This window comes from Paenibacillus sp. FSL F4-0097 (genome assembly GCF_038593125.1).
GTDB classification, from domain to species: Bacteria; Bacillota; Bacilli; order Paenibacillales; family Paenibacillaceae; genus Paenibacillus_AQ; species Paenibacillus_AQ odorifer.
In genome coordinates, this window is the sequence record NZ_CP151965.1 from 6,223,637 (window position 1) to 6,338,979 (window position 115,343).

General features: G+C 45.2%; 121 protein-coding genes, 12 tRNA genes, 5 rRNA genes and 1 other annotated feature (1 of these 139 cut by a window edge). Of the genes, 12 read left to right on the plus strand and 126 right to left on the minus strand.

The features are described 5' to 3' along the window. Nucleotides 1-399 carry the 5' portion of an SAVED domain-containing protein gene (locus tag MHH86_RS27905; protein ID WP_342479561.1) on the minus strand. Its footprint begins 159 nt before the window's first position, so only the first 399 of its 558 coding nucleotides appear in the window; it begins with the start codon at nt 397-399; the stop codon falls past the left edge of the window. Between MHH86_RS27905 and MHH86_RS27910 the strand changes: the two genes are divergently transcribed. Further along, nucleotides 386-1,042, plus strand: coding sequence for an ABC transporter ATP-binding protein (locus MHH86_RS27910; RefSeq protein WP_342479562.1), 657 nt, complete (start codon nt 386-388; stop codon nt 1,040-1,042). The genes MHH86_RS27905 and MHH86_RS27910 overlap by 14 nt on opposite strands. 1,051 nt (nt 1,043-2,093) lie before the next feature. On the opposite strand, the gene MHH86_RS27915 is transcribed toward MHH86_RS27910, so the two are convergent. Continuing rightward, entirely contained in the window at nt 2,094-2,516 is a 423-nt protein-coding gene (locus MHH86_RS27915) for a hypothetical protein (RefSeq protein ID WP_036681299.1), read from the minus strand. Between the two features lie 212 nt (nt 2,517-2,728). Between MHH86_RS27915 and MHH86_RS27920 the strand changes: the two genes are divergently transcribed. The 3 genes from MHH86_RS27920 to MHH86_RS27930 all read left to right on the plus strand — a co-directional run bounded on the left by MHH86_RS27920 (nt 2,729) and on the right by MHH86_RS27930 (nt 3,919). Beyond that, nucleotides 2,729-3,172: a hypothetical protein gene (locus MHH86_RS27920; RefSeq protein WP_051491182.1), complete on the plus strand. Its 444-nt coding sequence runs from the start codon at nt 2,729-2,731 to the stop codon at nt 3,170-3,172. Between the two features lie 126 nt (nt 3,173-3,298). Continuing rightward, entirely contained in the window at nt 3,299-3,550 is a 252-nt protein-coding gene (locus tag MHH86_RS27925; protein ID WP_305953623.1) for an ATP-binding protein, read from the plus strand. Between the two features lie 180 nt (nt 3,551-3,730). Further along, nucleotides 3,731-3,919 carry an ATP-binding protein gene (locus tag MHH86_RS27930; RefSeq protein WP_306019514.1) on the plus strand — a complete coding sequence of 63 codons (189 nt, stop codon included), beginning with the start codon at nt 3,731-3,733 and terminating at the stop codon, nt 3,917-3,919. Nucleotides 3,920-5,079: 1,160 nt separating this feature from the next. Here MHH86_RS27930 and MHH86_RS27935 read toward each other — a convergent pair. From MHH86_RS27935 to MHH86_RS27975, 9 genes are all read right to left on the minus strand, one after another. Next, entirely contained in the window at nt 5,080-6,345 is a 1,266-nt protein-coding gene (locus MHH86_RS27935) for an IS110 family transposase (RefSeq protein WP_036684113.1), read from the minus strand. Between the two features lie 523 nt (nt 6,346-6,868). After that, complete coding sequence (gene glmS, locus MHH86_RS27940) at nt 6,869-8,701, minus strand: glutamine--fructose-6-phosphate transaminase (isomerizing) (RefSeq protein ID WP_036681297.1); 1,833 nt, start codon at nt 8,699-8,701, stop codon at nt 6,869-6,871. 640 nt (nt 8,702-9,341) lie between these two features. After that, entirely contained in the window at nt 9,342-10,682 is a 1,341-nt protein-coding gene (glmM, locus tag MHH86_RS27945) for a phosphoglucosamine mutase (RefSeq protein WP_036681292.1), read from the minus strand. A gap of 88 nt (nt 10,683-10,770) precedes the next feature. Further along, nucleotides 10,771-12,231: a CdaR family protein gene (locus MHH86_RS27950; RefSeq protein ID WP_051491181.1), complete on the minus strand. Its 1,461-nt coding sequence runs from the start codon at nt 12,229-12,231 to the stop codon at nt 10,771-10,773. Continuing rightward, nucleotides 12,224-13,054, minus strand: coding sequence for a diadenylate cyclase CdaA (gene cdaA / locus MHH86_RS27955; RefSeq protein ID WP_036681290.1), 831 nt, complete (start codon nt 13,052-13,054; stop codon nt 12,224-12,226). Before cdaA ends, MHH86_RS27950 begins: the two co-directional genes overlap by 8 nt. A gap of 214 nt (nt 13,055-13,268) precedes the next feature. After that, entirely contained in the window at nt 13,269-13,883 is a 615-nt protein-coding gene (locus MHH86_RS27960; protein WP_036681404.1) for a zf-HC2 domain-containing protein, read from the minus strand. A gap of 121 nt (nt 13,884-14,004) precedes the next feature. Continuing rightward, entirely contained in the window at nt 14,005-14,571 is a 567-nt protein-coding gene (gene sigW / locus MHH86_RS27965; protein ID WP_036681288.1) for an RNA polymerase sigma factor SigW, read from the minus strand. Between the two features lie 514 nt (nt 14,572-15,085). After that, complete coding sequence (gene ppc / locus MHH86_RS27970) at nt 15,086-17,878, minus strand: phosphoenolpyruvate carboxylase (protein WP_036681287.1); 2,793 nt, start codon at nt 17,876-17,878, stop codon at nt 15,086-15,088. A gap of 234 nt (nt 17,879-18,112) precedes the next feature. Then, on the minus strand, nt 18,113-19,006 hold the full coding sequence (locus MHH86_RS27975; protein ID WP_036681285.1) for a LysR substrate-binding domain-containing protein: 894 nt from the start codon (nt 19,004-19,006) through the stop codon (nt 18,113-18,115). A 165-nt stretch (nt 19,007-19,171) separates the two neighbouring features. On the opposite strand from MHH86_RS27975, the gene MHH86_RS27980 reads away from it, so the two are divergent. From MHH86_RS27980 to MHH86_RS27995, 4 genes are all read left to right on the plus strand, one after another. Then, a complete protein-coding gene (locus MHH86_RS27980; RefSeq protein WP_076099886.1) occupies nt 19,172-20,140 on the plus strand; it encodes an ABC transporter ATP-binding protein in 969 nt (322 codons plus the stop codon). Nucleotides 20,141-20,230: 90 nt separating this feature from the next. Further along, nucleotides 20,231-21,310 (plus strand): ABC transporter substrate-binding protein, encoded by a 1,080-nt coding sequence (locus MHH86_RS27985; RefSeq protein ID WP_076099904.1) that lies wholly within the window; start codon nt 20,231-20,233, stop codon nt 21,308-21,310. 5 nt (nt 21,311-21,315) lie between these two features. Next, nucleotides 21,316-22,995, plus strand: coding sequence for an iron ABC transporter permease (locus MHH86_RS27990; protein ID WP_076141916.1), 1,680 nt, complete (start codon nt 21,316-21,318; stop codon nt 22,993-22,995). Beyond that, nucleotides 22,992-24,302, plus strand: a complete 1,311-nt coding sequence (locus MHH86_RS27995) for an MBL fold metallo-hydrolase (protein ID WP_076223608.1) — start codon at nt 22,992-22,994, stop codon at nt 24,300-24,302. Before MHH86_RS27990 ends, MHH86_RS27995 begins: the two co-directional genes overlap by 4 nt. Before the next feature lie 104 nt (nt 24,303-24,406). Here MHH86_RS27995 and MHH86_RS28000 read toward each other — a convergent pair whose 3' ends face one another. The 22 genes from MHH86_RS28000 to MHH86_RS28105 all read right to left on the minus strand — a co-directional run bounded on the left by MHH86_RS28000 (nt 24,407) and on the right by MHH86_RS28105 (nt 40,106). Then, nucleotides 24,407-24,688: a holin gene (locus MHH86_RS28000; RefSeq protein WP_076215771.1), complete on the minus strand. Its 282-nt coding sequence runs from the start codon at nt 24,686-24,688 to the stop codon at nt 24,407-24,409. Nucleotides 24,689-24,700: 12 nt separating this feature from the next. Then, nucleotides 24,701-25,393, minus strand: a complete 693-nt coding sequence (locus MHH86_RS28005) for a M15 family metallopeptidase (RefSeq protein WP_076316983.1) — start codon at nt 25,391-25,393, stop codon at nt 24,701-24,703. After that, nucleotides 25,394-25,798, minus strand: a complete 405-nt coding sequence (locus MHH86_RS28010; RefSeq protein ID WP_076274759.1) for a hypothetical protein — start codon at nt 25,796-25,798, stop codon at nt 25,394-25,396. 96 nt (nt 25,799-25,894) lie between these two features. Beyond that, the gene (locus MHH86_RS28015) at nt 25,895-26,029 is read right to left on the minus strand and encodes a hypothetical protein (protein WP_256717385.1); all 135 of its coding nucleotides are present in this window, start codon (nt 26,027-26,029) and stop codon (nt 25,895-25,897) included. Nucleotides 26,030-26,075: 46 nt separating this feature from the next. Next, nucleotides 26,076-26,390, minus strand: a complete 315-nt coding sequence (locus tag MHH86_RS28020; protein WP_076316984.1) for a hypothetical protein — start codon at nt 26,388-26,390, stop codon at nt 26,076-26,078. 14 nt (nt 26,391-26,404) lie between these two features. Further along, nucleotides 26,405-27,982 (minus strand): hypothetical protein, encoded by a 1,578-nt coding sequence (locus MHH86_RS28025; protein WP_076316985.1) that lies wholly within the window; start codon nt 27,980-27,982, stop codon nt 26,405-26,407. Between the two features lie 11 nt (nt 27,983-27,993). Beyond that, nucleotides 27,994-28,605 carry a putative phage tail protein gene (locus MHH86_RS28030; protein ID WP_036681263.1) on the minus strand — a complete coding sequence of 204 codons (612 nt, stop codon included), beginning with the start codon at nt 28,603-28,605 and terminating at the stop codon, nt 27,994-27,996. A gap of 3 nt (nt 28,606-28,608) precedes the next feature. Next, nucleotides 28,609-28,944: a hypothetical protein gene (locus MHH86_RS28035; protein ID WP_076316986.1), complete on the minus strand. Its 336-nt coding sequence runs from the start codon at nt 28,942-28,944 to the stop codon at nt 28,609-28,611. An 11-nt stretch (nt 28,945-28,955) separates the two neighbouring features. After that, nucleotides 28,956-29,978, minus strand: coding sequence for a DUF2793 domain-containing protein (locus tag MHH86_RS28040; RefSeq protein ID WP_076316987.1), 1,023 nt, complete (start codon nt 29,976-29,978; stop codon nt 28,956-28,958). A 1-nt stretch (nt 29,979) separates the two neighbouring features. Then, the gene (locus MHH86_RS28045; RefSeq protein ID WP_036681259.1) at nt 29,980-30,393 is read right to left on the minus strand and encodes a hypothetical protein; all 414 of its coding nucleotides are present in this window, start codon (nt 30,391-30,393) and stop codon (nt 29,980-29,982) included. Nucleotide 30,394: 1 nt separating this feature from the next. After that, nucleotides 30,395-31,453: a baseplate J/gp47 family protein gene (locus tag MHH86_RS28050; protein WP_076316988.1), complete on the minus strand. Its 1,059-nt coding sequence runs from the start codon at nt 31,451-31,453 to the stop codon at nt 30,395-30,397. Further along, complete coding sequence (locus MHH86_RS28055; RefSeq protein WP_076099869.1) at nt 31,446-31,877, minus strand: DUF2634 domain-containing protein; 432 nt, start codon at nt 31,875-31,877, stop codon at nt 31,446-31,448. Before MHH86_RS28055 ends, MHH86_RS28050 begins: the two co-directional genes overlap by 8 nt. After that, nucleotides 31,874-32,170, minus strand: a complete 297-nt coding sequence (locus MHH86_RS28060; protein ID WP_036681399.1) for a DUF2577 domain-containing protein — start codon at nt 32,168-32,170, stop codon at nt 31,874-31,876. Before MHH86_RS28060 ends, MHH86_RS28055 begins: the two co-directional genes overlap by 4 nt. Nucleotides 32,171-32,175: 5 nt before the next feature. Further along, complete coding sequence (locus MHH86_RS28065) at nt 32,176-33,138, minus strand: hypothetical protein (RefSeq protein WP_036681255.1); 963 nt, start codon at nt 33,136-33,138, stop codon at nt 32,176-32,178. A 9-nt stretch (nt 33,139-33,147) separates the two neighbouring features. Further along, nucleotides 33,148-33,900: a LysM peptidoglycan-binding domain-containing protein gene (locus MHH86_RS28070; RefSeq protein WP_036681253.1), complete on the minus strand. Its 753-nt coding sequence runs from the start codon at nt 33,898-33,900 to the stop codon at nt 33,148-33,150. A 1-nt stretch (nt 33,901) separates the two neighbouring features. Continuing rightward, entirely contained in the window at nt 33,902-35,947 is a 2,046-nt protein-coding gene (locus tag MHH86_RS28075) for a hypothetical protein (protein ID WP_038573435.1), read from the minus strand. A 194-nt stretch (nt 35,948-36,141) separates the two neighbouring features. Then, nucleotides 36,142-36,564 (minus strand): phage portal protein, encoded by a 423-nt coding sequence (locus MHH86_RS28080; protein WP_036681247.1) that lies wholly within the window; start codon nt 36,562-36,564, stop codon nt 36,142-36,144. Between the two features lie 126 nt (nt 36,565-36,690). Then, nucleotides 36,691-37,161 (minus strand): phage tail tube protein, encoded by a 471-nt coding sequence (locus tag MHH86_RS28085; protein ID WP_036681245.1) that lies wholly within the window; start codon nt 37,159-37,161, stop codon nt 36,691-36,693. Between the two features lies 1 nt (nt 37,162). Further along, nucleotides 37,163-38,485 (minus strand): phage tail sheath family protein, encoded by a 1,323-nt coding sequence (locus MHH86_RS28090; protein WP_076141913.1) that lies wholly within the window; start codon nt 38,483-38,485, stop codon nt 37,163-37,165. After that, the gene (locus tag MHH86_RS28095; RefSeq protein WP_036681241.1) at nt 38,485-38,664 is read right to left on the minus strand and encodes a hypothetical protein; all 180 of its coding nucleotides are present in this window, start codon (nt 38,662-38,664) and stop codon (nt 38,485-38,487) included. Before MHH86_RS28095 ends, MHH86_RS28090 begins: the two co-directional genes overlap by 1 nt. After that, entirely contained in the window at nt 38,661-39,074 is a 414-nt protein-coding gene (locus tag MHH86_RS28100) for a DUF6838 family protein (protein ID WP_076141912.1), read from the minus strand. Before MHH86_RS28100 ends, MHH86_RS28095 begins: the two co-directional genes overlap by 4 nt. Before the next feature lie 531 nt (nt 39,075-39,605). Then, a complete protein-coding gene (locus MHH86_RS28105) occupies nt 39,606-40,106 on the minus strand; it encodes an ArpU family phage packaging/lysis transcriptional regulator (RefSeq protein WP_094902361.1) in 501 nt (166 codons plus the stop codon). A 285-nt stretch (nt 40,107-40,391) separates the two neighbouring features. On the opposite strand from MHH86_RS28105, the gene MHH86_RS28110 reads away from it, so the two are divergent. Beyond that, nucleotides 40,392-40,823, plus strand: a complete 432-nt coding sequence (locus MHH86_RS28110; RefSeq protein WP_036681238.1) for a transcriptional regulator — start codon at nt 40,392-40,394, stop codon at nt 40,821-40,823. Nucleotides 40,824-40,851: 28 nt separating this feature from the next. Continuing rightward, on the plus strand, nt 40,852-41,265 hold the full coding sequence (locus tag MHH86_RS28115; RefSeq protein WP_036681396.1) for an ImmA/IrrE family metallo-endopeptidase: 414 nt from the start codon (nt 40,852-40,854) through the stop codon (nt 41,263-41,265). 100 nt (nt 41,266-41,365) lie between these two features. Here MHH86_RS28115 and MHH86_RS28120 read toward each other — a convergent pair. The 17 genes from MHH86_RS28120 to MHH86_RS28200 all read right to left on the minus strand — a co-directional run bounded on the left by MHH86_RS28120 (nt 41,366) and on the right by MHH86_RS28200 (nt 48,828). After that, nucleotides 41,366-41,439, minus strand: a tRNA-Pro gene (locus MHH86_RS28120). Nucleotides 41,440-41,453: 14 nt separating this feature from the next. Further along, nucleotides 41,454-41,527: transfer RNA gene (locus MHH86_RS28125), tRNA-Gly, on the minus strand. A gap of 11 nt (nt 41,528-41,538) precedes the next feature. Continuing rightward, nucleotides 41,539-41,612, minus strand: a tRNA-Pro gene (locus MHH86_RS28130). A 32-nt stretch (nt 41,613-41,644) separates the two neighbouring features. After that, nucleotides 41,645-41,721: transfer RNA gene (locus MHH86_RS28135), tRNA-Arg, on the minus strand. Nucleotides 41,722-41,728: 7 nt separating this feature from the next. Next, nucleotides 41,729-41,803 (minus strand) — tRNA-Gly (locus MHH86_RS28140). A gap of 6 nt (nt 41,804-41,809) precedes the next feature. Beyond that, a tRNA-Leu gene (locus MHH86_RS28145) sits at nt 41,810-41,893 on the minus strand. A gap of 16 nt (nt 41,894-41,909) precedes the next feature. Next, nucleotides 41,910-41,982, minus strand: a tRNA-Lys gene (locus tag MHH86_RS28150). Nucleotides 41,983-41,987: 5 nt separating this feature from the next. Beyond that, a tRNA-Gln gene (locus MHH86_RS28155) sits at nt 41,988-42,062 on the minus strand. Nucleotides 42,063-42,105: 43 nt separating this feature from the next. Next, nucleotides 42,106-42,181, minus strand: a tRNA-Val gene (locus MHH86_RS28160). Nucleotides 42,182-42,221: 40 nt separating this feature from the next. Beyond that, nucleotides 42,222-42,296: transfer RNA gene (locus MHH86_RS28165), tRNA-Glu, on the minus strand. An 11-nt stretch (nt 42,297-42,307) separates the two neighbouring features. After that, a tRNA-Thr gene (locus tag MHH86_RS28170) sits at nt 42,308-42,383 on the minus strand. A gap of 1 nt (nt 42,384) precedes the next feature. Continuing rightward, nucleotides 42,385-42,460, minus strand: a tRNA-Asn gene (locus MHH86_RS28175). Between the two features lie 6 nt (nt 42,461-42,466). Next, nucleotides 42,467-42,583, minus strand: a 5S ribosomal RNA gene (gene rrf / locus MHH86_RS28180). A gap of 74 nt (nt 42,584-42,657) precedes the next feature. Next, a 23S ribosomal RNA gene (locus MHH86_RS28185) occupies nt 42,658-45,584 on the minus strand. Nucleotides 45,585-45,816: 232 nt separating this feature from the next. Beyond that, nucleotides 45,817-47,374: ribosomal RNA gene (locus MHH86_RS28190) — 16S ribosomal RNA — on the minus strand. Together the 16S, 23S and 5S rRNA genes with 12 tRNA genes alongside form the textbook arrangement of a ribosomal RNA operon. Before the next feature lie 359 nt (nt 47,375-47,733). Next, entirely contained in the window at nt 47,734-47,964 is a 231-nt protein-coding gene (locus MHH86_RS28195) for a hypothetical protein (protein WP_036680631.1), read from the minus strand. 252 nt (nt 47,965-48,216) lie between these two features. Further along, complete coding sequence (locus MHH86_RS28200) at nt 48,217-48,828, minus strand: stage II sporulation protein M (RefSeq protein WP_036680630.1); 612 nt, start codon at nt 48,826-48,828, stop codon at nt 48,217-48,219. A gap of 108 nt (nt 48,829-48,936) precedes the next feature. On the opposite strand from MHH86_RS28200, the gene pdaB reads away from it, so the two are divergent. Next, nucleotides 48,937-49,740, plus strand: a complete 804-nt coding sequence (gene pdaB, locus MHH86_RS28205; protein ID WP_036680629.1) for a polysaccharide deacetylase family sporulation protein PdaB — start codon at nt 48,937-48,939, stop codon at nt 49,738-49,740. Nucleotides 49,741-49,790: 50 nt separating this feature from the next. Here the strand turns inward: pdaB and MHH86_RS28210 are convergent, their stop codons facing one another. Both MHH86_RS28210 and MHH86_RS28215 read right to left on the minus strand, forming a co-directional pair. Next, complete coding sequence (locus MHH86_RS28210; RefSeq protein ID WP_051491135.1) at nt 49,791-50,612, minus strand: PPK2 family polyphosphate kinase; 822 nt, start codon at nt 50,610-50,612, stop codon at nt 49,791-49,793. A 307-nt stretch (nt 50,613-50,919) separates the two neighbouring features. Continuing rightward, complete coding sequence (locus MHH86_RS28215) at nt 50,920-51,510, minus strand: KinB-signaling pathway activation protein (RefSeq protein ID WP_036680642.1); 591 nt, start codon at nt 51,508-51,510, stop codon at nt 50,920-50,922. A 131-nt stretch (nt 51,511-51,641) separates the two neighbouring features. Here MHH86_RS28215 and gerD point away from each other — a divergent pair, with 131 nt between their 5' ends. Next, entirely contained in the window at nt 51,642-52,328 is a 687-nt protein-coding gene (gene gerD, locus MHH86_RS28220; RefSeq protein ID WP_036680627.1) for a spore germination lipoprotein GerD, read from the plus strand. Nucleotides 52,329-52,387: 59 nt separating this feature from the next. Here gerD and MHH86_RS28225 read toward each other — a convergent pair whose 3' ends face one another. The 74 genes from MHH86_RS28225 to MHH86_RS28590 form a co-directional block, all read right to left on the minus strand. Next, complete coding sequence (locus tag MHH86_RS28225; protein ID WP_036680625.1) at nt 52,388-53,497, minus strand: Mrp/NBP35 family ATP-binding protein; 1,110 nt, start codon at nt 53,495-53,497, stop codon at nt 52,388-52,390. 90 nt (nt 53,498-53,587) lie between these two features. Continuing rightward, nucleotides 53,588-54,328 (minus strand): N-acetylmuramoyl-L-alanine amidase CwlD, encoded by a 741-nt coding sequence (cwlD, locus tag MHH86_RS28230; protein ID WP_038573445.1) that lies wholly within the window; start codon nt 54,326-54,328, stop codon nt 53,588-53,590. Nucleotides 54,329-54,406: 78 nt separating this feature from the next. Next, the gene (sat, locus tag MHH86_RS28235; RefSeq protein WP_036680619.1) at nt 54,407-55,576 is read right to left on the minus strand and encodes a sulfate adenylyltransferase; all 1,170 of its coding nucleotides are present in this window, start codon (nt 55,574-55,576) and stop codon (nt 54,407-54,409) included. A gap of 37 nt (nt 55,577-55,613) precedes the next feature. Then, nucleotides 55,614-56,306, minus strand: a complete 693-nt coding sequence (locus tag MHH86_RS28240; RefSeq protein ID WP_036680616.1) for a phosphoadenylyl-sulfate reductase — start codon at nt 56,304-56,306, stop codon at nt 55,614-55,616. 228 nt (nt 56,307-56,534) lie between these two features. Beyond that, complete coding sequence (gene rpsI / locus MHH86_RS28245) at nt 56,535-56,927, minus strand: 30S ribosomal protein S9 (protein ID WP_025706574.1); 393 nt, start codon at nt 56,925-56,927, stop codon at nt 56,535-56,537. A 20-nt stretch (nt 56,928-56,947) separates the two neighbouring features. Continuing rightward, a complete protein-coding gene (gene rplM, locus MHH86_RS28250) occupies nt 56,948-57,385 on the minus strand; it encodes a 50S ribosomal protein L13 (RefSeq protein WP_036680589.1) in 438 nt (145 codons plus the stop codon). A gap of 229 nt (nt 57,386-57,614) precedes the next feature. Then, the gene (gene truA, locus MHH86_RS28255; RefSeq protein WP_036680587.1) at nt 57,615-58,397 is read right to left on the minus strand and encodes a tRNA pseudouridine(38-40) synthase TruA; all 783 of its coding nucleotides are present in this window, start codon (nt 58,395-58,397) and stop codon (nt 57,615-57,617) included. Nucleotides 58,398-58,714: 317 nt separating this feature from the next. Then, on the minus strand, nt 58,715-59,080 hold the full coding sequence (gene rplQ, locus MHH86_RS28260) for a 50S ribosomal protein L17 (RefSeq protein ID WP_019908254.1): 366 nt from the start codon (nt 59,078-59,080) through the stop codon (nt 58,715-58,717). A 34-nt stretch (nt 59,081-59,114) separates the two neighbouring features. Beyond that, the gene (locus tag MHH86_RS28265; protein ID WP_036680585.1) at nt 59,115-60,059 is read right to left on the minus strand and encodes a DNA-directed RNA polymerase subunit alpha; all 945 of its coding nucleotides are present in this window, start codon (nt 60,057-60,059) and stop codon (nt 59,115-59,117) included. Nucleotides 60,060-60,189: 130 nt separating this feature from the next. Further along, complete coding sequence (rpsK, locus tag MHH86_RS28270; protein WP_019908251.1) at nt 60,190-60,585, minus strand: 30S ribosomal protein S11; 396 nt, start codon at nt 60,583-60,585, stop codon at nt 60,190-60,192. Nucleotides 60,586-60,604: 19 nt separating this feature from the next. Further along, nucleotides 60,605-60,973 carry a 30S ribosomal protein S13 gene (gene rpsM, locus MHH86_RS28275; RefSeq protein ID WP_036680583.1) on the minus strand — a complete coding sequence of 123 codons (369 nt, stop codon included), beginning with the start codon at nt 60,971-60,973 and terminating at the stop codon, nt 60,605-60,607. Nucleotides 60,974-60,992: 19 nt separating this feature from the next. Further along, nucleotides 60,993-61,106, minus strand: coding sequence for a 50S ribosomal protein L36 (gene rpmJ / locus MHH86_RS28280; RefSeq protein WP_003322638.1), 114 nt, complete (start codon nt 61,104-61,106; stop codon nt 60,993-60,995). Nucleotides 61,107-61,159: 53 nt separating this feature from the next. After that, complete coding sequence (infA, locus tag MHH86_RS28285) at nt 61,160-61,375, minus strand: translation initiation factor IF-1 (RefSeq protein WP_036652996.1); 216 nt, start codon at nt 61,373-61,375, stop codon at nt 61,160-61,162. A gap of 2 nt (nt 61,376-61,377) precedes the next feature. Beyond that, nucleotides 61,378-61,686, minus strand: coding sequence for a KOW domain-containing RNA-binding protein (locus tag MHH86_RS28290; protein ID WP_036680581.1), 309 nt, complete (start codon nt 61,684-61,686; stop codon nt 61,378-61,380). Nucleotides 61,687-61,697: 11 nt separating this feature from the next. Beyond that, complete coding sequence (gene map, locus MHH86_RS28295; RefSeq protein ID WP_038573450.1) at nt 61,698-62,450, minus strand: type I methionyl aminopeptidase; 753 nt, start codon at nt 62,448-62,450, stop codon at nt 61,698-61,700. 4 nt (nt 62,451-62,454) lie between these two features. Then, nucleotides 62,455-63,099 carry an adenylate kinase gene (locus MHH86_RS28300; protein WP_036680575.1) on the minus strand — a complete coding sequence of 215 codons (645 nt, stop codon included), beginning with the start codon at nt 63,097-63,099 and terminating at the stop codon, nt 62,455-62,457. A gap of 96 nt (nt 63,100-63,195) precedes the next feature. Next, nucleotides 63,196-64,494, minus strand: a complete 1,299-nt coding sequence (gene secY / locus MHH86_RS28305; protein WP_036680571.1) for a preprotein translocase subunit SecY — start codon at nt 64,492-64,494, stop codon at nt 63,196-63,198. Further along, entirely contained in the window at nt 64,494-64,934 is a 441-nt protein-coding gene (gene rplO / locus MHH86_RS28310; protein ID WP_036680569.1) for a 50S ribosomal protein L15, read from the minus strand. The genes secY and rplO overlap by 1 nt, the downstream gene beginning before the upstream one ends. Before the next feature lie 40 nt (nt 64,935-64,974). Then, nucleotides 64,975-65,160 (minus strand): 50S ribosomal protein L30, encoded by a 186-nt coding sequence (gene rpmD / locus MHH86_RS28315; protein ID WP_036680567.1) that lies wholly within the window; start codon nt 65,158-65,160, stop codon nt 64,975-64,977. A gap of 14 nt (nt 65,161-65,174) precedes the next feature. Next, complete coding sequence (gene rpsE / locus MHH86_RS28320; protein ID WP_036652980.1) at nt 65,175-65,672, minus strand: 30S ribosomal protein S5; 498 nt, start codon at nt 65,670-65,672, stop codon at nt 65,175-65,177. Between the two features lie 27 nt (nt 65,673-65,699). Continuing rightward, a complete protein-coding gene (gene rplR, locus MHH86_RS28325; protein ID WP_036680564.1) occupies nt 65,700-66,068 on the minus strand; it encodes a 50S ribosomal protein L18 in 369 nt (122 codons plus the stop codon). An 84-nt stretch (nt 66,069-66,152) separates the two neighbouring features. Continuing rightward, nucleotides 66,153-66,695, minus strand: coding sequence for a 50S ribosomal protein L6 (gene rplF, locus MHH86_RS28330; protein ID WP_036680562.1), 543 nt, complete (start codon nt 66,693-66,695; stop codon nt 66,153-66,155). Between the two features lie 30 nt (nt 66,696-66,725). Next, on the minus strand, nt 66,726-67,124 hold the full coding sequence (gene rpsH, locus MHH86_RS28335; protein WP_036680560.1) for a 30S ribosomal protein S8: 399 nt from the start codon (nt 67,122-67,124) through the stop codon (nt 66,726-66,728). 32 nt (nt 67,125-67,156) lie between these two features. Then, nucleotides 67,157-67,342, minus strand: a complete 186-nt coding sequence (locus MHH86_RS28340; protein WP_013312154.1) for a type Z 30S ribosomal protein S14 — start codon at nt 67,340-67,342, stop codon at nt 67,157-67,159. A gap of 49 nt (nt 67,343-67,391) precedes the next feature. Next, nucleotides 67,392-67,934 carry a 50S ribosomal protein L5 gene (gene rplE / locus MHH86_RS28345; protein WP_036680558.1) on the minus strand — a complete coding sequence of 181 codons (543 nt, stop codon included), beginning with the start codon at nt 67,932-67,934 and terminating at the stop codon, nt 67,392-67,394. A gap of 31 nt (nt 67,935-67,965) precedes the next feature. Further along, nucleotides 67,966-68,319, minus strand: a complete 354-nt coding sequence (rplX, locus tag MHH86_RS28350) for a 50S ribosomal protein L24 (RefSeq protein ID WP_076099615.1) — start codon at nt 68,317-68,319, stop codon at nt 67,966-67,968. Nucleotides 68,320-68,367: 48 nt separating this feature from the next. Next, nucleotides 68,368-68,736 carry a 50S ribosomal protein L14 gene (rplN, locus tag MHH86_RS28355; RefSeq protein WP_036680556.1) on the minus strand — a complete coding sequence of 123 codons (369 nt, stop codon included), beginning with the start codon at nt 68,734-68,736 and terminating at the stop codon, nt 68,368-68,370. Between the two features lie 37 nt (nt 68,737-68,773). Further along, nucleotides 68,774-69,040 (minus strand): 30S ribosomal protein S17, encoded by a 267-nt coding sequence (gene rpsQ / locus MHH86_RS28360; RefSeq protein WP_036680554.1) that lies wholly within the window; start codon nt 69,038-69,040, stop codon nt 68,774-68,776. 43 nt (nt 69,041-69,083) lie between these two features. Further along, nucleotides 69,084-69,281, minus strand: coding sequence for a 50S ribosomal protein L29 (gene rpmC / locus MHH86_RS28365; RefSeq protein WP_019908232.1), 198 nt, complete (start codon nt 69,279-69,281; stop codon nt 69,084-69,086). Further along, nucleotides 69,271-69,705, minus strand: a complete 435-nt coding sequence (rplP, locus tag MHH86_RS28370) for a 50S ribosomal protein L16 (RefSeq protein WP_036680552.1) — start codon at nt 69,703-69,705, stop codon at nt 69,271-69,273. The genes rpmC and rplP overlap by 11 nt, the downstream gene beginning before the upstream one ends. A 2-nt stretch (nt 69,706-69,707) precedes the next feature. Beyond that, nucleotides 69,708-70,373 carry a 30S ribosomal protein S3 gene (gene rpsC, locus MHH86_RS28375; protein WP_038573452.1) on the minus strand — a complete coding sequence of 222 codons (666 nt, stop codon included), beginning with the start codon at nt 70,371-70,373 and terminating at the stop codon, nt 69,708-69,710. A gap of 13 nt (nt 70,374-70,386) precedes the next feature. Further along, nucleotides 70,387-70,719 (minus strand): 50S ribosomal protein L22, encoded by a 333-nt coding sequence (gene rplV, locus MHH86_RS28380; protein WP_036680546.1) that lies wholly within the window; start codon nt 70,717-70,719, stop codon nt 70,387-70,389. A 33-nt stretch (nt 70,720-70,752) separates the two neighbouring features. Beyond that, nucleotides 70,753-71,031: a 30S ribosomal protein S19 gene (rpsS, locus tag MHH86_RS28385; RefSeq protein WP_036652940.1), complete on the minus strand. Its 279-nt coding sequence runs from the start codon at nt 71,029-71,031 to the stop codon at nt 70,753-70,755. Nucleotides 71,032-71,107: 76 nt separating this feature from the next. Continuing rightward, complete coding sequence (rplB, locus tag MHH86_RS28390; protein WP_036680541.1) at nt 71,108-71,938, minus strand: 50S ribosomal protein L2; 831 nt, start codon at nt 71,936-71,938, stop codon at nt 71,108-71,110. Between the two features lie 29 nt (nt 71,939-71,967). Further along, nucleotides 71,968-72,261: a 50S ribosomal protein L23 gene (gene rplW / locus MHH86_RS28395; protein WP_036680537.1), complete on the minus strand. Its 294-nt coding sequence runs from the start codon at nt 72,259-72,261 to the stop codon at nt 71,968-71,970. Then, nucleotides 72,261-72,884, minus strand: a complete 624-nt coding sequence (rplD, locus tag MHH86_RS28400; RefSeq protein ID WP_036680536.1) for a 50S ribosomal protein L4 — start codon at nt 72,882-72,884, stop codon at nt 72,261-72,263. The genes rplW and rplD overlap by 1 nt, the downstream gene beginning before the upstream one ends. 25 nt (nt 72,885-72,909) lie before the next feature. After that, nucleotides 72,910-73,533: a 50S ribosomal protein L3 gene (gene rplC, locus MHH86_RS28405; protein ID WP_036680532.1), complete on the minus strand. Its 624-nt coding sequence runs from the start codon at nt 73,531-73,533 to the stop codon at nt 72,910-72,912. A 43-nt stretch (nt 73,534-73,576) separates the two neighbouring features. Next, complete coding sequence (gene rpsJ, locus MHH86_RS28410) at nt 73,577-73,885, minus strand: 30S ribosomal protein S10 (protein ID WP_017692074.1); 309 nt, start codon at nt 73,883-73,885, stop codon at nt 73,577-73,579. A 225-nt stretch (nt 73,886-74,110) separates the two neighbouring features. After that, on the minus strand, nt 74,111-75,460 hold the full coding sequence (locus MHH86_RS28415) for a globin-coupled sensor protein (protein WP_076099617.1): 1,350 nt from the start codon (nt 75,458-75,460) through the stop codon (nt 74,111-74,113). 263 nt (nt 75,461-75,723) lie between these two features. Next, nucleotides 75,724-76,914, minus strand: coding sequence for an elongation factor Tu (tuf, locus tag MHH86_RS28420; RefSeq protein ID WP_036680523.1), 1,191 nt, complete (start codon nt 76,912-76,914; stop codon nt 75,724-75,726). A gap of 109 nt (nt 76,915-77,023) precedes the next feature. After that, nucleotides 77,024-79,102 (minus strand): elongation factor G, encoded by a 2,079-nt coding sequence (gene fusA, locus MHH86_RS28425; protein ID WP_036680521.1) that lies wholly within the window; start codon nt 79,100-79,102, stop codon nt 77,024-77,026. Between the two features lie 47 nt (nt 79,103-79,149). Then, nucleotides 79,150-79,620, minus strand: coding sequence for a 30S ribosomal protein S7 (gene rpsG / locus MHH86_RS28430; protein WP_036680520.1), 471 nt, complete (start codon nt 79,618-79,620; stop codon nt 79,150-79,152). Nucleotides 79,621-79,665: 45 nt separating this feature from the next. Beyond that, nucleotides 79,666-80,085 (minus strand): 30S ribosomal protein S12, encoded by a 420-nt coding sequence (rpsL, locus tag MHH86_RS28435; protein WP_036680518.1) that lies wholly within the window; start codon nt 80,083-80,085, stop codon nt 79,666-79,668. Nucleotides 80,086-80,218: 133 nt separating this feature from the next. Then, nucleotides 80,219-80,470 (minus strand): ribosomal L7Ae/L30e/S12e/Gadd45 family protein, encoded by a 252-nt coding sequence (locus MHH86_RS28440; RefSeq protein WP_038573459.1) that lies wholly within the window; start codon nt 80,468-80,470, stop codon nt 80,219-80,221. 180 nt (nt 80,471-80,650) lie between these two features. After that, entirely contained in the window at nt 80,651-84,262 is a 3,612-nt protein-coding gene (gene rpoC / locus MHH86_RS28445) for a DNA-directed RNA polymerase subunit beta' (protein ID WP_036680514.1), read from the minus strand. 116 nt (nt 84,263-84,378) lie between these two features. After that, nucleotides 84,379-87,924, minus strand: a complete 3,546-nt coding sequence (gene rpoB / locus MHH86_RS28450) for a DNA-directed RNA polymerase subunit beta (RefSeq protein WP_038573461.1) — start codon at nt 87,922-87,924, stop codon at nt 84,379-84,381. Nucleotides 87,925-88,346: 422 nt separating this feature from the next. Then, nucleotides 88,347-88,946 (minus strand): class I SAM-dependent methyltransferase, encoded by a 600-nt coding sequence (locus tag MHH86_RS28455; RefSeq protein WP_076099618.1) that lies wholly within the window; start codon nt 88,944-88,946, stop codon nt 88,347-88,349. A 111-nt stretch (nt 88,947-89,057) separates the two neighbouring features. Continuing rightward, on the minus strand, nt 89,058-89,417 hold the full coding sequence (rplL, locus tag MHH86_RS28460) for a 50S ribosomal protein L7/L12 (protein WP_036680508.1): 360 nt from the start codon (nt 89,415-89,417) through the stop codon (nt 89,058-89,060). Nucleotides 89,418-89,482: 65 nt separating this feature from the next. After that, complete coding sequence (rplJ, locus tag MHH86_RS28465; protein ID WP_076099619.1) at nt 89,483-89,986, minus strand: 50S ribosomal protein L10; 504 nt, start codon at nt 89,984-89,986, stop codon at nt 89,483-89,485. 64 nt (nt 89,987-90,050) lie between these two features. Continuing rightward, nucleotides 90,051-90,203: a sequence feature (ribosomal protein L10 leader region), on the minus strand. A 67-nt stretch (nt 90,204-90,270) separates the two neighbouring features. Continuing rightward, nucleotides 90,271-90,963 carry a 50S ribosomal protein L1 gene (rplA, locus tag MHH86_RS28470; RefSeq protein ID WP_036680504.1) on the minus strand — a complete coding sequence of 231 codons (693 nt, stop codon included), beginning with the start codon at nt 90,961-90,963 and terminating at the stop codon, nt 90,271-90,273. A gap of 82 nt (nt 90,964-91,045) precedes the next feature. Continuing rightward, entirely contained in the window at nt 91,046-91,471 is a 426-nt protein-coding gene (rplK, locus tag MHH86_RS28475) for a 50S ribosomal protein L11 (RefSeq protein WP_036680502.1), read from the minus strand. 74 nt (nt 91,472-91,545) lie between these two features. Continuing rightward, on the minus strand, nt 91,546-92,079 hold the full coding sequence (nusG, locus tag MHH86_RS28480; protein WP_036680499.1) for a transcription termination/antitermination protein NusG: 534 nt from the start codon (nt 92,077-92,079) through the stop codon (nt 91,546-91,548). Between the two features lie 21 nt (nt 92,080-92,100). Continuing rightward, entirely contained in the window at nt 92,101-92,292 is a 192-nt protein-coding gene (secE, locus tag MHH86_RS28485) for a preprotein translocase subunit SecE (protein WP_036680497.1), read from the minus strand. 20 nt (nt 92,293-92,312) lie between these two features. After that, complete coding sequence (gene rpmG / locus MHH86_RS28490; RefSeq protein ID WP_076099620.1) at nt 92,313-92,462, minus strand: 50S ribosomal protein L33; 150 nt, start codon at nt 92,460-92,462, stop codon at nt 92,313-92,315. A 391-nt stretch (nt 92,463-92,853) separates the two neighbouring features. Next, complete coding sequence (gene sigH / locus MHH86_RS28495) at nt 92,854-93,498, minus strand: RNA polymerase sporulation sigma factor SigH (RefSeq protein ID WP_036680496.1); 645 nt, start codon at nt 93,496-93,498, stop codon at nt 92,854-92,856. A gap of 158 nt (nt 93,499-93,656) precedes the next feature. After that, nucleotides 93,657-94,178: an NYN domain-containing protein gene (locus tag MHH86_RS28500; RefSeq protein WP_036680494.1), complete on the minus strand. Its 522-nt coding sequence runs from the start codon at nt 94,176-94,178 to the stop codon at nt 93,657-93,659. 2 nt (nt 94,179-94,180) lie between these two features. Then, nucleotides 94,181-94,945, minus strand: coding sequence for a 23S rRNA (guanosine(2251)-2'-O)-methyltransferase RlmB (rlmB, locus tag MHH86_RS28505; RefSeq protein WP_076099621.1), 765 nt, complete (start codon nt 94,943-94,945; stop codon nt 94,181-94,183). Nucleotides 94,946-94,981: 36 nt separating this feature from the next. After that, nucleotides 94,982-95,416 carry a ribonuclease III domain-containing protein gene (locus tag MHH86_RS28510; RefSeq protein WP_076099622.1) on the minus strand — a complete coding sequence of 145 codons (435 nt, stop codon included), beginning with the start codon at nt 95,414-95,416 and terminating at the stop codon, nt 94,982-94,984. Continuing rightward, a complete protein-coding gene (cysS, locus tag MHH86_RS28515) occupies nt 95,413-96,819 on the minus strand; it encodes a cysteine--tRNA ligase (protein WP_076099625.1) in 1,407 nt (468 codons plus the stop codon). The genes MHH86_RS28510 and cysS overlap by 4 nt, the downstream gene beginning before the upstream one ends. 49 nt (nt 96,820-96,868) lie before the next feature. Then, nucleotides 96,869-97,561: a serine O-acetyltransferase gene (gene cysE, locus MHH86_RS28520; protein WP_036680489.1), complete on the minus strand. Its 693-nt coding sequence runs from the start codon at nt 97,559-97,561 to the stop codon at nt 96,869-96,871. A gap of 553 nt (nt 97,562-98,114) precedes the next feature. Then, nucleotides 98,115-99,578: a glutamate--tRNA ligase gene (gene gltX / locus MHH86_RS28525; RefSeq protein WP_076099623.1), complete on the minus strand. Its 1,464-nt coding sequence runs from the start codon at nt 99,576-99,578 to the stop codon at nt 98,115-98,117. Nucleotides 99,579-99,629: 51 nt separating this feature from the next. After that, complete coding sequence (gene ispF / locus MHH86_RS28530) at nt 99,630-100,118, minus strand: 2-C-methyl-D-erythritol 2,4-cyclodiphosphate synthase (RefSeq protein ID WP_036680486.1); 489 nt, start codon at nt 100,116-100,118, stop codon at nt 99,630-99,632. Further along, a complete protein-coding gene (gene ispD / locus MHH86_RS28535; protein ID WP_036680484.1) occupies nt 100,115-100,813 on the minus strand; it encodes a 2-C-methyl-D-erythritol 4-phosphate cytidylyltransferase in 699 nt (232 codons plus the stop codon). Before ispD ends, ispF begins: the two co-directional genes overlap by 4 nt. Before the next feature lie 95 nt (nt 100,814-100,908). After that, nucleotides 100,909-101,997: a PIN/TRAM domain-containing protein gene (locus MHH86_RS28540; protein WP_036680481.1), complete on the minus strand. Its 1,089-nt coding sequence runs from the start codon at nt 101,995-101,997 to the stop codon at nt 100,909-100,911. A 177-nt stretch (nt 101,998-102,174) separates the two neighbouring features. After that, the gene (gene pssA / locus MHH86_RS28545) at nt 102,175-102,912 is read right to left on the minus strand and encodes a CDP-diacylglycerol--serine O-phosphatidyltransferase (RefSeq protein WP_036680477.1); all 738 of its coding nucleotides are present in this window, start codon (nt 102,910-102,912) and stop codon (nt 102,175-102,177) included. Nucleotides 102,913-102,976: 64 nt separating this feature from the next. Further along, complete coding sequence (gene disA, locus MHH86_RS28550) at nt 102,977-104,053, minus strand: DNA integrity scanning diadenylate cyclase DisA (RefSeq protein ID WP_036680475.1); 1,077 nt, start codon at nt 104,051-104,053, stop codon at nt 102,977-102,979. 13 nt (nt 104,054-104,066) lie between these two features. Beyond that, a complete protein-coding gene (gene radA, locus MHH86_RS28555) occupies nt 104,067-105,434 on the minus strand; it encodes a DNA repair protein RadA (RefSeq protein WP_036680472.1) in 1,368 nt (455 codons plus the stop codon). 186 nt (nt 105,435-105,620) lie between these two features. Then, complete coding sequence (gene clpC / locus MHH86_RS28560) at nt 105,621-108,089, minus strand: ATP-dependent protease ATP-binding subunit ClpC (RefSeq protein ID WP_036680471.1); 2,469 nt, start codon at nt 108,087-108,089, stop codon at nt 105,621-105,623. 35 nt (nt 108,090-108,124) lie between these two features. Beyond that, nucleotides 108,125-109,189: a protein arginine kinase gene (locus MHH86_RS28565; RefSeq protein WP_036680469.1), complete on the minus strand. Its 1,065-nt coding sequence runs from the start codon at nt 109,187-109,189 to the stop codon at nt 108,125-108,127. Nucleotides 109,190-109,217: 28 nt separating this feature from the next. Next, nucleotides 109,218-109,742 (minus strand): UvrB/UvrC motif-containing protein, encoded by a 525-nt coding sequence (locus tag MHH86_RS28570; protein ID WP_036680467.1) that lies wholly within the window; start codon nt 109,740-109,742, stop codon nt 109,218-109,220. Between the two features lie 30 nt (nt 109,743-109,772). After that, a complete protein-coding gene (locus tag MHH86_RS28575) occupies nt 109,773-110,234 on the minus strand; it encodes a CtsR family transcriptional regulator (protein WP_036680465.1) in 462 nt (153 codons plus the stop codon). Nucleotides 110,235-110,528: 294 nt separating this feature from the next. Then, a complete protein-coding gene (locus MHH86_RS28580) occupies nt 110,529-111,701 on the minus strand; it encodes a GNAT family N-acetyltransferase (protein ID WP_036680463.1) in 1,173 nt (390 codons plus the stop codon). Nucleotides 111,702-112,122: 421 nt separating this feature from the next. Further along, nucleotides 112,123-112,239 (minus strand): 5S ribosomal RNA (rrf, locus tag MHH86_RS28585). A 129-nt stretch (nt 112,240-112,368) separates the two neighbouring features. Next, nucleotides 112,369-115,294, minus strand: a 23S ribosomal RNA gene (locus tag MHH86_RS28590). Nucleotides 115,295-115,343 lie beyond the last annotated feature (49 nt).

A 115,343-nucleotide genomic window follows, 5' to 3' on the forward strand; every position in this document is an offset into this window, starting at 1 on the left:
CGGATTACGTCTATCTAAAGTCCGAATGACCTGTTCTGCTAATAACCAGGCATGTGTACCATCTTGAATTGCCTTAATCCCCTCTAAAGGTAAATAAAAATGATACGACGATTTTAGAGTTAATTTATTCTCCTCATTGTACCACTCAACATGAGATTTAACATTCCGAGTTATACTGATAGCAACAACTGTATCACCTTCAATAGGAGAGTTATCTGTATACTCCTCATTGAACATTGGATAAACTGATGTTATTTCATGAGGTATATCCGGGATCCATGCAATCAAACCATCTCCACGCTGAACAGGAAATGCCTTGACACCTGATTTTGGATTAAGAATTAAACCAGCAGCAAATGTTATAGAAAGATGTGTATTGAATTGAATGAGCTCTGGCAAATCCACACTCGTAAAATGTTTATTGGGGATTTACCCCATCTCACAAGGAGAAATTTTAATAGATGATGTTCCAATCAACAACTTTTCACAAGACGAACTCAATAATAATATTTCTATATTATTTCAAGATTTCATTAAATATCCCTACACCGTTTCTGAAAACATAGGTTTTGGTCAAATTTCCCAGATTAAAAATTCCGAGTTAATCAAAGAAGTCGCTAAAAGAACCGGTGCAGATTTATTTATCGATAATCTCAAGATGAAATATGATACATATTTAACTCAAATATTATATGAAGGTGAAGATCTATCCGGAGGGGAATGGCAGAAATTAGCTTTATCTCGTTCAATTATGCGAAATTCTCAGATATTAATTTTGGATGAACCAACATCAGCGATGGATCCTAGGTCTGAAAGTGATTTTTATAAAAATTTCCGGGAAATATGTAATGATAAAACAACGATTTTCATATCCCACAAGTTAATATCCTTAGATTTTGCTGATAGAATAATTGTTATGAAGTCTGGAAACATTATTGAGAGCGGTTCTCTAAGTGAACTGTTGGAAAAAAACGGTGAATTTAAAAAGTTGTATTCTTTACAAGCAAGTCAGATTACACAAAACTATTTTTCTTTAGTTTGATAAAGTGGTGAATTTTTCAAATTGCAAAACAAGATATTATGTGTCAAAGTTTTATCCGAGGTTTATATTTTAGGTTTGCTAGGGTTTGTCAATAATTTTGTGTAAACTTTTTGAAACTATATAAATTGTGTAAATAAGATTGAGGATCTCATATGGATATGGACAGCTCCATTAAATTTGAGGCATCGTTCCAAAAGCGTCAAAATAGCCCGTATCTTGATGTCAAGGTGTAGGCTATTTGACGCTTACAAAAATGTTACCTACCGATTTCTTAAATTATAGCAGGTTTGCTAGGTACCGTTTTTTGATCTCGCTCAACAGTGACACCGTTCAACGAATTGAAACACTCTGTAACACGATTTTCAGTGTTTATTGTAGACGATTACATGTTTTAATAAAAAACTAGTAACTCCTTAGAACTTCTCACTCGGATTTGGATCAAGGATCATTTCACCAGTGCGTTTTCTAAGAAATTTCGCATGCTTACTTTAGGCTGGTTGGACGGTCATACACTCCTCCCCTTGAACTTCGTCTTGCTAGGTTTCATTAAGACTGAACTCCACGGGAGCTCCCAGGAAATTGACAAGCGATCTTCTGTATCAAACGGCGGAAAGAAGCTCTGCGTGCTGCCCAGATCTAGCTTCTGAATCGTGAGATATCACCACAGGTGTTTCAACGACTTACGTACTCTTTGATAGTCTTTTTCAAATGAGCCAACCCTTGCTGCGCCTTCAAAAAGAGTTCCAAGGTCGCCCTACGATCTGCTTATTAGCCAAAACACAATTGCCTTTTCTCGTTACATGTTTTTGGCCTGACTGCATTGGCAAAGCACCCATAAACGTACGCTCGAAGGAATGTTTTATTTACTTTGCCATGTAGCCTGTACCCTGGTGTGATCATTGAATTTATAGAAAATAGTGGAATTAATGAAAGAAATCACCTACCAAGTAGGTAAAAAACTATCTGCTAAAAGTCAAATTTAGCTTTGGATGAATACTTTACCCGGCAAAAACAGTGGTGCTGCCAATTTAAATTTGCAGCACCATGTTATTTATTTCAGATCTATATTCATGCACTCTAGATGCTTACGTTTATTTTGGTCTAACCAAGAAATTAATACTTCGAATTCTTTTGCATTTTTATCGATGAAAAATCGAGTAAACTCAATTGTCTCATTAGATTTAACCGGAAAACTAGTTGGGTCAATTAATATTATCTTTTCTTTACTTTCTTTTTCCACAGAACGATAAAATTCAAATGTGGCGTCAAGCTTCTCTTTACTCAGGTTAGTTGCTGTTAATTTATAGCTTTTGTATTTACTGGGTTCGGGTGATGGCAACATACTTGTATTAACTTTAACAGCCCATTTTCCTGAGGTAATTGTTTTAGGTAAATTTGAATGTGCTGAAACACTAAGGCTCAGAATATTGTAAACCAAACAAAAAACAACCAATATTACTAATTTTTTTCTCACTGTACACTCACTCCTTTTTTTATAAATTATAATTCTCCAATCTTCATTAAACTATTCATGAAAAAATTCGTAATTTCACTCATCTGTTTATAACCCTAACTAAACACACTAGCCTTGCGCCGAAACTGACATGAAATTCATAGGTTGAATTAATTTCATTACTATGAATATAATGTTCTTCATTCACTGGCACTCCCTAGAAAAATCCCCTAATGTTAAGGAAGAATAGTCAAGTTACCCATCCCTCATCAAAAGGAAAGCCAGGACAGGACAGCACTGTAAGAGATCACACGCCAGAAAATCATAAGAAATTTATTCAATGGAATGTTAGTCGCTTTATCTCGTGGGCAGAAAGCGTTGGTGCTTATACAGCCTCTTGTGTTCAAGCAATTCTATCCTCATATAAGGTCGAACAACAAGGCTACAGAAGCTGCATGGCACTCCTTAAACTTGAAGATAAGAACAGCGTTGTTCGCCTCGAAATAGCATTTGCCAAAGCATTTTCCTACACCCCTAGGCCTAGCTCTCAAAATATCAAAACGATCTTAACTACCAGTCAAGATCGGCTCGAAACAATAAATGAAGTTAAGCCACAACCACTCTCTTCTGAAAACCATGAATTCGTTCGTGGTGCAGATTATCACGGGAGGGGTTAAACCATGTCACATGAACCTACGTTACGCAAACTTTACGAAATGCGACTCGCAGCAATGGCTGAGAACTATCAAAATCAATTATTAGTTCTAAGTTTTTAAACCCTAAATTTTTAAAAACACTTTGAATTGCTAGTAGATATTGAATGGTCCAGACGCAAGAACAACCGTCTTACCTCACCAATTCGAAAGAAGGATTTTCAACAAAGCAACGCCTGTATTGAGGATGTTGAGTATCGTGCTGACCGAAAACTTGACCGGACGCAGATCCTTCGTTTAGCCACAGGCTCTTATATTCAAGATAAACTTAATAACATTATCATGGGCACATCCGGTGCAGGAAAAACCTATTTGGCCTGTGCATTCGGTACTGCTGCATAACGTAATTTCTATCCGTTTAAATAAATTCGTTTGCCTGAACTAATAAATGAATTGGCAGTAGCTCGAGGCGAGGGTATTTATAAACGAGTCATGAAATCCTACAAAAAAGTTCCCCTGTTAATTCTAGATGAATGGCTCCTAGTTTCGTTAAAAGAAATTGAGGCCTGAGACCTGCTTGAGATCGTAGAAGCACGCCATCAAATTGGATCAACAATTTTCTGTTCACAATTTACTCATGCTGGTTGGCACGGTAAAATTGGAGAAAGTACACTGGCAGACGCTATTCTTGATCGAACCGTATACTCATCATACACGATCACACTTGAAGGCATGGAATCGATGAGTAAACGTAAAGGACTTATAAATTAACTAGCCAAATCATCATCACGGAGCCGCCACTCGAGGGTGGCTTAATTTTTCCGAAGAACTGGCTCACTCATTACGTGAACGATGGCTCTATTTCATCGAAATATTCACTCTAGTAATTTTTTAGTCAATCACGATATTTTCTTTTCACAACAGTTACGGATGTTCTCTTATCAATGAACACGGAGAACCTATTTAACATTTATTTCATCTTCTTTCTTTAGTTGATTTTTTCATGACATAAGAGTAACAAACAAGCCTCACAGTTTTCTGTGAAGCTTGTTTTATCAAGTCTATACTTGTTTTTCTTTCTAAGTACAAAGAACCAAATCGTACATGAAACAAGTGCAACTGTACCAATAACAATCATACTATTTTGCAAAATTATATTGGAAGTATCTAACAATCCTCCTGGAATGATGATATCAAGAAATAACATAAAGAACATAAAAAACAAAAAGACTAAAAATACAATGAAGGCTGCGTACTTCGATTTCCAATACACATACGATAGTAGAATATACATACCATATGCTAGTAGAGCTACAGAATCCGATGCGATTTTACACGATAAATCATAACGCATAAACCCAATACTGCAAAAGCTTGAATTAATAACATTACATTTTATGTTTGTACATTTGAAATCACCTCAAAATAGGGCAATCAGCAATTCCTTTGGTTTGATGAGACTTTACTCAATCCATTAATAATAAAATTACAGATAACGTGTCTAAAATCATGTCAATTTATTTTGAAGATAGTAATTTGACTCCACAAAATGATTGTTACACTCCCTCGAAATGATTCAGTTTCCTCACTCAGACTCATGAATTCGCAGGATTTCATCCTGTAGTTAAAGTGATGAAGAGGATGATGAAGGAGCCGGTGGCTGGGAGATGGGGAATTGGGCATGCGTAAATAAGGGTGAATAAGGATCACCCATATTGTTCCATTATATGCACGTCTCCACTTCGCCCTAGCGATTCTCACTCCCATGTCTCAACGGGTCATAGCCCTTTCATTCCTTCGTCACATCTAACTAAGGGGTGGAGGTCGGTCTTTCTAACGGAACGGGTCCGAGCCCTTTTGCGTAACGTCTCCCGATACTCCGTGCTTCTTGTTATCCTGCGAATGCATGAGTCGATGAGGATTAATTGGTTTTATGCTGCTTGTGGGAATACCTTGATCGGTTCGTAAGCGGTACTGCTTTTAGCCAATGCGACTAGCATTCTCGCTACTTTACCGATTAATTTCATAATGGATTTCATCTTCTTCAGTTTCTTTTCCTCTACATTATAACGATGTGCCGCTCGTATCTCCGGATTTGTCATAACCATACTCATTGTCATGAGATAAAGAAAATGACGTAAACGTGGCCGGCCTCGTTTGCTGAGCACCATCTTTCCTCGCCATTTCCCGGAGCTAGCTTCAGCTAGATTTAACCCAGCATGACGCAGTAAAGCATTTCCGTGCGTATATCCGCTTAGATCACCAGCCTCACCGAGTACACCAGCTAGATTCGTAACATAGATGCCTCGTATTTCAAGGAGCTTCTGTGCATAAGGAATACGCTTAAGAATGAGGCGGAGCTCATGCTCAATTTGTTCAAGCTGGCGCTGGGCCAGGTCATATTCTTCGAGCAATTGCCCAAGATGGAGCTTGTATGCGTGGAGTGCCTGAGTGGCACCCACACTGGATTTCGCAAGTGAAATGAGTAGCTCAGCACGTTTAACTCCAGCATGACGCTTTACATATTGCTTCCAACCGGCAAGGACCTGTTCCGTATTTAACAGACGGATCTCTTTTGGCAAGGGGAAGAGTCGGAGTGTTGCGATTGCACTGGTGCAAGTGAGGATTTTAAAAACCTGACGAAGTTCAGGGAAAACAATGTCTACCCAGCGATGAATCTGATTAACCGCAGCGTTGAGGCGCTTGGTAACCGTCTCTCGGTTCGCCATTAGAATACGTAGTTCCTCGTAATCTTCGGGATGAAAACGAACAGGGGAGTAGTACCCGTTTTTGACCATGTCTGCTATGACAAGCGCATCTTTATGGTCACTTTTAGACGGTGTATTATCTCGGTTTTCCTTGTTCTTTTTGACGAGATGAGGATTAACCAGAACGGGCTCCATGCCTTGATCGAGGAGCCAACGTGCCAGGCTAAACCAGTAGTGGCCAGTGGGTTCCATACCAACTATGACGCTGCTAAGTTTGTAGGATTTGAGTAGATCTTGGATCCAGCGTTCGAACAGATCGAACCCTTCACGATGGTTACCGAATTCGAGCGGAGTTCCCAAAGCAATCCCACGAAAGCTGACCGCGCGGGCCACATGGACTTCTTGGGCGATGTCTACGCCAATGACCAAATGATGAACGGTAATGTTTTCAATGAGTTGATTTTGCTTGTCTTGAGCTTTAAACTTCATAGTAGAGCGACCTCCTAAATGGTGAGATTAAAAGGGCTGTAGACCCGTATCCAACTCCCATGTTACCGAGGCGCTCGTTTTTGTTCAAACTCCAAATTATTCAGTTTACAGGAATTCTAACGGGACACAATAACTCAATAAACCGCCTTCGAATAATTAGGCGATTTTCTTATAGTCAACTTTCAATATTCGTTATGTCATATCCAAAAAAATAAAGCACAAAAGGCACTTTATTTGATGACTTCCGTCAGTTATTAACTTAGTTGTCATCCAACATCAACAGAACGAATTTAAAGAAACCAAAAATTCAAATTTAGTTTAGATCCTATTAAGTAAAATATAAAGCCGTCCTATGATCTCAGGACGGCTTTATAGTCTAGGTTGTTGTCCAATCTTTACATTAAACAACTTCACAGCTTAAATATTCACTTCATAACTTTAATGTCCACTTCACATCTTTAATGTCCACTTCACATCTTTAATGTCACTGGACAACAACAACTGTACTTTTATATCACCAAACCTACTCCACAGTAACACTCTTCGCCAAGTTACGTGGTTTATCCACATCATGACCCAGCGCAAGAGAAGCATAATAAGACAATAATTGCAGAGGCACTACGGACAAAGCTGCTGTCAGCATTGGAAGTGTCTTTGGAATCACGAACACTTGATCAACTGATCTAAGCAGGTCAGTCAAATGCTCTTGGTGAGTGATTGCCAGCACGTCTGCGCCACGAGCTTTCACTTCTTTGATGTTGCTGACGGTCTTCTCAAGTACAGCTTCCTGAGTTGCCAGGGCAATAACTGGAACACCTTCTTCGATCAGAGCCAATGTACCGTGTTTCAATTCACCTGCAGCATAAGCTTCGGAGTGAATATAAGAGATTTCTTTCAGCTTCAAAGATCCTTCTTGAGCAACAGCGTAGTCTACGCCGCGGCCGATGAAGAACAAGTTTTTGTGCTCAGAAATTTGTTCAGCATAACCTTTGATCGCTTCTTTTTGAGCTAGGATCTCTTCCACTTGCTCTGGCAGAGATTGCATAGCTGCAAGAATCTTAGTAACTTGTGCTTCGGTTTGTGTTCCACGAACTTCAGCCAAGTAAAGAGCAAACAATCCAAATGCGATCAATTGTGAAGTGTAAGCTTTGGTCGAAGCTACTGCAATTTCCGGACCCGCCAAGGTTACCAACACATCGTTTGCTTCGCGAGCAATAGAGCTGCCCACTACGTTAGTGATCGCCAATACGTGTGCCCCGTTAGCTTGTGCTTCACGCAGAGCTGCCAAAGTATCTGCAGTCTCACCGGATTGGCTGACTACGATAACCAAAGTTTCTGGAGTCACGATTGGTGAACGGTAACGATATTCCGAAGCAATATCATTCTCAACCGGAATACGAACCAAGGATTCGATCATAGTACGTCCTACCACACCTGCGTTGTATGCTGTTCCGCAAGCAACGACTTGAATGTTACGGATGTTCTTGATTTGTTCTTCAGTCATGTTCAATTCAGGCAATACAACCTTGTTGCCTTCCGCATTGATGCGACCACGCATTGTGTCGCGGTAAGCCTTAGGTTGCTCGTGTATTTCTTTCAACATGAAATGCTCGTAGCCGCCTTTTTCTGCGGTAACTGCATCCCAATCGACAGTAATCATTTCCCGAGAAATAAAATTGCCTTCAATCGTCATCAATTCGACAGCATCTCTTGTCAGCACAGCCATTTCGCCGTCATTCAAAATATATACGTTACGGGTATATTCAAGCAGTGCAGGAATATCTGACCCGATAAAGTTTTCTCCTTCGCCAAGACCGATAATGAGCGGGCTAGCTTGACGCACAGCCACCAGTTTATCTGGTTCATATTCAGTCAGGACGCCTAATGCAAACGCACCGCGCATGAACGTAATCGCTTTTTGTACAGCCTTCACGATATCCCCGTCATATTCGCGAGCAATCAGATGTGAAATAACTTCTGTATCTGTTTCAGAGACAAAGTGGCATCCGCCAGCGATCAGCTCTTCTTTCAGATCCAGATAGTTTTCGACAATACCGTTGTGAACTACCGAGAACTTCATGCTGTTATCCGTATGTGGATGTGAGTTCTCATCGGATGGTTTACCGTGAGTCGCCCAGCGTGTGTGTCCGATACCTGCGCTACCTGCCAGCGGGCTGTCTTGGAGCTTCGACTGCAGATTCGCCAAACGGCCTTGAGCTTTCACTACTTGTAGTCCTTCTTGGGTAAATACAGCAATACCAGCGGAATCATATCCACGATATTCCAATTTCTTCAAGCCCTCAACCAAGATCCCCTGCGAATTCTGATTACCAATATATCCTACAATACCACACATTATAATTTCCCCCGTCCGAGTTATCGTAATGTGGCGGCATAAGGAAAGAAACGTGCCGTGCGGCATGTTTTTGAGAAAAAGCAAATATTCTGTTGTATTTTAGGATCAACAAAATAAACTGTCACTTACATTCTAATGTTCATGAAATGCACAGCCTTCTCCTCTGCCGTGGCAGAAATAACGTGTTTCCTTCTGATGCGCGCACACATGAATAATATAATTTGTTGCACCCATGAAAACGTTGTGTGAAAGGTCGCCCTTTCATTTTCCGTATCCATTTACGGCTCTGGTGCATCACCGGGAGGTCCCCGCCGAACATTTCGAACACCTCCACCTCGTCAGCTTACGTCTGCCGTGATCCGTTCAAGCCATAGCCTACATAACAAGTAAGCAGCTTTCACTTCTCCCCCGCGCTAGACCAAGCTCTGGCGCTTGCTATTGCTAACCTCACAATCCCCGCTTTCCTTCTAGAATGACACTTAATCTATTATATGCACCTTGTAGTACTTTGGCAATGGCGCACCAACCTAAATTTTACAAAACCAGTTCAAACGATCTAATCCTAAAATAAAATAACACTGGTGCAACGAGTCCGAATCGCTCTCGCTCACTGCACCAGCCTTATAGTTAAGGTAATGGATTATACCAATTCGCGTTGAACTACTTCCACAATTTGATTCACATAAAGATCTAGATCTGCCTTATCCGGTCCCTCTGCCATAACGCGGATTAGAGATTCCGTACCTGACGGACGTACAAGCACACGGCCATTGTCGCCTAGCTTGCCTTCTACTTCAGCGATAGCCGCTTCTATAGCTACGTTGTTAGGGTAATTAGTCTTATCCTGTACACGAACATTGACCAGCACCTGCGGGTATTTAGTCATCATACTCTTAACTTCGCTAAGCTGTTTGCCTGTAGCCTTAAGTGTGTCTACCAGCTGAATAGCTGTAAGAATACCATCACCAGTAGTATTGTAATCCAGGAAAATAACATGTCCAGACTGTTCTCCACCTAGATTAAAGCCTCCACGACGCATTTCTTCCATAACATAACGATCCCCTACAGCTGTCTTAGCGGTATTCAGGGATAATTTCTCGGTAGCTTTATAAAATCCGATGTTACTCATAACGGTTGATACAATCGTGCTATCCTTCAGCTTACCTGCACGGTTCATCGCATCGCCACAAATACAAAGGATAAAGTCACCATCGACTTCATCACCATTATTATCAATAGCGATCAAGCGGTCTGCATCTCCGTCAAAAGCAAGTCCCAAATCAGCTCCATGACGTAAGACTTCTTCACGCAAAGTCTCTGGATGTGTCGAACCAAATCCATCATTAATATTCAATCCATCTGGCTCAGCCCCGATAGAGATCACCTCAGCGCCAAGCTCTCTGAACAGTCTTGGAGCAAGCTCATAAGCTGCGCCATGCGCACAGTCCAGTACAACCTTGATTCCCTTAAAGTCCTGAGAAATGGTAGTTTTCAAATACTCCAGATAAAGATACTTAGCATCATTATCTACGGTAACCATACCTAAACCTGAACCGATAGGACGAGGCAATTCATCTACCTCCGCATCCATAAGCTCTTCAATTTGCAGTTCGGTTTCATCTGTTAGCTTGAAGCCATCCCCACCAAAGAACTTAATGCCGTTATCCTCTACCGGATTGTGAGAAGCTGAGATCATGACGCCTGCGTCTGCTTTTAACAATCTCGTAATATAGGCAACAGCAGGTGTACTAACTACGCCTATACGGATTACATCAGCTCCAATAGACAATAAGCCCGCAATCAGCGCGGATTCCAATAAAGGACCGGAAATACGTGTATCCATTCCGATAACAACCTTCGGTTTATCCAAGTTACCCGCTAGTACATATCCTCCACAACGGCCAATGCTATAAGCCATTTCTGCAGTCAATTCACGGTTTGCTACTCCCCGCACACCGTCTGTTCCAAAATACTTCCCCATTATTTTTCTCCTTTGAATACGCTACGTTAGCTTAATGTACTATCATATGATTTGCATACTATTTTGGTGTACCTCTGGGCTCAAAAGATTACGTCCCGCCCGTACCTACAGGATTTTCGGAATTCGTACTTGTGTTAGCTGTGCCGTTATTCTCCGGATTGGTATCCGTTGGTACAGGCGTTGGTGTTGCTCCAGCCTCTCCGCTATGAGTGGGCTTCTCCGTAGGTTCCTCATCACCTATAACAGGTTCAGAACTTGGCTCAGGAGTAGTAGTTACCCCCCCCGTATCTGGATGAGGTGTAGGAACTGGCGCTGCAGGTGATAACAGCTGCACGGTCACAGTAAGAGGCACCCCTGAATTGGCTAGTGCGATAAACTGGGGCAGCGATACCCGCAAAGAAACCTCGTGAGTTCCAGCCGAAAGACCGCTAACATCAGCCACAACCCCTATATCTTTCTTATCAAGTTGATCTAGTAAAGCAGGCGCACCCTTTAAGGTAAGCGCTATTTCCTTGCTTGAAGGATTAACAATACTTCCTTCCAGATCATCCCCCACACCCTGAAGCTTGACAGGTACCGCCTCAATCGTCCGCTCAGCAATTTCTGAGATGGTTAATGAAACATTCACAGCTTCGGGCATGACTTTCTCCGTTCCAGCCGGAGGCTTCAAATCGACCTTTACTTGTTTCGTTCCAGCAGAATCTATTGCACTAAGGTTAACAGTGGCTTCATAGGCTGATAAAGCTGCCAAAGCCTCTGCTTGTCCATACACTACGACTGCTTCCTGCTCAGGTGTCAATTTGGATAATACGAGAGAATCCGGAAGTTGTCCAGTAAAGCCAATCTCCAGCGGCAAACTCTTAAACGGTAAGGTAATCGGCAATTCCACGGATACAGTAGAAGGCTCAATTACAGCATTTTTAATTTCATTTCCATCCTTATCATAAGCGTGTAGCTTCAATTTTTTCTCTTTAAATGTCTCATTCTCACCGTTAAGCTCAATGGTTCCTTGTATCTTAGCTACCTTGCTCAGTTCATTATCAGCAAGTGTGACTTCGACAGTATCTGTAGGCTGCAGGACCGGGGTGCCTATTTGGTAGCCCTCTGCAGGTTTCCCCTTCGTAACCAAGGATATGGGAAAAGACTTTGTATTCCGTGATTCTACATGTACGGTAACCTCTTTAGGATTCATTCTTACCAGGGATACACCTTTTGGCAGTTTATAATAAAGTGGCAACGTGGTATCTCCAGGTTCGACCTTAGTCAGATCAAGCATTACTTTATAGTCATCCGAGAACTGAAAGGAGATATCGGAATTTTTACCCGCTACCTCCAGACTCACACTGTCGACAGCCAAAGGTTCAAGGACATATTTATCCTCGTCAAGGCCGGTCACTTCAATCTTCACATTCTCAATAGTTTTTGTTTTAATATCCACTGTTGTCTGTCCAGAAGGCGCAGTATCGACATGAACCATCGTAAACAAAATGATCCCGAACACAAGGGCCAGAATCTTATTGAAATTGTTATTGTTCATCCACTTATCCATGATTCTTGTCCCCCTTCCGTTTCCAGAAAGTTGAACCCTTCTCCTTCAGCGATGAACTTACACTAAGCTCTTGATGGAGCTTCGATATCATGGATTCTTCCTTAATGTCTCTCACGATCTGGCCATTAATTGCAAGGGAAATCTGCCCTGTCTCCTCTGAGACAATGACAGACACCGAGTCCGCAACCTCACTTATTCCTATAGCAGCGCGATGACGGGTTCCCAGTTCTTTGCTGATAAAAGGATTCTCGGACAAAGGCAAGTAACAAGCAGCCGCAGCAATCTGATTTCCCTGCATAATAAGGGCTCCGTCATGCAGAGGTGTATTGGGAATGAAGATGTTAATGAGTAATTCGGAGCTGACCAGGGAACGCATGGGTATACCTGACTCTGTATATTCGTTTAGCCCCGTCTCCCGCTCAAAAACGATTAACGCCCCTATTTTTCTGCGAGATAAATAATTCACGGCTTTAATCACTTCGCCGATTAACTTACTGATCTCTTCGTCACTTTCTCCAGCCCGTCCGAAAAATCTGCCCCGTCCAAGCTGCTCCAGTCCCCTTCGTAGTTCCGGCTGGAAAATGATAAAGACAGCTAAGACCCCGAATGTAAACATTTGATTCATTAGCCATTTAAGTGTATACAAGTCCAAGATTGTGCTTACCGCCCAAATCAAGACCAGAACCAGTATCCCTTTTAAAAGCTGAATCGCCCGCGTCCCGCGTACCATATTAAGCACTTTATAAATAATGTAACTGACGATTAGGATATCAATTATATCTTTAATGGAATCTTTCCATGTTAGCTCAGTAAAATAACTCATTGCCTAAAACCCCCGTCATTTCAAATTAGCTGGGTTTATGTAAAATGTCTGTTAGCTCTGTATCATATCTAGGTTATAACGTTCGGGCTTCAGTTGCAAGTTTAGTCCCTCAATCCTTTCCGAAACCACCCAATTTAAGGAAACAAAAAAGCGCCATCTTTCCGGAAAAAGAGGCGCTAATTAATATTCCTGCTCAAGGTAACCACTGCCCGCATTAACGGTAGGCAACTTCAGAGAACATGTTCGTCACTTTATACCAGAACCAGCTTACTGCCTGGTCTATGCTTTTGACTTGCCCAGAAATATGAGCTGTTGAAGCCTGATATAGAGATCCGTCAATGACTGTCACGTTGCCGTTCACTTCTCCATATACCTGTGCTTTACCGTTCTCTATGGTAAGGTCTCCGGTAATTATTTTGCCGGAAGGTACAATTACAGTATCCCCTTTGATGACCACTTGATCCAAATCAACACCTCTAACTACAAGCTGTCTGTCTGGACTCCAAAAAGTTACGGTGCTCATCAGCATAACGACAAGGAATAGAGATGCCGCTGTAAGTGCAGGGTGTCTCTTGATCCAGGTAATAAAGGCTTTTTCTTTCTTAGTCTTTGGCAATGAACTCATTATCCGGCTCACAAGATCATCTGAAGCTACAGGATTCTGATGCATTAGGGAGAACATCAACATATCTGTCTGTTCCAATTCTTTAAACTTTGCACGGCAATCTGGACAGGATAGAAGATGCTCCTTCAATTCCCTCTGCTGCTGTTCGGGCAAGTCGTCATCCAAGTAGTCATGCATCATAGAGACGGCCAGTTTGCATTCCATAGGAGCCAATCCTTTCATGAGTGCTATTTAATTATCCTAAGACAAAGGGTCAGGACACATAAGACTTGCTTAACTTACATACGTCGCTCTCGAAAAGATGTTTCATAAAAAAAATCTATTTTTACATTTTTGGGCCTAATTTTTTACGCAAAAATTCACGGCCTCGGTGTACACGCGTCTTAATCGTAGTCACGGGCATATCCAGGACATCACTAATCTCCTGAAGTGACAGATCCTGCAGGTACCTCAGAATCATCACCGACCTGTATTTCACAGGCAGACTGTCAATCGCCTCATAGATTAGCCCCTGCGTCTCAGAGAGCAATAGTTCGGTCTCAGGTGTCACATTATCGCTCGGAATCAACGAGTAGCCATCAAGGCCCTCCTGATCGTTCATTTCAGCATCCAGCGAATAGGTTGGTTTTCGTTTACGCAATCTATCTATACAGAGGTTCGTTCCAATCCGGTAAATCCATGTGGAGAACTTCTGTTTATCATCATAACGATCCAAATTCCTATACACACGCAAAAAGGTCTCCTGAACAATATCCTCCGCCTCATGGCGATTGTTCAACATCCTGTAAGCTAAATGATATATTTTGTCTTTATATAGTTCCACAAGCTCGGCAAATGCCCTTTGGTCGCCCTTCAAGGCGAGCTTTGTCAATCTGCCTTCCAAATTCTCCACCTGTTAACTCCCCCAGACTTGCCGCCCTTGGTATTTCTTCGCAAATATCCACGGTACAAGCAATTAAATCGTAATTCAAGTTTGTGTAAAAATCAAGGATTGTATTGTAACCTTCTATGTAAACTGAGTTAAAAACTGGACAACTTGGTATAGGCGATTAAGTGCGGCTCCGAGAAATATTTGGACTTCCGGTCGCTGTTATCCTCACATTTCCTGATTATAAACCGCATATAGCGGTCGAAATCTGAGGATAAAGGCGAACGCTGGCGCTCCTACAGTTCCAAATATTCTCTACGCTGCTCCATCACCGAAGTAATAAGTGCCACGTTATTTACCTCCGATTACATCTCGGTTACTTGGGTAGGGTAATAAAAAAAATATCGGGTTTGACTCTCCAATATTTAGGCACAAGTAAAGTTCACAGCAGCAATATACAGTTTATGATCACAACAACTTGTATTAGGCAAAAAAAGTCCGCCCCAAATAGGGCGGACTTTTTGTTGTTAAGACTATATCAGCCGGTATTCCGAAGACCGGCGGCAATGCCGTTGATGGTAAGCAATACTTCGCGAAGCAGTTCGCTATCATCTCCATCGATTTCACGGAGCGCTCTAAGCTCGGATAGCAATTGAACCTGCAGGTAGCTAAGCGGATCAACGTATGGATTACGGAGTCTGATCGACTCTTGAATCACAGGAACGTTATCCAGAATATCCTGCTGGCCTGTAATCTTCAGGATCAGCTCAGAGGTCAGATTAAATTCATCTTCAATCTGGCCGAATATCCGTTGACGTGCTTCCTCGTTCTTGCCCATGCTGGCGTATTCCTTAGCAATAATCAAGTCCGCTTTTGAAATAGCCATTTGCAGCGTATCTATCAGTGTAGTAAAGAATGAGAAGTTCTCATACATATGTTGCATTATCTTCAGATTCTCTTCCTTACCCTCATAGAAACTCTGCAGTCCGGTTCCAGCAGCGTACCAGGCTGGGAGCAAATAACGGCTTTGTGTCCATGCAAATACCCAAGGAATTGCACGCAGATCTTCAAAACGGTCGCTGTTCTTCCGCTTGGAAGGACGGGAACCGATATTAAGCTCTCCAACCTCAGGCAGAGGTGTTGATTCTTTGAAATAAGTCAGGAAATCTGGATCACGGAAGATCAAATCCTGATATTTGTTCAGCGAGACTTCAGAAATCCGGGCAACAATCTCTTCCCATTTCTCTTCATAAAGATCCGCTTGTGGCACTCTCGCACTAATTGCTGCAGTTACAAGCGCAGATGTCGCTTGCTCCAGACTGCGGTAAGCAATCCCCTGCATCGAGTAACGGGAGGAGATCACTTCTCCCTGCTCGGTAATCTTAATCCCTCCGCCAATTGTCGAAGCTGGCTGAGCAAGAATACTGCGGTTAAGTGGCATACCGCCACGGCCGAGCGCTCCACCACGACCATGGAAGAACTTCAGCTTGATTCCGAACTGATCGGCTGTCGCTGTAATTTCTTTTAGGGCAACACGCAGTTCCCAGTTAGCAGTAACCACGCCGCCATCTTTATTACTATCTGAATATCCAAGCATGATTTCCTGCAAATCATTCATTGCTCTTACCGCATCACGGTAGATCGGCATACTGAGCAGTGTGTGCATAATTTGCGGTGCTTCATGCAAATCATCAATCGTTTCAAAAAGTGGCACAGCTTGCAGGGTACATACAACTGTACCGTCGTTATCCTTGCGGAATAGTCCTACCTCTTTGGCGAAGACCATAACCTCCAGAATGTCGCTTGCAGCTTCCGCCATACTGATCAGATAACTTGTGATACATTGTTTGCCGTACTCTTCCTGCGATGCGAAGATCGTCCGGTAAACCGCCAGACACTCCTCTGTACTTTCAGTGTAAGTCTGGTAAGAAGAGGTCAACGGACGTGGATCATTCAGCAATTTCTCCAGCAGATCAATCTTCTCGATCTCCGTCAACTTAGAGTAATCCGGCGAAATGTTCATCTTCGCCAAAATTTCTGTCATGGCATTCTCATGTTCTTGACTGTGTTGACGCACGTCAAGAGTTGCTGTATGGAATCCGAACAGCTCCACTTGGCGGATAAGCTTTTTAATATAGGTATCGGCCACATAGTCGGCATAGTGATGCCGTAGACTGCGGTCAATGACATTCAAATCATCTATGAACTCCTCAGGTGTAGCATAACGCTCAGGAGTATCTTTTTTCTCATCATCCAAAACATTTTGTGTCTTAGAGATCATGTAGCTAAGTTTAATTCGGTAAGGTTCGTTGTCATTGCGCCATTCTTCCATCTTGCCTAGGTTAATGATCTCACGATCAGCTTCGATGGATTCTACTAGCTCAGGCGTCACTTTAACAATACTTGTGCTAAAGCTTAGATATTTCATGAGTTCACGCATAATCCGCTGATATTCACGAATGGCCAGCTTACGCTGCATGCGTAAAGTCTGCGCAGTGACTGTTGAGGTTACCGATGGGTTACCATCACGGTCTCCACCAATCCATGATCCAAAACGCAAGTAGGTTGGCACATGCCAATTCTGTCCAGGATAGTATTTGCTCAGACAGCGTTCAAGCTCTTGATACACATCCGGCAATACATGGAAAATAGTCTCATGGAAATAGTACATTCCATTACGCACTTCATCGAGTACTGTCGGCTTGCGGTCACGTAGCTCATCCGTTTGCCAAAGCGTAATCACTTCATTCAATAGCTTCTCGCGAAGCTGTTCACGTTCACGGAAAGTTAGAGTAGGGTTATCAAGACCCATAACATCATCGGATATCCGTTTATGAATATCGAGAATCGCACGGCGCATGGCTTCCGTTGGATGTGCCGTCATTACAAGTTCCAGAGACAATCCTTCAATAATCTCGTTGACTTCCTCATGAGAGAAATCACGTTCACGAAGCTCTTGAATAGCGCTTTCTATAGAACCGGGTTGAACTGTCTCCCCAGCTGAACGTTCATAGTCACGTTTACGGCGAATCCGGTGGTTCTGTTCGGCAATATTCACCAATTGAAAATAAATGGCGAACGCTCTTATTACCTGATGACGGTTCTCCGGATCCAAAGAATTGATTAACTCCTTAAATTCACTATGCAGTTCAGGTAAAAATAGTGAGCGTAGCGATTTACTGGTCTCGCGGATCTTCTCCACGATCTCTAGCAGTTCGTTACCGCCTTGGTGAACCAAGACCTCTCCTAAAATGTTCCCCAAGAACCGTACGTCCCGTCGCAGCAGATTGTTAGAGTTGCTTTTGCTGACGGTAGTCGTAAGTTCGGTCATGCTGCTCCCCCCATTCTCTTCCGGATCAATGTGTTAAGTTTGTCTGTCTAAATATCGTCTATTAAAGCTTCCTCATATCATACAATAAAACCGTTTGAAAATCTGCAACTTTTTTGTGCTGTAAAGCGACACAGTACCTAAGATTATACACCAATTTCTGAATTTATACAGTCCTTATATTTTATGTATTCTTTCATATATATAATGGCTCTATCGTATATTCTCTATGTATGCTTATATTCGGATTGTGCGGAGCTGGTCAATGAACAGTCCAATTAAAGGAGAATAATGACGATCACGGTTATACGAATAATAAATATGTCTTTCAAAATTATAATCCGGAATGGCTCGCATTAGCAATCTTCCTCTGGCTACCTCGTCCTCCACAGCAAGTCGTGAAATAAATGAGACATGCTGTCCACTCATAAGCGATTGCTTAATCGCCTCCAGTGAATCGAGCAAAATATGCGGTTTTGATTCTTTTCCCTCTCGTTCAAACCATTTATCCGTCAAATGGCGTGTGCTTGATTCCTTGTCATGCAAAATAAAGCTCGCTGAAGCGATCATCGCCGAGTTTAAATTAGAAAATCCGGCAAAATCATGTGTAGGTGCAAAAACAAGGACAAGCTCATCTTCACATAAGGCTTGAGTATGCAGATCAGGCAGATAAAAAGATTCCGTAGACAAGATACCAAGATCAATCTCATGACTGGCAAGCATTTCTTTGATCACCGGTGAAGGCTTAACCGATAAAGAAATGGTAATCCCCGGATGCTGTTCGCCAAACAGCCCCAATATTTTTGGAAGAATATATGTAGCTGGAACATAACTGGCACCAATTTTCAGCGTCCCCCGGCCTGCCTGACTGAACTCTTTTACCACCCGCTCCGCCTCCGCAGCAAGCGCATTGATTTTGATTGCATAATGAAGAAAAGCTTTACCACTCTCCGTAAGAATCATTTTATCCATTCTGGATTCAAATAACTTCTCCCCCAATTGCTGCTCTAAATTCTTCAAATGATACGTAACGGTGGGCTGCTTTAGTCCAAGTTTATCTGCTACCGTGGTAATTTTTTTATGTTTATTCAGCAGTTCTACAATTTCCAGCTTCATTAGATTAAGGTTCATTCTCTTCCACTCCCTCGCCTTTTCCTAAACGGTAACATAGAAGAATTCTATGAATGTTAAAATAAATCGGCAAAAAAGTTAATATCACAGTTACATTCAGCAAATATAGCGGGAATTCTTTACCTTTACACTAAGAACAAGCTTAAGAACAGGCAGGTAGATAGAATGAAGGAAATTACAATCCACAGATTGGAAAAGAAATTCGGAGATGTGCATGCCTTAAAGGCTGCAGATCTGAAGATTCCCGCTGGAAGCTTTACGACATTACTCGGTCCTTCAGGTTGTGGAAAGACGACACTACTCCGTCTGATTGCTGGGCTGGAAACACCGGATGCAGGAGAAATTCTGATCGATGATGAGTTTATTTTTTCAGGCAGCAAAAGAATTAGCCACCCTATTCATCGCCGTAACTTTGGCATGGTTTTTCAAGATTTCGCCCTCTGGCCGCATCTGACTGTGTTCGAGAATGTAGCCTTCGGACTTCGAGCTTCCAAACAAAAAAAGAATTTACGGGTTCGGGTACAGGAGGCACTTCGATCGGTCAAGCTGGAGGGGTTAGAGCTGCGTTTTCCACACCAGCTGTCCGGTGGACAACAGCAGCGGGTTGCTTTTGCCCGAGCCGTAGTCATGCGCCCTCAGCTTGTATTATTCGATGAGCCATTAAGTGCGCTAGATGCGGTCTTGCGAGATGAAATGAGGCTGGAGTTAATCTCCTTGGTGAAAAACATGGGCATTACAGCCCTGTATGTGACGCATGATCAAACCGAGGCGATGTCTATGTCAGATGAAGTAGTTGTAATGCAAGGTGGCACTATTTTACAGAGTGGTTCTCCTGAGGACATTTATCGTAAACCGAGTCATCCCTTTGTGGCACACTTTATTGGAAAATCCAACTGGATCGTTCCGGATAAACAGATGCTGCGTCCAGAACATTTACGCTGGTCTCAGGAGGATGCTTCCTTTCTTCCTTTTACAGGGACTATTCAGCATGTGAGTTATATGGGGGATCGCTATGAGATCATTCTGAACATGGAGCACAATGGGACTTGGACCGCTTATCATGATCGGCGCCTACCTGTAGGGGAAAAGATTCAGCTGTACGCTTCAGAGCACCAAATCCATCATCTGAATTAAGCGTCCACTGCATGGAATGGCTCTATATGATGCTGTTCCATGCAGCAAGATGCACACAACAATATTAGGGAGGCAATTACATTGAATCAAATGAAAAAGACAAAAGGGTTAAGTTCACTTCTTCTAACAACTGCACTTGGCATTACTCTAGTGGGCTGCGGCTCCTCGAACACCCCTGCGGCTAACGCAAGCAACAACCAAACCGATACTGCGGCGGCGACGCAAACTGAAGCCCCACAACCAACAGAAAAGACACTAAGCGGCAATCTTGTCGTTTACAGTGCAGGACCTGAAGGTTTAGCCAATAAAATCAAAGACGGCTTTGAAGCCAAAACTGGCGTTAAGGTTGAAATGTTCCAAGGCACTACAGGAAAAATACTTGCCCGCATGGAAGCAGAAAAATCCAATCCGGTCGTTGATGTTGTTGTCCTCGCCTCTCTTCCGTCCATGCAAGGAATGAAAAACGACGGATTATTACTTCCATATAAAGAGGCGGTTAATGCAGATAAGCTCGTTAGCGATTGGTCAGACACAGCAGATGGCAATTATTTTAGCTATAGCGCATCCGCACTGGGGATTGTCTACAATACTAAAAAAGTAAGCACACCTCCGACTTCATGGGATGATCTCACTAAAGCGGAATGGAAGGGTGCAGTCAATATCCCCGATCCTTCACTTTCCGGCTCGGCTCTTGATTTCATGACTGGGTATTTAAGTGCTAAGGGGGACAGTGGCTGGGATCTTTTTAAACAATATAAAAGCAATGAAGTAGCTATGGCAGGCGCCAATCAAGAGGCACTTGATCCGGTGATTACCGGTGCTAAATCCGTCGTTGCTGCTGGCGTAGATTACATGGCTTATAAAGCAAAAGCTGACGGAGAACCTGTGGATATCGTCTACCCTGCTGAAGGAACTGTAATCAGCCCTCGTCCGGCTGCGATCATTAAGACAAGCCCGAATGTAGATAACGCTAAGGCTTTTATCGACTACCTTCTATCCGATGAAGCGCAAGCCCTTGTTGCCAAAGCCTATTTGCTGCCAGGCAGAACTGACGTGAAGGCAGAAAATCGTGCCAATCTTGAAGAAATTAAAACATTTGATGTGAATTGGGAATGGATGAACGAGCACGGCGATGAAGTTTCCTCGACCTTCACACAAATTTTTAAATAAGCGTAATGAATACTAACTCTTTGCGCTCATTTAAATGGGTGAGCGGTGGACTGGCTTTATTTATACTAACCGTGCTCGTGCTGCTGCCACTCCTGCTCATTTTCTGGACCAGTGTTTATCCAGAGGGGCATCTCGATATAACCGCACCACTACGAACCATTATGGGGAGCAATGACCTAGTAGAGGTACTGCTGAATTCTATCGGGCTTGGGGTAAGCGTTATTCTGCTAACTACTTTGTTTGCGCTGCCTCTAGCCTGGATTATGGCAAAAACTGACTTAGGGCGCCACAACTGGCTGGATGTCGTGCTGTTAATTCCATTTATGACGCCGCCTTACATTGGTTCTATGGGCTGGATGTTGTTTATGCAGACGGGTGGGTATATGGAGCAATTTCTGCCCTCCTCCTCCGTGCTTACACCGTATTTCTTTAGCTATGGGGGTATGGTGCTGATCATGAGCCTTCACCTGTTCCCCTTCCTGTATCTGCTGCTGCGCAATGCGCTTTTGCAGATCGGGGGCAATCTGGAGGAAGCAGCCTCTGTTCACGGCGCCCCCTTCTTTTACAGATTTAAAAGAGTGATTATTCCTTTACTGCTCTCTAGCTATGGGCTTGGAGCACTGCTCATCTTCGTTAAAACAATTGCTGAATTCGGTACCCCTGCGACCTTTGGCCGTAGGATCGGCTTTTACGTTCTGACCTCTGAGATCCATAAATATATCTCCAGTTGGCCGATTGATTTCGGTAAGGCTACTTCACTAGCCTCCTTGCTGCTCGGAGTTTGTCTTGTCATGTGGTACATCCAAACTGTAATTAGCAGCCGCTACTCTTACCGTCTGATCGGTGGAAAAGGAACTCGTACTAACCGTTATAAGAGTACAGGAATCGTAGGGTTTCTTAGCTGGGGTTATGTTCTTCTATTGCTTCTGGCATCCATCGGCATTCCTTATTTCTCTATCATAACAGCCTCATTATTGAAGCTTCGGGGAGAAGGTGTATCCTGGAGCAATCTAACCTTAAAACATTATGCAGAGCTGTTATCCCCGGGTTCGCAAGGACTTGAGGCCTTATTAAATAGCTTTACATTAGCTATCGTTGCTTCCAGTATCGCTGTTATTCTCGGGACTTGGTTTGCCTTAACGGTAGGAAAAGGGGCTACATTCAAGCAGAAAATTACAGATTTATTCAGCTTGCTTCCAAATACAGTCCCGGGAATTGTAATTGTAGTAGGGCTAATTCTGCTGTGGAATGCCCGCTGGATGCCTATCCCGCTCTATAATACCTACTGGATGGTTGTACTGACTTATGTCGTACTTTTCCTTCCTTATACTGTTCAGTATGTAAAAGCAAGCTATGGGCAGATCGATTCCTCTCTGATGCAAGCGGGACAAGTATTCGGAGGAAGTAAGCTGTATGTGTTCCGCCGTATCCTGCTTCCCCTCATCCTTCCGGGGATGGTAGCTGGCTGGATGATGACCTTCACCATTTCCAACCGGGAACTGGTAGCCTCATTACTCATTCTGCCACCTTCAATGCAGACCTCGGCAACCTATATTTTTGCCCAGTTTGAACAAGGTGCGGTAGCCATGGGGATGGCCATGGCTGTAATCTCTGTAGGCATCACTACCCTATTACTATTAGTCTTAGAATATTTAAGCCCAGATAGAAAGCGGAGACAACAATGAGCACACTAACGATTTGGGGAGGGGCCGGAGAGCATGGCCGTTCCTCCTATCTTTTGCAGGGCAAGGATTCACGAAATGGCATCCTGCTCGATTGTGGCGTAAAAAAAGAAGGCCCCGGTGAATACCCCCTACTTGATACGGATATTATTCCACATTTGCAGGCAGTATTTCTGTCTCATGCTCATGAGGATCATTCCATAGCGCTGCCCTTACTTTATAAACACGGATACAGAGGTAAGGTATGGACTACTAGATCTACCTCATTACAGCTTCCTGATTATTTCGAGGCCTGGGATAAATATGTGGCGGCTCAGTCCGCATCATTACCTTATCGAGAAATAGATAAGCAATCTATCCAGTTCATGTATTTAGAGGAGCATGTCTGCCCTCAAACTTGGCTGACGCTTGCGCCTAACCTTCGAGTTCAATGGGGACGTAGCGGGCATTTAGCAGGTTCGGTTTGGCTGGCCCTAGAATGGGAGGGCAAGACTGTATTTTTCTCGGGGGATTATTCGGAGGAATCGCAGCTGCTCACGGCAGACACACCAGCAATTATGGAAGCCGAAGCTAAAAATGTGGCTGATCTGTCCATTATAGATGCCGCATATGGGGCAGATCCTGATGAGCAGCTTGTAAAATTACAGCAATTAGAGATAGCCATCCATAACACCTTGCAAAAAGGGGGCTCAGTCCTCCTTCCCGTGCCTATCCATGGCAGAAGCCAGGAATTGATCGTATGGGCAAATGAATGTTTTCCAGATCATCAATTGATCGTTGAAGAAGCACTCGTCGCTCCTTTACGAGCTTTAAGCAACAAGGTGGAATGGCTGAAAGAGGACGCTATTCAGCGCGTAAATGCGCTTTTTAACAGAAAAAGCTTGTGTGTTGTATCTAATTCGGACGAACGCGCGAAGGCAATGTTGAATCTTAAGGGAGCTATCGTATTCACTAATGACGGGATGATGCAGTCAGCAAAAGCACAAGAATACTTTCACCAGCTCTCTGTTTCTCCTGACAACCATGTGATTTTTACGGGACATTTAGCGGCGGGAAGCTTTGGACATCGCCTTGTTAAGCAAGCTATGATCGGAGAATCTAGCAGCGTGCGCTGTACAGTCTCACTTATCCGCTATAAAGTCCATCAAGGCTTGCCGGACATTCGCAAAATGCTCCAAACGATTCCCAGCCACCGGACAGTGCTCGTCCATGCTCCCAAACCACATATCGACCAAGTAGCTTCTATATTAAAGGGAGAAGGTTTCACAGGACTATATTCTTTACAACCCGGCAGCACGCTTTCGTTCTGAAACTTATTTATGTAATATCATAAGAAAAACAATGGGGCTCTTCCTTAGGTCTTATTCAGACTTTTTGGAACAGCCCTTTTTTATGATTCGTACCTATTATCCACTTACTCTTTCGTCGTGCCCGGGCGATCCTTAAAAGCTAGCTCAAACAACCCCGTCGCAGATAAACCTGCAAGGCCCCCAGCCCAAAGGCGAAGCACTAAATCAAGTTCGGTAAAAGGATACGCTACTACGCCGATGAACAAACCTATCAATAGTCCGATAATCGGTACTGCATTACGCGGGATGTTGATACTATTTTTGACCAACTGAACCAGTGCCAGTACGAATACTGCTAATATAGAGGCGAACGCCATAACATCATCTAAAATTGTTCCAGTTTCCATCCTTTTCCCTCCTTAGCGGGTACTTGTAATCTCAACCGTTCGAGTCGCAGAATCATAACCTACCTGAGCACCCAGCGCTTCTGCAATAACACGTACAGGGACGTAGGTGATGCCTTTTTCAAGCACTCCATCTGCAACCTTAACCCCATTAACCTTTACGACAGCAATAACATCACTCTTCAATTCTCCCTCCTCCTTCCGATTGATGACCTTATACGCTGACTCCACCGCAGATGTTGAGGGTTTTGTCCCTGCTCGTAACTGTGTGAGTGTTAACCCAAACGCCATTTGAAAATGGGGGTAATCCTTGAAGCTTGTCCAGTCGCCTCCCCACTCCAAGCCCAGCCCTTTTGCCTCCCTCACAACCTCCTGCCAATCTGCGATCTGGTTGTTATTGCCGTCCCGGCACATATCCCAAGACACACTAGATCCATTCGGCAGCAAAAGAGCAAAATCTACAGCCAATCCAAAATTGTGATAGCTATATCCGCCACGTGCATTGGTGACAATCGCTCCGGGCTTGGTGCGGCCCTGGGCATATAGAGCATCCTGCTCGTCAATTGTGCGAAGTCCCTGCGTAATGAGAATGGGGATGTTGAGTTTGTAGCAACGTTCGATTAGAGCAGTAGCAGCGGAACGGACTACGGGGTGTAGGTTGGTTAGACGTTTACTTGATTTTTCTTTGATTTGGGACAAAGTGAGCATCTATACCCCTCCTTTAAATAAAAAGGCAATAATAGCAAAGATAGTTCCCGCCAGAACGTATTTAAGTAAATCGATAAACACTTTTCGTTCGCTCTTGCTGTCCGTCTGGGATTGTTGCAATAGCTGGAACACACGTGAGTCCAATGTATCCCAACGTCTCATGATCTCATTAAATTGTATTTTCATTTCTATCGTTGATTGTTTAATTTGCTTCACATCTTCCTCATGGCGTGATTGTTTTTCTTTTAATAATAGAAGCTCATTACTAAAACTTAGATGTGCTGTTCCAAATCTAAAGATCTCGTCTTGGATTACTACTAGTCTACTTTCAACATCTTCTAAACGGTGCTCAATGGGCGCTGCTTCAGCATCGCCTCCTCCTGAATTTACTCCCACAATGGTCATATAACAGCCCCCTTCTAAAGTGATAAATAAAACAGCCCCCGTAGCAGCTACGAGGGCAAAATAAAAACGCCTACTTTGCGGCGCTATCTGTAGCCTCTATTTATCTTCAGCCAGAAACTCAAGACCGCTGTTCGTCAGAACCTCCAGAACACCAGCTTTGAGTGTAGATGGTACCTCAGAATACTTGGTCTTATCCAAGATTACACGCTGTGCAAAAAACATGACTATCATGATATCACCTCCCCTACAAGTCAGCAGTCAATAGAGCAACCGCAGGTCATTTATATAACTGAGCTGCCAGTTCGGATATGACATCCTCAATAAAGTCAGAACGCTCAGATTGAGCCCTAACTTGTGCCTTAAGCAGTGTGTTTTCACTAAGCAGCTTATCTATTAATACGGGTGGTCTCACTACGTATTCATAGTAAAGCGTGTTATCGTCCAGATTGATTTTTAAAATAGGATCTAGACCGTTCTGTTCTGGACTAGGCAATTCGTCAAATACAAGTCCGCTCAAATCACCCATAGACTCAACGCCATGATAGATAGCGCTAACCGTGTTATTACCATCATAGACACAAAAATATTTCATTGCTTACCCTCCTTCTAGTTCCAAATTGCAACTCCTGTTGCTATACTTGATGTGTATCCACTACCCATAGATGCTGCTATAGCATGAACTAACTGTACGTCGCCATCTAGATTAAATGGCTTTGTAAAGGAGCCATCGGCTGAAATATCTATGTTACCGAAACCCGGCATATACATGGATCTGAACACAGAGATTCTCCGAGTACCCTTGTCGATTGTAATACCTGTGCATTGTATTGTGTCTCTGTAATCATAATTTGCTGTTAGTCGGGCTAATACTAATTGATTGCCTTGGTTATCCTGCAATAGTATATAGTGGTCTTGATAGATATTAGTATTATATATACTCAGAGTAATTGCACCAGAAAAAGCGGCATATGTGAACCCTGCGGGGAACCTAACAATTTCCGCTGTGTATCCCTGTGAATTGAAGTTTACAGAAGCAATACCACCGAACCACGGTCTTAAAGTGCCTTGCATCCCATAAATCCAAACGCCCGATTTAATATTTCCTGGCTGTATATTACCATCTGCTCGACACTGTTCTGGAGGTATATTAACTTCATGAGCGCCTAGCCCGGAATCTAGAAGATAAGCCCCTCTAGGTATACGTACAAACATTTTTTGTCCGTCCCAAGCCGTGGAATATGTTTGCTGATATTGCGGCATCTGTGCAATCGCGCCATCCTGCCCAAACATTGATACCCCTCGTAGCCAATTTGCAGGAACAACGTTAGAATCAGTGACTCGTATCTCGGGGTTTCCTACCGCCGTAGTTTTCAAATATGCTCCTGCTGGTATTCGAACCCAGCACCCACCACCCGATGCCCATGCTGCACTAACGGAATTAGTGTATCCGTCCACAGCACCTCTTTGTACTATCGCGCCATCAATTAGTCCGCCCTCTGTGCCTATCGTCTTACCCGCTATTACGTCCGCTGCTGTTGCTGTTCCATATTCACCCCCTTCACCCTGTAAGATAAAAGCCGTGCCATCATATACAACCGTGTAAACTCCGTTCAGGGCAAGTATTGCCGCATTTCCATTGGGTTTCTTGATTGCTTTGGCCCCTAAAGTATTAGGATTAAGTGTAGGATTAGCTCCGCTAGCAATATGTGTTTTGAAACTAAATTTCAGTCCTGCTATCAGCGCCGTAGGTGCTGGGCTAAGTGTAAGAGTATATGCGGTAGCTGCACCAGCCGTAGTACCAAATCCAGTGTTGTTATTCAGTAGTGTCTTGTCCACAGCAGACATCAAGCCATTTGTAGAAGTTGTAGCTACGGCTGTACCGGCTTTTGCATTCCACGCCGTCTTTTCAGCATCCGTAACAAACCGATTACTCGCGTCTTGAGCAATAATAGCTGGTGGGTGGGTAACTGGGTGAGTATAATTATTCGCTCCCGTAGCAATCCCCGCCAGCTTCGTTTTCTCGGCGGCGGTGTAATCGTTCGTGGACAGCTGTTTGCCTGTTACTTTATCGACCTTGCCATTAACGGCATTGTCCAAAATATCCATATTCCCGTTCAGATCGGCAATATCAACGATATCTGTTCCCTCTGGCTTCTTTAAGCCCAAATTTCCTGTGGTTTGCATATGTCACTCTCCTATCTATAAGTTCTTAATTCGTTCCATGTTTTACTGTGAGCACTCTCCCAAGTCAAAGCCTTAACAGAGTCCCACCAGGTATAGCTGAACACAAATTCATAAGCTAAATGCGCAGGTTTAATCTCTTCGATGATTTGAATCAACCCTGCCATATTCGGAGGAATCCCTAGTGTACTCACAAAATGAATCTCAAAACGGTACTCCTCAGGCACTTCCTTTACTTCAACCACTCCACCTGAAAAAGCTGATGCCGTCCGCTGAATCATCTCCGGTGTGGTGGTCCCATTTCCACGCAGCTTTGCCTTAATCATCTCTCGACGAGTGGCATAAGACTTGGATGGATCGCTGCTGAGTCCAAGTTCGGATTCCCAGCGACCAAGGCTCACTGTAGCCGTTTCAATAAACGCCTGATCCAGTACATCTATAGTACCTACCTTCAGTCCACCAATTTCTAGCCCGATGGTCTCCTGAAGCTTCTCCATTTCGCGGACATCCTTGTAATAATCCGGTAAATACTGCATTAGATCAGGCGCCTCGACTTCACCCGGATGGCTCGAATCTTTATCTGCGGAATATTGCAATTCGCTGTATAAAGAGCTGCCGTAACTCATCCTCTACACCCCCTTCAGTTGATTCCAGGTTAGGGGGCCTTTGGGCAAATAATCATGTGTATGCGCCGCTGGAGGAAATACCGTTGGTTTACCCGCTACCCCCGCCCAAGCTACACTTTCCGCTTGTTGCGCAAAATCCACCTTGCCATTGTTATTCGTATCGTAAATGCTTTTCAGCATATCCCCGGTACTCTGCGCGGCTACCAGCAAGACATTACCAGCGGCGGAACCAATGTACAGCTTGCCACTGTCTGTACAATATCCAAGCTCACCAATAGCCAGCGCTCCAATGGCGCTTTCCAAGCCGCGGCGTATTTGAATCAATGTTTTTAGAGCCATTGTCCCGCCCCCTAGAATGTTCCGCCATCAATACTGGCCACGGTAAGTTTATTGCCATTCGCAGCATCATAAACGATACTGCTTCCATCCACACTTACAGCTATACCAGCTGCATCCACGGTGATTCCTTTTCCAGCGGTAACCGCAATCGCGTCTGCAGTGACCGTGATCCCATTACCCGCACCAATGTTCAGCGTCACAGCATCGGCTTGACCCCCACCAATCAGCCCGTTCCCGGCTGTAATGGTCTGTAGTGCACCACCGGTACGTACCCATGTGCTGCCGTTCCAGCTGTAAATTTTCTGCTCATCATCGACGTAAGCGGTCCAACCTACGGCAGGAACATAAAATACCCAAGCGGCAGATTGGTATTCAACAATTTGATTCGTTTTGCCCGCCCATGCCCCGGTTGCCCCTGCTGGAATAATATATCGATCCCCCTCAACCGGACTGGCAGGTGGAGCCAGCAGGTTCTGGTCTTTTACCGATGCTTGCGGTTCGATGTTATGCTTAGCCAGTTCAATTTCATTTTTAATCTTTTGCGCAGACCACAAGTCTGTAATCGTAGTCCCCGCATCATTGATCGTCCGGTGCTTGGCCACATCATCAATGTGAGTCTTGATCTCAGCGGCAGTCTTTACGTTTGTGCCATCCGATACTTTATTGATATGTCCCGCACTAATATCCGCTTTAAGCACCTTCGCATAGGTTGTTCCATCAGCGATATCATCAATTGTACCTGTCAGATCGGTAACCTTCTGCGCATTCACCCGCCGCCAAGCTGCCCCATCATCAAAATATAAATATCCGCTATTCGAACCCGTAGTCACGTAATACAAACGACCAACGGATCCTGCAACCGGACGCGAAGCTTCTGGCCCTGACAGCGCCCTGCCGACCATGGAATTGGACGTGCCGTCACCAATATAAACTTCCTTAGTATCACTGCAAAAACCAAGCTCACCTGCCTTCAACACGCCATAACTCGTTAGCTCAGCCTTTGTACCCCGCTTTATTTGTATGGTCTGTGCCATTTTACACCTCTCTTCTAAATGATCCTCCGTCAATCTGGCCCTTGTTCTTATAACGCTCTATTTCAGTTTGGACAGCGGTAAGACTCACCTGCAAACCGTTAATATCCTCTGCTTCAACCGTATCACCGGGGGTTTCGTAAGTAACATATACCTCAGGCACATCGGCAAAAATCTTAATCAACCGCCGCCAGGGCGCCTCATCCGGAAAAGACACAGTGAAATTGCGTAGCTCGATCCCGGAATACTGTGACCCTGTGTACACCGCAATGGTCTGATTATTAATATTGTCATGCGCTAGAAGACCACTGTAAACGCCATTTACAAGCGGTAATCTCTCTTCGATAACATAGCTGCTACCGTTTGCTTTTTTATTAAGTTTTTCTTGAAAAATATCAATTTGCTCTGGATAACCCATGCTACACCTCCAGTAGAACGTTACCGAACAACGGTACTTCTTCTTCGTTCAACATCACATTGCCCGCTCCACTGTTCAACTTCAGCTCTGTGTAATCCGCGACTCCTTCAGTAGCAAGCAATAATGCCCCGATGACAGACTGACTGATATAGGTTGCTGAAAAAGCCTTCTCCTTGCGATATTTCTCAAGCATCACCTGAAAGCCTTGGTTTACAGCTTGCAGTGCATAGCCAGAAGCAAGGGTTACCTTGGCACTTATACTGATGTTTTTGCCCGCAGCCGGCGCCACGGTCACAACAGCCCCTATTGGTGCTTGTCCCTCACCCGCTCCTGAAACTGGATCAATGTATTGCTGTACCTGAGCCGCCAACAGCTCGGATGCAGGTTTTTTTTCGGCGTCCACAATAATCACCTTCACAGTTTTAGGACCTTTCCATAATGGAAAAACACGTGCGCCTCCCACACCCGGAACTTGCAGTGCCCACTCCATATAGTGATATTTATTTCCGCTAGTAGCTGGGCGTCTGGCTGAATCCAAATAACGCTGGCGTAACGCATCATCCGTTTCAATGTCCTCCCCAGGGATCAGAAGAGAGGCTATTTCTCCTCGCGCTAGATCTGAAATATAATCCACTGGCAGTAAAGAGCCAAAATATCGATTTCCTTCTTCTCCAGCGGTTTCACTTTCCAAGCGATACACTCCAGGAGATAACTTCTCCACAGCCGTATAATTCAGCATTTCGAGTGAGAAGCGGCTGCCGAGTGGAACATCCAACAATCCTCCATCCGCCTTATAAAAAATCCCTTTCAGCTGTGCCTTGCTGGCTTCACGCCTTACAATGCCTGACCAGGAGATGCTTCGCTCCAAGTACTCTCCGGTAGCCGTATCTGCAAAATACAGATTATTATTCACATCCAGCTCAATATACATCTGTGTCAACTCAGCGGCTGCTGGAGCCAACGCGTCATAAATGATGCTGCCCTCGCGTTTATCCAATCCTGATGGAATCCGGTCCAGCATCCGCTCCAAAAGAGCCTCATACGTCTGATCCTCATACATCCTCATTCCACTCCTTTCTCAGCTGAAAATTTCCGTAACGTGTGACGACCTTGCAGTCAAAAGTTAGATTATCTCCGGTAAACGAAACAACAATATTCTCTAAGCTAAGGATTCGTTCATCCTGAAGTAGTGCCTCACTAACGATACGTCTGATTTCAGCTCTAACCAGCAGCCGATCCTTGCCAAGCACCAACCGCCACTCTGTTCCGTAATCCGAACTGTAAATCAGATGTTCAAACCGATCGGTTCGCAAAATTTTTGCCGCTGCCTGTTGAACTGCTTCCAGTCCATCCGTTTGGCCTGTAATCCTTTTTCTCTCCCAATCCATTCGGTACGTAAGACTAGGACTTTCCCCACGCTCAAGGTTGACCTCCCCCTCAAGCAGGGCCGTTATCGGTCCAGCTTTTCCAATCGCCGGGATCATATCGGACTCACCAGCCGATCCAGAACAATGTAGCTTTGTCCGCCCTGCATTCGAACCATTAATACGCGGTCCCCACTCGCTAATCCTCGCCGAAGTATTACTTCTTTGCCCTCGATGTCGATCTTGCTTTCCATTACCGATTCAGGCAGCACTAACGCATTCCCCGATAAAACAAACCGCTGATCCACCTGAATCTGCAAAGGAGCTGCCACCGTTACCGTTCCATAAGAAAAAGCCACGGGATTTGTACTTCCCACGGCTCCTAGACTTGCTTTTTTAATAATATCTAACATCATTTCTACACCACCTTAATATCGAGGGACATTGTATGCTCCCCTCCAGAAATCTTATGGCTGCATTGGTCCACCAGAAACAATTGAGTCTCGAATTCATCCAATAGGACATAAATGAAATTGCCTGCTCTTACACGCATATCACCAATCGCCTGTATGGAGAGACTAAGCTTTTCACGATTGTGCATTTTCAGCAGATTGTTTGCCTTCTCCTGAATTTGTGCAGCATTCGCTTTGTCATCAGCCTTTTGATACAAGTGCAGGATACCCCAGCGTTTCACATTGTCCTTGTCACTGACCGGATAGAAATCGCGTTTGCCCGATGCCTCGTTGTCCTTGTACAGAAAAATCGTGTTGTACGTATCGTCATCAATACTTTTTTTGAGCGAATAATCGTACAGATAATGCCCCGCTCCCAGCACCAAGTTAAGCAGCATAGAATCCGGTTTACGCAGCGTCAGCTTCCCAAAATCATCGTAAAAAGCCATCAGCCGCCCCTTAAACTGAAGCTCACTGCCGATGGCTCCCATAATGATGTCCAACAGCTTTTTGTCATCTTCAATTAAAGAAGGAATCCGGTACTCTGTCTCCTCCAGCACACCTGTCTTTAATCCGTAGTCCGTTGTTATTTTCTTGATCACATCACTAGCCGTAACATCCTGCAAAACATAACTACCATTGCCCAGCAAATAACGAATCTGATCATAGGCAGTCAGCTTAATCTCCTGATCCGAGCCCGTATCAATGCTGAACACAAATCCGTAAAATACATCTACATTATCTTTACTGAACTGAATAATATCACCGTTGCTGATCCCGAACTTGGGGAGCTGATAAATTCCGTTGTCCACAAGCGTTAACTCTAGCGTTGACGGTTTACCTGACCGTGCAGTTTTCCAAGAAATATCTGAGACGATGCCAGAAATATCCCATAGATTCCCTTCCTTATTCTTCACTAGCAGTTCCATAACGTCCTCCTACGGCAGCTTGATGACTTTACCGATGGGCAGCTTTTTCAGCTCACTATCCGGAATGCCATTAAGCTTCTGAATGGCTTTGTACTTCGAGCCATCTCCTAGGTTTTTTTGAGCGATGCTCCATAGACTGTCTCCAGCTTTTAAGGTATAGGTAGTAGGCTTTGCCTTTTCATTGGCCCGCTTCTGCTCCGCCTTCACTTCACCTTTAACAACCTTCACAGCTACCGCCTGATAGAATACGTACTTTTTGAGAGATAACGAATATTCAATATCCCCTGACGTACCCGCACTAAGCTTCCAAGTGAAACCTTCGATGCTCATAGCCATATTCACAGCAAAATCAATTTCTAAAGATCTATCCTCACTAATTGAAGATTCCTCTAGCCATTTCTGTGGTTTGTTTAACTTCTTTTTATCCTTTTTCGTATCATCGGGATACCTCACACCGGAGAACACAAACCGAATGGGTCGACGACTCGTCATCCATTTCTTAATAAGCTCCACATATTCAAAAGGTCTCTTCAGCCCGTCCTCCTGCACCAATACGAACGGATACCTTTGTGCTGGAAAAATACTTTCAATCGTGATCTCCGTAAGCTTCGGATAAGCAATCGTATTGATCTCACCCAGATCGATAATGGTATAGCTTTTTCCATCTCCACTCTCCTTGATTTCCAAGGTCTCTGGATTGACTGGCAGCCGGATTGCATCCTCCTGATTATTAAAACCCAAAAAAATCCCGTACTCTTCCACGTTACGTATACACCCCCTGCGCCGTAGAGACAAACTCCTCGTTCAGCTTTTGCCCGATCTTGTTGATAATCGTATCAATGTCTCCGGCATTGTTAATATTTCCAGTCGTCACCTGCACCGTCGGCGTAAGCTCCACAAAATTCTGGATCGCCTGAATCTCGGCCAGCTCGCGGAGCATTTTCAGATCATCACTGGAGATGTCTACGGTGTCGTTGATGGAGCCGAGCTCGTTCACACGGTTGACGGTGTTCAGATTACCAGGTACTCCTGCATTTTGAAAAGAACCTACAGCGGAAGGCGTATTTAACGCAGGAGTCTTCGTCACAGGAACTACTGGAACCTCAGGAATGGTAGGCGATTTCGGAGGTTTCGTTGAATCATCTTGATGAGTAGTATTCCATTGATTGATTGTAGTCTCGTTATTCGTATTCCCCCCTACGTTTAGGCTTTCTTTAAATTTGTTAACATCAAATTCTTGCGTATATTTCGCAGCCGTATCAAAAGTATTTTCAATGCTCATCTCCACGTTCTGTTTAAATTGACTGCTGTCAACCCGTTCAAGATGAAGATTAATCTCTGATTCTATACCTATAAATTTACCAACAGCCCCAATTACTTTATTAATACCACCTAATAAAAAATTGGCAGCATCAATGATACCATTAATAAATCCGGTCCATAGATCAATCACATAACCTACAAAATCTGCAACGATCTGTCCGAGAGCCCTGAACATATTGGCAAGAAAATCTCTTACTGGCTGAAGAGCTGCAACAATTCCTAAAAAAGCCACAATAAGTGCAATAACAAGTCCAATTACAAGCGCAATAGGATTGGCATTTAACACAGCGTTGTAAATCCCTTGCGCTGCGGTAGCGATCCCAGTCGCAATTGCTGACATATTTGTTGCGATTGCTGCTGCACCCATAGCAATTTTATAAGCAATAATCCCAGCAACAATTCCCAAAAGAATGGGTACTACATAAGGCAACGTGCTGCTAAGAACACTCCAAAGGAATAAGGCTCCCTGTACAACTTGTGAAAAACCTTGTGCTATAATAGCCAATCCAATGGCCATCCCATCGATAATAGGCTGAAAGGTACCTTCTGAGAACGCATCATTAAGAATGCTTAACAGCGGAGAAAATGCTGCAAGTGCCCCTTGTCCCATGCCAGCTAAGGAATTGTTATAGTTTCCAAGAAGTGTCTGCCACTGATTTACGGGTGAATCCATCATGGTTTGCAGCGAAGTACTCGTCATACCTGCCGTTGTCATGATATCTCCCAAAGTACTTAAAAAAGCGCCCATGTTCCCCGTACTGGCTACTAGGTCGAGTCCACCAAGCTCCTCTTCATCTACCTGAAGCATCGATGCTAAGTCACTAGAGTCTCCATCAAATGCAGAATTAATAGCTGATGAAGTATCGCCAATATCCTTACCTTCTGGAGACATCATACTAAGCCTTGTGGAATAATCCATTAGCTTATCTAGCTGGTCCGTATTTTGTGTTTTAGGATAAAACGACAAGACACTTTCCATAGACTTGCTGACGTCCTGTCCGGTTTCTAGCGCTCTCTTCTTGAATTTATCAAACATAGCTACACCAACATCAGCATTTCCGGTTTTTGCTTTGAAAAGATCTTCCCACTTTTGCTGCTCAGCAGCTGGCACAAGCACCTTCTCCATGACACCCTTAACTTTTTCCACCATACCCTTAGCCTTTTCAAAGGCCCCCGTAAGCTTTTCCCAGGTTCCTGCTTGCTTTTCAGCTCCTCCAGCCCCTCTATCAGCCGCATCATTCAGTCTCTCCTGAGCCTGAACCGCACCTCCAATAGAAGCTTGAATTCTGGTATAAGCTGCACTGTAATTATTAGTGATGTTGTACACGGGTTTATTGACTATTTTCATACTGATACGGTTTAAGGTTGCTGAAAAGGAATTTGAAATATTTGCCGAGACCTGTGTTGTAATCTGATTGGTTATATCATTGATCCATTGATTGGAAACTTGCTGTATTCCAGCTATATTATTTTGTACACCTGCCATTCTCTCACCCCCTAACTATCTCTTCCTCGCCTTACTCCGTGCCTGATCGCGCTTCTCCTTCTCCACACGAACAGCAATCATCGCATATATTGCGGCGCGTTCGCGGGAAGACAGCTTCATCAGCTCATGGGGTAAAATGTGCAGCTCATGGAGGGCGTAATAAGCAAAATTGGCTTCACTATCGCCCTCGTTGATTAGTTTTTTACTTCATCCACCAGCTCGTTCATGTCCGTGCCAAAACCATTTAAGGCCTGCACCCGCTCACCCAACGCCGCGAATTCACCCGGAAGCAGCATTTTACGCAGCAGTGTTTCAGCGCCAAGTACGCCATAAGAACGCTGCAGTTCAGCATTTTTTAGATCCGGATGCATTACACTTGAGGTCATCAGCTTCGCCATATAATCGTTAGGCTCAATTTCAGAGGTATACACTCCGTTTTTCCCTTTGACTTTGCGGGTTGCGGCCTTGCGGCATTCCTGATTCTCATCCTCAGTCATACTGCGCAACTTCCAGGCCACCGCATTTCCTTCCTTATCCTTAAAACGCTGGGATACCACAAACTCCTCGGTCGTGTCACATGCTACATTTTGGGCAAAAAACAAACTTAATTCGCTCATTGTCTTCCTCCTAGAATTATTTATTTAGATACTTCTCCTGCTACTAGCTGCCAATAGACAGAGAAGAGACCCGTCGCTCATTCTACGTTCGGGTCTTGCTTGCTCCAATCTATCTAGTTGTCTTAATTAAAGCCCGGAACCTGCCGGAGCACCAAAAGCTTGCACAATCTGCACATCTTCAAAGGTAAAGCTAACTTCTTCTTCCAGAGCGTCTGACTCTGTATCGAGTGAGGCCATGATGACACTATCGAGGTTCACCCCTTTTAGAATAATCCGTTGTGCCCCCACGCTGGACGATGGATCCTCGTTCGTAACCTCAATATCGAAGTACTGATCAACACCCGTATTCATATAATCGAGCATCATCTGGCGGAAACGACTAGTCATATAAAAAATCGTCATCGAACCGCTGCCCGACCATCCAGTCGCTTTATGCTGAACACCCCGGCGGCCCAGTGTTTTCACTTCTGCTTTTGTTTTTTCTACTGTAGCTTCAAGAGTTTTCACATAGAACATCTCTTCAGTTTGCGTACCAATCACAGCATAAGCACGGCCCTCCTGGCCGGAAATCGTATCACTAGCTTTTAAAAATGCCATCTTAAACCACCTTCACTTTCATATATACTTTTTCTACGGAATCTACCGGTTTCACAGCCACATCCAGCACGATACTGTCACTATCTGCACCAGCCACAACTACAACATCTGTCTGCGCGTTAAAGCCCTCAATCGCACCCATATCCTGCAAATCATTCATATAAGTCGCACACTGTGACCAGAAAAGAGCACGGCCATCTTCATTATTCGCGACCTTACCGATATAGTAGTTCTCAAAAATACGCTTCATATCATTTGCAATTCCATCCAGCACGCGAAGTACACGATTTTTGGAGAATGCTTTGCCTTTGTCCGGTGAAAATGCGGTAAATGTATTAATATCCTGTTCCACCACAGCCCGTCCGCCACTGTAAGTAAAGATAAGCTCTCCTTTTAGCAACGCAGCTGTAGTCTCAGAATGGCTAAGTCTTACATCAGCATCCACCGAATCATCATAACCCTGATAAGTCAGCGATTCATTAACAGCAGCTGCTGCTGTAGCACCAGCTACCCAAGCAACGACATTGACGTTATCAATCGTAGTTCCGTCGCTCAGTACTACCCCATTATTCACGCTAATCACACCTTCATGACCTGCAGCCGCATAATCGGATAGTACAGCCTGTACCTTTTTCCCTTCTGTATCCCGAAGCCGTCTCACAAAAGAACTGTAGAGTGCCTTGAGAGCACTATCCTGCGATACTAGACCCACGGTTTGGAATTCTTGCACCTCAAGAGCAGACAGGAAGTCACTATGTGCTCCATTCGTCACGGTTCCGTTAGCCCCCCCTGTAAGCGGCATGCCTGCAATTAGCTTCAAGCCTTCTGCACCATTTTTCTGGAATTGAACATAATCGTTCGCGACCAACTCCTCAGCCGTTCCAACTGTTTGCTTGTTCAGTTCTGTTCCATTAAGCAACGTCTTTACATCAAAAAGAGCAACATTCTCTATATTTTTCTCAATCACAATCGAAAGATCATTTCCGCGTACACCGCCATATTTAGCTGTTACCTGAAGACCGTTATTTGTGACTGCCGCTTTAACGCCTTCATTCAATCGATAGAGCAGCAAGGTTCCCGCCCGTTTCAGCGCTTCACGCACTGGCAATAGAGTTGGATGTTCCAAATCAACTCCTAGCAGCTTATTCACATCATCCTGCGGGGTAATCTTCATGATTACTCCCGGTTCTCCCCAAGATAGGGCAAGCGCCAATGCCGTAATCCCGCGTTCTCCCATTTTGCCGATGGCACCTTGATTTGATGCTACATTTACGTACACCCCAGGGCGCACCTTATTTTGCGTTGTCCATGTTCCGCCTGCCATTAGTTCATTACCTCCTTATTTTTGAACAATCCCATAGATTGCTTTGCTTCTTCGAGCGTATAGTTCTTGCCATCCTGCAAAATAACGTTCAATATATCCTTTTCCCTCGGCGTAAAAAGTGAGGAATTCACAATCTGTTCCTTACTGAACCCATTCCCGTTACTCCCTTTAGTACTCATTTCAATCGTTCTCCTCCAATCATTTGTCCCATCTTAATGCTGTCAGGCTTGTCGTTTTGCAAATACAACATATAGTCAACTGTAAACAGCGGCCCATGCCCTTCAGTTCCAGCTTCCCACGCTTGCCTAACTACACGAAAAGCTCCACCATCCTGCTCCATTCCTGCCATCGCCTCACTTAGCTTATCTGCCATTCTCTCAGCTTCCAGCAAATTGCCTTGCTCATAACGGATGCCAAAACGGTAGACCGCTAAATACCTGCCCTCCCGCTGCCGATCCAGTGTTGCTGAGATCAGTCCGGGATGAAAATAGGCTGTTTGAGGTTTTTCTCCTTCTACATATACAGGCACATCAGGAAAATACCATTCAAGTGTACTTGTAATGTGTTCTCGCAATTGTTGTACCGACATCACTCCATTCCTTTCTGATCTGCGACCGTTCGTCGATCCTTGATGGTGTTAACCTTCAACTGCATGAACATTAAGCAGACACCCCCTCAACTAGATTTAAGAAAAAAGGATACTATCCGAGGTTGGATAATATCCCTTCTTCATTAGGCAAATGCGAGAAGAATCTTTCACCGCTAGGTTTGTTCTCATCACCCTTAGGGCGGAACTATTAGCAGAGCATTCATGCTCTTGCGATGTTCTTTTGCTTCATTTGCCATGTTATAATCATACCCCCATATTTTCCTTGCGGAGAGGGTAAACGGACGAGGTTTTGGCTAGCTTTTGGATGGTATAGAGCGGTTTTTCGGAGGAACATAATTGAAGACAAGCTTAAGAGCCTTCGTCCCTCCTTTTATGGACGGCAAGTTTTTGTGCGGGATTATAAGGATAAAGTACATCCTGAAACTTATACTTTCTTATAATTCAAAAAAAGACCGCATCATCCGCTCGGACGATACAGTCTTCTTTACTAATCACACTATTCTATTTCTATTAAGTAATACTCATTTTCTCTTTCTTTACCCTAGGCGCTGTTGTTACTAAAGTTTGCAGAGATAGTAAACCGAGATCCGTTAACGCTAATGCCATCTTGTAAAAAGCCTTCGAGCGTATCTTCACGTAAGTGTCCTTACTTACCGGTGGATCAAACACATGATTGTAAATCGTATAATCGTACATCTCGTCTCTTCTCATATACCTTTCCCGTACCAGCTGCTGTTCTCTCGTATCGAGTCTCTCTACCACAGAGTCTATTGCGGAACAATAAGCTCTCCTTGCGGCAGGGATGTCCACATTATAAGAAGCTATCGCAGCAGTCTGATCAGTTACAGTGTTAGTAGGACCATGAAATCTTTCTGTGTATGAATAAGTTGTGCTTGCTTCCTTCGCTTCAAATGTAACGGTCTTAAAAATACGGTATTTCTCCAACATGCTCTCTATAGCGACCTGGGTTCGGCGACGGTCCAACTCTGGTAAAGTTGATATGTTCATCATTTATGCACTCCTTTTGGGTTTAACTGAATGAGATTTAATTTGCGGAATTTTCCAGCCCAATGTGATAAAATAAATCTTGTTCGTATTCTGTTCGTATTTTTCTATAATATACCACTTCTTTACCAATCTCGTAAAACCCCATTTTGGGCTGTTTTTATCGAAAAAGAGCGTATATCCCTCCATTATCTTGCCTTTTGGCAATAATATACGCTTTGTTGTTTACCTATTGGCAAAAATGGCTTATATTATTATCATAAGGTTACAGCCAATAAGGAGTGAGTTGAGATGAAACAGGAATTCGGGGATTATATGAAGCATCTTCGGGAAACAAAGGGACTCACCATTAATCAATTAGCAGCAGCAGCCGGAATTAGCGGTTCGCAAATTTCCCGGATTGAGAATGGATTAAGAGGGGTTCCTAAACCAACCACGTTACGCAAAATTGCTGAGGCCACTGGCGTCCCCTACGAGGAGCTAATGGATCAGGCAGGGTATTTGCAGGACCAGACTCTTTCAAGCGATGAGGCTATCCCAGATTGGGCTACAAGCAAAGATAAACGAGACTTTCGAAAAATGCTAGAGGATGATGGAGAGCTGATGTTTGATGGGATTCCATTAGACAAAGAAGATAAACAGAGGATAAAAGATGTACTAACCGGATTGTTCTGGGAAGCCAAACAGATGAATAAGAGAAAAAAATCCAAAGACACTAAATAACTATACTAACATGCTGCAGGTGAAGAACATGGATGAACTGATCAATAGTCTGATTAAAAAATATAAAACCAACTGCCCGTTCGAGCTTGCCGCAGCATTAGGCATTCAAATTCGTTTCATGAACCTGGGGACTGGCACAAAGGGATTATATTATCGAAAACTAAGAAGAAGGTTTATCGTCATTCATAATGAGTTGCCTGTAGAATGGCAGCGCTTCGTTTGTGCGCATGAATTAGGGCATGATCGGCTTCACAAGGGGATCAATCGCTTTTTTCTGGAGGAAAGCTCCTATTTCTCTCCTGGGAAGCTTGAACGTCAAGCTAATGTCTTTGCTGTAAAATTACTTTCTTCGGGCAGAAGCCCCGAACAAGAGGAATCATGGAGAAACTATTATCTACGGATTGGAATTCCACCGGAAGTCCGATTTTTTTTGGAGGAATAATAGAACATACGTTCTTCGACTGTATTTATATGTTTATTCAATACATAACAAAAAAGCCCTTACCGAAGTAAGAGCTTTTGAGCAGCGATTAAGCTGAGTATCGGGATGACACGATTTGAACATGCGACCCCCTGGTCCCAAACCAGGTGCTCTACCAAGCTGAGCTACATCCCGTTACTATAAAATTATGGAGCGGGTGATGGGAATCGAACCCACGCTATCAGCTTGGAAGGCTGAAGTTCTACCATTGAACTACACCCGCAAAGGTGAAAATCGGGATGACACGATTTGAACATGCGACCCCCTGGTCCCAAACCAGGTGCTCTACCAAGCTGAGCTACATCCCGTTATAAATACTATAATTGCTTAATAATAAAAATGGCGCGCCCTGAGAGATTCGAACTCCCGGCCTTTTGATTCGTAGTCAAACGCTCTATCCAGCTGAGCTAAGGGCGCAAAATTATGGAGCGGACGACGGGAATCGAACCCGCGACCCTCGCCTTGGCAAGGCGATGCTCTACCGCTGAGCCACGTCCGCAATAAGTGGTGCGCGTGAAGGGACTTGAACCCCCACGTCGTGAAACGCCAGATCCTAAGTCTGGTGCGTCTGCCATTCCGCCACACGCGCATGATAATAATAAAAGTGAGCCATGAAGGACTCGAACCTTCGACACCCTGATTAAAAGTCAGGTGCTCTACCAACTGAGCTAATGGCTCGCACTTGGCTGGGGATATAGGATTCGAACCTATGAGTGACGGAGTCAAAGTCCGTTGCCTTACCGCTTGGCTAATCCCCATTGATGGTACCTCTATGTTGCCCATAATCTCTTAGGAAGATTATGGTGGAGGCTGAGGGGATCGAACCCCCGACCCTCTGCTTGTAAGGCAGATGCTCTCCCAGCTGAGCTAAGCCTCCATATCTATGGGACCCTCTAAGGGTAAGTACAAGTAAAAGTTGGTGACCCGTATGGGATTCGAACCCATGTTACCTCCGTGAAAGGGAGGTGTCTTAACCCCTTGACCAACGGGCCTTGCAAATCTGTGGAGCTCTCAACCGGATTCGAACCGGTGACCTCTTCCTTACCATGGAAGCACTCTACCTGCTGAGCTATGAGAGCATGGCTCCCCGAACAGGACTCGAACCTGTGACAACTCGATTAACAGTCGAGTGCTCTACCAACTGAGCTATCAGGGAATATCCGCTTGGCAACGTCCTACTCTCCCAGGACCCTTCGGTCCAAGTACCATCGGCGCTGGAGGGCTTAACGGTCGTGTTCGGGATGGGTACGCGTGGAACCCCTCCGCTATCGCCACCAAACGGGCATTTACAGCGTAAATGCTCAGGCTTAATCGCCTGAAAACTGAATCCGAAACGAATCTGCATTCTACGTATAGGATAAGCCCTCGACCGATTAGTATTGGTCAGCTCCATGCATTGCTGCACTTCCACCTCCAACCTATCTACCTCGTCGTCTTCAAGGGGTCTTACTAATTGGGAAATCTCATCTTGAGGGGGGCTTCACGCTTAGATGCTTTCAGCGCTTATCCCGTCCGTACGTAGCTACCCAGCCATGCTCCTGGCGGAACAACTGGTGCACCAGCGGTACGTCCATCCCGGTCCTCTCGTACTAAGGACAGCTCCTCTCAAATTTCCTGCGCCCACGACAGATAGGGACCGAACTGTCTCACGACGTTCTGAACCCAGCTCGCGTACCGCTTTAATGGGCGAACAGCCCAACCCTTGGGACCTACTTCAGCCCCAGGATGCGATGAGCCGACATCGAGGTGCCAAACCTCCCCGTCGATGTGGACTCTTGGGGGAGATAAGCCTGTTATCCCCAGGGTAGCTTTTATCCGTTGAGCGATGGCCCTTCCATGCGGTACCACCGGATCACTAAGTCCGACTTTCGTCCCTGCTCGACTTGTAGGTCTCGCAGTCAAGCTCCCTTATGCCTTTGCACTCTGCGAATGATTTCCAACCATTCTGAGGGAACCTTGGAACGCCTCCGTTACTCTTTAGGAGGCGACCGCCCCAGTCAAACTGCCCGCCTGACACGGTCCCCGTACCCGATAAGGGTACTAGGTTAGAACCTAGATACGATCAGGGTGGTATCCCAACGGCGCCTCCACCGAAGCTTGCGCTCCGATTTCTACGGCTCCCACCTATCCTGTACAGATCGTACCCAAATTCAATATCAAGCTGCAGTAAAGCTCCATGGGGTCTTTCCGTCTTGTCGCGGGTAACCTGCATCTTCACAGGTATTAAAATTTCACCGGATCTCTCGTTGAGACAGCGCCCAAGTCGTTACGCCATTCGTGCGGGTCAGAATTTACCTGACAAGGAATTTCGCTACCTTAGGACCGTTATAGTTACGGCCGCCGTTTACTGGGGCTTCGGTTCATAGCTTCGGGTTACCCCTAACCACTCCCCTTAACCTTCCAGCACCGGGCAGGCGTCAGCCCGTATACTTCGCCTTGCGGCTTCGCACAGACCTGTGTTTTTGCTAAACAGTCGCTTGGGCCTTTTCACTGCGGCCCCCTCGTGCTATTCACACTACCGGGGCACCCCTTCTCCCGAAGTTACGGGGTCATTTTGCCGAGTTCCTTAACGAGAGTTCTTCCGCGCGCCTTAGAATTCTCTTCTCGCCTACCTGTGTCGGTTTGCGGTACGGGCACCTTCTCCTGGCTAGAGGCTTTTCTTGGCAGTGTGAGATCATGACCTTCGCTACTATAATTTTCGCTCCCCATCACAGCCCAGCCTTATCGATGTGCGGATTTGCCTACACATCAGCCTCACTGCTTAGACGGACATCCATCAGTCCGCGTCACTACCCTCCTGCGTCACCCCATCGCTCATAGCGGATTACGGTGGTACAGTAATTTCAAACTGTTGTCCTTCGACTACGCCTTTCGGCCTCGCCTTAGGTCCCGACTTACCCTGAGCGGACGAGCCTTCCTCAGGAAACCTTGGGCTTTCGGCGGATCAGATTCTCACTGATCTTTTCGTTACTCATACCGGCATTCTCACTTGTGTAGTGTCCAGCGCTCTTTTCAGTACACCTTCAACCCCTACACAACGCTCCCCTACCCCAGATACATACGTATCTAGCCATAGCTTCGGTGGTGTGTTTAGCCCCGTTACATTTTCGGCGCAGAGTCACTCGACCAGTGAGCTATTACGCACTCTTTCAATGGTGGCTGCTTCTAAGCCAACATCCTGGTTGTCTGTGCAACTCCACATCCTTTCCCACTTAACACACACTTGGGGACCTTAGCTGATGGTCTGGGCTGTTTCCCTTTTGACAATGGATCTTAGCACTCACTGTCTGACTCCCGGCAATAAGTATATGGCATTCGGAGTTTGACTGAGCTTGGTAATCCTTGCGGACCCCGCACCCAATCAGTGCTCTACCTCCACTACTCTTATACCGAGGCTAGCCCTAAAGCTATTTCGGGGAGAACCAGCTATCTCCGAGTTCGATTGGAATTTCTCCGCTACCCCCACCTCATCCCCGCACTTTTCAACGTACGTGGGTTCGGGCCTCCAGTGCGTGTTACCGCACCTTCACCCTGGACAGGGGTAGATCACACGGTTTCGGGTCTACGTCCACATACTCATTCGCCCTATTCAGACTCGCTTTCGCTGCGGCTCCACCTTCTCGGCTTAACCTTGCATGTTAAACGTAACTCGCCGGTTCATTCTACAAAAGGCACGCCATCACCCATAGATCGGGCTCTGACTTTTTGTAAGCACACGGTTTCAGGTTCTATTTCACTCCCCTTCCGGGGTGCTTTTCACCTTTCCCTCACGGTACTGTTTCACTATCGGTCGCCAGGTAGTATTTAGCCTTAGCAGATGGTCCTGCTGGATTCATACGGGGTTTCACGTGCCCCGCACTACTCGGGATCCGTCTCGGAGAGAACACAGTTTAGGTTACAGGGCTTTTACCTCTATCGCGGGCCTTTCCAGACCTCTTCACCTACCATATTCCTTTGTAACTCCATGTGAGACGTCCCACAACCCCTAAGAGCAAGCTCTTAGGTTTAGGCTGTTCCGCGTTCGCTCGCCGCTACTGACGGAATCACTATTGTTTTCTCTTCCTCAGGGTACTTAGATGTTTCAGTTCCCCTGGTCTGCCTCTACATTTCCTATGTATTCAGAAATGAGTAACTGCGAATTACCACAGCTGGGTTTCCCCATTCGGACACCCCCGGATCAAAGCTTGCTTACAGCTCCCCGAGGCAGTTTCGTTGTTCGCCACGTCCTTCGTCGGCTCCTGGCGCCTAGGCATCCTCCGTGTGCTCTTATTAGCTTAACCTTGATTTTTCCGAAGAAAAATCTCACTAATAACATTTACTTGTTTGCACAAGTTGCTAAAAGATGTTCTAAAACGCAAATTCGTTTCGGTATCCAGTTTTCAAGGATCAAGTCTTACTTGAGAGCTTAAACTCTCAAAACTGAGCAACGAGTGAGTAACAGGCCTAAACCTGAGTTTTGGAAGCTGAGCTTCCGATTTGAATGTCCTCATTGCAGAGAACGATTCTCCATAGAAAGGAGGTGATCCAGCCGCACCTTCCGATACGGCTACCTTGTTACGACTTCACCCCAATCATCTACCCCACCTTCGGCGGCTGGCTCCCTTGCGGGTTACCCCACCGACTTCGGGTGTTGTAAACTCTCGTGGTGTGACGGGCGGTGTGTACAAGACCCGGGAACGTATTCACCGCGGCATGCTGATCCGCGATTACTAGCAATTCCGACTTCATGCAGGCGAGTTGCAGCCTGCAATCCGAACTGAGACCGGCTTTGATGGGATTGGCTCCACCTCGCGGCTTCGCTTCCCGTTGTACCGGCCATTGTAGTACGTGTGTAGCCCAGGTCATAAGGGGCATGATGATTTGACGTCATCCCCACCTTCCTCCGGTTTGTCACCGGCAGTCACTCTAGAGTGCCCAGCATTACCTGCTGGCAACTAAAGTTAAGGGTTGCGCTCGTTGCGGGACTTAACCCAACATCTCACGACACGAGCTGACGACAACCATGCACCACCTGTCTCCTCTGTCCCGAAGGCCGCTGCTATCTCTAGCAGATTCAGAGGGATGTCAAGACCTGGTAAGGTTCTTCGCGTTGCTTCGAATTAAACCACATACTCCACTGCTTGTGCGGGTCCCCGTCAATTCCTTTGAGTTTCAGTCTTGCGACCGTACTCCCCAGGCGGAGTGCTTACTGTGTTAACTTCGGCACCAAGGGTATCGAAACCCCTAACACCTAGCACTCATCGTTTACGGCGTGGACTACCAGGGTATCTAATCCTGTTTGCTCCCCACGCTTTCGCGCCTCAGCGTCAGTTACAGCCCAGAAAGTCGCCTTCGCCACTGGTGTTCCTCCACATATCTACGCATTTCACCGCTACACGTGGAATTCCACTTTCCTCTTCTGTACTCAAGCCACCCAGTTTCCAGTGCGACCTCAGGTTGAGCCCAAGGTTTAAACACCAGACTTAAATAGCCGCCTGCGCGCGCTTTACGCCCAATAATTCCGGACAACGCTTGCCCCCTACGTATTACCGCGGCTGCTGGCACGTAGTTAGCCGGGGCTTTCTTCTCAGGTACCGTCACTCCGGTAGCAGTTACTCTACCGGACGTTCTTCCCTGGCAACAGAGCTTTACGATCCGAAAACCTTCATCACTCACGCGGCGTTGCTCCGTCAGGCTTTCGCCCATTGCGGAAGATTCCCTACTGCTGCCTCCCGTAGGAGTCTGGGCCGTGTCTCAGTCCCAGTGTGGCCGTTCACCCTCTCAGGTCGGCTACGCATCGTCGCCTTGGTGGGCCGTTACCCCACCAACTAGCTAATGCGCCGCAGGCCCATCCCTCAGTGACAGATTGCTCCGTCTTTCATTCTTCTCTCAGGAGAAAAAAGAAATTATCCGGTATTAGCTACCGTTTCCGGTAGTTATCCCAGTCTGAAGGGCAGGTTGCCTACGTGTTACTCACCCGTCCGCCGCTAAGTTATTTTGAAAGCAAGCTTTCAAAATAACTCCGCTCGACTTGCATGTATTAGGCACGCCGCCAGCGTTCGTCCTGAGCCAGGATCAAACTCTCCAATTAGTATTGAAAAGAGCGATATGCTCATTTTGAAACATCTGACGAGAAAATTAATTCTCCAATTTTGGATTTCACTTACGTGATTTCCTACTCACTCGTTGTTCAGTTTTCAAAGATCAATGTCTCTCATTTCGTCGTCGTTGTTTATCAGCGGCGACCTTTATAATATATCACAGTGTTAAGCTGTTTGGCAAGTCTTTTTTTTGAAAAATCTTTTTTTCAATTTTTCTTGCCTTCCGCTTCCCTTTTACACAAGCAAAAGGAGCGCGAGATATAATTTATCATGAGCACTCCTTTTTAGTCAAGCTATTTTATTAAATAATCTGAAAACTTTATAAAACTGTAGCAATTCTCGTATATCTTCAGTGTTTATACTGAGAAGAACGTCCACCCCATGCATACTTGGAAAGCTCTTTCTGAGGAGCGAAGCGAGCATACATCCGGAATACAGTCTTATATCTATTAGCGATGGCGTGCCTGATATTTTGGTCCAAGCGCTGATCACTCAAATCTAACAGCATCTCATCTAGTTCTTTTCTCAAAACATAATCCAGTTCCTTGCATTCCTTTTCGTTAAACAACATTCCCAACATATGCTTGGCCTCCTTCATGAAGTTGCAATTAACACCTTCTCTAAACCCCCAAAACCTTTTTGCATAATCAGTAAGTACATCTCATGGAGAAAGCTGCCTTAAGATCCTCTTACACTAGATTAACCGGAGTCCTCTTTTTATAACCATAATTATTAAAAATTCCCTTTATGGTTTCGTGTCGATTATATACTCCTTACCTTTAGGCAATCCTTGGATGAACGCCCTTAATGTTATGCTCTATTCCCGGAAGTTTTATGATAAAAGTGAAAAAGTAATTGTACTTTCAATAATGGCTGCAACAAATAACAGGATTACAGTCCATATGGAAGCCGTAAGTGTTTGACGCATGAAAGCAGACCAGTCTGCGCTTCTCTCCTCTTTTCTATCTGTAGATCGAAATAAACTTGAAATCACTTTCCCGCCAAAATGCAGTCCAAAGGCACACGCGATAATGATTGCCGGAATCTCTATAATCCCGTGTGGCAGTAATCCTTTTACGATTAAATCGAACAAATCCTGTCCTTGCAGTGCGGATAAATGTATCAAGTAGCCAATTACCGCTCCGTTTATAAATAAGAATATAGCTGGCAATATGCCGAACAACGCTCCCAGGAAAATAATAACCACGCCCTTGATGGCGTTATTCAAAAATATAAATACAAAGAAGTTCCATTGCGGATTAGAGGTGTCTCTTAAGTTTCCGCTGATCTCACTTAGCCCTTCCAATTGCTGAACCAATAGTTTTTCCAGACTACTTGTGGCTACCCAGCCAACAACCGCTCCTATTACGAAGAGCAGACAGGACAGCAGCAAAGCCTTGCGGATCGATTTAATATCTTTAACAAACGTGAAGAACGACAACATAAATACCTCCTGAAATTGTGATCTCTGTTTCTTAGGTCATAACCGTGCGGTACGAGCATACATTTAGAACAAACAAGCATTTCGCATGGGAGAGGAGCGCTGTCATTAATGAATTCTTTTTATGTATTCAGCGGCAAAAAGATCAAAAGGTTCATCTATATCTTCGCCGCTGTGCTTCTTGCTGCTGGAGTTGTTTATGTCGAGAGGGGTAATATCACCGTTTTTTCTGAGGCTGGACCTTCTGCCATTTACAGTGTGCCAACAGAGAAGAAGCTGATTGCCCTAACCTTCGATATTAGCTGGGGGGAAAAGAGACCCGAACCAATTTTGAAGGTACTTGAAGACAAGAAAGTGGACAAAGCCACCTTCTTCCTATCGTCACCATGGAGTAAGACTCACCCCGATATTGTAACAAGCATCAAAAACGCAGGATTCGAAATTGGCAGTCATGGCCATAAACACGTCAATTACAGCACTCTAAGTAACGAAGAGATTCGCACTCAGATCACAACGGCTCACACTGTGCTTACAGAATTAACCGGTAAAGAACCCAATCTAATTCGTATGCCTAATGGTGATTTTGACAAAAGAGTTCTGCAAGTGGCCAATGATCTTGGTTACAAAGTCATCCAGTGGGACACAGACTCTCTAGACTGGAAGAACATAGGTGTAGACAATATCGTGAAGCGTGTAACGACTAAAGCACATCCTGGTGATATCGTTCTACTGCATGCCAGCGATTCCTGCAAACAAACTCACGAAGCTCTTCCGCAAATTATCGATGAGCTCCGCAGACAAGGTTATGAATTCGTTACCGTCTCTGAGCTGATCAGCCAAAGCAACGCAGAGGGTAAAGAGGTTCGTGACTCGGCCTCACTAAATAGTGCCTTAGAGGATGCTGCTGGGCTGTAACGCTCCTCCCAATCTTAGGTACCGCAATAGATGTTGGTCTTATCCAAATATTAATGACGCGGGGAAATGAGCTCCGATATGTCGGGTGTGGGGGTATTCAGCTTCGGATAGCTCAGATCCAGACTCTCCAGTGTCTTTACAACGATGGATAAGGCCAAATAGTTGCGGTACCATTGATGATTGGCTGGTATCCAGTACCAGGGTGCTTTATCAATACTAGACTCCTTAAAAACATCTACATATGCCTCTTGGTAATCATCCCAAAACTCCCGCTCCTGTAGATCACTTGCGTCGAATTTCCAGTGTTTTTTGGGATCTTCAAGCCGTTCTTTGATTTTCTTAAGCTGCTTTTCTTTTGAAATATGCAGAAAAAGCTTGATAATTGTCGTTCCCTCTTCCACCAGCATCTCCTCAAACTGCCGTATGTAACGAAAGCGGCGCTTCAAGTCATCCTTTTTCAGTCCCCCATGTACCCGCGGTACCAATACATCTTCATAGTGTGAGCGGTTAAATGCAGAGATGTAGCCTTTAGGGGGTGTCTTTTGATGCACTCTCCATAAGAAATCGTGAGCTGCTTCCTCCAGAGAAGGTTTCTTGAAGCTGGTCACTATAAAGCCTTGTGGATTGATCCCTGAAAAAATGTGTTTAACCGTTCCATCCTTACCGCTGGAATCCATCCCTTGCAGAATTACGAGTAGTGAGTGCTTTTTCTGTGCAAAAAGAATATCTTGAAGTTCTGCCAACCGTTCCTTTAACTGCTCTGTTTTGGCTTCTGCTTCTTTTTTTGATTTAAAGTTACCTGTATCGTCCGGGTCCAGCTTGTTAAGCTGGATTTCATTTGTGTCTTTTATCATATAGCGCTTGATGTCCATATATTCCCCTCCTAAAAGTTTTGTGAGCGTTGCTACGCTTGTATTACTACGTACAAAACTCACTTCGGAAGCATCTACTTAGTTTTGTGAGCGATGCTACGCTTTGTATTACTACGTACAAAACTCGCTTCGGAAGCATCTACTTAGTTTTGTGAGCGTTGCTACACACAAAGAATCCGCTCTATTGTTCTTTAAGATTAACCTCCTCCAGCGGATTCTAATCGTTAGGATACATTCTAGAGCAAAAAACCCCGTCTTCTGAAGGCCAGAGCACGGGGTTCATGATTTGCTGAATTCGCCCCAGCCTTTATCCGGCTGCCGGCTTGAGAATACGGTGAAGCATCAAAATTTGGAATGCATTACAGGCGATGAGCGGAACAACAATAAACACTGTCGCACTATCAACACCTATACGGAGCACGCCGATAATTTCCACAATTGAAATAGCTGTCATAAAAAAGAGGGTTGGAATCCAAGCTGAGATGTTTGTACTTTTCACTTTGAAATAAGACACAATAATGGCAGCTAACAAAATAAAGATTCCTAGTATTAGATCAGACAAGACACTTCTTTCCCCGCCAACGACGGTACGCAAAAAAATCAGTTCAAGCAATGCGAGCACAGAAAGCACCAGTTGTATGTATTTCCAAATTTTTGGTGGGAAAACACCATTGCCCATGTAATTCAAAATTAGATAAGCAAAAAAACCAAGTTGCGCATAAACACTGACAAGCATACCGTAGCCGAATAGTATCAACGGGTATAAAAAGAAATCATCGACACTTTTGAAATCAATTCGGCCGTTCACGAATTGCAGTGCCAGACCTGCGATTACTGCTCCGCCCGCTCCTATTAGAAGGGTTGTCCAAAATAAATAAAACCATTTTTTTATACTCAGCCACTTCACCTCCCCTATGTCAGATTTATTTTACCAAGGATACCGACAAAACACCATTACATCAGCAACATAAATGTGTGTTAATGCGGCATAATACAACTGGAGAATCCTAATAAAGGAGGGCAGCGCCAATGAAATGGAGATTTATCGGATCTGTGGGTTTGGCTTTAAGCTTTGTTATGGCCTTAACGGCTTGCGGAAGTGAGCAGAGCAGTTCTTCTTCTGGTCAGGGCAGTTATAAAGAAATGAAGACCATGGTTATTGATATATTAAAAAGTGAAGATGGGAAAAAAGCGGTTGAGGAATCATTATCAAATTCCAGTTCTGGAGGCACCAGCGGAATGAGTATGAAAATGATGCCACTTCAAACAACAGAGGATATAAAAACCGCTGTTAAAGATACCCTCACTGCACCGGAATATCAAAAGGAAATCGAGAAAATTATGACTGATCCCAAGTTCGCAGGCGATTTTGCTAAAGCCATTCAATCACAAAGCAAAGAATTGCACCTGCAACTAATTAAAGATCCCACATATCAAAAATCCGTCGAAGAAATCATGAAGTCTCCAGAAATGATGACCATGTTTCTTAATCTAACCAAAACACCTGACTACCGAAAGCAATCCATGAAGACCATCCAGGAATCTATGCAGACTCCATTATTCCGGATGGAGGTATTGAATTTACTTAAAAAGGTCGTTCAGGACGAACTCGAGCCAAAGGAACAGAAAAAGGGCGGCGAAAGCGGCGATAAACAGGAAGGCAGCGGCAGCGGTGGTGAAAGTGGCAGCGGTAGCGGCGATGATTCAAGCACATAACAAAAAAGAGGCCTTATCCCACCTAACAAAGTGGGACGGCCTCTTTTTATGCACAATAATTAGTGCTCATATTTCGCAATCAGCTTTTCGGCGATATCAGCAAACAACAAGGCAGTTGGTGTGTCTTCCTTGTATACAGAAGGTGAGAAATCCGGTTCAGAAATATGGTTGTCCGGTGCGCCCAATGGAACTTGTGCAAGCAGCTCCGTATGGAGTGTCTCCGCAAGCCGCGCGCCTCCACCTCTGCCAAAAATATAATCTTTTTTACCACAGTCTTTACACTCATAATAAGCCATGTTCTCAATGACTCCAATAATCTCATGTTCTGTCTGCAGAGCCATAGAGCCCGCTCTAGCCGCCACAAACGCTGCGGTAGCATGAGGGGTCGTAACAATAATCTCTTTGCTGTGAGGGAGCATCTGATGTACGTCAAGCGCCACATCACCTGTACCTGGAGGAAGATCAAGCAGCATATAATCAAGTTCTCCCCAGCCCACATCACCAAAGAATTGGCGCAGCATTTTGCCAAGCATAGGTCCCCGCCAAATTACCGGACTATTCTCACGGATAAAGAAGCCCATAGACATGACCTTCACTCCGAAACGTTCCACAGGAATAATGATTCCCTCTTCTACAACGGGGCCCTCTTCGATTCCCATCATATCAGGGATGCTAAACCCATAAATGTCCGCATCAATCAATCCAACCTTTTTACCTTTTCTAGCCAGAGCTACTGCCAAATTCACAGTAACCGTAGACTTTCCAACCCCGCCTTTACCACTGGCAATGGCGATAAAGTTAACACCAGAGTTCTCATTGATTAATTCATGATCGTCAAGGCCTGCTGCATGTCCCTTAAGTTTCCCCGGTTCATCAGCCAATGGCTCTTCCCCAGCACTCTCTCCGCGAAGCAGAGCACGTTCATAATCGGTTGCATCACGCAGCCGGATATGTACATTAGTGACTCCACCCGCTTCAAGCAACTCACGAACCTGTTGTTCTAGGTCCATGCGACTTTGCTCTTCAGGATCCAGACATACGATTGACAAAGAAATACGATCTTCTTTAATCATAATGTCACGGATCAGCTGTAGTTCCACAAGGCTTTTTCCGGTTTCCGGGTCTGTTAATGACTGCAGTATTTCCTGGATATGTTCCCTAGTCAGCATGGAAAGCACCTCTGTTTCCTTTCCGGAGGAGAATTCTTCCGGAGTTTTTGTCTATTATAGCATTACCCATCTCCTGATGAGTAGTCCCGGCTACTCGGAAGCATAACGAAGAATGCCACGATATATGCTAGTCGCTACCTTGCGTTGATAAACATCATCTCCGAGCAGAACTGATTCCTGAGGGTGCGACAAGAAACCGACCTCTACAAGGATCGCAGGTATTTTTAATGCTTTTAATAGATAAACAGTATTTACAGTCTTAGCTACACGATCAGTATTTTCCAGGGTAGTCTTCAGCTCACTCTGTACAAACTCTGCTATAGCTTTATTATCCTTGTGATTGGGATAGTAAAAGGTCTGCGCCCCGCTCCACCGGTTCGAAGGCACACTGTTCATATGAACGCTTATAAAAAGATCTGCGCCCTTCTCTTCAATGCTTCTTACTCTTTGCTTAAGATCTTCAGTCTTGCGCTTAGAATAGCCCTTAGTGCCCTCCTGAGCCAAATCATAATCCCCTTCACGGGTCATCACAACAATAGCCCCTGCCTGTTGCAGGTAATCACGTAAATAAAGAGAGACCGCGAGATTAATGTCTTTCTCAATTAGCCCTTCCCGGCTAACTGCCCCTCCATCTGCTCCCCCATGTCCAGCGTCGATAGCGATCACTTTACCAGACAAAGGCAGACTCCAATAATTTAACGTTTTGGCAGTAGGCATGTCATACGCTATAATGCCGATCATTATAGCCAGCAGTGTTGCGCCCAGCATACATTTTTTGATACTGCTCCATGAGATCCAGACCGAGACTTTACTGTGTTTTCGGCCAGACATAACAAAGACCCCCTCGTCCCGATAGATAATACTCATCTATATGGGACAAGAAGGCCAAATAGTACTAGATAACGATGATTAAGCTGTTACTTCTTGAGTCATCCCTTCAATTAGAATCTGCGCAACCTCAGGTCGCGTAAATTCAGGAGGTGGACATTGACCCTCCCGAAGCAAAGCCCGTACCTTTGTACCCGACAAAGTCATATGATCGTCGCCAGGATGCGGGCAGGTTTTACTGGAAGCCATATTTCCGCATTTTTTACAGAAGAAGCTGTGTTCAAAAAATAATGGAGTAATATCAAGTTCCTCAGCGGTAAAATTCGCGAAAATTTCTTGTGCTTCATAAGTTCCGTAGTAATCGCCTACGCCCGCATGGTCACGTCCGACAATAAAATGAGTGCAGCCGTAATTTTTGCGAACCATAGCATGAAAAATTGCTTCTCTCGGACCTGCATAACGCATGGCTGCTGGGAAAACACCTAGAAAGGTACGATCCTCAGGATAATAATTCTCCAAAAGCTCCAGGTAGCTCTTCATTCGTACATTTGCCGGTACATCATCAGACTTCGTCTCACCCACAAGCGGGTTTAAGAACAGAGCGTCTACAACCTCCATAGCGCACTTCTGAATATATTCATGTGCACGATGAACTGGGTTACGCGTCTGGAAGCCTACAACTGTTCTCCAGCCTTTGTCTGCAAATATCTTACGTGTAGCTGAAGGGTCAAAATAAAATTCTCCGAACTTTTCTGGCTGTGGTCTATTCAGCACTGTAATTGGTCCTCCTACATAGGTAGCCGGGCGGGCCAACAGCTTACTTACTCCTGGATGTTCAGGGTCTGTTGTTTTGAATACATTTTGCGCTTCAAGGTTTTGATCAACCGTATAAATACTCTCAATATCCAATAAACCGTAGATCTCGCCATCCTCTTCACCGATTAGAGATACTTTGTCTCCAATAGCTAAACCAGAGACCACACCCTCTTCTACAGCAAGTGTTATTGGAATGCTCCACACTGTGCCATCTTCTAAACGCATGTTTTTTACTACGGAGTGATAATCTTGTTCATTCAAAAATCCAGTTAGTGGAGAAAATGCACCTACCGCTATTAGATCCAAATCAGATAAAGTCCAGGTGTTCACGGCAATCGCCTTATATTCACGTGCAAGCTGCAGCAATTCTTCTCTTTCTTTACCCTCTACTACACGGTTAACTAATGTTCCGCCATGCGGACGTATTGAAGTCATTATCGTCTCTCCTTCTGGGTTCTCACGGGGATAGGTCTTACTTGTGTAATCCGCACTCAGTCTTCTCTGATCCAGCCCAACGTCCAGCACGCGGATCTTCACCAGGCATAACCTGACGTGTACATTGCTCACAGCCGATACTTGGATAGTTACGGTCATGTAGAGGGTTATAAATTACATCATTTTCACGAATATAGTTCCATACATCCTCAGTTGTCCAATCCGCAATTGGATTAAACTTAACCAAACCAAATTTATAATCATACTCAACCTTTTTGGCATTAGCACGGGTAGGCGCTTGGTCACGACGAATGCCTGTAATCCAAGCTTCATATTGAGATAGGATACGAGTCAGCGGCTCTACTTTACGAATCCCACAACATTGGTTAGGATCTACTGTCCATAACGCATCACCGTGTTGAAGTGCTTGCTCCTGCGGAGTGATTTGTGGAGACACTCGTACGAACTCCAGCCCGTATTTATCCGCCATCAAATCTCTGGTCTCATAGGTTTCCTTAAAATGATAATCTGTATCGAGATAAAAGACGTCTGTAGACGGACTAACTTTGTGAAGCATATCAACTAGCACTACATCTTCGGCACCAAAGCTGCAGGCAAAAGTAATGTTAGGAAATGTTTCTACAGCCCAGCGGATAATTTCCTCGGGTGAAGCAGTTTCTAATTCTTCGGCCTTAACTTTGATTAAATCCTCTTTCTCGAGCAGGTTCATTAAGGTATTCCTCCATCCAAAATATTAATCGTATGAATAAATGAGGTAAAAGAAGTAATAAAACCAACTAATTCTATATGAAATAGTATATAACTTTTACTGAGGAAGTCAATGCGTTTCAACCGTTAGAATTAGTAAATAGATGCAAAAAAAGCCCATTTCTTGTGGAAAGGGGCAATAAAAAATAAAACCCTCGGCCATAAGGCCAAGGGTTGAATTCTGTAGATATTAACGTTTCGAGAACTGAGGCGCACGACGTGCAGCCTTCAAGCCGTATTTCTTACGTTCCTTCATACGTGGGTCACGAGTCAGGAAGCCGGCTTTCTTCAATGCACCGCGATATTCAGGGTCAACTTTAAGCAATGCACGGGAGATACCGTGACGAATTGCTCCAGCTTGACCGGAAATGCCGCCACCATGTGCAAGAACGATTACATCGTAGTTGCCCAGTGTTTCAGTCAGGTTCAAAGGTTGTTTTACGATCATTTTCAGTGTTTCCACACCGAAATATTCGTCCATCTCACGTTTGTTAATGACAATGCGTCCTTCACCCGGTACAAGGCGAACACGTGCTACCGAATGTTTACGACGACCTGTCCCATAGTATTGTACTTGTGCCATGAAACTGTCCTCCTCTATTCTTATCCGCGAAGTTCGTAAACTTCAGGTTTTTGTGCTGCATGTGGATGCTCGGCGCCTGCATATACTTTCAATCTCAGCTTCATGTGGTCCCCTTGACGAGTCTTAGGAATCATACCATGAACCGCGAATTCAATTACGCGTTCTGGTTTAGTGTTCAGCAGAGTTTCAGCATTAGTAACTTTCAAACCACCTGGGTGCATCGAGTGACGGTAGTATTTTTTGTTTTGCAATTTCTTACCGGTCAAGTGAATTTTCTCAGCGTTGATTACGATAACGAAATCTCCTGTATCAACGTGTGGAGTGAATTGCGGTTTGTGTTTGCCACGGATCAAAGCAGCGGCTTCGCTGGCCAAACGACCGAGTGTTTTGCCTTCGGCATCAATAATGTGCCAATTGCGTTCAACTTCGTTCGGCTTCGCCATATAGGTGGTACGCATGAATGTTTCCTCCTTGTTCTCGTACGAAAATCTTCTGTTTCGTATATCTTGTTTCTCATTGAATTACGATTATGTGAGTTAAGCAAAGCATTTTTTTGGCATTTTCCTGATCGGGGCTGTGGGATAGCCATCAAGAAAACACAACTTTTATATTACAGTATAAACATAACAAGTGCAAGTGATTTTTAAACATTTAGCCTATTAATTAGGAAGAAATTTATAGAAAAAACTATTCACTTTCAATCTCGTCATATTCAACACTCCACAAAGCTAACCCCATGGCCACAGCTGTTGGACCAGCATGTGATCGATCACATGCTGCCAATATTTCAGCAACCTTATCAGCAGGTATTTTACCTTCCCCCACATGGATCAAAGTCCCCATAATAATGCGAACCATGTGCTGAAGAAATCCACTACCCGTTATATAAGTATGGATAACTCCTTGATCTGATGAAGAGGGTCGGCACATACTGCGATCTACTTCCATATGAGCTTCAAAGATCGTTCGTACATGAGAAGTCTTCGTAGACCGTCGTGATGCAAACGAAGTGAAGTCATGTGTCCCTATAATTTGCGTTAAGCCTTGCTGCATCGCAGGAATATCCAACTTCACTGGATGGTGAAGCTGCCAGCGCCGTTGAAACGGATCTGGAAACCTGTTGCCATTAATCGTGTATCGGTAAGTTTTACGCTTAGCCCCTCTACGAGAGTGAAACGTTAGCGGAACTTCCCTAGCCTCTGTAACCACGATGTCTTGTGGCAGCCGGGCATTAAGCGCTAGACACCAACGTTCAGTTGGGATTCGAGAGGAGGTTGTAAAGTTAAAAGGCTGGCCATAGGCATGTACTCCGGCATCTGTGCGGCCTGAAGCAGTAATCTTCAGCTTCTCACCAGTCAGATGGAGTATGGCTTGCTCCAGCCGATCCTGAATCGTATTGCCCTGAGGCTGGGTCTGAAAGCCATCATAATTCGTTCCGTCATAATTGACCTTCATCAATAGATTGCGCATTCCGTTCTCCTTTTTAAACCGGTCAGCAGAACGTCGATCGAAGCACTGTCTGATCTTCTATTTGAAGAAATGGCTTCGCCGTCCCTAGAAGGACGGCATCCATTTTTCATATATAGAACTACAAGTCCTATAGGATCCTTAATTTCAAAAAAAAGAGCCCCTGCGGGAGCTCCTTCAATTGAACCAAGGTGATTCCCACGGTTATTAGTACAGCAGAGTCTTGCGCCTCTGCAGCACAATAACGCTGATATTTCCCCCATCTTTACTCCAAAGAGGGCTGGATGAAAGGGAAGCATCGGAAATCAATACTTGTGATACTACGCGCGGTCTACCAATTCAAGATAAACCATAGGCGCAGCGTCGCCACGACGAGGTCCTAGTTTAAGGATACGAGTGTATCCACCTGGACGCTCAGTGTAACGAGGAGCAATGTCAGAGAACAATTTTTGAATTGCATCTTGTTCACCATCAACAGTCTCGCGGCGAACAAATGCAGCTACTTGACGACGAGCATGAAGATCACCTTTTTTAGCTTTAGTGATCAGCTTTTCAGCGATAGAACGAACTTCTTTCGCTTTAGCTTCCGTTGTTTGGATGCGCTCGTATAAAAACAGATCCGTTACCATGTCGCGAAATAACGCTTTACGCGCACTGGAATCACGGCCCAATTTTTGGTATGCCATTGTGTTTTCCCTCCTTTACTAAAGCAATCTGCAGCTATTCTTCTGTGCGGAGACCCAAACCAAGTTCCTCAAGCTTTTCCTGAACTTCTTCCAAAGATTTACGACCAAGGTTACGCACCTTCATCATATCTTCTTCAGTCTTCGTGGTAAGCTCTTGTACGGTATTAATACCAGCACGTTTGAGGCAGTTGTAGGAACGAACAGAAAGATCAAGCTCTTCGATTGTCATCTCAAGTACTTTTTCTTTTTTGTCTTCTTCTTTTTCAACCATAATTTCGGCGTCTTTCGCTTCGTCCGTAAGACCTACGAACAGAACGAGGTGCTCGTTCAAAATTTTGGCTCCGAGGCTTACAGCCTCTTCCGGTCTGATACTTCCATCCGTCCAAATTTCAAGCGTCAATTTGTCGTAGTTAGTCACTTGACCAACACGTGTATTGTCTATGCCGTAGTTAACGCGTGAAATTGGAGTATAGATGGAGTCAACTGGAATAACACCAATTGGCTGATCGTCACGTTTGTTCCGGTCCGCTTGGACATAGCCGCGACCACGGCCTGCAAAAATACGCATATGAAGTCTCGCACCAGGTCCCAGCGTTGCAATGTGAAGATCCGGATTGAGGATCTCAACATCGCTGTCCGCACGGATATCACCTGCGGTAACGATGCCTTCCCCTTCAGCATCAATCTCGAACACTTTTTCCTCGTCTGAATGAATCTTCAGAGACAAGGCTTTAAGGTTCAGAATGATTTCCGTCACATCTTCCATTACGCCTGGAACGGTCGAGAACTCATGCAGAACGCCGTCAATTTGGACCGAAGTCACTGCGGCTCCTGGAAGCGAAGAAAGCAATATCCGGCGAAGCGAGTTCCCCAGAGTCGTGCCATACCCACGTTCCAGCGGTTCAACTACGAATTTCCCATAGGTACCTTCATCATTAGCTTCTACGGTCTCAATCTTCGGCTTTTCGATTTCTATCACGAGTTTACCCCTCCTTCAACGTCGCTCCTATATGAAACTGTCACCCCATCAGGTGCATCATGTAGTATGCCTAAACACCTATTATTAGCAGATGCGTCAGAATTATACCACATTCACAATACTGATTTCACTATACGCGACGACGCTTAGGCGGACGGCATCCATTGTGAGGAACCGGAGTTACGTCTTTAATAAGGTTAACTTCAAGCCCTGCAGCTTGAAGGGAACGGATGGCTGCTTCGCGGCCCGCGCCCGGTCCTTTAACCATAACCTCAACCGACTTCATGCCGTGCTCCATAGCTGCTTTAGCTGCTGATTCAGCTGCCATTTGCGCTGCGAATGGAGTGGACTTACGGGAACCTTTAAATCCTTGGCCGCCGGAGCTTGCCCAGGAAATTGCATTTCCGTGAGGATCCGTGATGGTAACGATGGTGTTGTTGAACGTGGAACGAATATGTGCCACGCCGGATTCGATATTTTTACGGTCGCGACGTTTGGTACGTACGACTTTTTTCGGTTTAGCCATTGTCTCTTATCCCCCCTTATTATTTCTTTTTGTTTGCTACCGTACGACGCGGGCCTTTCCGGGTACGGGCATTCGTTTTAGTACGTTGACCGCGAACAGGCAATCCACGACGGTGGCGAACACCGCGGTAACAGCCGATCTCAGTAAGACGTTTAATATTTAAGGAAATTTCACGACGCAGGTCACCTTCAACCTTAACCGTTTTGTCGATCGTTTCACGCAGTTTGCTGACTTCATCTTCCGTCAAATCACGGACACGTGTATTAGCGCTAATGCCTGTTTCATTAAGAATTTTCTGAGAAGTCGTTTTACCGATTCCGAAAATATAAGTCAAGGCGATCTCAACGCGTTTGTCACGTGGCAAATCCACTCCAGCTATACGAGCCATTTTACGCTACACCCCCTTCTTAACCTTGTTTTTGTTTGTGTTTCGGATTTTCGCAAATCACCATAACAGTCCCTTTGCGGCGGATTACTTTACATTTCTCGCAAATGGGCTTTACAGAAGGTCTTACCTTCATGTTAATTACCTCCTCAAAGTTTTGCGAAGCAAAACTTTTTTCGTAGTTCCCATCTATTTACGGTAAGTTATACGACCTTTTGATAAATCATAAGGCGATAACTGCACGACCACTTTGTCTCCGGTCAAAATACGGATAAAGTGCATCCGCAATTTACCGGATACATGGGCAAGTATTTGATGACCGTTCTCAAGCTCAACCTTAAACGTTGCGTTTGGCAACGGTTCAAGGACAGTACCTTCTACTTCAATGACATCTTCCTTAGCCACAGTTAGTCTCCTTTCTCATCAGCACTTATTCCGGTGGGTCCAGCATACTTCATGACTGCGAATCGCAGCTTTCCGTTTGTTACCCGCCCAGTTTCCTTCAAACTGTCCACAACCTCACTGCTGATGAAGGGTATGAGCTCAAGATGAAGAATATTCTTCTTCTTTGGCCCATCAAACTTACGTTTGTCTCCATCTGCAATGTATACAAATCTGCTATCAACAACTGCGATAACAACGGCTGCCTCTCCGGCATCTTTGCCTTTGAGAATTCTCACTAATTGACCAACCTGCGGGCTGCTCACAGTATTCAAGAGGAGATCACCTACGCATTCAGTTTTGTGAAAATTTCCATGCCGTCCGGAGTAACTGCTACTGTATGCTCGAAGTGAGCACATAGTGAGCCATCAACCGTAACGACAGTCCAGTTATCTTCCAGTGTTCTGACATGTCTCTTTCCTGCGTTTACCATCGGCTCAATCGCGAGCACCATACCCGGTTTCAGACGTGGTCCGCGGTCCGCTATGCCATAATTCGGAATTTGCGGTTCTTCATGCAGTTTTGCCCCAATACCATGACCAACATACTCACGTACGACTGAGAAACCAGCCTCTTCGATGTACTGCTGAATAGCATGGGAGATTGTAAACAAGCGCACATCCGGCTTAACTAACGCCAGTCCCGCGTACAAGGAGCCTTCCGTAACGTCCAGCAAACGCTGAGCCTCTTCGGAAATGCTGCCCACACCGTAGGTCCAGGCGGAATCACCGTGATAACCGCGGTACTCTGCACCGATATCCAGCGTAACAATATCGCCTTCGATCAGTTTACGTTTACCTGGAAATCCATGCACCAATTGTTCGTTGACTGAAGCGCAAATGCTGGCAGGAAAACCGTTGTAGCCTTTGAAAGACGGCACAGCATCTTGACTGCGAATGTATTGATCGGCGATTCTGTCGAGCTCGCCCGTTGTAATGCCAGGCTCAATGGCCTGAGCAATAAGACGGTGACTCTCGGCAACAATTCGACCAGCTTCCCTCATAAAGGCAAGTTCCTGTTCGGATTTACAAATGATCATTACATTAACCCCGCATTAAAGACACGATTTCAGAAGTAACGACATTAATTTCGTTTTCCCCGTTTACCTGACGCAAAAGACCTTTATTATCATAAAACGCAAGCAGCGGCGCTGTTTTATTATCATACTCATCCAGGCGCTTGCCTACACTTTCTTCGTTGTCATCCGGACGTTGATATAACTCACCGCCATCAATGTCGCAAATGCCATCTTGCTTCGGCGGGTTGAAGATTAAATGGTAGGATGCTCCGCAAACGCTGCAGATACGACGTCCAGTAAGACGCGCCATTAGCAATCCACGGTCAACATTCAAGTTGATGACATGATCCAAAGAAGTGTTCAAACGGCTAAGAATATCATCCAGCGCTTCCGCTTGCGAAAGAGTTCTTGGAAAACCATCCAATAGAAATCCTTTTTCGCAATCGGACTGCTGCAACCGTTCTTCGACTATCCCAATGGTCACATCATCTGGTACAAGCAAACCTTGATCTATAAATGATTTGGCCTTCAATCCTACCGGAGTTTCCTGTTTGATTGCCAAACGGAAAGCATCTCCTGTCGAAATATGAGGAATACCAAATTTTTTAACGATTTCTGCCGCTTGTGTTCCCTTGCCTGCCCCAGGAGGGCCCATGAATAAAATGTTCACGATTTCTCTCTCCCCCCAAAAGTTCGCCACCAAGCAAGAAACAGCATAATAGGTGCCGGGAAGAATAAAAACTTAAGCTTCACCGGAACCTATCACCTATTTATTGATGAAGCCTTTGTAATGGCGTTTGATCAAATGGCTCTCGATCTGCTTCATAGTATCCAATGCCACGCCGATTACGATAAGCAGCGCAGTGCCACCAATTCGAACTTCTTTGGGCAATCCAGATATAGCACCGAAGAACATCGGTAGTACAGAGATCAAAGCTAGGAACAACGCGCCTGACATAGTCAAACGAGACATTACTCTAGTCAGATATTTCTCTGTAGCTTTACCAGGACGGATACCTGGGATGTAACCACCATTCTTCTTCATGTTATCAGCCATCTGCTGAGGATTCATCTGTACGAACGTATAGAAGAACGTAAACCCGATGATCATCACTACATACAGAAGCATACCAAGCGGAGCATCGGTTGCCAAATATTTGGTAATCCATTGTGCCCAGGCATGTGTTGACCAGAAACTGGAGAGAACAACTGGGAACTGAAGCAATGATACGGCGAAGATTACCGGAATTACACCTGCCGCATTAATTTTCAGCGGAATATGTGTATTCTGTCCACCGTACATTTTGTTGCCAACTACGCGTTTAGCATATTGAACAGGAATCTTCCGAATACCTTGCTGCACGAAGATAACTGCTGTAATAATCGCTACAATCACAATCAGCACAATAACGACTTTAAGAATATTCAGGAACACCTGATCCGGCTGAATAAAGCTTGAGTTAGCCGTACTTGTGATATATCCCGGGATACCGGCGACGATTCCCGCAAAAATCAGGATCGAAATCCCGTTCCCGATTCCCTTTTCGGTAATCTGTTCACCAAGCCACATCAAGAAAGAAGTACCTGCCGTCAAGATAATGGCAACCAGCAAGTAATCAGCAAATGTCGCATTCGGCATCATTTGAGTATTGTATATCCGGTTAAACCCTATCGACGTAGCAAAACCTTGGATCAGGGCTAATATCACTGTACCGTAACGAGTGATTTGCGCCAATTGTTTTTTTCCGTGCTCCCCTTGTTTAGCCCATTCAGCAAACTTAGGAACAACATCCATCGACAGCAATTGCACGATGATGGATGCTGTAATGTACGGATAAATACTGATCGCAAATATCGAGAAGTTTTTGAGCGCTCCGCCCGAGAAGGTGTTCAAGAGTCCCATCAAAGCGTCACCGCTCTGATTTGCTGTTGCCAGTACATCTTTGTTTACACCAGGAACCGGAACAAACGAACCGATACGGTAGATAAACAGAATGAACAAGGTAAACAGGATCTTTTTGCGCAAATCTTCAACATGCCAGATATTCTTAAGCGTCTTGAACATTAGATCACCTCGGTTTTACCGCCGGCAGCCTCGATTTTCTCTACCGCAGATTGAGAGAACTTATTTGCTTGTACAGTCAATTTTACGGTCAACTCACCGTTGCCGAGAATCTTGATGCCGCTTTTGGAATTCTTGACAACACCAGTTTCAAGCAACAACTGCGGAGTCACTTCAGTTCCTTCTGCAAAGCTATTCAGATCTTCCAGGTTCACAATCGCATACTCTTTACGGGTAGGATTGACGAAACCACGTTTAGGCAGACGACGATAGAGCGGATTTTGTCCACCCTCGAAGCCCGGACGAACACCACCGCCAGAACGTGAGTTTTGACCTTTGTGACCGCGACCGGAAGTTTTACCATTTCCGCTACTAGGACCACGACCAACGCGATTGCGTTCTTTGCGGGAACCAGGAGCTGGAGCAAGTTCATGTAACTTCATCGTTTGCACCTCCTTATGTTTGTTAATTTATGCGAGGCGATTAGCCTTCAATTTCAGTTACAGATAGCAAGTGACTCACTTTATTGATCATTCCGCGAATTGCAGGACTGTCATTGTGAACCACTGTCGTGTTGAGTTTACGCAGGCCGAGCGTCTTAACAGTAACACGTTGTGTTTCTGGACGTCCGATTACACTACGTACGAGGGTAATTTGCAATTTTGCCATTGACGTTCCCCTCCTTAACCGCGCAATTCTTCGACAGATTTGCCGCGAAGTTTCGCGACCTCTTCAATGCGTTTCAGACGGGAAAGTCCCTCCAAAGTTGCATTGACCATGTTCATGGAATTCGAAGAACCCAGTGATTTTGTCAAAATGTCGCCAACGCCTGCCAATTCCAATACCGCACGAACTGGACCGCCAGCGATAACGCCAGTACCCTCTGATGCTGGTTTCAGCAACACGCGTCCTGCGCCGAAGTGTCCAGTAACGAGATGGGGAATCGAAGTTCCTACGATTGGGATGTGAATCAGGTTTTTCTTGGCGTCTTCAATGCCTTTACGGATGGCATCCGGAACTTCGCCGGCTTTACCGATACCAGCACCGACGTAGCCGTTGCCGTCGCCCACAACAACAAGTGCACTAAAGCTGAACCGGCGTCCGCCTTTTACAACTTTTGCAACACGGTTAATGTGTACAACTCTTTCTGTCAGTTCTAAACTGTTCGGATCTACACGCAAGTCGTTAACCTCCTTTTAAGAATTATTCTAGAATTCAAGACCAGCTTCACGAGCTGCATCAGCCAATGCTTGAATCCGTCCATGGTACAAGTAACCTCCGCGGTCGAATACGACCACTGCATATCCTTTTTCTTTGGCACGCTCAGCGACCAATTGGCCAACTTTCGCTGCAGCTTCAACGCTGCCGCCATTACCGATGTTAGCGCTCAGATCTTTATCAAGTGTAGAAGCGGATACGATAGTAACCCCTTTAACATCATCGATCAGTTGAGCGTAGATGTGTTTCGAAGAACGGAATACGTTCAAACGTGGACGCTCAGTAGTTCCCTGGATCTTCTTACGAACACGCAGGTGTCTTTTGAGACGAGCCTTGTTTTTATCTTCTTTTGTAATCATGACTTCCCTTTCACTCCCTTCAGTTTGCCGTAAACAGCTTCACTTTAAGATGCACGGGGTATCTTACAATTAAGTTTAAACTGGTTATTTCTTCTTACCAGCTTTACCTTCTTTGCGGATGATACGCTCGCCTTCATATTTGATACCTTTACCTTTATACGGTTCTGGTTCACGAACGGAACGGATTTTAGCAGCGTATGCGCCAACGCGTTCTTTATCGATACCTTTAACGATGATCTTCGTGTTCGCAGGAACTTCGAACTCGATACCAGCTTCCGGTGTAATTTCAACCGGGTGGGAATAACCAACGTTCAGAACGATTTTATCTCCGGATTTGCTTGCACGATATCCGACCCCAACCAGTTCCAGAGATTTCGAGAAACCTTCAGTCACACCTGCTACCATGTTGTTGACAACGGAGCGGGTTGTGCCGTGAAGTGAACGATGCAATTTGTTATCCGACGGGCGAACAACGGTAATTTCGTTATTTTCAACTGTAACCTTCATGTCTTTATGAAGCTCACGAGTCAAAGAACCTTTTGGACCTTTTACTGTAATAACGGCGTTGTCCAAAGTGACATCTACACCGCTAGGTACTGCGATTGGTTTGCGACCAATACGAGACATGTGTTGCACCTCCTTATCTTGTGACGTTTATTACCAAATGTAGCAGACAACTTCTCCGCCAGATTTTGATTGACGAGCTTCTTTGTCGGTCATAACTCCCTTAGATGTGGAGATAATCGCGATTCCTAGACCACCGAGTACACGAGGCACTTCATTGCTCTTCGTGTATACGCGAAGGCCTGGTTTACTGATTCTTTTCAAACCAGAAATAACACGCTCTTGGTTAGGGCCGTATTTCAAGAAGATACGGATAATCCCTTGTTTGCTATCTTCAACGAATTCCGCATCGCGGATGAAACCTTCACGCTTCAAAATGTCAGCGATTTGTTTCTTCATAGTAGAAGCAGGCATTTCTACCGTCTCGTGACGCACAATGTTAGCGTTACGAATACGAGTAAGCATATCTGCAATAGGATCAGACATAGTCATGTGTGTAAACCTCCTTCCCGTTTATAAACTTCTTACCAACTTGCTTTTTTCACGCCAGGGATCTGGCCTTTATAAGCTAATTCACGGAAACAAATTCTGCAAATTTTGAACTTTTGCAGTACCGAATGTGGACGACCACAACGTTCGCAACGTGTATATGCACGTACTTTAAACTTAGGCGTACGTTGTTGTTTAACTTTCATCGAAGTTTTTGCCACTTAGCCTGACACCTCCTAAACATTTTCGGAGAAAATGGATTAACCGACTTTATTTTGCGAAAGGCATTCCCAGCTGACCCAGCAGCTCGCGGGATTCCTCGTCCGTCTTAGCAGTCGTTACAATAACGATGTCCATACCGCGGACTTTATCCACTTTGTCATATTCGATCTCGGGGAAGATCAATTGTTCTTTAAGACCAAGTGTGTAGTTACCACGGCCATCAAAGGCTTTAGTGGAAACACCACGGAAGTCACGTACACGTGGAAGTGTTACGTTGAACAATTTGTCCAAGAAGTAATACATACGCTCTCCGCGCAGTGTTACTTTAACCCCAATCGGCATATTTTCGCGTAGTTTGAAACCAGCGATGGATTTTTTAGCTTTAGTGATTACTGGTTTTTGACCAGCGATCAACTGCATGTCATTAACTGCAGCATCAAGTACTTTGGAGTTTTGAACAGCGTCACCCACACCCATGTTGATGACAACCTTCTCGATCTTAGGCACTTGCATAACAGTTGTATAGTTAAACTTCTGCATCAAAGCAGGTGTAATTTCGTTAAGAAAACGTTCTTTCATTCTTGCTGCCATGAAGATTTAACCTCCTTTCTTAAGGGCTAGATTAGTCGATAATCTCTCCGGATCTTTTAGCAATCCGAACTTTTTTACCATTGTCCAAAACTTTGTAACCGATACGGGTTACTTTGCCGGTCTTCGGATCGATGTGCATTACGTTGGACACATGAATCGAAGCTTCCTGCTCAATAATTCCACCCTGTGGATTCAGCTGGTTCGGCTTTTGGTGTTTTTTCACCATATTGACGCCTTCTACCAGAACGCGGTTTTCACGAGGATAAGCAGCGATGACACGGCCTTTTTTGCCTTTGTCTTTACCACTAATCACAAGCACCACGTCATCTTTCTTCACGTGCAGTTTATTGTTATGGGATTCCAGAACTTTTTTCACTCTAGGCATTTATTACACCTCCTATAACTAACCTTCAACTTATTGGTGCCGTGTTTATTAGATAACTTCCGGTGCCAAGGAAACGATCTTCATGTAGTCTTTATCGCGAAGTTCGCGAGCAACTGGTCCAAAGATACGTGTTCCACGAGGGCTTCTGTCGTCTTTAACAACAACAGCTGCGTTTTCGTCGAATGCGATGTAAGATCCATCTTTACGACGAACGGAACGTTTCGTACGAACAACTACCGCTCTAACAACATCACCTTTTTTGACAACGCCGCCTGGTGTTGCTTGTTTAACGGAACAAACGATCAAATCACCGATTGCTGCTGTACGGCGTCCAGTACCACCCAGTACGCGGATACACATCAGTTCCTTCGCACCAGAGTTGTCAGCCACATGCAAACGTGTAAATGGTTGAATCATTATAATTTCCTCCTTCCGGAAAAACTCTCTTGATATCTTAGATGATAACCGCTGCTTCTACCACTTCAACTAGTCTCCAACGTTTGTCCTTAGACAACGGACGAGTTTCCATGAGTTTTACGGTATCGCCAATCTTTGCAACATTTCCCTCATCATGTGCTTTGAATTTCTTCGTAGACTTGATGCGTTTGTGGTACAAATTGTGTTTTTTATAGGTTTCAACAGCAACTACGATGGTTTTATCCATTTTATCACTGACCACTTTACCGATTAGCACTTTACGTGCATTACGTTCTTCACTCATTAGTTAGCCTCCTTCCTGAATACGGATCTGCGATCCGTCTCACTTAACTAATCCCAAGCACTCTTTGATGGATCACGGTTTTAGCACGAGCTATTTCCTTACGCACGTCACGAATCCGAGTTGGGTTGTCCAATTGGCCAGTTGCCAATTGAAAACGGAGATTAAAAAGTTCCTCTTTGAATCCAGCGATCTTTTGTTCAATCTCAGCAGTGGTTAAGTTGCGAAGTTCATTAGCTTTCATTTGCTTCACCACCCAATTCTTCACGTTTCACAAACTTAGTCTTTACAGGCAGCTTGTGAGCGGCAAGACGCATCGCTTCACGAGCGATTTCTTCCGACACGCCTCCGAGTTCGAACATAATCTTGCCCGGTTTAACTACGGCTACCCATTTCTCAACGTTACCTTTACCACTACCCATACGAACCTCGAGAGGCTTTTGAGTAATAGGTTTATCTGGGAAAATCTTGATCCAAACTTGACCGCCACGTTTGATATAACGTGTCATCGCGATACGAGCAGCTTCGATCTGACGGTTAGTGATCCAAGACGGTTCAAGTGCAACCAGGCCGAATTCGCCGAAGTTCAATTCAGTACCGCCTTTTGCCATACCCTTCATGTGTCCGCGTTGTTGCTTGCGGTGTTTTACGCGTTTTGGTACCAACATGATTAGTTGCCTCCTTCCTGAGCAGCTTGTTTCTTAGCTGGGGGAAGAACTTCTCCACGGTAGATCCATACTTTTACGCCGATAAGACCGTAAGTTGTATGTGCTTCAGCCGTTCCGTAATCGATATCGGCACGAAGCGTATGAAGTGGAACTGTTCCTTCGCTATAACCTTCTGAACGAGCAATCTCAGCTCCGCCAAGACGTCCGCCCACTTGAGTTTTAATCCCTTTTGCGCCAGAACGCATAGTTCTTTGAATCGCTTGTTTGAGGGCACGACGGAACGATACACGACGTTCCAATTGTTGAGCAATGCTCTCAGCTACAAGAATTGCATCCAATTCAGGGTGCTTGATTTCATTGATGTTGATGTGTACTTTTTTGCCACCAGCGATTGCTGTAACTGCGCTGCGAAGTACTTCTACTTCTGCTCCGCCTTTACCAATAACCATACCTGGTTTAGCTGTATGAATTGTAACGTTCACGCGGCTAGCCGCTCTTTCGATCTCGATATGGGAAACAGCGGAATCCTTCAATTTGCCTTTAAGGTATTCCCGGATTTTGACGTCTTCCATCAGAAGAGTACCGAAATCTTTTCCTGCATACCATTTAGATTCCCAATCGCGAATAATACCGATTCGGAGTCCGATTGGATTTACCTTTTGACCCACGTGTTATCCCTCCTTATTTCTCAGATACCACCAGTGTAATGTGGCTCGTGCGTTTATTGATCCGACTTGCGCGGCCCATGGCGCGCGGACGGAAACGTTTCATAGTAGGTCCTTGGTTAACGAAAACCTCGCTAACGAACAAACTGTTCACGTCCAAAGAATAGTTATGCTCAGCATTCGCAATTGCCGAATTAAGCAACTTTTCAACGACCGGAGAAGCGGATTTCGGAGTGTGGCGAAGAATAGCAATTGCTTCCCCCACTTGCTTACCGCGAATCAAGTCAACAACCAGTTTCGCTTTACGAGCGGAAATTCGCACCGATCTTGCATGTGCTTTTGCTTCCATTGTTTAACCTCCTTTCAAACAGAGACCTTATTATTATCTTCTTGTTTTCTTATCGTCACCCGCGTGGCCTTTGTAAGTACGTGTTGGCGCGAACTCGCCCAACTTGTGACCTACCATATCTTCTGTTACGTATACAGGCACGTGTTTACGGCCGTCATATACACCAAACGTATGTCCGATAAACTGAGGGAAAATGGTTGAGCGACGGGACCAAGTTTTAACTACAACCTTTTTTTCAGCCTCGTTCAGTTCCTCAACTTTTTTAAGCAGGTAGCCATCGATAAACGGCCCCTTCTTTAAACTGCGACCCATGTGTGAATCCTCCCTTCATCCGGTTCTTCAAACCGCGAATCGACGCTTCGCGCTTTATTAACTTGCCAGAAGCGTCTTATTTAGTGCGGCGGCGAACGATATATTTATCAGATGCCTTGTTTTTCTTACGCGTTTTGTAACCAAGGGTTGGTTTGCCCCATGGAGACATTGGCGATTTACGTCCGATTGGAGCGCGACCTTCACCACCACCGTGTGGGTGATCGTTAGGGTTCATTACTACCCCGCGAACTTCAGGACGACGGCCGAGCCAGCGACTACGTCCAGCTTTACCGATTTTGATCAATTCGTGATCTTCGTTACCTACGGAACCGATAGTTGCACGGCATACGCTAAGGATCTTACGAACCTCACCGGATGACAAACGAACGGAACAGTATTTTTCTTCTTTACCAAGCAATTGAGCTTCTGTACCAGCTGCACGAACCAATTGTCCGCCTTTACCTGGTTTCAACTCAATGTTGTGGATAACTGTACCTACTGGAATGTTCTCCAGTGGAAGACTGTTACCAATTTTGATGTCGGCCGCAGGACCGGACTCTACTTTATCCCCAACTCTTAGACCTTTAGGAGCGATGATATAACGTTTCTCTCCATCAGCATAGTGGATCAAAGCAATATTAGATGTGCGGTTCGGGTCATACTCGATTGTAGCAACGCTACCTGGTATGCCGTCTTTAGTCCGCTTGAAGTCGATAATACGGTATTTACGTTTATGTCCGCCGCCATGGTGACGAACCGTAATTTTACCTTGGTTGTTGCGTCCCGCATGTTTGAACAGCGGAGAAAGCAACGATTTCTCTGGCTGGTTTGTTGTAATTTCTTCAAACGTAGACACGGACATAGCGCGTCTTGCCGGAGAGGTCGGTTTGTACTTTTTGATTGGCACTGTAGTTCCCTCCTTACTTCAACAGAGTATTATTCTACCGCTTCAAAAAATTCAAGCGGTTTGCTGTCCGGGCTAAGCTTAACGATGGCTTTTTTCCACTCTGGAGTGTAACCAGAATATTTACCATAACGTTTCAGTTTGCCAGGTACGCGCATTGTGTTCACATTTGTTACTTTTACTTTGAAAATAGCCTCGACAGCTTTTTTGATTTCGGTTTTGTTAGCACGGATATCCACTTCAAAAGCGTATTTCATTTCGCTCATGTAGTCGGAAGTACGTTCCGTAATCACCGGACGTTTGATAATATCACGAGGATCTTTCATTACGCGAACACCTCCTCTACCTTCAGAACTGCTTCTTTAGTGATGATCAGTTTGTCGTACGTCAGTACGTCAAGAACATTAATGCCGTCAGCCGCTACGAATTTCACCCCAGGGATGTTACGAGCGGAAAGTGCTACGTTATCATCATAGCTAGTAGCTACGATCAACGCTTTACGATCTACTTTCAGATTGTTCAAGATTGCTGCGAATTCTTTCGTTTTCGGAGCATTCATTGTCAAGCTATCCAATACGATAATGTCATTCTCGAGTACTTTCGAGGACAAAGCGGATTTGATCGCCAAACGACGAACCTTCTTAGGCAGTTTCCAGGAATAGCTACGTGGTGTTGGTCCGAAGACAACGCCGCCGCCTTTCCATTGTGGAGAACGAATGGAGCCTTGACGAGCGCGACCTGTACCTTTTTGTTTCCAAGGTTTACGTCCACCGCCACGAACTTCAGAACGTCCTTTTACTTTGTGTGTACCACGACGTAGGGAAGCTCTTTGCATAAGCGCAGCTTCATGTAGAACGTGCTCATTCGGTTCAATACCGAATACTGTATCGCTCAGTTCCACTTCACCAACTTCGTTGCCACTAATATTAAAAAGTGTTACTTTTGGCATTTCATGTTCCTCCTTTCTTCAATAATTATTTCTTAACGGTTTGTTTAACTTTCACGAAGCTGTTTTTAGGACCTGGGATAGCGCCTTTAACCAGCAATACGTTACGTTCAACATCAACCTTGATAATTTCAAGCTTTTGAACCGTAATAGTCGTGTGACCCATATGTCCTGGAAGGCGTTTGCCCTTAGGAACACGGTTAGCTTGGATAGAACCCATGGAACCCGGTCTTCTGTGGTAACGCGATCCGTGTGCCATTGGTCCGCGGCTTTGTCCCCAACGTTTGATGTTACCTTGGAAACCTTTACCTTTAGATGTACCAGTTACGTCAACAAATTCGCCCTCAGCAAAGATATCAGCCTTCAGTTCTTGTCCAACCTCGAGAGACCCGAGATCAACACCGCGAATTTCACGAACGTAGCGCTTAGGTGTTGCATTTGCCTTTTTGGCGTGACCCTGTTCAGGCTTATTGGAGCGTTTTTCTTTTTTATCAGAAAAGCCCAATTGCACTGCTTCATATCCGTCGATATTCAGGTCTTTCTTTTGCAGTACTACACAAGGTCCTGCTTCGATAACAGTAACAGGAATTACGTTACCTTCTGGAGTAAACACTTGAGTCATACCGAGTTTTTTTCCTAAGATACCTTTCAATGTTGACACCTCTTTTCTTTTCCTAAGTTACTTAAAAATAAAATTACAATTTGATTTCGATATCTACACCGGACGGTAGATCCAAGCGCATCAAGGCATCCACAGTTTGTGGTGTTGGGTTCACAATATCGATCAAACGTTTGTGAGTCCGTTGTTCAAACTGTTCACGGGAATCCTTGTACTTGTGTACCGCACGGAGAATAGTAATGATTTGCTTCTCAGTTGGTAACGGAATCGGCCCGGACACACCTGCACCCGAACGTTTTGCTGTTTCAACAATCTTCTCAGCGGATTGATCAAGAATTCTGTGGTCGTATGCTTTCAAGCGAATACGAATTTTTTGCTTTGCCATATTAGTCCCTCCTTCTATCGCCCAATTTGGTATCGGACATACTCCGTGAAAATTTTCTGACCTCGTCCCCATGGCAAAGGGGCCGGGTGTGTCAGTAACCTCTCACATCATCGCAACGTCTCAGAACAACATTTATTATTATATATAATAGGCAGCAGTATTGCAAGCGAAAATAGAAAAACAACGCATATTTTTTTCATGCGCTGTTCTTCTACTATATATATGTTAAAGATTCTCTGTCGCAGACTTAAAAATCTCTGCGGAGGAAGCAGTCTGAGCCGTTGCAGTTCCGATCCCCTCAATGGTTTGGATTAAGGTTCTTATTTCTTCTTCCACTATTACAATCTCCTGTGTACTGCTACGCATAGCATCTACAATATCAGAGAACATAAGACTAGTCTCGACCGATTGGTGTTTCCCATTCTTAGTTAAGTCCTGCACCTTACGAATCTCTTCTACAACCTGCTGAGTGAGGAGTCCTGATTTATTTGTTAGCTCTACGATCTGAATCACAGTATTCTTAGTATCCTCCGCAAGCCGGCTAACTTCTTGAGCAACCACACTAAACCCTCTACCATGCTCACCAGCTCTTGCGGCTTCAATCGTTGCATTAAGTGAGAGGATTTTAGTCTGATCAGCAATTTCCCTTACTGAGTTCACAATTTTTTGAATTTGTTTAGAGGAATCGCTTAACTCAATGATCGAGTCTTCCATCTCACTGGTGGTCTGATATATGAGATTAATTTGCTCAGTCAAATCGTCCAAGTGTTCATGCCCATCTGCAGCTAATCCCTGTGACTCCAGAGCGGATGAAGCCGTACGTTGGAATGTTCTACTTACTTCATTGCTGCTTGCCACTAGCTGCTTCACAGCAGCATTAGTATCGATGCTATAATCTATCAGTTCAACGCTAAACTCTGAAATTTTTTGTTTCAATTCATTTTTCACTAATAAATATTGCTCCTCCTTCTCTCTTATATTCTCCTTCTCATATTCTTCTAGCACCAATTGCTGCTCGAGATTAAGCAGTTTAGTCACCGTCTGAACCACTCGAAGGCGTATATTGTCATCGTTTGTTTCATTATATATAACGCGTATAAATACGTTCTGAAGATTCTGAAAAGCAGATAAGTACCATTTAGGCTCAAGTCCTACTCTTTTATGAATATTAGCGATCATTAGACGCTTTGCTATGTACTCATCGTCAACCTTTCCATTAAAAATCTCTAGGATATGACCACGCAGAGTAGTTTTTAACCTATCTATACTGCTATGTTCCAAAATAATAGCTTCGAGTTTATTTACACCTAATACAGAATTGTAAAATTGATCAATGATATAGTCTATATTCTGCTCAACAACAGGTTTCACCCTGCGTAGTAAGTTCAGATCTGCTTCAGTCAGATCAATCATCCTCATCTGCTCGTTAAGTTCGCCATGTCCTTCCAGTTTATGAAAAGACTCCGCAACAGCATGATTCTGATCCTTGAAGTCTAAGGAACGAGAGGCAGGAGAATCCACATTATTATTACGTGCAGTTAACGCATGCATGAAGGAAAAAGGACATTTCCCCATATTAACACCCTCCCACAACTCCTATTATTTTACATTATTATACCTCCTTCATTTTACTCTAAGATTAGTATAATTGTAAACAATCGATTGTTGTAATTTGACGAATTATGTAGAAAAAGATCATATTGTTATGCTTTATTATCAATTGGTGTCGAATAATAAATCTTTCTCAAAAAAAAAATAAAAAAAAGCCCCTGATTCTCCGCAAGAAGAATCAGGGGTGTTTGTAATTCGGAATCTACCCGCAGATAGAAGTCGAATTATTATTTTTGGATAGAAGCTACGCTACCAGCACCAACTGTACGGCCACCTTCGCGAATGGAGAATTTAGTACCTTCTTCAATAGCGATTGGGGAGATCAGTTGTACGGTTACGGAGATGTTATCACCAGGCATAACCATTTCAGTACCTTCTGGCAAGTTGATGATACCAGTTACGTCAGTTGTACGGAAGTAGAACTGTGGACGGTATCCAGTGAAGAAAGGCTTGTGACGGCCACCTTCTTCTTTTGTCAGAACGTAAATTTGAGCAGTGAACTCAGTGTGTGGTTTAACGGAGTTCGGCTTAGCCAATACTTGGCCACGCTCGATCATGTTACGGTCAACACCACGAAGCAATGCTCCGATGTTGTCCCCAGCTTGAGCGGAATCCAGCAATTTACGGAACATTTCTACGCCCGTAACTACGGATTTCTTAGTATCTTCATGAATACCAACGATTTCGATTTCTTCTCCGACTTTAACTGTTCCGCGTTCTACGCGACCAGTTGCCACAGTACCGCGGCCAGTGATGGAGAATACGTCTTCGACAGGCATCAAGAAAGGCTTGTCAGTTTGACGCTCAGGAAGTGGAATGTACTCATCGATTGTTTCAAACATTTCGATGATTTTTTTAGCGTAATCGCCATCTGGGTTTTGCAGAGCTTCACGAGCAGAACCACGGATGATTGGAGTATCGTCGCCTGGGAAGTCATACTCGCTAAGCAAGTCGCGAACTTCCATTTCAACCAATTCCAACAACTCTTCGTCTTCAACCATGTCGCATTTGTTCAAGAAGACAACGATGTAAGGAACGCCTACTTGACGGGACAACAGGATGTGCTCGCGAGTTTGTGGCATTGGGCCATCAGCTGCGGATACAACCAGGATAGCTCCGTCCATTTGCGCTGCGCCAGTGATCATGTTTTTAACATAGTCGGCGTGACCAGGGCAGTCTACGTGAGCGTAGTGACGGTTAGGAGTTTCATATTCAACGTGGGAAGTGGAGATTGTGATACCACGTTCGCGCTCTTCAGGAGCTTTGTCGATTTGATCGAATGCGATAGCTGCGCCACCGTAAGTTTTGGACAATACAGTAGTGATTGCAGCAGTCAGAGTCGTTTTACCATGGTCGACGTGACCAATAGTACCGATGTTAACGTGCGGTTTGTTACGTTCAAACTTTGCCTTTGCCATTTGAACAGTTCCTCCTTAATGTGGGGTTCCTTATATTTGAGCCGCCCGCATACGTGTAATCTTAGATGACTGAGTGTTTATACCCGGGACGGCAAGTTAAAACTGGTAATTATTCAGCGCCTTTGTTCTTTGCAGCGATCTCTTCCGCAATGGATTTAGGAACTTCTTCATAGTGAGAAAGCTCCATTGAGAATACGCCACGTCCTTGTGTACCAGAACGAAGTGTTGTAGAGTATCCGAACATTTCGGAAAGAGGCACCTTAGCACGGATAATTTGCGCTCCACCACGGGAATCCATACCTTCGATACGGCCACGGCGGGAGTTCAGCATACCCATTACATCACCCATATATTCCTCAGGAACAGTTACTTCTACTTTCATGATTGGCTCAAGCAGGACAGGCTTACACTTGTCTTTAGCTGCTTTGAGTGCCATCGAACCGGCAATTTTAAATGCCATTTCGTTGGAATCGACATCATGATAAGAACCATCTACGATGGTAGCTTTAACGTCTACTAGCGGGAAGCCAGCAAGTACGCCGTTTTTCATTTGTTCTTCAATACCCGCAAGTGCAGGAGCGATGTACTCTCTAGGAACCGAGCCACCCACAACTTTACTTTCGAATTTGCTACCAGTACCTGGTTCGAGGGGTTCAAATTCAACCCATACGTGACCGTATTGACCACGACCACCAGATTGGCGTACAAATTTACCTTCGACGCGAGCAGGTGCCTTGAACGTTTCGCGGTAAGCAACCTGTGGTTTACCCACATTGGTTTCTACTTTGAACTCACGACGCATACGGTCGATGATGATGTCCAAGTGAAGTTCACCCATACCAGCCAGGATTGTTTGGCCTGTTTCTTCATCAGTGTGAGCACGAAGAGTTGGATCCTCTTCAGTCAACTTTCCGAGAGCAACACCCATTTTATCTTGGTCAGCTTTAGTTTTTGGTTCAACAGCGATCTCGATAACTGGATCAGGGAAGTTCATTGATTCCAGAATTACTGGATTCTTCTCATCACACAGTGTATCACCTGTACTGGTATCTTTCAAACCAACAGCAGCTGCGATGTCGCCAGAATACACGATGGAAATTTCTTGACGGCTGTTCGCATGCATTTGAAGGATACGACCAATACGTTCACGCTTGTTCTTAGTTGCATTAACTACGTATGATCCGGACTCAAGTACGCCTGAGTAAACACGGAAGAACGTAAGTTTACCAACATAAGGGTCTGTCATGATTTTAAATGCCAAAGCTGCAAACGGCTCTTCATCCGAAGAGTGACGAACAGCTTCTGTACCGTCATCAAGATGTCCAGTAATAGCTGGAACGTCAAGAGGAGATGGCAAGTAATCAACAACAGCATCCAGCATAAGCTGAATCCCTTTGTTTCGGTAGGAAGATCCAGCAATTACAGGGAACAATTTAACTTCAACTACGCCTTTGCGAATTGCAGCTTTAATTTCCGGAATTGTAATTTCTTCGCCTTCCAAATACTTCATAGTCAGATCCTCATCAAGTTCAGCAACTTTCTCGATCAACTCGAGACGCAGCTCCTCAACTTTGGCCAAATATTCTTCCGGAATATCCGTTACTTCGATGTTTTGGCCCAGATCATCTCTGAACATGTGTGCTTTTTGCTCAACTAGGTCGATAATACCAGTGAAATCACTTTCTGCACCAATTGGCAATTGAATAGCAACTGCATTGGCTTGAAGGCGATCACGCATAGTTTCGATTACGTTAAGGAAATCCGCACCGATAATGTCCATTTTGTTTACATATGCAATCCGGGGAACGTTATAACGGTCAGCCTGTCTCCATACGGTTTCAGACTGAGGCTCAACGCCCTCTTTTGCACTAAATACACCAACTGCCCCATCCAATACACGCAGGGAACGTTCAACTTCAACAGTGAAGTCAACGTGTCCTGGGGTATCAATGATATTGATGCGGTGACCTTTCCACGCAGCAGTCGTAGCAGCGGACGTAATCGTGATTCCGCGCTCTTGTTCTTGCTCCATCCAGTCCATTGTAGCAGCACCCTCGTGAACTTCACCGATTTTGTGCGTACGGCCTGTATAGAAAAGAATCCGCTCTGTGGTAGTTGTTTTACCAGCATCAATATGCGCCATGATCCCGATGTTACGTGTATTTTTTAAGGAGAACTCTCTAGCCATGAAATGGATCTCCCTTCAAAATATAAGTTATTTGAATGACCTTTATCCTACCAACGGTAGTGAGCGAACGCTTTGTTTGCTTCAGCCATTTTGTGTGTATCTTCACGTTTCTTAACAGAAGCGCCTGTGTTGTTGGAAGCGTCGATGATCTCAGCCGCCAAACGCTCTTCCATAGTCTTCTCACCGCGGTTGCGAGAGTAGTTTACGAGCCAACGTAATCCCAGAGCAGTACGTCTCTCCGGTTTAACCTCGATAGGTACTTGATAGTTAGCACCACCGACACGACGAGCTTTGACTTCCAAAACCGGCATGATATTCTTGATGGCAGCTTCGAAAACTTCCATCGGATCTTTACCCGTACGTTCTTCAATCAATTTGAATGAATTGTACAGAATGCTTTGAGCGACACCTCTTTTACCACCCAGCATAATGCGGTTAATCAAACGAGTAACCAACTTGCTATTATACAACGGATCTGGCAATACGTCTCTCTTTGTAACTGGACCTTTGCGTGGCATGGATATCCCCCTTTCTTAAATGTTTATTATTCAGATATTGTTATCTTACTTCTTAGCTTTAGGACGTTTTGCACCGTATTTAGAACGAGCTTGCATCCGGTTAGCTACACCTGCTGTATCCAAAGCACCACGAACGATATGGTAACGAACCCCTGCAAGGTCCTTTACTTTACCTCCGCGAAGTAATACAACACTGTGCTCTTGTAAGTTATGTCCGATACCCGGGATATAAGCTGTTACCTCGAGACGGTTCGTCAAACGAACACGGGCATATTTACGAAGCGCTGAGTTTGGTTTACGTGGAGTCATTGTGCCTACACGAGTGCACACACCGCGTTTTTGCGGAGCGCTCAAATTTGTAGCCTCACGCTTGAGGGCGTTATACCCTTTTTGAAGAGCGGGAGATTTAGATTTTTCGATTTTGGCTTGACGGCCTTTACGAACCAATTGGTTAATTGTTGGCATGTTGTTGCCACCCCCTTCCTGAAATGATAGTCGATTTAAGAACTCTAAGCCCACAGACCCAGGCGGTTCATAAAAAGACAAATGAAAAGTTCTTGCCGCTGGTGTTCACCCCAGTACAAAAACATTTCTGTAGCTATTGTTTTAAGACGGCTGCCATCGCAGCGCCAACTTCTATTCCGCAGGCCTTGCCCAAATTCAGCATCGTATCCACATATGTGATCTTAACACCTTGTTTGTTACAAAGCAAAACTATCCTGGAAGTAAGCCTTTGATCTCCGTCCTCTGCCACATAGACTTCTGCGGCTAGGCCCAACTCTACCGCCTTGACGGTTTGTTTGGTACCGATCTTGACCTGAGCATCCTGTAGTCCTCTATCATCAGTCATTCTCTTTACCTCCAATGAACAAGGATAACATGGCTACTCACGCACCTTAGACATTTTAGCATTATCAATAGATGGTGTCAAGAAATTCAGCAACAATTTTTATAGAAATTATACACAGCAGAACACTCATGCCACACCTATGAGTAGGTATGACATGAGCACACTACCATGATTGCTAATTTATTCAGCAGGAACCGTCTCTAATGATTCAAGTTCGCTTTCTGCATTTGGATCACTTAGCTTAACGTTACGGTAACGGTTCATCCCAGTACCTGCAGGAATCAACTTACCGATAATAACATTTTCTTTAAGTCCAAGCAACTTATCTACTTTACCTTTGATAGCAGCGTCTGTTAGGACACGAGTAGTTTCTTGGAATGATGCAGCTGACAAGAAGGAATCAGTTTCAAGAGACGCCTTGGTAATACCGAGCAAGACTGGTTTAGCAACAGCAGGCTCTTTACCAGACAAGATAGCTTCCTTGTTAGCACCTTCGTACTCATGAATATCCGCAAATGCACCTGGCAACAGACTTGTGTCACCTGCGTCAATAATACGGATCTTCCGAAGCATTTGCTTGATCATAACTTCAATGTGCTTATCATTGATCTCAACGCCTTGGTTACGGTATACACGCTGTACTTCTTGCAGAATGTAGTTTTGTACCCCACGGATCCCTTTGATACGCAGCATTTCTTTAGGGTCAATCGAACCGTCTGTCAGCTCATCGCCGGCTTCGATTTCTTGGCCTTCGCTAACACGTAGACGTGAACCATAAGTTATGGAATAAGTCTTGGATTCTGCTTCACCTTGAACCTCGATTTCGCGACGGTCTTTGGTTTCACGGATTTCCTTGATTACGCCATCGATCTCACTGATTGTAGCTTGACCTTTAGGGTTACGAGCTTCAAACAACTCCTGAATACGCGGCAAACCTTGAGTGATGTCATCACCGGCAACACCGCCGGTATGGAACGTACGCATTGTAAGCTGGGTTCCTGGTTCACCGATAGATTGTGCGGCAATAATACCAACTGCTTCACCAATCTCAACGTGTTTACCAGTTGCCAAGTTACGTCCGTAACATTTCTTACAAACACCATGACGGGCACGGCAGCTCAGTACAGAACGAATTTGCAGCTTAGTTACACCTGCGTTTACAATTGCCTCCGCTTTATCGGAGTCAATCAAATCATTGCGGTGAACAATGATTTCGCCTGTTTCTGGGTGACGAACAGTTTCGAAGCAGTAACGACCTTCAATACGGTCATACAGATCTTCGATAACCTCTTTACCATCCTGAATACGACTAACTGTGAAGCCTTTATCGGTTCCACAATCTTCTTCACGGACAATAACGTCCTGGGCAACGTCAACAAGACGACGTGTCAGATACCCTGAGTCAGCGGTACGAAGTGCGGTATCGGCAAGACCTTTACGTGCTCCGTGAGTGGAGATAAAGTACTCCAAGACGGTAAGACCTTCACGGAAGTTCGCCTTGATTGGCAATTCGAAAATCCGACCTGAAGGTGTTGCCATCAGACCACGCATACCACCCAGCTGAGTGATCTGCGATTTGTTACCACGTGCTTTAGAGTCAACCATGAGCATGATAGAGTTGAAACGGTCCATCGACTTAAGCAGGATGTTCGTAAGATCATCCTTAGTCTTCGACCAGATCTCAATAACACGGTCATACCGTTCGTCATTGGTGATCAAACCACGGCGATATTGGTTAGCAACCACATCAACCTTAGCTTCAGACTCTTTCAGGATGGTAACCTTTTCCTCAGGAACAATAACGTCCGACACGGCAACTGTAACACCAGAACGTGTGGAGTAAGTGAATCCGAGTTGTTTAATTTTATCCAAAATCATAGAAGTTTTGGTTGTGTGATAAGTTTCAAAACAACGAGCAATTATCAGACCCAGATATTCTTTACCTACAGCACTGGCTTCTGGAGCGGATTCAATCAGCTCGCGAATGTTCGCGCCTTTTTCGTAGATAAAGTATTTCTCTGGTGTGCCGTGCAGCAAGTTGGTTTTGGTTGCTTCGTTGATATAAGGGAAACTACTTGGGTAGATTTCATTAAAGATGATCTTACCGATCGTAGTAATCAACATTGCATTTTGTTGTTCTTCCGTAAAGCATGTTTTGCCAAGTGCTTTAGCCGGAATAGCAACACGAGCATGAAGTCCTGCAGTTCCGCGTTGGTAAGCTGATACAGCTTCGTTAACGGTACGCAGAATCATACCACTACCCTTTTCTTCCTTGTTATCCATGGTCAAGTAGAAAGTACCAAGGACCATATCCTGGGAAGGTGTTACAACTGGCTTACCGTCTTTAGGGTTCAAGATATTACCAGATGCAAGCATGAGAATGCGTGCTTCCGCTTGAGCTTCTGCAGACAGAGGAACGTGCACCGCCATTTGGTCACCGTCAAAGTCGGCATTGTACGCCGTACATACGAGTGGGTGAAGACGAATAGCATGACCTTCCACCAAAATCGGTTCAAATGCTTGAATACCGAGACGGTGAAGTGTTGGTGCGCGGTTTAGAAGCACTGGGTGTTCTCTAATTACTTCTTCGAGTACATCCCAAACTTCAGGACTTACGCGTTCAACTTTACGTTTCGCGCTCTTTATGTTGTGGGCAAGGCCCTTATTAACCAATTCTTTCATAACAAAAGGCTTGAACAATTCTAGCGCCATTTTCTTAGGAAGTCCGCACTGATACATCTTGAGGTACGGTCCTACAACGATAACGGAACGTCCAGAGTAGTCAACCCGTTTACCGAGCAAGTTCTGGCGGAAACGTCCTTGTTTACCTTTCAGCATATGGCTGAGCGATTTAAGTGGACGGTTACCAGGACCGGTTACCGGACGTCCCCGACGGCCGTTATCGATGAGAGCATCGACAGCTTCCTGGAGCATCCGTTTTTCGTTCTGCACGATAATGTCAGGAGCACCGAGATCAAGCAGTCTTTTCAGACGGTTGTTCCGGTTAATAACACGGCGATAGAGATCATTCAAATCGGACGTAGCAAAACGGCCACCATCCAACTGAACCATCGGACGAAGCTCCGGAGGAATAACCGGAAGAACATCCATGATCATCCAATCAGGCTTGTTGCCGGAGTTACGGAATGCTTCAATGACTTCCAGACGTTTGATCGCCCGGTTACGGCGTTGGCCTTGGGCCGTACGCAGTTCTTCTTTGAGGAATTCCAGCTCTTTATCGATGTCGATATCTTGAAGAAGCTTTTTAACAGCTTCGGCACCCATGCCGGCTTGGAACCCGTAACCGTATTTTTCACGGTAGCTACGATATTCTTTCTCGGACAGAAGTTGTTTCTTTTCCAGTGGAGTTTCACCTGGATCCGTTACAACATAAGATGCGAAATAGATAATTTCTTCAAGTGATCTTGGAGACATATCTAGTGCAAGCCCCATGCGGCTTGGGATACCTTTGAAATACCAGATATGAGATACCGGAGCAGCCAATTCAATGTGACCCATACGTTCACGACGAACTTTAGCACGGGTAACCTCAACGCCACAACGGTCGCAGACTACGCCCTTATAACGGACACGTTTGTATTTACCGCAATGACATTCCCAGTCTTTTTGTGGTCCAAAGATACGCTCACAGAAAAGACCCTCTTTTTCCGGTTTCAATGTACGATAGTTAATGGTTTCCGGTTTCTTAACTTCTCCGCGGGACCATGAACGAATCTTCTCCGGAGAAGCGAGTCCGATTTTCATAAATTCAAAATTGTTAACGTCCAACAAGGAGCAACCCTCCTTAACCTAATCCTGATTTAGTACCGCTTTGCCCTCTTCTGACTGTTACATCAAAAGAGGGCGTGCGGTCCTTTATAAAATGGAACTTTTAAGCTCCAGCTTGATTATTCTACTCCGACTTCTGAACCTTCTAAATTGAGGCTTAGTTTGTCGCCTGACGTCTCGTCCTCATCGTCCAATTCTCTCATTTCAATTTCCTGCTCGTCACCGCTAAGAATCTTAACATCCATACCCAGGGACTGCAGTTCTTTGATCAATACCTTGAACGACTCAGGAACACCTGGTTCCGGTACATTTTCACCTTTGACAATGGATTCGTACGTCTTCACGCGACCAACCACGTCATCGGATTTCACGGTCAAAATTTCTTGCAATGTATATGCAGCACCGTAAGCTTCAAGCGCCCACACTTCCATCTCCCCGAAACGCTGTCCACCAAATTGAGCTTTACCACCCAATGGTTGTTGCGTAACTAGTGAGTAAGGTCCTGTTGAACGGGCGTGAATCTTATCATCAACCATGTGCGCCAGTTTGATCATGTGCATGACACCAACAGTAACTTCACGTTCGAAGCGTTCACCTGTACGGCCATCATACAGTACAGTCTTACCATTACGCTGCATACCTGCTTCTTCCATCGTATCAAACACGTCGTACTCACGCGCTCCGTCGAATACTGGCGTTGCAATGTGAATTCCCAGACGCAATGCGGCCATACCAATATGGACCTCAAGCACCTGTCCGATGTTCATACGAGAAGGAACGCCCAGAGGGTTAAGAACAACCTGTACTGGCGTACCGTCCGGAAGGAACGGCATATCTTCTTCTGGCAGGATACGGGCAACGACACCCTTGTTACCGTGACGTCCGGCCATCTTGTCACCCTCAGAAATCTTACGTTTCTGAGCGATGTAGACACGAACCAATTGATTTACACCAGGAGGCAGCTCATCGCCGTTCTCACGTGTAAAGACTTTAACGTCCACGATAATACCATCACTACCATGAGGAACGCGTAAAGAGGTATCCCGTACTTCACGAGCTTTCTCACCAAAGATAGCGTGCAGGAGACGTTCTTCTGCTGTCAGTTCAGTCACACCCTTAGGAGTAACCTTACCAACCAGAATGTCACCAGCGCTGATTTCCGCACCGATACGGATGATTCCGCGCTCATCAAGATTGCGCAGAGCTTCTTCGCCGACGTTCGGAATATCGCGCGTAATTTCTTCAGGTCCCAGTTTAGTGTCGCGAGCTTCAGATTCGTATTCTTCGATATGAATCGAAGTATATACATCTTCCTTAACCAGCTTTTCACTTAACAGGATCGCATCCTCATAGTTGTAACCTTCCCAAGTCATGAACGCAACGACTACGTTACGGCCAAGAGCAAGTTCGCCCATTTCTGTGGAAGGACCGTCTGCCAGGATATCACCCTTCTTAACAATGTCCCCTCTTTTAGCTAGAGGACGTTGGTTAATACAGGTACCTTGGTTAGAACGCATAAATTTGTGTAATTTATATTTAACGATATCGCCTTTAACTTCCTTGCCTTCGACAGTCTCAACGCGACGCAGCCAAATTTCATTAGCTGAAGAACGTTCGATAATACCGTCATACTTGGAAACGATACATACGCCAGAATCCTTAGCGGATTTATGTTCCATCCCTGTTCCGACCAGCGGAGCTTTTGGAATTAGAAGCGGAACGGCTTGACGTTGCATGTTAGATCCCATCAGTGCGCGGTTGGAGTCATCGTTCTCAAGGAACGGAATGAGCGCCGTAGCGACAGATACAACCTGTTTAGGCGAAACGTCCATGTAATCGACACGATTACTTGGCATCGTTGTAATGTTGTCTGAGTCTTTGTTGTAACGAACGATTACCATATCTTCTTTAAAGGTGCCATCTTCTTCGATCAACACGTTAGCCTGAGCAACTACATAATTATCTTCCTCATCAGCAGTCAGATAGTCAATTTGCTCAGTCACCTTACCAGTCTTCGGATCCACCCAACGATACGGAGCTTCAATAAAGCCGTATTCATTGATGCGGGCAAAGGTGGACAAGGAGTTGATCAACCCGATGTTTGGACCTTCCGGCGTTTCAATTGGACACATCCGACCGTAGTGACTGTGATGGACGTCACGAACTTCAAAGCCCGCGCGTTCACGTGTCAAACCACCAGGTCCGAGGGCGGACAGACGACGTTTATGCGTAAGTTCCGCAAGCGGGTTCGTCTGATCCATAAATTGAGACAGCTGGGAGCTACCGAAGAACTCTTTAATAGACGCGATGACCGGACGAATGTTGATCAGAGCCTGAGGCGTAATCGCATTAGCATCCTGAATCGACATTCTTTCACGTACAACACGTTCCATCCGGGACAAACCGATACGGAACTGATTCTGCAAGAGTTCACCTACAGAACGCAGACGACGGTTACCCAAGTGGTCGATATCATCGGTATTGCCAATTCCGTGAAGCAAATTAATAAAGTAGCTGATTGAGGATATAATATCAGCTTGAGTAATATGCTTAACAGATTTGTCGATGTTGCCGTTAGCGATCAGCTTAATAACCCGGCCTTCTTCAATTGGCGAGAATACGTCAATTGTTTGAAGAGGAATATCTTCGCTGTCCATAACTCCACCAGTAACGCGGTAGTTTTTAAAGGCAACATTTTTTTCGAAATATGGAATCAATTCATCAAGCAATCTACGATCGACCATTTGGCCGGATTCTGCCAGGATTTCTCCAGTAGAGTCATCAACCAAAGGCTGAGCAAGACGTTGATTGAAAAGACGGTTCTTAATGTGTAGCTTTTTATTGATTTTGTAACGGCCTACGTTAGCTAGGTCGTAGCGTTTTGGATCAAAGAAACGCGCAACCAGCAAACTTTTGGCATTGTCTAGTGTCGGCGGTTCGCCCGGACGCAAACGCTCATAAATTTCAATAAGCGCCTTCTCCGTGGAGTCCGTGTTGTCTTTATCCAGCGTATTGCGAATATATTCATCATTGCCAAGCAATTCCAGAATTTCGGCATCACTACCGAAACCGAGAGCACGCAAAAGTACGGTAACAGGAATTTTACGAGTCCGATCGATACGAACATACATAATGTCCTTAGCATCGGTTTCAAGTTCCAACCAGGCTCCGCGGTTCGGGATTACTGTGGCGGTGTAGGTTTTTTTGCCGTTCTTATCCACTTTTGTGCTGAAATAGACGCTTGGAGAGCGAACCAACTGGCTGACAATAACCCGTTCCGCACCATTAATAATAAAAGTGCCGGTCTCCGTCATCAGCGGGAAATCTCCCATGAACACTTCCTGCTCTTTAACCTCACCGGTCTCTTTATTAATGAGCCGCACCTTTACACGCAGAGGAGCCGCATACGTTACGTCCCGCTCTTTAGCGTCGTCAACCGTATATTTCGGTTCACCCAGGCTGTAATCAATGAACTCTAGTACCAAATTACCTGTGAAATCCTGGATCGGCGAGATGTCCTGAAACATTTCCCGCAATCCTTCCTCCAAAAACCAATCATAAGATTTTTGTTGGATCTCGATCAGGTTCGGGACCTCGAGTACCTCGTTAATTCTCGCATAGCTCCGCCGAGTGCGTCGACCATACTGAACAAGATGTCCTGCCAACTTTACTCACCCCTCATGTCTACTCACTTAAAAATTGATTGCGAACCCTTGTTTGGAACCGTATAATGGAACCATACTACAAGGATTCAGTCATAAATAAAAGAAAAGCCCTTATCGAAATCTTCGAAAAAAGAGCGCATTTATCCATGACCAAAATACTCCTTATCAAGTAGATTTGCCCAAAACGTACATATTATACGTCACCAAGCAATAGTTTATGCGCTATTATCTATTACCACGTAGCATTTGCTACGTTAGAGCATAGACAACCAACTCGCAAAAACTTGCCGTGCGGCATGCGCTAGCCGGGCGACAATATATTGCTTGACATTTCAGCAAACTAAAGACATGGAGCCTATCTTAATACTGACATTTTATAATAATACCATTATCACTATCACATGTCAATAACCTATTGTATTTTATTTTTGCGCTTTAATAATACGATAGCCTTTGTCTTTCCCTACTTCTTCCACCATTGAGAACAAGCTTTCTAGTTTTGCCACTGCGGATGGAGCACCCTGCTTCTTCTGAATCACAATCCACAGATAGCCACCCTCATTTAAATGTTCATACGCATCTTCAAAAATCTTATGCACTACAGCTTTTCCTGCACGAATCGGAGGATTAGTTAGAATCACATCGAACTTCTGCTGATCATTCAATGCGCCGAGCACATCGCTTTCCATTATCGTAACATTCCGGATTCCATTGTGCTGAGCATTCTCACGCGCCAGTTCTACCGCACGACTGTTAATATCAATCATGGTTACATGTCCTTTGGGAGCTAGGTATGCTGCACTTATGCCAATCGGCCCATAACCACAACCTACATCAAGCACCGCTGAACCGTCCGGAATTATCATAGCTTCAATAAGAACTCGGCTACCGTAATCGATGTCTCCTTTAGAGAATACACCGGCATCGCTCGTAAAACGAAAGCTTTTGCCTCTTAGTACGGTATCAATGCTACGTCTGTCATGACGTACTTCCGGCTGCTGCGAATAATAATGTTGCGACATCTCTTTCCTCCCTTTCCTATTATGTTAGCAGTTGGTATAAACGCCCTACTAACTCTATTTATAAAACAAACCCCTTGAACAAGTTCAAGGGGTTTTCAGTAATAGAAGGAATTACTTCACTTCTACAGCTGCGCCTGCTTCTTCCAATTTTGCTTTAGTAGCTTCGGCTTCGTCTTTGCTTACTTTTTCTTTGATTGCTTTTGGTGCGTTGTCTACAAGATCTTTAGCTTCTTTCAAGCCAAGACCAGTGATTTCGCGAACGATTTTGATAACGTTGATTTTGGAAGCGCCAGCGCCTGTCAAAATTACGTCAAATTCGGATTGCTCTTCAGCTACTGCTGCTACCGCACCGCCAGCTGCTACTGGAGCTGCTGCAGTTACGCCGAATTCTTCTTCAATTGCTTTAACCAGGTCGTTCAGTTCCAATACGCTCATGCCTTTAATTGCTTCCAAGATTGCTTCTTTACTCATGATTGAACCTCCATTTTATATTTAAATTTATTTGTGGTATTGATTATGCTGCAAGAGTCAAAGGCTTACGCGCTTTGTTCTTCTTTTTCAGCAACAGCTTTAACTGCAAGCGCGAAGTTGCGCATTGGAGCTTGAAGTACGCTAAGCAGCATGGACAGCAAACCATCGCGGGATGGAAGCTCAGCCAGTGCTTTCAGTTGTTCCGCGTCAATGACACGACCTTCAACTACGCCGCCTTTCAATTTCAAAGCGTCGTTTTTCTTGGCGAAATCGTTCAAAATTTTAGCTGGTGCTACTGCATCAGTTGTGCTGAATGCGATAGCTGTTGGACCAGTCAAAACTTCATCCAATTCACTCAACTCAGCCGCAGCAGTTGCGCGACGTAGCAATGTGTTCTTCAGGACTTGAAACTCAACGCCAGCTTCACGAAGTTGCTTACGCAGTTCAGTCACTTGGGAAACGTTCAATCCACGGTAGTCAGCTACAACAGTCGAAAGACTGTTTTGCAGTTTTGCAGTAACGACGTCAACCGCGTCTTGTTTTGCTTGAATTACTTTTGCATTTGCCAATGTATACACCTCCTGAAAATTTATGTGTCGGCGTTCTTTCCAAGGAAAGCTTCACCGCTCCTACGCAGGCAGTAGAAAAGCCTCCGCAGAATCACGAAGGCTTGATAAAACGAAAGTTATACGAGCGAGCTCGTTACTTCTTGTTTCTATCACAACACCTCGGTAGGAAATTAAGCACTAAGGCACCTACTGTCTACGGTAAGCATATTCAAGGTTAAGATTGATACCTTAAGTTTCACAACTGTTATAGATTATCAAAATTGACTCAAAGAGTCAACCCTTAATTATCTGAAGACGGTTGTGTTCACACGAGCGCTAGGTCCCATTGTAGAAGAAATCGAGATGCCTTTAAGGTATACACCTTTAGCAGCAGCTGGTTTCGCACGGTTCAAAGCGTCGATAAGAGCTTTAAGGTTATCGTTCAATTGTGCAGCATCAAAGGACACTTTGCCGATTGGCGCGTGAATTTGACCTGCTTTGTCGAGACGGTATTCGATTTTACCGGCTTTGATTTCTTGCACAGCCTTGGAAACATCGAATGTAACTGTGCCAGCTTTAGGGTTAGGCATAAGACCTTTACCACCAAGCAGACGACCCAGTTTACCGACTTCACTCATCATATCAGGTGTAGCTACGCAGACATCAAATTCAAACCAGCCTTGTTGAATTTTGTTGATCATGTCTTGATCACCAACAAAATCAGCGCCAGCAGCTTCTGCCTCTTTCGCTTTTTCACCTTTTGCAAATACAAGCACGCGTTGTGTTTTACCAGTGCCGTGAGGCAGGACAACAACACCACGAACTGCTTGGTCTTGTTTACGCGGGTCTACACCCAGACGAACTGCTGCTTCAACGGTTTCGTCGAACTTAGCAGTCGCTGCCTTTTTCACAAGCTCTACAGCTTCTGAAGGCTCGTAAGTTGCTTCGCTGTTGATCAGCTTAGCAGCTTCTTGGTATTTCTTACCATGTTTAGCCATGAAAATGTTCCTCCTTTGTGGTGTTAGCGGAAATTCCTCCCACATACTTGCGGGTCACGAATGACCGATTCTTCGAAAACTACTAGTCTTCGATTGTGATACCCATACTGCGGGCAGTACCTTCAACCATACGCATTGCAGCTTCAACAGTTGCAGCGTTAAGGTCAGGCATTTTTGTTTCAGCAATTTCACGTACCGCAGCGCGGCCGATTTTTGCTACTTTTTTCTTGTTTGGTTCGCCGGATCCTTTTTCTACTTTAGCAGCGATGCGAAGCAGAACAGCAGCCGGAGGAGTTTTAGTGATGAAAGTAAAGGAACGGTCTTCAAATACTGTAATTTCAACCGGAATGATCAAGCCAGCCTGGTCGGCAGTACGAGCATTAAATTCCTTACAGAATGCCATGATGTTGACACCTGCTTGACCTAACGCCGGACCTACTGGAGGCGCTGGATTCGCTTTCCCTGCAGGAATCTGCAGTTTCACCATTTTAATAACTTTTTTAGCCATGAGTGACACCTCCTTGCAAAAATAGTGGTCTTCGAACGCCAATAGCGCTCTCCCACAAGAAACCCTAGCTTATGTTATATTTTCTCCACTTGAGTGAAATCCAACTCTAGCGGGGTTTCCCGTCCAAACATGTTAACATGCACTTTGATCTTGCTCTTGTCAGCCAAAATTTCTTCCACGGAGCCCACAAAATTCGCAAACGGACCAACCATAATACGTACGGATTCCTTGATTTCGAAATCAATCTTCGCTTTAGGTTCAACCATGCCCATATGCTTCAGAATTTGTTCTACCTCTTCCGGAAGCAAAGCTGTTGGTTTAGACCCTGAGCCTGTCGAACCAACAAATCCAGTAACGCCTGGAGTATTGCGGACAACATACCAGGAATCATCAGTCTGAACCATTTCCACCAAAACATATCCGGGGTAAACTTTACGCATAACGGTTTTTTTCTTACCGTCTTTGTTTACGATTTCTTCTTCCATAGGAACAAGAACGCGGAATATTTTGTCTTCCATGCCCATGGACTCAACGCGCTTTTCCAAATTGGCTTTGACCTTATTCTCATACCCAGAATAGGTATGAACGACATACCATCTTTTTTCCATATCAAGCCACCTGGGACCTCTCTAAATAATCGCTTCAATCACAGCGGAAATACCGATGTCCAGAACCCAGAAGTAAATAGCGACAACTACAATCGTACCGAGAACGATCAATGTATAGTTGGTCAATTCTTTACGACTTGGCCAGCGAACCTTTTTGAGTTCACTCCAGCTCTCAGTGAAAAAGGAAAACATAGACTTGAAACTACGTTTCATGCCGACTACACCTCCACAGACTATCTGGTTTCGCGATGAGGAGTTTGCGAGTTACAATACTTGCAAAATTTCTTCATCTCCATGCGGTCGGGGTGATTTCGCTTGTTTTTGGTAGTCGCATAGTTTCTTTGTTTGCAACTTGTACAAGCCAAAGTGATAATTACCCGCATGATGTGCACCTCCCGAGACGTCCTTCCAATTCACATTAGAAGACGCAAATATTGATCCTAAAAAAAAGCCGCGAATTTAGGCCTACCTAAAACACTTTAGCATAATGTCAAGGTCTGTGTCAACGAAAGAATTCCGTTCTGCACTGGGTAATTCCGGGTTTAGTAGTCATATGGCCGTACCCTGTCTTTGGGTCTATCTCTTCCTCACACTTCGCTGTCTTCCTTACCATTATGGGGTATTCCGTCTGTGTATAAACCTACCTTCAACGGCAACGACTAAAATCGGCTCAAATAGTAATTTATGGTGCAAGCACCTAATTCTATCCGAGTGATTTCAAAAAGACTAAAAAAAAGAACTCGATGTCCGAGCCCTCTCTTGTTCATTATATCATCAATTGTCACGTACTTCTAGATATCTTTCTAATTTCCTTTTTACTCGTTGTAGAGCGTTATCAATAGACTTTACATGCCGCTTAAGATCTTCAGCAATCTCTTGATAGGATCTTCCGTCTAAATACAACATCAGAACCTTGCGCTCCAAGTCACTTAGAATCTCCGCCATCTTATCTTCAAGACCAATGAATTCTTCTTGATTAATAATTAGCTCTTCTGGATCTAGAACCTGTGTTCCACAAATGACATCCATAAGTGTTCTATCAGAATCTTCGTCATAAATGGGCTTGTCCAAGGAAACATAAGAGTTCAGCGGAATATGTTTCTGACGAGTGGCCGTCTTAATAGCCGTTATAATCTGTCGTGTAATGCAGAGCTCAGCAAAAGCCTTGAATGAAGAGAGCTTGTCACCTTTAAAGTCACGAATAGCCTTGTATAGACCAATCATTCCTTCTTGTACAATATCTTCACGGTCTGCCCCGATCAAGAAATAAGAGCGGGCTTTAGCACGTACAAAGTTACGGTATTTATTAATCAAGTGTTCTAATGCGCCACTGTCGCCACCACGGAAAGCCTCGACAATATCTTCATCACTTATGAAATCATACTCAGACAGCATTATTTCCTTGAGGTCGACACTCACCAAGAATCCCCCCGGCTGCAACGCAAGACACATCGTTACTTCGCGAAATATAGGATCAGTATATATTATGTTACCTTCCACCGTCAACCGGAGTTTGTCCAAAATCAATCTAGAATAGCATAAATTGGAATAAAATATTTCCTGATTCTTCCTCGATCTCACTGTCTGCGCCATTTTTCCAGCTTACTGCGCACATCGGGAGGCAGTTTGTCTTCCAAAGAATGACGAGTAGAACTGACACCGCCAGGTTCGATAGCTTTTTTTACTTGTTTTTGATTCTCTTCAATTTCCAGATGCAATTCCCTTGCCGAAATTCGCAATGCACCTTGTGCAAAAATAATATGCTGCTCTATAAAATCACTCGTAGCCACATAGATCTGCCGGCGCCGATTGCTATATTCCCCAACCAGTCGCTCAATGCATTCATCTGCGGTTTCTTTTTCCTTGGTGAAGTACACCTGGACCTTACCCTGGACAAAAGACCTTCCCAACCCCGGAACACGGTATGCATCAAAAACAGCAATAACTCTTCGTCCAGAGAAAGCCTGGTAATCTGCCAGCAAATCCATCAAGCGGTCGCGTGCTTCCTGCATACCAATCTGGGACAGTGCCACAAGTTCCGGCCAGCCACCGATCATGTTATATCCATCCACAAGCAGCACATCGCGCCAGTCGGCCATAGCTATCCCTGCAGTTGCCGGCGGCGTATCACTTCATACATAATGACTCCTGCGGCGACAGAGGCATTTAATGAATTGATCTTTCCGGCCATCGGCAGCTTAAGAAGCACATCACATTTTTCACGAATCAGGCGTCCCATTCCTTTATTCTCATTGCCGATTACAACAGCTACCGGACCCGTGAAAATATCGGATTGGTATAGATTCTGATCGGTATCCACGTCTGTTCCTACTACCCAGACTCCCTGCTCTTTTAGACGGTCAATGGTCTGACCCAGGTTTGTAACCCGGGCAACCGGAACATACTCCACAGCACCCGCGGATGTTTTGGACACGGTCGCAGTTATCTGAGCCGAACGGCGTTTAGGTACGATTACCCCATGTACTCCAGTACAATCCGCCGTCCGCAGAATCGAGCCCAGGTTATGAGGATCTTCAATTTCATCAAGCAAAATAAGGAATGCCGGTTCTCCTTTGGCTTCTGCTATAGCTAACAAATCATCCACTTCAACATAGGCAAATGGTGCTGCTTGTGCAACCACCCCTTGATGCTGCACACCTGGTGCCAGTTGATCCAACTTACGCTTGTCCACATGCTGAATGACAATTCCCGCTTTCCGGGCTTCGGCAACGATGGGTGCTGTCAGATGCTTCTGGGCTGTCTCTGCAATCCAAATTTTATTTAATGTACGACCAGCACGAAGCGCTTCAAGCACAGAATGCTTCCCTGCCAATATTTCCTCTTCATTCTTCAATTCTTCTTCCATGTTCACTTCTCCTATTTTCTATTTCGCCAAAGCCTATCACGGCTGTTTCAACATAAACTGTATACCCTTGTGCACAATTTCTTCTATTCTCTCCTGTTGTCCTGTGTAGTACAAGTGACCAATCAAGCACTCAAAAGCTGTAGCATGACGGTATTCAAGCACATCCGCATTCTTAGGAACACTTCCCGATTTCGCATTTCTCCCCTGACGGGCGACATCCTTCTCCTCTTCCGTGAGACTAGGCTCCAAAAAGTTCAGAATTGCACACTGTGCTTTAGCGGATACCAGCCCTGTAGCAGAACGATGCAAATGGTTCGGACGCAAATTCGGAAGAGATACTAAATACTGGCGAACAGCCACCTCATAGATAGCATCTCCTACATAAGCTAGAACAATAGGCGATAGTAGTCGCGCAGGTTTGGAAGGCTCATAAGGAAACCATCCGTTATCAAACTTGCGTTCCTCACTCATTTACGACGCCACCGCATTCCTTGTGGAGTATCCTCAAGCAATATGCCCAAGCGGCCTAATTCATCACGGATCTCGTCAGACCGGCTCCAATTCTTATTCTTACGAGCTTCAACCCGCTCGGCGATCAACCGTTCAACTTCTTCACTTGCAATTTCCTCTTCCAGTTCAGGCGTCAAACGCAGCACAGCATTCATTTCGCCAAAGGCTTGCAGTAATGCAGCAAAATCAGCAGGAGCAGCCTCGTTATTCGCAAGCGTATGGTTTGCCAGGCTCACCCAATCGAACATAGCCGTGATCGCATCAGGCGTATTAAAGTCATCCTGCATTCTAGCATGGAAATTGGCCACTATAGCCGACAGCTTATCATTAATCTCTGAGTTGACCTCACCTTGAGCACCATCAGCAGCGAGTTCAAGCCGATGTTTAACGTTACTCTCTGCAAGCGTGATCCGTTCAACGCTCTTTTCGGCGGAAGTCATAGATTCCTCTGAGAAATTCAGCGGGTTACGGTAATGGGTCGATAGCATGAAATAGCGGATAGCTCCTGCTTTAAAACGCTCACGGATGTCTTTTACAAGCCAGCCATTACCGAGCGATTTCGACATTTTCTCGTCTCCGATGTTGATGAATCCATTATGCATCCAGTAATTAGAGAGTGGTTTACCAGTCAGAGCTTCGGTCTGAGCGCATTCGCATTCATGATGCGGGAACTGCAAATCTTGTCCACCACCATGGATATCAATCGTATCTCCCAAGAACTCGCGCGCCATAGCCGAGCATTCAATATGCCAGCCTGGACGTCCGTCTCCCCAAGGGCTACTCCAGTGCACTTCACCAGGTTTGGCTGCTTTCCAAAGCACAAAATCCTCCGGTTTTTCCTTACGTGAGTCCACCTCAACACGGATACCAAACTGCAGCTCATCCAGATTCTGACGAGATAATTTACCGTAGTCTTCAAATTTTGAAGTGCGGTAATATACATCGCCGCCGCTTTCGTATGCGTATCCTTTTTCCTCAAGCTCTTTAATAAATCCAATGATCAGCTCCATGCTTTCCGTTACACGGGGATTCAAGGTTGCCGGTTTAACACCAAGCCCTTCCAGATCCTCACGGTAAGCAGCAATAAAAGTTTCCGCTACCTCTGCTACAGTAGTGTTCATTTCTTCGGCTTTGCGAATCAGTTTATCATCAACATCCGTGAAATTCGTAACATAACGCACCTCATTACCTAACTGCTCCAAGTAATTCCGGACCATATCAAAAACAATTATAGGTCTAGCATTTCCGATATGCATATATCCATAAACGGTTGGACCACACACATACATCTTAACTTTGCCCGGCTCCTGGGGCACAAACTGCTCCTTGCTGCGTGTCATTGTGTTATATATTTGTAAAGCCATCCTTATTCCAGCCCTTTCTGTTCTTCCGGATTCCTTAATACCGGGATGCTTAAATTTCATAGTCACCAATATACTGCTGAGCTTCTGCTATCCGCTGTGCGGTTTTTTGTTTATCTTCTGCGCCAAGCTTTTCCCTAATTTCTTCGATTTCTTTCTGCAAAAACCGTAGTGAATCGACAAGCGGGTCAGGCATCTTCGTATGATCGAGCCGATCGGATACCCGTTCTCCATTACGTTTTACCACACGACCTGGATTCCCTACTACTGTACTGTTGTTAGGCACTTCACGCAACACAACAGCATTCGAACCTATATTTGAATTGTCACCAATACGAAAAGATCCTAAAACCTTCGCACCGGAACCAATAACTACATTGTTGCCAACCGTGGGATGTCGCTTACCTTTTTCTTTTCCGGTTCCTCCAAGCGTAACCCCTTGATAGATTATAACATCATCACCGATTTCGCAGGTTTCTCCGATAACTATCCCCATACCATGGTCAATAAACAGCCTATTTCCGATGACAGCTCCGGGATGGATCTCAACACCAGTCATAAATCTGCTAAACTGCGAAACCATACGAGCCATTGTATACCAGCGGCGTTTGAAAAAAGAGTGGGCGATCCGGTGACCCCAAATGGCGTGCAAGCCGGCATATGTGAAGACAACCTCGAACCAGCTGCGGGCAGCAGGATCGTTATCAAATACCGCCCGAATGTCCGACTTAATATGCTTAAACATCACGGTTCCTCTCTTCTTAACTTCCTTATCTCCTGTTTACAGGTACACAAGAAAGGTATTGTCTCCAGGCCCATCATCCTTATCATACATATGCTGTGAGTGTTCGCTTGGTTTGTTATCTCGTAGAAATATAAGACAAAGAGTATTGTATGAAAATTATTTTTGCTTATATTTAGACAAAAAACGCCCCTGCAGCATAATGCTGCAGAGACGTTTAACCGCGGTTCCACTCTGCTTGAACGAATCAAATGAGCCGCTATTGTAACAAACGGCAGAATTTCTTCATTCCACTTGGCATCATTAACGGCGACGTTCCCGGCGCGATCTAATGAGCCTTAAAAAGGTCATTCAACCGTGCAGCTCACAGGCGCATGTTCTGCCCCGGACAAATGAATAACTCCCAGCCCGAAAGGGTGTCCCTTTCTCGGTTATTCTCTCTGGCAATTGTCTTCAATGGACGTACTTCTCCTGATCACAGCTATTATCATATAATTCTATCTTAGCGCAAAAGACAAGATACTGACAAGGGGGTTTAGTCGTATGAAATACGACCTTAAGCGCCCTTAATTTGTGATTTCAAACGTTCGATAACGCGATTTTTGCCGAGCAAAGCAATGGTTATATTAAGATCACGTCCGTGCGTTTGTCCGGTCAGAGCCACACGAATTGGCATAAAGAGTGCTTTGCCCTTATGACCTGTTTCTTTCTGTACTTCCTTAATCAGAACAGCCATGTTGCTTGCACTGAAATCCTGACAGGCTTCAACTTTAGCCAGGAAAGCAGACAATACCTCAGGGACTTGGCTTTCAGCCAGAACCTGCGCTGCTTCCGTCTCTAACTCTAGGTGACTGCGGAAGAACAGTTCCGATAGCGCCACGATGTCAGAAGCTGCAGTCATCTGCTCTTGATACAACGCGACAAGGCTTTCCGCCCATGTTTGTTGCTCTTCGTTCAGCTCAGCAGGTATTTTACCCGCTTTTTGCAGATGTGGAATAGCCAGTGCAGAGATCCGTTTAGGATCAGCATGCTTAATATAATGATTATTCAGATGCGCCAGCTTGTTTTTATCAAATACAGCCGGGCTTTTGGACAAACGGTCCGCATCAAAAATAGAAATAAGTTCTTCTTTACTGAAGATCTCTTCTTCTCCCTCTGGAGACCAGCCAAGCAGAGAAATGAAGTTAACCAGAGCCTCAGGCAAGCAACCCAATTCATCATATTGCTCGATAAACTGAATAACGGATTCATCCCGTTTGCTGAGCTTCTTGTGGTTGTCGCCAACAATAAGCGTCATGTGACCAAATAAAGGTGGCTCCCAGCCTAGCGCTTCATAGATCATAAGCTGGCGGGGTGTGTTGGAAATATGGTCTTCTCCACGCAATACGTGGGTAATAGCCATCAGATGATCGTCAACAGCTACCGCGAAGTTGTAGGTCGGAATTCCGTCCTTCTTCACAATAACAAAGTCACCCATTTCTTTTGTGTCAAAAGAAATACTGCCTTTTACGAGATCATCAAACGCATACGTACGATCTTCTGGCACACGGAAGCGAATGCTGGCAACTCGTCCCTCAGCTTCAAAAGCTAGACGTTGCTCTTCAGTCAGATCACGATGTTTGCCAGAATAACGAGGCGTTTCTCCGCGGGCAGTCTGTTCTTCACGTTCCGCCTCCAGCTCTTCCTCTGTGCAATAGCAGCGGTAAGCCAGACCTCTGTCCAGCAAATCCTGCCAATGTACACGATATAAGTCAAGACGTTCTGTCTGACGATAAGGTCCGTACTCTCCGCCCACATCAACGCTCTCATCCCAATCCATACCCAGCCATTTCAAATACTTAAGCTGGCTCTCTTCACCACCAGCGACATTGCGCTTTACGTCTGTATCTTCAATTCTGATAATGAATTTACCGCCTTTATTACGGGCGAACAGATAGTTAAACAGCGCCGTTCTGGCGTTACCTATATGTAAATGTCCCGTAGGGCTCGGTGCGTAACGCACCCGGACTTCATCCGTCATTGTATTCCCTCCGCTTCATATGGTTGAACTTAATTTACTACTTAGACCATCTCAAGATGATATCACATCTTGGAGTAGACAGACAATAGATTGTGCGGCAATTCCTTCGCCGCGTCCGGCAAAACCAAGCTGCTCAGTTGTAGTAGCTTTAACATTTACCTTGGACGGGTCGGCATTAAGCGCACGTGCGATAATCTCGGTCATTTGTGGAATGTACGGAGCCATCTTAGGCTTTTGGGCGATAATCGTTGAATCAATATTTCCCAGCTTATATCCTCGCTCACGAGCAAGTGCCCATACCTCTTCTAATAACTTCAAGCTATCTGCGTCCTTAAAGGCTGGATCTGTATCCGGAAAATGTCTGCCAATATCACCAAGTCCAAGTGCGCCTAGAATCGCGTCACTAACTGCATGCAGCAGTACATCTGCATCGGAATGCCCAAGCAATCCTTTTTCGTAAGGAATCGTAACTCCCCCAATAATACAAGGCCTGCCCTCTACCAGCTGATGCACATCAAATCCTTGTCCTACAGCGATCATGATTGTCCCTCTCCCCTGTTTCTTTCTGTGAATTCTGCATAATCCAAATCATCAGGTGTCGTAATCTTAATATTTCTGTAGCTTCCCTCTACCACAGAAACCGGAATCCCCGCACGCTCCGCCAAGCTGGAGTCATCGGTGCCCAGAAAGCCATCCCGTTCCGCCGCTGCATAAGCCTCCAGCAAATCAGAAAGACGAAAAGTCTGCGGGGTTTGAATCGCCCACAGACTTCGCCGATCCGGCGTAGACAGTACTTGTCCTTCATTATCCACCTGTTTGATCGTATCCTTGACGGGTACAGCAAGAACCGAAGCACCCATCTGCTTCGCTCGTTCGTAGCAAGCCTCAATTTCATTCGGCTGTACAAACGGACGAACACCATCATGTACCATTACCCACTGTGTCGTAAGTTTCAACAACCCTTTATGTACGGAATGCTGACGCTCAGATCCACCAGTTACTATAGCCTTAACCTTGTCCAGCTTATAGAGCTGTATCCATTCCCGGCAGCGTTCAACATCCTCTTCACCGGTTACGAGCACGATTTCAGAGATCAATTCGTGCTGCTGGAATACCTCCAGCGTATGAACGATAATCGGCTTCCCCTGCAGTAACAAATATTGCTTGCTCTCCGCAGTTCCCATTCGCGTTCCTCTGCCTGCCGCCACAATGACGACGCCCACACTGTTTGACATTAATCTGGCTCCTGTCTTTCACGTATAATCCCATCATAACGTGTTTGGCGGGCATTTCCAACCCATAGGACAGTCCCCATACACTTTATCTTCACTTATTGCGCTTTTTCCAAAAGTTTTGGCTTAGCAAATATCATTCGGCCAGCCGAAGTTTGCAGCACGCTAGTGACCAGAACCTCCATCGTAGTCCCGATATATTCCCGTCCGCCCTCTACAACAATCATCGTTCCATCGTCTAAGTAGGCTACCCCTTGTCCGTGCTCTTTGCCATCCTTAATGACCTGAACTACGATTTCCTCACCGGGCAGCACTACTGGCTTCACAGCATTCGCCAGATCGTTAATATTCAGAACGGAAACGCCCTGCAATTCGCAAACCTTATTTAAGTTGAAATCATTAGTGACTACTTTACCTTGCAGTACCTTCGCCAACTTCACTAACTTACTGTCAACCTCAGAGATTTCTTCAAAATCTCCCTCATAGATCAATACCTTCACATCAAGCTCTTTTTGAATTTTGTTTAGAATATCAAGCCCACGCCGTCCCCGGTTCCGCTTCAACAAATCCGAAGAATCAGCAATATGCTGGAGCTCTTCTAGTACGAATTCAGGTATGACAATGGTTCCCTCAATAAATCCCGTCTTACAAATGTCAGCGATTCTTCCATCGATAATAACACTTGTGTCGAGGATTTTATGTTCCTCAAGCCCGCGGCCTTCCGGCTCAGCCGCTTGACCCCAGCGTCCAGATGTCCACAGTGCAGCTAGCTCCTCTTTTTTCTCCAAACCGATCCGCAGCCCCAGATATCCAAAAGCTAATGTAGCTGGCACTTGCAGCAGCTGCCCAGCTTTCCCAAGCCAGATCATTGCAGGGTATAACAGGAGAGATAACAGAAGCCCCCCTGTAAGCCCAGCTGCACTTGCAGCTAATTCATTCATTGGAATACGCGAACAGTAGTGAACCGCCTCCCGCAGTTTTGAACCTCCCCATTCCGCGCATAAAGACCCCGCAAACAAAAAAATAATGGCACCCAGCACCGTAAATAAAATGCTTCCTTCTACAGGTAAGCTTTCACCCAGCTTTTCCATCCCCTTGGGGAATCCTCTTTCGAGCGCATGGTATAGCGAAAAACCTGACCAAGCACCACATATTAAGGCAAAAGACAAAATCACTTTTTTCCACATAACCTAACGCACCTCCTTTTTATTCATCCTAAATGGATCTATTCCTCACCAGTATGTTCCAATTTTCAAGACGATAAACTTGGGGTAGCGTTGGAAATGCAAAAAGGCTTTGCCATCCCCTAGGGAAGACAAAACCTTTGGTCATAATTTATTCAGTTACCTTACCTTATGGACCGATTAACCGTTCTTGGAGTGATACACTTTATCCTCTGAACGGCTACGACGACGATGACGGCGTCTGGCTGTCAATCGATCAATATTTTGCTTAAAGCCGTATAATGCGTAAATTCCAAGTAAGACAAAGATCAGCTTAGCGATTTGCTCTGGGAACACTACAGCTACAGCCACTGCAACAACAATAACCACTGGCGCTCCAACCACCGCTTTTTTCGGCAATCCAATCTTTTTGAAATTAGGATATTTAACAGTGCTGACCATCAAATAAGATAAGAGCAGTGTAGCAACGATCATAAACGGAGCCGAAACATCTTTATTAAAAAGAGCTAATGTGGCCAGTACACCACCTGCAGCAGGAATTGGCAAACCGATAAAATAACCCGGAACCCCCGGACGAACATTAAAACGGGCTAAGCGCAAAGCACCAAACACCGGAAAAATCGCAGTTACTGTCCAGCCTAATGCAGAGTTCAAATCCTGCAGGCTTGAGACGTACAAAATAACGGCCGGTGCGACTCCGAAAGAAACGACATCAGATAAGGAGTCCAGCTCCTTGCCAAATTCGCTTTCGCATTTTAGAGCGCGAGCTACTCGACCATCTAAGCCGTCTAACAGCATAGCAATAATAACCATGATAGCGGCCATGCTAATCTTACCGTCAAACGCCATCATGATACCAAACATTCCGAGCATCAAATTACCTATCGTAAAAAGACTCGGAATTGATTTTTGTATCATTTCTTCACCTCAATTTTCTAACTTTGGCCTTTAACGTCCCCAATATTACGTGATTGTATGTTATTTACATTTGCCTGTCAATAAGAACTTGCTTCTGTAAACGTTTGAGCCCATCCTGAATATTACGGGCCCGCACCTCCCCAATTCCGTCCACTTCATCCAATTCAGCAATGCTTGCGGACATCAAATTAGGCAGCATTTCAAACCGCTCCACCAGATTGTGAATGATCACATTCGGAAGCCGCGGAATTTTGTTAAGCAGGCGATAACCACGTGGAGTCACCACTTCTTCAGAGGTAATTGCCGTAGAAGAATAACCCAGTATACGGGCAATATGGTTGTCATCCATCAGATCATCATCGCTTATCCGTTTGAGACCGGCGATAATTTCACGGATTTTATCCTCCTGCTCTTCCTTAGCATAGTCTCTGTATAGAAGCCATGCTTCTTCCTCTGTATTTCCAACCAGTTCTTCCATCTGCATGCTGATCAGGCGTCCTTCGTTGCCCAATTCGTTGATATAACGTTTGATCTCCATTTTTATGCGCAGAACCATCTCTACACGCTGGATAACACCCACTACTTCAGCAACGGTAACAATGCCCTCATATTCTGAAGCTGACAAATTCGTCAGTCCTTGCGTGAGCACTGCTTTATACTTCTCGAGTGTCTGAATCGCTTGGTTAGCCTTTGCCAAAATTGCGCCGATCTCTTTGAGTGCATAACGTATCGAGCCTTGATAAAGCGTGATGATATTGCGGCGTTGTGAAATGGAAACCACCAGCTTACCCGTTTGCTTCGCTACACGCTCCGCGGTCCGGTGACGGATCCCCGTCTCGATGGATGAGATAGAGGAATCCGGTATAAGTTGTGTATTAGCATACAATATACGCTTTAAATCCTCACTTAGAATAATAGCTCCGTCCATTTTAGCTAGCTCATATAAATAATTGGGCGAAAAATCGCAGTTAATGGAGAATCCGCCATCCACTACGTCCATCACCTCAGGACTGTACCCTACGACAATAAGTGCCCCTGTCTTAGCGCGCAGCACATTCTCCAAACCTTCCCGAAAAGGTGTACCCGGTGCCGCCAGTCTGAGCAGATCATTCATATTCTCTAATTGGTTATATTCTTTCATATCCCTGTGCCCCCTAATCTAACGCGACCGATAGTGCATCTGCTACGGTACTGACGCCAATAATCTGGATATCTTGCGGGTGCTTCCATCCCTTCATGCTCTTCTCAGGCATAATCACCCGCCGGAAGCCAAGTTTTGCGGCCTCCTTAACGCGCATTTCCGCGCGCGAAACGCCTCTTACCTCACCGGTAAGTCCTACTTCTCCGAAGAAAACGTCGTAAGGTTTTGTTGAAATATCACGAAAACTGGAGGCGATACTAATAGCTACAGCTAGATCAATCGCCGGTTCATCCAGCTTTACTCCCCCGGCAACATTAAGGTATGCATCCTGATTCTGCAGGAACATGCCCATCCGTTTCTCGAGTACAGCGATAATAAGTGCCATCCGCTGGTGATCCATGCCTGTGCACATTCGCCGTGGGGAAGGGAAGTGGGTGGCAGCAACAAGTGCCTGAAGTTCTACAAGCACAGGTCTAGTTCCCTCCATACTAGCCACCACAGTAGAACCAGCCACGCCAAGCGGACGTTCCGATAAAAAGAGCTCCGATGGATTCTCTACTTCGGTAAGCCCCGCTTCACCCATTTCGAAAATGCCGATTTCATTCGTAGAGCCAAAGCGGTTTTTTACAGCCCGCAAAAGTCTATACGTATGATGCCGCTCACCCTCAAAATACAGCACGCAGTCCACCATATGTTCAAGCATCCGTGGTCCAGCAATAGCCCCTTCCTTGGTAACATGACCAACGAGAACTGTTGCAATTCCACGAATCTTAGCGATACGCATAAATCTTGTCGTACACTCCCGAACCTGGGTCACGCTGCCTGGCGCACTCGTTACTTCTGGCATAAATACGGTCTGAATAGAATCGATGACAAGAAATTGTGGCTGGATTTGTTCGATCGCTTCTTCTATGCTTTCCATATTTGTCTCACATAGTACATAAAGCTCCGTTGACAACGCATCGAGGCGATCCGCGCGCAGCTTAGTTTGCCTTACCGATTCTTCGCCCGAGATATACAGTACTCGCAATCCCTGTGTTGTAAGGGCGTGCGAGGTCTGTAATAAGAGCGTAGATTTACCGATTCCTGGGTCTCCCCCTACTAGTACCAGCGATCCTGGTACGATCCCCCCACCGAGAACACGGTTAAGCTCACCTATACCTGTCAGTATGCGCGGTTCCTTGTCACTTTCTATACTTATGATCGACTGTGCCTTTTCTTTACTATGAAAAATAGGGGCATTCATTCCCTGTGTTTTGACTACGCTTTCCGTTTCCTCCACCATGGAGTTCCAAGCCTGGCACCCTGGGCATTTCCCGAACCATTTTGGCGATTCGTATCCACAGTCGGTGCAAAAAAATTTTGTTTTTGCTTTAGCCATTTGTTCTCCTTACGGTCCGAACTGTTTACAATTCGGATCATTTTCTTCTAATGAAAGTTTACCATTTCTACCCCTTTAACGAAAGGTCATTCGGTATTTGCATTAAATGTATATTTTAAATTGATCTATTTCCAATAAAAAAAGCTTCCGCTCCTCTATAAATCAGGAGCGAAAGCCTTGTTTATTTTATTCGGATTCTACTTCTTTTTCAAGCGCTGGCGCTACTGGAGCGTCCACTTTAGTCACCACAAGTTCTCCGCCGACCTCATCAATATTGAGGGAATCACCCTTTTGGATATTTCCTCTCAACAATTCCTCAGAAAGACGGTCCTCAATATGCTTCTGAATTGCCCGGCGCAATGGACGTGCACCAAAGGCTGGGTCATAACCTTCTTTAGCCAAGAAGGCCTTCGCTGCATCCGTGAGTACGAAATCAACATCATATTCACGCAGGCGCTTGCGGAGCTCATCAGACATCAACGTAACGATCTCAGCGATATGTTTCTCATCGAGTGAGTGGAAGACGATGATTTCGTCGATCCGGTTCAAGAACTCTGGACGGAAGCTCTTCTTGAGCTCTTCCATAACCTTGCCCTTCATATTGCCGTATTCTGCTCCTGCATCTTGCACAGCCGTGAATCCAAGCGTCGAATTCTTCTTGATTGCCTGTGCACCTACGTTAGAGGTCAGAATGATAAGTGTATTACGGAAGTCAACTACCCGGCCTTTAGAGTCGGTAAGGCGACCATCTTCAAGCACTTGCAGCAAAATGTTGAATACTTCCGGATGCGCTTTTTCAATTTCATCAAGCAGTACTACAGAGTATGGTTTACGACGTACCTTCTCTGTTAATTGGCCGCCTTCTTCATAGCCGACATATCCAGGAGGGGCACCAACTAAACGGGACGTGGAGTGCTTCTCCATGTATTCCGACATATCAATACGAATGACCGCATTTTCATCGCCGAACATAGCTTCAGCAAGCGCACGTGCCAACTCAGTTTTACCTACACCCGTAGGACCGAGGAAGATAAACGAGCCCATTGGACGTTTCGGATCTTTAAGACCCGCACGCGCCCGGCGCAATGCCCGGCTGACAGCCTTAACAGCTTCGTCCTGACCAATCACTCGTTCATGCAGCAGAGCCTCCATGTTAAGCAGACGGTCGGTCTCTTCTTCCTTCAGCTTGCTTACAGGGATCCCCGTCCAGCTTGCTACAACCTGTGCGATATCTTCAGGAGTAACTTCAGAATCCGTGCGCCCTTGCTTTTCTTTCCACTGGTTCTTAGTCGTATCAAGCTCTTCACGGATTTTTTGCTCCGTATCACGCAGGGCAGCCGCTTTCTCAAACTCTTGGCTCTGAACAGCGGAATCCTTCTCCTTGCGGATATCATCCAAGCGCATTTCTAGTTCCTTCAGATTTGGCGGGATAGTGTAAGAGTGAAGCCTTACTTTAGACCCTGCTTCATCGATAAGGTCAATGGCTTTATCCGGCAGGAAACGATCCGGAATGTAACGATCAGACAGCTTTACAGCTTCCACGATAGCTTCATCCGTAATTTTCACACGGTGATGTGCTTCATAACGATCACGAAGTCCAAATAGAATTTGTACCGCTTCTTCTGGAGATGGCTGATCCACCGTAATAGGTTGGAAACGGCGCTCCAAAGCTGCATCTTTTTCAATATATTTACGATATTCATCCAGCGTCGTCGCACCGATGCACTGAAGTTCTCCGCGGGCTAAAGCCGGCTTAAGAATGTTAGATGCATCAATAGCACCTTCTGCGCCACCAGCACCGATCAGCGTATGAAGCTCATCGATAAAGAGTACGATATTCCCCGCTTGGCGAATCTCATCCATGATTTTCTTGAGGCGGTCTTCAAACTCACCGCGATATTTAGTACCAGCCACTACAGAGCCCATATCGAGCGTCATTACGCGTTTGTCGCGCAGTGTTTCTGGAATTTCATTATTAATGATCTTTTGGGCCAAGCCTTCAGCAATAGCTGTTTTACCCACCCCAGGTTCACCTATCAACACCGGGTTGTTCTTCGTCCGGCGGCTCAGTACCTGAATAACACGTTCAATTTCCTTGCTACGACCGATAACTGGATCCAGGTTGCCATCCTTGGCATAAGCCGTCAAATCGCGTGCTAGACCGTCTAGAGTCGGTGTGCTGACATTAGCAGGTGTTCCGCTATGGCTGGATGCAGCCTCGCTGCTTCCCAGAAGCTGAAGCACTTGCTGACGAGCTTTGTTCAAGCTGATGCCGAGGTTATTAAGCACACGAGCCGCGACACCTTCTCCTTCACGAATAAGTCCTAGCAGAATATGCTCAGTGCCGACATACGTATGTCCCAGCTTGCGGGCTTCGTCCATCGACAACTCGATTACTTTTTTGGCGCGAGGAGTATAAGCAATGTTCGTAGGTTGTTCTTGGCCTCTGCCAATCAGTGTCTCCACTTCGTCCTGGATTTTCTCAAGACCCAGACCCAAAGCGATTAATGCTTTAGCAGCAATGCCGTCTCCTTCACGAATAAGTCCTAGCAAAATATGTTCTGTGCCAATATTGTTGTGTCCTAAACGAACAGCTTCTTCCTGCGCTAGCGCTAGCACTTTTTGTGCGCGTTCCGTAAATCTTCCAAACATCATATCTCCTGCACCTCCATGAATAATAAATATCTATATTAATGTTGTGTTCCCAGTGTTTCTCGGAGCAGTTTCGCCCGATACATATCCCGTTCAGTGGCGTTCATCTCATCACCGAACATTTTTTGCAGAAATCCTGGCTGTGTCTTAACGTTAAGCTCATTAAGCACGGAAATCGAAGGGCCTTCCAGTATGCCAAGGTCGACCCCAAGTCTCACATCAGATAGCCGTTGTGCGGATTCTTTAAGCTCCATTAGAGCGGCATAACACAAAATCCCATAAGATCTTTTCACTCGGTCTGTAATTCTTAAAGCGGAATCTACCAGCAGCCTTTCACGGGCATTTCGTTCATGCTCTATAATCTGGGTGACTACACTGTGAAGGTTCTCGATGATTTCACTTTCCGTTTGACCGAGAGTAATCTGATTGGAAATTTGAAAGATGTTCCCTACTGCTTCGCTGCCCTCACCATAAATTCCTCTTACAGTCAATCCCACTTGATTCACTGCTGACAATATGCGATTGATCTGTTGGGTCATTACTAGTGCTGGCAAATGCAGCATTACTGAGGCACGCAGCCCTGTACCCACATTGGTGGGACAACTGGTCAAGTATCCTCTTTTATCATCAAAAGCGTAATTAACAGCCGATTCGAAGATATCATCGATGGCTGTCGCACGTTCCCATGCTTCTCTTACCTGAAGACCCGGGAACAGACATTGGATCCGCAGATGGTCTTCTTCGTTAATCATGATGCTGACCGACTCATCTTCATTTAATATCACAGCTGCACCACGTGAATCATTAGCCAGATTAGGACTGATGAGATGTTTCTCGACCAATACCTTTTTGTCCAGTTCATTCACTTCAGCAAGCTTTATCAGTTGAAAAGATCCGAATTCGGCAGCAGTTTCCCCATGAAACACAGGGGCCAGCAGCTCTAATACTTCTTCCGATTGCTCTAAGGAAGCAAGCATAGGGAATGGAAGATGCTCTAAGTTACGTGCAATACGCATACGGCTGCTAATTACAATCTCGGAGTGACTGCCTCCCGAGCGCATCCAATCACTAAGCGCTTGTTCAGTAAATCGGAGACTTGACATGTCATATCCCCCCTATATATCAAAGACTTTACTCTTGTGCCATTTCTTTTTCAAGTTGGCGAATTTGATCCCGCAGCTCTGCCGCAGTTTCGAATTCCTCCTGTGCGATACTTTGCTGTAATTCCAGCTTCAATTCATCAATTTGCCGTTTGAACACAATCTGTGCTCCAGCACGTTTGGGAATCTTGCCTACATGCGAAGTGCTGCCATGCACCCGTTTAAAGAGCGGGTCCAGTGCACTGTTAAAATATTTATAACAGGAGCTGCAGCCAAAACGACCCAATTTGCTAAACTGCGAGTACGTCATCCCACAATTCTCACATTGCAGACTCTGCGTAGTCTTCGTAGCAGCCGTCTTTTCCTTACCGGCCCCTTCAAGATCAAGCAGACCGGACAGCAAGCTGTGAATGGAGAATCCTCCAGCAGTTCCCGGGATCAGTTCACCCTTCTCCCGCGCACAGCTCTCGCAGATATGAAATTCTGTCTTCTCTCCATTCACGATCTTGGTGAAATGGAGTGTTGCTGGCTTGACGCCACATTCCTGACATTGCATAAGCGAAAGCCCCTCCCTTATGATTGACAATTATTTGCCTAACAAAGAGATTAACATCGCCTTCATAATCTTGGCCCGAATCTCATCCCGATATGGAATCTTAACCGTTAGGCAATCCCGAGAAACAGCAGCGCGCATAAGACACGCCTCACGCTTGCTTAGAAAACCAGCTTCCTCCAGTTGATAAATCAACCCTTCGGCAGCGTTCTGATCTATCCCGCCACCTATAGTATGGTTTAAATGGGCATGCAGTGCCACGTTGGGCGGCAATTCAAAACGTTGAATACGAATATATCCCCCGCCACCACGCTTACTTTCCACCACATAGCCTTTTTCCAGTGTAAAGCGTGTACTAATAACATAATTGATCTGTGACGGTACGCATGAGAACTGGTCCGCCAGGTCATTTCGCTGGATTTCCACCGTACCTTCGGGACTTTCATGCAAAATATTCTTCAGATATTGTTCAATAATATCAGAGATATTGCGCATCACTCATCCTCCAGTGCTCTTTAAAGCTTCATAATATCGCTTGCGGCCCGCATCCTTAATGACATTCATTAGTGAACTTCATTCATATAAGTCTGAAGAAAACTTCACGAATTCAGAGGATCGCACTGTATGCCATCAGGTGCGTTGACTTTGACTTTCTTTGACTTTTTAATATTATAACATATTCTGTGCTAATTCCAAGAGGATTCTCTTATTTTTCACTTTTTTCAGCGAATGTATTCGGAAATAAAGAACTCTCCCAGCATCTTTCGAAGGGGAGAGCCTAATTATTTTCTAAAAATGATCAAAAAGTGCGGTTTCAGCTTGCGGAATGATTTCTTCGAGCCATTCCAGAGCCGTCGGACTACCAGTCACAAGTCCATAACGAGCCAGCTCTGCAGGGCGTTTATATCCAAACATTAGAATCGTCAGCGTGCCAATATCACAGCTTAAGTCAGCTGCATCCCGTTCACCCTCTATACGCAAGAAAGCTGCTGCTCCCTCTTCGGAGACCGTCCATTCCCACAACCCGTCATTCCATGGTGCATATTTATCTTCAATATAAATAACCTGTTTCTTCTGACTGCTGTGACGCTTAAAAGAATAACTCTCCACAAATACTTTAGCATTCACAATACGCGCCATAAAATAAGGATAGTTCTCCTGCTCTATACGCGGATCAGGCAGCAAAAAGGGTAACATATCATCGGATGGCACCAGTTTTAGCGATGCACCGGTCACCATTGAATCGTGATTCGCAAGAAATGTCCACAGCCCCTGCCGGGCCTGTTCGTTCAAAAACACAAATTCATCAATGACCAGTTCTCTATTTTCTATCTTATATAATACGTATCCTTCAGGTTCCCCAAGCTGTGAATAAAATACCGCAGTCTGACCTTCATCATCCAGAACAGAGTTCTCCCACCAGTCCAAATCACGCTTAAGTGTTCCGTTATATCTAACTGCAAAACGATTGTATAAGTTGTCCAATACTCCGATATCTTTAACACCGCGTCTTACCTTGCCCTCAACTTCAACCTTCTTGGGAAACTTGGCAACAGGAATGGAGTATTTCTTATATTCACAATAAACTTCCCAACCAAATTTGCGATAAAAAGGGATCAAGAACGGATGCAGAAAAGATAATGTCTGCCCCGCCTCATTCATCGTTTGCAGCGTATGCGCTAGGAGCTTTGCCACATGTCCCTGTCTGCGATTCTCTGGCCATGTCGCTACCCCAGCGAGCCCTCCCATAGGTACTAATCTACCTTGTATGTACACTTGGAATGGAAGAAGAGTAAGTTTGGCTTCCAAAGTACCTTCTTCAAAAGCACCCCATACGCGTTCTGCTTTAAATCTTTCCTTAGCATTAGCCCTTTTCTCACTGGGCAGCTTGTATTGAAAAGCATATTCAGATAAATCCATGCTTAGATCAAACTCTTCTGAGTGCAACTGTCTGATATCCACAAAACTCACCTCACCATTTATGAATTTACTTTTATGGTTAGTATAACAAGAGAGTGTATTGTGTGCGAATTATAAGGATATTTTTCGAACTTTTTTTAGTTATCCACAGCTTTAAGCAGTTTCAAAAATAGTCTTGTAATCTTGTCCTATTCAAGTTAAAATAATTATCCACTTATCAATCCCTCTATCCACATAAATCTGACTATATCCACAGCAACCCGTGTATTACTTAGGTTTTCTGTTGACAGATCTACATAAATATGTACTTAATCCACACCATTCGGTGATTTTTTGCCTTTTAATCATCTATCCACATGTGCGTAAGTTTTCTGCAAATTCCAATGAATTATCCACAAGTTTTCCACAATCTATAATAGACGCAAAAAAGCCACTGTCGAGTTATCAACAGTGGTCTATTTGTGCTTGGCAACGTCCTACTCTCCCAGGACCCTTCGGTCCAAGTACCATCGGCGCTGGAGGGCTTAACGGTCGTGTTCGGGATGGGTACGCGTGGAACCCCTCCGCTATCGCCACCAAACATGCGTCTGTGAAACAGACGCTGCCGCGTGAAATTCGGTTCATCACTAGAAGTGACAATGAATTTCTAAGCGTATTTCAGGCTTAATCGCCTGAAAACTGAATCCGAAACGAATCTGCATTCTACGTATAGGATAAGCCCTCGACCGATTAGTATTGGTCAGCTCCATGCATTGCTGCACTTCCACCTCCAACCTATCTACCTCGTCGTCTTCAAGGGGTCTTACTAATTGGGAAATCTCATCTTGAGGGGGCTTCACGCTTAGATGCTTTCAGCGCTTATCCCGTCCGTACGTAGCTACCCAGCCATGCTCCTGGCGGAACAACTGGTGCACCAGCGGTACGTCCATCCCGGTCCTCTCGTACTAAGGACAGCTCCTCTCAAATTTCCTGCGCCCACGACAGATAGGGACCGAACTGTCTCACGACGTTCTGAACCCAGCTCGCGTACCGCTTTAATGGGCGAACAGCCCAACCCTTGGGACCTACTTCAGCCCCAGGATGCGATGAGCCGACATCGAGGTGCCAAACCTCCCCGTCGATGTGGACTCTTGGGGGAGATAAGCCTGTTATCCCCAGGGTAGCTTTTATCCGTTGAGCGATGGCCCTTCCATGCGGTACCACCGGATCACTAAGTCCGACTTTCGTCCCTGCTCGACTTGTAGGTCTCGCAGTCAAGCTCCCTTATGCCTTTGCACTCTGCGAATGATTTCCAACCATTCTGAGGGAACCTTGGAACGCCTCCGTTACTCTTTAGGAGGCGACCGCCCCAGTCAAACTGCCCGCCTGACACGGTCCCCGTACCCGGTAAGGGTACTAGGTTAGAACCTAGATACGATCAGGGTGGTATCCCAACGGCGCCTCCACCGAAGCTTGCGCTCCGATTTCTACGGCTCCCACCTATCCTGTACAGATCGTACCCAAATTCAATATCAAGCTGCAGTAAAGCTCCATGGGGTCTTTCCGTCTTGTCGCGGGTAACCTGCATCTTCACAGGTATTAAAATTTCACCGGATCTCTCGTTGAGACAGCGCCCAAGTCGTTACGCCATTCGTGCGGGTCAGAATTTACCTGACAAGGAATTTCGCTACCTTAGGACCGTTATAGTTACGGCCGCCGTTTACTGGGGCTTCGGTTCATAGCTTCGGGTTACCCCTAACCACTCCCCTTAACCTTCCAGCACCGGGCAGGCGTCAGCCCGTATACTTCGCCTTGCGGCTTCGCACAGACCTGTGTTTTTGCTAAACAGTCGCTTGGGCCTTTTCACTGCGGCCCCCTCGTGCTATTCACACTACCGGGGCACCCCTTCTCCCGAAGTTACGGGGTCATTTTGCCGAGTTCCTTAACGAGAGTTCTTCCGCGCGCCTTAGAATTCTCTTCTCGCCTACCTGTGTCGGTTTGCGGTACGGGCACCTTCTCCTGGCTAGAGGCTTTTCTTGGCAGTGTGAGATCATGACCTTCGCTACTATAATTTTCGCTCCCCATCACAGCCCAGCCTTAACGATGTGCGGATTTGCCTACACATCAGCCTCACTGCTTAGACGGACATCCATCAGTCCGCGTCACTACCCTCCTGCGTCACCCCATCGCTCATAGCGGATTACGGTGGTACAGTAATTTCAAACTGTTGTCCTTCGACTACGCCTTTCGGCCTCGCCTTAGGTCCCGACTTACCCTGAGCGGACGAGCCTTCCTCAGGAAACCTTGGGCTTTCGGCGGATCAGATTCTCACTGATCTTTTCGTTACTCATACCGGCATTCTCACTTGTGTAGTGTCCAGCGCTCTTTTCAGTACACCTTCAACCCCTACACAACGCTCCCCTACCCCAGATACATACGTATCTAGCCATAGCTTCGGTGGTGTGTTTAGCCCCGTTACATTTTCGGCGCAGAGTCACTCGACCAGTGAGCTATTACGCACTCTTTCAATGGTGGCTGCTTCTAAGCCAACATCCTGGTTGTCTGTGCAACTCCACATCCTTTCCCACTTAACACACACTTGGGGACCTTAGCTGATGGTCTGGGCTGTTTCCCTTTTGACAATGGATCTTAGCACTCACTGTCTGACTCCCGGCAATAAGTATATGGCATTCGGAGTTTGACTGAGCTTGGTAATCCTTGCGGACCCCGCACCCAATCAGTGCTCTACCTCCACTACTCTTATACCGAGGCTAGCCCTAAAGCTATTTCGGGGAGAACCAGCTATCTCCGAGTTCGATTGGAATTTCTCCGCTACCCCCACCTCATCCCCGCACTTTTCAACGTACGTGGGTTCGGGCCTCCAGTGCGTGTTACCGCACCTTCACCCTGGACAGGGGTAGATCACACGGTTTCGGGTCTACGTCCACATACTCAATCGCCCTATTCAGACTCGCTTTCGCTGCGGCTCCACCTTCTCGGCTTAACCTTGCATGTTAAACGTAACTCGCCGGTTCATTCTACAAAAGGCACGCCATCACCCATAGATCGGGCTCTGACTTTTTGTAAGCACACGGTTTCAGGTTCTATTTCACTCCCCTTCCGGGGTGCTTTTCACCTTTCCCTCACGGTACTGTTTCACTATCGGTCGCCAGGTAGTATTTAGCCTTAGCAGATGGTCCTGCTGGATTCATACGGGGTTTCACGTGCCCCGCACTACTCGGGATCCGTCTCGGAGAGAACACAGTTTAGGTTACAGGGCTTTTACCTCTATCGCGGGCCTTTCCAGACCTCTTCACCTACCATATTCCTTTGTAACTCCATGTGAGACGTCCCACAACCCCTAAGAGCAAGCTCTTAGGTTTAGGCTGTTCCGCGTTCGCTCGCCGCTACTGACGGAATCACTATTGTTTTCTCTTCCTCAGGGTACTTAGATGTTTCAGTTCCCCTGGTCTGCCTCTAAATTTCCTATGTATTCAGAAATGAGTAACTGCGAATTACCACAGCTGGGTTTCCCCATTCGGACACCCCCGGATCAAAGCTTGCTTACAGCTCCCCGAGGCAGTTTCGTTGTTCGCCACGTCCTTCGTCGGCTCCTGGCGCCTAGGCATCCTCCGTGTGCTCTTATTAGCTTAACCTTGATTCTTCCGAAGAAAAATCTCACTAATAACATTTACTTGTTTACAC

Excerpts from the sequence above, each read along its gene's own strand:
- rpsQ (WP_036680554.1), bottom strand. The coding sequence starts at position 69,040 with ATGAGTGAAGAACGTAATGCACGTAAAGTGCTAATCGGTAAAGTGGTC.
- rplW (WP_036680537.1), bottom strand. The coding sequence starts at position 72,261 with ATGAAAGATCCTCGTGATATTATCAAACGTCCGGTGATTACGGAACGT.
- MHH86_RS28240 (WP_036680616.1), bottom strand. The coding sequence starts at position 56,306 with ATGAACCTGCTCGAGAAAGAGGATTTAATCAAAGTTAAGGCCGAAGAA.
- MHH86_RS28100 (WP_076141912.1), bottom strand. The coding sequence starts at position 39,074 with ATGTCGGTACAACAATTGCGAGAACACATTACAAGTACACTTGAATGG.
- MHH86_RS28005 (WP_076316983.1), bottom strand. The coding sequence starts at position 25,393 with ATGCTCACTTTGTCCCAAATCAAAGAAAAATCAAGTAAACGTCTAACC.
- MHH86_RS28510 (WP_076099622.1), bottom strand. The coding sequence starts at position 95,416 with ATGAGTGAGGAACGCAAGTTTGATAACGGATGGTTTCCTTATGAGCCT.
- rplK (WP_036680502.1), bottom strand. The coding sequence starts at position 91,471 with ATGGCTAAAAAAGTTATTAAAATGGTGAAACTGCAGATTCCTGCAGGG.
- ispD (WP_036680484.1), bottom strand. The coding sequence starts at position 100,813 with ATGTCAAACAGTGTGGGCGTCGTCATTGTGGCGGCAGGCAGAGGAACG.
- pdaB (WP_036680629.1), top strand. The coding sequence starts at position 48,937 with ATGAATTCTTTTTATGTATTCAGCGGCAAAAAGATCAAAAGGTTCATC.
- rpsG (WP_036680520.1), bottom strand. The coding sequence starts at position 79,620 with ATGCCACGCAAAGGTCCAGTTACAAAGAGAGACGTATTGCCAGATCCG.
- MHH86_RS28500 (WP_036680494.1), bottom strand. The coding sequence starts at position 94,178 with ATGGCCGACTGGCGCGATGTGCTGCTTGTGGATGGATATAACATGATC.
- rpsS (WP_036652940.1), bottom strand. The coding sequence starts at position 71,031 with ATGGGTCGCAGTTTAAAGAAGGGGCCGTTTATCGATGGCTACCTGCTT.
- rplQ (WP_019908254.1), bottom strand. The coding sequence starts at position 59,080 with ATGGCATACCAAAAATTGGGCCGTGATTCCAGTGCGCGTAAAGCGTTA.
- rplP (WP_036680552.1), bottom strand. The coding sequence starts at position 69,705 with ATGTTGGTACCAAAACGCGTAAAACACCGCAAGCAACAACGCGGACAC.
- rpsJ (WP_017692074.1), bottom strand. The coding sequence starts at position 73,885 with ATGGCAAAGCAAAAAATTCGTATTCGCTTGAAAGCATACGACCACAGA.
- pssA (WP_036680477.1), bottom strand. The coding sequence starts at position 102,912 with ATGATACAAAAATCAATTCCGAGTCTTTTTACGATAGGTAATTTGATG.
- MHH86_RS28025 (WP_076316985.1), bottom strand. The coding sequence starts at position 27,982 with ATGCAAACCACAGGAAATTTGGGCTTAAAGAAGCCAGAGGGAACAGAT.
- cysS (WP_076099625.1), bottom strand. The coding sequence starts at position 96,819 with ATGGCTTTACAAATATATAACACAATGACACGCAGCAAGGAGCAGTTT.
- MHH86_RS28080 (WP_036681247.1), bottom strand. The coding sequence starts at position 36,564 with ATGAGCGAATTAAGTTTGTTTTTTGCCCAAAATGTAGCATGTGACACG.
- MHH86_RS27920 (WP_051491182.1), top strand. The coding sequence starts at position 2,729 with ATGTTAAGGAAGAATAGTCAAGTTACCCATCCCTCATCAAAAGGAAAG.
- MHH86_RS28200 (WP_036680630.1), bottom strand. The coding sequence starts at position 48,828 with ATGTTGTCGTTCTTCACGTTTGTTAAAGATATTAAATCGATCCGCAAG.
- MHH86_RS28210 (WP_051491135.1), bottom strand. The coding sequence starts at position 50,612 with ATGGACATCAAGCGCTATATGATAAAAGACACAAATGAAATCCAGCTT.
- MHH86_RS28115 (WP_036681396.1), top strand. The coding sequence starts at position 40,852 with ATGGATGAACTGATCAATAGTCTGATTAAAAAATATAAAACCAACTGC.
- MHH86_RS28035 (WP_076316986.1), bottom strand. The coding sequence starts at position 28,944 with ATGGCTCTAAAAACATTGATTCAAATACGCCGCGGCTTGGAAAGCGCC.
- MHH86_RS28455 (WP_076099618.1), bottom strand. The coding sequence starts at position 88,946 with ATGTCGCAACATTATTATTCGCAGCAGCCGGAAGTACGTCATGACAGA.
- MHH86_RS28090 (WP_076141913.1), bottom strand. The coding sequence starts at position 38,485 with ATGGCAGGCGGAACATGGACAACGCAAAATAAGGTGCGCCCTGGGGTG.
- rplM (WP_036680589.1), bottom strand. The coding sequence starts at position 57,385 with ATGCGTACCACCTATATGGCGAAGCCGAACGAAGTTGAACGCAATTGG.
- sat (WP_036680619.1), bottom strand. The coding sequence starts at position 55,576 with ATGACTTCAATACGTCCGCATGGCGGAACATTAGTTAACCGTGTAGTA.
- MHH86_RS27950 (WP_051491181.1), bottom strand. The coding sequence starts at position 12,231 with ATGGATAAGTGGATGAACAATAACAATTTCAATAAGATTCTGGCCCTT.
- rpsL (WP_036680518.1), bottom strand. The coding sequence starts at position 80,085 with ATGCCAACAATTAACCAATTGGTTCGTAAAGGCCGTCAAGCCAAAATC.
- glmM (WP_036681292.1), bottom strand. The coding sequence starts at position 10,682 with ATGGGGAAGTATTTTGGAACAGACGGTGTGCGGGGAGTAGCAAACCGT.
- MHH86_RS28225 (WP_036680625.1), bottom strand. The coding sequence starts at position 53,497 with ATGCTGACTAGGGAACATATCCAGGAAATACTGCAGTCATTAACAGAC.
- MHH86_RS28055 (WP_076099869.1), bottom strand. The coding sequence starts at position 31,877 with ATGATCCCGGCGATTGGAAAAGCTGGACCGATAACGGCCCTGCTTGAG.
- MHH86_RS27975 (WP_036681285.1), bottom strand. The coding sequence starts at position 19,006 with ATGAACCTTAATCTAATGAAGCTGGAAATTGTAGAACTGCTGAATAAA.
- rpmJ (WP_003322638.1), bottom strand. The coding sequence starts at position 61,106 with ATGAAGGTAAGACCTTCTGTAAAGCCCATTTGCGAGAAATGTAAAGTA.
- MHH86_RS28565 (WP_036680469.1), bottom strand. The coding sequence starts at position 109,189 with ATGTCAAGTCTCCGATTTACTGAACAAGCGCTTAGTGATTGGATGCGC.
- map (WP_038573450.1), bottom strand. The coding sequence starts at position 62,450 with ATGATCATTTGTAAATCCGAACAGGAACTTGCCTTTATGAGGGAAGCT.
- MHH86_RS28020 (WP_076316984.1), bottom strand. The coding sequence starts at position 26,390 with ATGAAATATTTTTGTGTCTATGATGGTAATAACACGGTTAGCGCTATC.
- MHH86_RS28085 (WP_036681245.1), bottom strand. The coding sequence starts at position 37,161 with ATGGCATTTTTAAAAGCTAGTGATACGATTTCCGGCCAGGAGGGCCGT.
- glmS (WP_036681297.1), bottom strand. The coding sequence starts at position 8,701 with ATGTGTGGTATTGTAGGATATATTGGTAATCAGAATTCGCAGGGGATC.
- MHH86_RS27935 (WP_036684113.1), bottom strand. The coding sequence starts at position 6,345 with ATGAAGTTTAAAGCTCAAGACAAGCAAAATCAACTCATTGAAAACATT.
- MHH86_RS28050 (WP_076316988.1), bottom strand. The coding sequence starts at position 31,453 with ATGTATGAGGATCAGACGTATGAGGCTCTTTTGGAGCGGATGCTGGAC.
- MHH86_RS28415 (WP_076099617.1), bottom strand. The coding sequence starts at position 75,460 with ATGGGGAAATGTCCTTTTTCCTTCATGCATGCGTTAACTGCACGTAAT.
- nusG (WP_036680499.1), bottom strand. The coding sequence starts at position 92,079 with ATGGAAAAAAGATGGTATGTCGTTCATACCTATTCTGGGTATGAGAAT.
- rplV (WP_036680546.1), bottom strand. The coding sequence starts at position 70,719 with ATGGAAGCAAAAGCACATGCAAGATCGGTGCGAATTTCCGCTCGTAAA.
- truA (WP_036680587.1), bottom strand. The coding sequence starts at position 58,397 with ATGCGCAATCTATTGATGAAGGTCAATTATGACGGAACGAATTATGAT.
- MHH86_RS28010 (WP_076274759.1), bottom strand. The coding sequence starts at position 25,798 with ATGACCATTGTGGGAGTAAATTCAGGAGGAGGCGATGCTGAAGCAGCG.
- rplA (WP_036680504.1), bottom strand. The coding sequence starts at position 90,963 with ATGGCTAAACATGGTAAGAAATACCAAGAAGCTGCTAAGCTGATCAAC.
- radA (WP_036680472.1), bottom strand. The coding sequence starts at position 105,434 with ATGGCTAAAGCAAAAACAAAATTTTTTTGCACCGACTGTGGATACGAA.
- rplR (WP_036680564.1), bottom strand. The coding sequence starts at position 66,068 with ATGATTACAAAAGAAGATAAAAACAAGGCTCGTCTCAAAAGACACCTG.
- gltX (WP_076099623.1), bottom strand. The coding sequence starts at position 99,578 with ATGACGGATGAAGTCCGGGTGCGTTACGCACCGAGCCCTACGGGACAT.
- rplO (WP_036680569.1), bottom strand. The coding sequence starts at position 64,934 with ATGAAGTTACATGAACTTGCTCCAGCTCCTGGTTCCCGCAAAGAACGC.
- MHH86_RS28440 (WP_038573459.1), bottom strand. The coding sequence starts at position 80,470 with ATGACTGATGATAGAGGACTACAGGATGCTCAGGTCAAGATCGGTACC.
- rpmG (WP_076099620.1), bottom strand. The coding sequence starts at position 92,462 with ATGCGGGTAATTATCACTTTGGCTTGTACAAGTTGCAAACAAAGAAAC.
- MHH86_RS27985 (WP_076099904.1), top strand. The coding sequence starts at position 20,231 with ATGAAAAAGACAAAAGGGTTAAGTTCACTTCTTCTAACAACTGCACTT.
- rplL (WP_036680508.1), bottom strand. The coding sequence starts at position 89,417 with ATGAGTAAAGAAGCAATCTTGGAAGCAATTAAAGGCATGAGCGTATTG.
- MHH86_RS28065 (WP_036681255.1), bottom strand. The coding sequence starts at position 33,138 with ATGGAACTGCTAGTGAAGAATAAGGAAGGGAATCTATGGGATATTTCT.
- rplE (WP_036680558.1), bottom strand. The coding sequence starts at position 67,934 with ATGGCAGCAAGAATGAAAGAACGTTTTCTTAACGAAATTACACCTGCT.
- secY (WP_036680571.1), bottom strand. The coding sequence starts at position 64,494 with ATGTTCAAGACGCTTAAGAATATCTGGCATGTTGAAGATTTGCGCAAA.
- MHH86_RS27980 (WP_076099886.1), top strand. The coding sequence starts at position 19,172 with ATGAAGGAAATTACAATCCACAGATTGGAAAAGAAATTCGGAGATGTG.
- rpmC (WP_019908232.1), bottom strand. The coding sequence starts at position 69,281 with ATGAAAGCTAATGAACTTCGCAACTTAACCACTGCTGAGATTGAACAA.
- MHH86_RS28060 (WP_036681399.1), bottom strand. The coding sequence starts at position 32,170 with ATGTTAGATATTATTAAAAAAGCAAGTCTAGGAGCCGTGGGAAGTACA.
- rlmB (WP_076099621.1), bottom strand. The coding sequence starts at position 94,945 with ATGGAAGAAGAATTGAAGAATGAAGAGGAAATATTGGCAGGGAAGCAT.
- rplX (WP_076099615.1), bottom strand. The coding sequence starts at position 68,319 with ATGCCTAGAGTGAAAAAAGTTCTGGAATCCCATAACAATAAACTGCAC.
- ppc (WP_036681287.1), bottom strand. The coding sequence starts at position 17,878 with ATGACCGAACTTACGACTACCGTCAGCAAAAGCAACTCTAACAATCTG.
- MHH86_RS27995 (WP_076223608.1), top strand. The coding sequence starts at position 22,992 with ATGAGCACACTAACGATTTGGGGAGGGGCCGGAGAGCATGGCCGTTCC.
- ispF (WP_036680486.1), bottom strand. The coding sequence starts at position 100,118 with ATGATCGCTGTAGGACAAGGATTTGATGTGCATCAGCTGGTAGAGGGC.
- fusA (WP_036680521.1), bottom strand. The coding sequence starts at position 79,102 with ATGGCTAGAGAGTTCTCCTTAAAAAATACACGTAACATCGGGATCATG.
- gerD (WP_036680627.1), top strand. The coding sequence starts at position 51,642 with ATGAAATGGAGATTTATCGGATCTGTGGGTTTGGCTTTAAGCTTTGTT.
- MHH86_RS28000 (WP_076215771.1), bottom strand. The coding sequence starts at position 24,688 with ATGGAAACTGGAACAATTTTAGATGATGTTATGGCGTTCGCCTCTATA.
- disA (WP_036680475.1), bottom strand. The coding sequence starts at position 104,053 with ATGAAAGAATATAACCAATTAGAGAATATGAATGATCTGCTCAGACTG.
- MHH86_RS27910 (WP_342479562.1), top strand. The coding sequence starts at position 386 with ATGAGCTCTGGCAAATCCACACTCGTAAAATGTTTATTGGGGATTTAC.
- MHH86_RS27990 (WP_076141916.1), top strand. The coding sequence starts at position 21,316 with ATGAATACTAACTCTTTGCGCTCATTTAAATGGGTGAGCGGTGGACTG.
- rpsM (WP_036680583.1), bottom strand. The coding sequence starts at position 60,973 with ATGGCTCGTATAGCTGGAGTGGATTTGCCACGTGACAAACGCGTTGAG.
- secE (WP_036680497.1), bottom strand. The coding sequence starts at position 92,292 with ATGAAACGTAGTTTCAAGTCTATGTTTTCCTTTTTCACTGAGAGCTGG.
- cysE (WP_036680489.1), bottom strand. The coding sequence starts at position 97,561 with ATGTTTAAGCATATTAAGTCGGACATTCGGGCGGTATTTGATAACGAT.
- MHH86_RS28040 (WP_076316987.1), bottom strand. The coding sequence starts at position 29,978 with ATGGCACAGACCATACAAATAAAGCGGGGTACAAAGGCTGAGCTAACG.
- clpC (WP_036680471.1), bottom strand. The coding sequence starts at position 108,089 with ATGATGTTTGGAAGATTTACGGAACGCGCACAAAAAGTGCTAGCGCTA.
- MHH86_RS28575 (WP_036680465.1), bottom strand. The coding sequence starts at position 110,234 with ATGCGCAATATCTCTGATATTATTGAACAATATCTGAAGAATATTTTG.
- MHH86_RS28075 (WP_038573435.1), bottom strand. The coding sequence starts at position 35,947 with ATGGCAGGTGTACAAAATAATATAGCTGGAATACAGCAAGTTTCCAAT.
- cwlD (WP_038573445.1), bottom strand. The coding sequence starts at position 54,328 with ATGTCTGGCCGAAAACACAGTAAAGTCTCGGTCTGGATCTCATGGAGC.
- rpsK (WP_019908251.1), bottom strand. The coding sequence starts at position 60,585 with ATGGCTAAACCGAAAAAAGTCGTACGTACCAAACGTCGCGACCGTAAA.
- rpsH (WP_036680560.1), bottom strand. The coding sequence starts at position 67,124 with ATGACTATGTCTGATCCTATTGCAGATATGCTTACTCGTATTCGTAAC.
- cdaA (WP_036681290.1), bottom strand. The coding sequence starts at position 13,054 with ATGAGTTATTTTACTGAGCTAACATGGAAAGATTCCATTAAAGATATA.
- MHH86_RS28015 (WP_256717385.1), bottom strand. The coding sequence starts at position 26,029 with ATGATAGTCATGTTTTTTGCACAGCGTGTAATCTTGGATAAGACCAAG.
- rpmD (WP_036680567.1), bottom strand. The coding sequence starts at position 65,160 with ATGGCAAAATTGCAAATTACCCTCGTACGTAGTGTAATCGGACGTCCA.
- rpsI (WP_025706574.1), bottom strand. The coding sequence starts at position 56,927 with ATGGCACAAGTACAATACTATGGGACAGGTCGTCGTAAACATTCGGTA.
- MHH86_RS28095 (WP_036681241.1), bottom strand. The coding sequence starts at position 38,664 with ATGAGTACTAAAGGGAGTAACGGGAATGGGTTCAGTAAGGAACAGATT.
- MHH86_RS28105 (WP_094902361.1), bottom strand. The coding sequence starts at position 40,106 with ATGATGAACATATCAACTTTACCAGAGTTGGACCGTCGCCGAACCCAG.
- MHH86_RS28030 (WP_036681263.1), bottom strand. The coding sequence starts at position 28,605 with ATGAGTTACGGCAGCTCTTTATACAGCGAATTGCAATATTCCGCAGAT.
- MHH86_RS28195 (WP_036680631.1), bottom strand. The coding sequence starts at position 47,964 with ATGTTGGGAATGTTGTTTAACGAAAAGGAATGCAAGGAACTGGATTAT.
- MHH86_RS28045 (WP_036681259.1), bottom strand. The coding sequence starts at position 30,393 with ATGGGTTATCCAGAGCAAATTGATATTTTTCAAGAAAAACTTAATAAA.
- rplD (WP_036680536.1), bottom strand. The coding sequence starts at position 72,884 with ATGCCAAAAGTAACACTTTTTAATATTAGTGGCAACGAAGTTGGTGAA.
- MHH86_RS27960 (WP_036681404.1), bottom strand. The coding sequence starts at position 13,883 with ATGGAATGCAAACTGGCCGTCTCTATGATGCATGACTACTTGGATGAC.
- MHH86_RS28110 (WP_036681238.1), top strand. The coding sequence starts at position 40,392 with ATGAAACAGGAATTCGGGGATTATATGAAGCATCTTCGGGAAACAAAG.
- rplN (WP_036680556.1), bottom strand. The coding sequence starts at position 68,736 with ATGATTCAACCATTTACACGTTTGCATGTGGCTGACAACTCTGGTGCG.
- MHH86_RS28540 (WP_036680481.1), bottom strand. The coding sequence starts at position 101,997 with ATGTGGAAAAAAGTGATTTTGTCTTTTGCCTTAATATGTGGTGCTTGG.
- tuf (WP_036680523.1), bottom strand. The coding sequence starts at position 76,914 with ATGGCAAAGGCAAAGTTTGAACGTAACAAACCGCACGTTAACATCGGT.
- MHH86_RS28570 (WP_036680467.1), bottom strand. The coding sequence starts at position 109,742 with ATGCAATGTCAGGAATGTGGCGTCAAGCCAGCAACACTCCATTTCACC.
- rplF (WP_036680562.1), bottom strand. The coding sequence starts at position 66,695 with ATGTCTCGTATTGGTCGCAAACCAATCGCAGTACCTAGCGGTGTAGAT.